The sequence below is a fragment of the Lysobacter niastensis genome, assembly GCF_015453285.1.
Classification (GTDB): domain Bacteria; phylum Pseudomonadota; class Gammaproteobacteria; order Xanthomonadales; family Xanthomonadaceae; genus Lysobacter_J; species Lysobacter_J niastensis.
The window spans coordinates 170,183-283,946 of the sequence record NZ_JADLZT010000005.1; the positions used below are offsets into that span (position 1 = coordinate 170,183).

Consider the following 113,764-nt stretch of genomic DNA (forward strand, 5'->3'; position numbering starts at 1 on the left):
CGTGGTGGTGGTCAACACCTGCGGCTTCATCGATTCGGCGGTGACCGAATCGCTCGACGCGATCGGCGAAGCCATTGCCGAGAACGGCAAGGTCATCGTCACCGGCTGCCTGGGCAAGAAGCCCGAGCAGATCCGCGAGGCGCATCCCGGCGTGCTGTCTATCAGCGGCCCGCAGGACTACGGCAGCGTGATGAGTGCCGTGCATGCGGCGCTGCCGCCGAAGCACGATCCGTTCCTGGACCTGGTGCCCGACACCGGCATCAAGCTGACGCCCAAGCACTACGCCTACCTGAAGATTTCCGAAGGCTGCAATCACCGCTGCAGCTTCTGCATCATCCCGTCGATGCGCGGCGACCTGGTCAGCCGTCCGGTCGACGAGGTGCTGCGCGAGGCCGAGAAGCTCGCGATGGGCGGCGTCAAGGAACTGCTGGTGATCTCGCAGGACACCTCTGCCTACGGCGTCGACGTCAGGTACGCCGAGCGCGAATGGCGCGGCAAGTCCTACCAGACGCGCATGAAGGCGCTTTGCGAAGGCCTGTCCGAGCTCGGCATCTGGTCGCGCCTGCACTACGTCTACCCGTATCCGCATGTCGACGAGATCATCCCGCTGATGGCGGAGAAGGGCGCCCACGGCATGCCGAAGCTGCTGCCGTACCTGGACATCCCGTTCCAGCACGCCAGCCCGCGCGTGCTGAAGCTGATGAAGCGCCCGGGCGCGGTCGACAAGACGCTGGAACGCATCCAGCGCTGGCGCTCGATCGCGCCCGACATCACGATCCGCTCGACCTTCATCGTCGGCTTCCCCGGCGAGACCGAGGCGGAGTTCGAGGAACTGCTCGACTTCCTCGACGAAGCGCAGCTCGATCGCGTCGGCGCGTTCGCCTATTCGCCGGTCGAAGGCGCCACCGCCAACGCGCTGCCGGACCCGGTGCCGGAAGAGGTCAAGCAGGAGCGCCTGGCGCGCTTCATGGAGCGCCAAGCGGAGATTTCCGCGGCCAAACTCGAGGCCAAGGTCGGCACGACCCAGCGCTGCCTGGTCGATGCGCTCGATGGCGAGTTGGCGATCGCACGCTCGATGTACGACGCGCCGGAGATCGACGGCCTGGTGCAGATCCAGAATGGCTTCGAAGCCGGTCTCAAGCCGGGCGAGTTCGTCGACGTCGAGATCATGGGCAGCGACGAGCACGATCTGTTCGGCGAAGTCGCGTTCGACGACTGAGCCCCCGTCTCCCTGGCCGCTTTTCGCGGTCGTCCCTCTCCCACAGGGGAGAGGGATAAGTCCTGGCTTTCCTTCTCCCTTTGCGTGGCGCATGGCGGCGCCTGCCGCTGACGAAGGCCAGCACGGTCTTGGTGCGGCCGCGCGGATGCCCAGGACCCAGATGCGGCCGGTGCAGCAAGTCGGCCTATACGGAAAGGTAACGCGCCGCATGGTGTCATCAATGCGCGCGACGCGCTGATCGATACGAGATCGGGTAACGCGCCCGGTCGTCGCGGTCGTCGCGCGAGGAGGGCTTATGCCTAACAGCGTTGCCGACCGCTTCCACAACTTCCACTTCACCGTCCCCGGCTCGCACATCTCGGGCAAGGCGGTCATGTACGCAGGACTGGCCGCAGGTGTCGTGTTCCTGGTGCTGGAGCTGATCTTCGCGCCCTTGTTCATGGGCCTGAGCAGTTGGGTCCCGGTGCGGATGATCGCCGCCATCACGATGGGCACCAGTGCACTGTTGCCACCCAACACCTTCGACACCGGTGCCCTGATCGCCGCCACAATCATCCACTTCGCGCTGTCGCTGCTCTACGCGCTGGTCTTCGCGTTCATCGCGAAGGGGCGCTCGAGGATGACCGACACGATGCTCGGTGCGGCGTTCGGACTGGCTGTGTACGTGGTGAACTTCTACGGGTTCACGTACCTGTTCCCGTGGTTCGCCGAGGCACGCCACTGGGCCACGATCGTCTCGCACATGGCGTTCGGCGCGGTACTGGGCTACGTCTACGCGATGTATGCCAAGCGCTACGCGAAGTGGGACCACCTGGCCCACCCGTAGGCAGGACATAGCGGGAGCGGTGCCGGATCGCGCCGCTCCAGGAAGCAACAGGATCAGCGGCTGTCGTCGTTGCCGTATTGGATGTCGACGATCACGAAACGGACCACGCCGCCCGGCAGGGTCGCGTCGAACTCGTCGTCGATGCGCTTCTTCAGCATCGCCCGCGCCAATGGCGAGTCGATGCTGATCCAGCCGGCCCTGGCGTCGGTTTCGTCGGGACCGACGATGCGGTAACGCTGCGATTCGCCGGAGGCGGCGTTCTCGATCTCCACGCGGGCGCCGAAGAACACGGCCTCCGGATCGCTGGGCGCGGTTTCGACCACGCGTAGCGCGGGCACGCGCTTGCTGAGGTAGCGCACGCGCCGGTCGATCTCGGCGAGTTGCTTCTTGCGGTACGTGTATTCGGCGTTCTCGGAGCGGTCGCCTTCGGCCGCGGCGGCCGCCAGCGCCTTGACCACTTCCGGGCGCTTCACGCGCCAGAGGTCGTCCAGTTCGGCCTTGAGCCGGTCGTGGCCCGTGCGCGTGATGAGGGCGGTGCTCTTTTCGGGCGGCGGACGCCAACGGGACATTGCGGTGCGACAGCCAGGGACGGGTCGTCGTTATCGCAGACACGCCGCCGCGGCTCAAGCGTCGCGTCGGCACATGGACCAACGCTGGTCGCGCCGGTGACGGAGGCATTCATGTCCAGACCACACCGCTTGTTCTTCGTCGCGCTGATCGCCGCGTCGCTTGTCTGGGCGCCCGCGTGCAACCGGACCGACACCACGACACCGGCCGCGCAGGCCCCGGCTTCATCGCCAGCTGCCGCGCCTGCGTCCGAGACAGCGACCGCGCCTGCGGTGGCAACGACTGAGCCACCGGCCGTCGGGGCTGGTGAAACGGCTCCTGCCGCGGCGGCGCCAGTCGCCGGGCCCGAGGCACCTGCGGCGATCGGGGCGCCGGTGGCCGAAGAGCGGGCACGGCAGCTCAGCCTCGAAGTCAAACACTGGACCGGCGACTTCGACGCGATGGTCGAGCGCAGGATGATCCGCGCGCTGGTGCCCTATAGCCGCACGCTGTACTTCACCGACAGGGGGCGCGAGCGTGGCCTGAGCGCCGAACTGGTCCGCGACTTCGAGAAGTACCTCAACCAGAAGCTGGCCAAGCAGCTGGGCAAGCGCCCGATCACGATCTACCTGATTCCGACCACGCGCGACCGGCTGCTGCCGGACCTCGCGGCAGGACTCGGCGACATCGCCGCGGGCAACCTGACCGTGACCGATGCGCGCCTGAAGACAGTCGACTTCGTCGCCCCGCGCGATCGCAAACCGGTGCGTGAACTGTTGATCACCGGGCCGGCGTCGCCCCCGATCAGCAATCTCGATGGGCTGGCCGGCAAACGCGTGCACGTGCGGCCGGCCACCAGCTACAACGAGAGCGTGCGGCTGCTGAGCGACCGCCTGGTCGCCCGTGGCAAGCCGGCAATCCAGATCGTGCCGTTGCCGGATGCGCTGGAGGACGAGGACATCCTCGAGATGCTCAACGCCGGGCTGCTCGAATACGTGGTCGTCGACGACTGGAAGGCGAAGCTGTGGGCGCAGGTGTTGCCGAAGATCCAGGTGCACGAGGACATGGCGCTGCGCGAGGGCGGTTACATCGGCTGGGCGATCCGCAAGGAGAGTCCGCAGCTGGCGGCCGCCATCACCGACTTCTATCAGAACTACGCGAAGAAGCAGGGTGTGATCGACTATCGCCTGGCGCAGTACCACAAGAACATCCGCCAGATCAGCAACAACACCGGGGGTGACGATTGGGAGCACTTCCAGCAGGTGATCGCGCTGTTCCGCAAGTACGGCTCGGAGTACGACTTCGACCCGATCATGCTGGCCGCGCAGGGTTACCAGGAATCGCGCCTGCGCCAGGACGCCAAGAGCCACGTCGGCGCGGTAGGCGTGATGCAGGTGATGCCCGCCACGGGCAAGGAGCTGAAGGTTGGCGACATCCGCGAGGTCGAGCCCAACATCCACGCCGGCGCCAAGTACATGGACCAGCTGATGACCCGCTACTTCAAGGATGCGAAGTTCAGCGAGGAGGTGCGGCCGTTGTTCGCTTTCGCCAGCTACAACGCCGGCCCAGGCAACATCGCGAAGATGCGCCGCGAGGCGAAGGCGCGCGGCCTCAACCCGGACAAGTGGTTCAACAACGTCGAGATCGTCACCGCCGAGAAGATCGGCATCGAGACCACGACTTACGTCCGCAACATCTACAAGTACTACTGCGCCTACAAGCTGACGATGCAGATGGAACAGGCGCGGAAGAAGGCGCGCGAGCAGGTGGCAGGAAAGCCGAAGAGCTGAAGAGGAAAAAAGTGTATGGAGCGGTCTTTGGGGTGCTTCTGATAAGCAGTTTCAAAGTCCTCAAGGTCCCGACGGACGTGCCTCTTCGGGATATCTGGGGGTGGCAGGAGTTCAGCATCTGGATCGCTTACGCAGCTATCTCTTCCATGGTGTCCTATGCGTTGGCACGCGCCGGCAGCTCACTCCTGCTTCGAGCATTCCGATCTTTGATGCGTTTAGGTGCGTTCCCGGTTCGCCCCCTCACGGAGCTCCGAGCTCCACTCGCGGGTGATTGAGGTCGGCGCGTCGAGCAGCGTGCGCCGTCACTGGAGCAGGGCAGCCCGGCGTTCCGGGCTCGGAGCTCGGGCGGCAGAGCTTTTTGCTCCATCGTCGGAGCAATAAGGCACAGATCCGAGGTTCGACCGTCGCCGGCGCGGTGAGAAGTTCACCATCGACCGGGCAAATTGCCCGGCGCGTGGAGCAAATTGCTCGGTGCATGGAGCTCGAACAGCCAATGCGCCCGGCGGGGCTGCCCTCGCAGGCTGCTGCAGCGGGCGTTCCCTCTACAGCAGTCAGCAGTGGACAGCCCATCCGGGAATGACGGGCCAGCCCTGCGCACGACCGCCGCTCAGGGCTTGGTCGCGCGGTCCACCATCTGCGATGCCGTCAGCGGGCCGGCGGCCATCGTGTCGGTGTGCGAGGCGACCATCTGGCGGAACTCCAAGCCTGCCGGGGCGCCGATCTTGAGTCCCTTCTTGCGCGCCATCTCGTCGAGCTTGTCGGACGTGGCGTCATCGATGTCCGGCGAGATGGCGACGTAATCCCAGCTGTCGCCGTTCATGTGGGCATACCACTGCGTCGCGCCGACGCCGGCCTCGCGATCGATCGCTTCGCGGGCGGCCATCCATTTCAGGAACTCAAGTTGCTTGCCCGGGGCGATGTGGTAGATCGCCACGATGACGTGCGGGACCTTTTCCTGGGCGGGCGCCGGGGCGGGCAGGGCCATCGCCATCGCGCAGGCGACGGAAAGCAGCAGGGGGAAGCGGGACATGACGGTCTCCAGAGCGCCGCTGCGCGGCGCGACGGCCGGGGCCAGGGAGGCGCGTCGGCGTCCCCGGTCGCGGCGTCGACACGCTGCACGGAGGCCCCTGGTCCTGGCGCGCGCTTGGAACAACGCGCCACGACGTTGCGGGCGGTCAGCGGTACTGCCTAGCGAGCGGCTTCGCGGTGCAGCGTGGCGCTCGCGGAGGCTGCCTTGCCTTCGGCGTCGAGCGGTTGGAGATCGGTGCCGGCCACGGCATAGAGCCGGTCGGCTTCGGACTTGCTGTTGGGGTCGAGGCGAACGCGCGTGCCGTTCTCCTCGGCGGTCCAGGTGCCGTCGAACCCGGCGCCCGCTTCCTGCAGGCGGAACGTGCCGTCGCCGCGCAGTTCGACGGTCGTGCCGCCGCCGCTGAAGCGGCCGGCAAAGGCGCGTGCGTCGCTGGCGTTGGCGGGCGCTGGCGCAGCCGCCGCTGGCGCCACTTCCGTCGTCGTCGAAACCGTTGGTGACGCGGGTTCCGGTGCGGATGCTGCAGGCGGTTCCGGCTGTGGCTGACAGGCCGAGGTCAGCGTGGTCAAGCTGACGAAGAGGACGAGAAGCTTCCGGTTCATTCGATGTGTCTCCCGATCAGCGCCGGCCGCCGAAGATGCTGCCCAGCAGTCCGCGCACGATCTGCTGGCCGATGCGGCTGCCCACGGTGCGCGCGGTCTGCTTGGCCATCGCCTCGACCATGCCCTGGCGGCGGCTCGTGCCGAACACGGCGTCCTTCACCGACTGCCCGAAACCGCTGTCTTCGGCCTCGTCCTGTTCGCGGGTGCGCGCCGGCGGTGCCTTGGCCTGTTCGGCGGAAGCCTCGGCTTTCTTCGCCAGCAGTTCGGCGGCCGAGTCGCGATCGATGCGCTGGTCGTACTTGCCGCCGACCGCGCTGCCGGCGCGCACCTGCGCACGCTCGGCCTCGGTGATCGCACCCATCCGGCAGCGCGGCGGCGCGACCAGCGTCTTCTCCACCGGCATCGGCACGCCTTTGTCCTGCAGCGTGGAGACCAGCGCCTCGCCGGTGCCGAGCTTGGAGATCGCCTGGGCGACGTCGAGCGCCGGATTCGGCACGAAGGTTTCGGCCGCGGTCTTCACCGCCTTCTGGTCGCGCGGGGTGAAGGCACGCAGCGCGTGCTGCACGCGGTTGCCGAGCTGGCCGAGGATGTCGTCGGGCACGTCGTCGGGGAATTGCGAGCAGAAATACACGCCCACGCCCTTGGAGCGGATCAGGCGCACCACCTGTTCGACGCGCTGCTGCAGCGCCGCCGGCGCATCGTCGAATAGCAGGTGCGCTTCGTCGAACACGAACACCAGCTTCGGCTTTTCGAGGTCGCCGACCTCCGGCAGGTTCTCGAACAGCTCCGACAGCAGCCACAGCAGGAAGCTCGAATACAGACGCGGCTTCAGGATCAGCTGGTCGGACGCGAGGATGCTGATCACGCCGCGCCCGTCGGTGGTCGTGCGCATCAGGTCGGCGAGTTCCAGCGCGGGTTCGCCGAAGAACATCTCGCCGCCTTCCTGTTCCAGCCGCAGCAGCGCACGCTGGATCGCGCCGATCGATTGCGTGCTGACCAGGCCGTAGGACGTGGAGATGTCCTTGCGCTCCGCGGCGACGAGCGCGAGCAGGGCGCGCAGGTCTTCCAGGTCGAGCAGCAGCAGGCCGCGGTCGTCGGCGAGCTTGAAGACGATGTCGAGCACGCCGGACTGGGTGTCGTTGAGCTCCAGCACGCGCGAGAGCAGCGTCGGGCCCATCTCGCTGACGGTGGTGCGCACCGGGTGGCCGAGCTTGCCGAACAGGTCCCAGAACAGCACCGGGTTGGCTTCCTGCCGGTAATCGGCGATGCCGATCTCGGCGACGCGCGCCTGCAGCTTGTCGCTGGCGCTGCCTGCCACCGCCAGGCCGGCGACGTCGCCCTTCACGTCGGCCAGGAACACCGGCACCCCTTGCCGCGAGAACCCCTCGGCGATCGTCATCAGGGTGACGGTCTTGCCGGTGCCGGTGGCGCCGGCCACCAGGCCGTGCCGGTTGCCGAACCTGGGCAGCAGGAAGACCTGTCCGTGGCTCTCCGGGAGCGAATCCGGGGTGGTCACGGCCTTGCCGAGGAGGATGGCTTGCGTGGGTTCCATGTCGGGCGACTTTCCAGATGAACTGGCCCGATTCTATGCGCGAACCGGAACGCTGTCGGGCTTTGGCTAGTCACTGTTTCGATGGCGCTGCCATGGCGTGTTTCACTGGCGAAACATCGAGGGCAGCCACGCTGAACCATGAATGCGCGCCCCCCCACGTTGGCGCAAATCGTGCTTGCCCGGCTTTGCGCGGGGCGGCTACTCTGCCGGTTCCCCCTGTTTCATGCAGTTGCCATGCCAACCATCGTCCGTGCCTCCGTCGCGCTGCTCGCGCTCGGCCTCGTCGTCGCTCCAGACGCCCTTGCGCTTTCCAAGCGCGACCAGGCGGCGGTCGAAGCCCTCAACCAGCAGATGCAGGCGGCAGAGGCGCGCTATCGCGATGCGATGGTCAAGATCGCCAATGCCGATCCCGCCGGCAATGCCGACGTCGATGGCGCGCTGGAGGACATGGAAGACGTGATGGCCGCCTGCGCGAAGCAGAAGGGCTGCTCGCCGACCACGATGCTCACCGCCTACAAGCGCCTGCTCAAGCAGAACGCCGACGCCGCGGCGGGTGAGGAAACGCCGGACGATGGTGCCGACGACGGTGCCTCGCTTGCCGCCGACGTGCCCGAGGCCGCGCGCGCCGCCGCGCTGCTGAGCGCCGACGGCCAGCGCTTCGTGAAGATGGTCCAGTACAACCCGGCCGTGCAGGCCGGCATCCGTCGCTGGCTGACCGACATGCGCGGCCCGCTGATCGACACGTACGAGAACTACCAGTACATGCGCCAGCTCATGTGGCCGCAGTTCGAGCGCGCCGGGCTGCCGGAAGCGCTGCTGTTCGGCGTGATGGCGAAGGAATCCAACGGCAAGGTGCATGCGACCTCGCGCGCCGGTGCCGCCGGCCCGCTGCAGTTCATGTACGCCACCGGCAGACGCTTCGGCATCGGCCCCGACGCTACCGGCTTCGACACGCGCTACGACCCGCGCTCTTCGGCGCAGGCGGCGGCGGAGTACTTCAACGAGCGCCTGGGCCAGCTCAACCAGAGCATCGAGCTGTCGCTGGCCGCCTACAACGGCGGCGAAGGCCGCGCGCAGCGCGTCTACAACAGCACCGGCGGCCGCAACTTCTGGGACGAATCGGTCTACAACCAGTTCCCGGCGGAGACCCGCGACTACGTGCCGATGGTGATCGCCGCGGCGTGGCTGTTCCTGCATCCCAAGGAGTACGGCCTGACCTTCCCGAAGGTCGACGCGAAGCCGGCGCTGCTCAGGCTTAGCAGGCCGAGCTCGATCTACGAACTCACCATCTGCATGGGCAACGGTGGCACGCGTGATGGCTACATGCGCGCGCTGCGCAACCTCAACCCGCGCTATCAGGCCGAAAGCTGGCTGCCGGCCGGCACCACGCTCAGCGCGACCACCCGCATGGTCGGCCTGTACAACCGCTGGTGCCTGCAGGGTCAGCGCGCGGAACTGGCCAGCACCCTGGTGCGCAGCAATGCCAGTTCGGCGATCGTTCGCACCGGCCCGGTGACCCCGCTGCCGGCGGAAGACGCAGAGATCGAAGGCGGCGGCGTCGGCGCGGCGGGTGCGGTGACGACGAGCCCGTCAGTGTCCAAGGCGAAATCCAAGCCGGCCAAGCCCACCTCGTACACCGTACAGCGCGGCGAGACGCTGACCGCGATCGCGCGCAAGTTCCAGTGCGACACCGGCGACCTGGCCAAGGCGAACAAGCTGAAGGCACCGCGCTTCGCGATCCGCCCGGGGCAGAAGCTCAAGCTGACCGGCTGCGAGGGCTGAGGTCCAACGTGCAGATGCAAAAAAGCCCCGCGATGCGGGGCTTTTTTGTGGCTGCATGTTTACCGACTCAGGTCAGCCGCGCCAGCGCCTGGCCCAGCGTGACCGGGCTTTCGGCCTGCAGCGCGGGGTTCAACGTGGCCACGCCCGGCGGCAGCAGGACGATCACGGTCGAGCCGTAGTTGAAGCGCGCCATCTCGGCGAAGCGCTGCAGCGTCTTGCCGCCGCTGCGGTAGTCCTTGACGTTGATGGCATCGCCGTACTGCGGGATTTCGACGCCGCTCCACACGGTTTCCACGCCGGAGACCAGCATCGCGCCGACCATCACCATCGCCATCGGGCCGAAGTCGGTGTCGAAGTGGCAGACCAGCCGTTCGTTGCGCGCGAACAGGCCCGGCACGTGGCGCACCGCTGCCGGGCCGACGCTGAAGAGACGGCCGGGCACGTGCACGGTCTCGCGCAGCGTGCCGGTCCACGGCATGTGCACGCGGTGGTAGTCCTTCGGCGACAGGTAGACGGTGGCGAACAGGCCGTTGCGGAACGGCTCGGCCGCGGCTTCGTCGCCGAGCAGTTCGGTCGCGGTGAACGACTGGCCCTTGGCCTGGAAGATGCGGCCGTTCTCGATCGCGCCGCACTGGCTGATGCGACCGTCGGCCGGCATCAGCAGCACGCGCGGATCCGGATCGGGCACGCGCGCGCCGGGCTTCAGTGCGCGGGTGAAGAACGCATTGAAAGTCGGATAGGCGGTCGGGTCGGGCTCGGCGGCTTCGCTGAGGTTGACGCCGAACTTGCGGGTGACCGTGTCGATCAGCCACTGCTTGACCAGCGGCGAATGCGAATAGGCCAGCGTGCGCGCCATCGACGACAGCAGGCGGTGCGGGACGGCGTAGGTGAGGGCGGTGATCAGGCTCATGGATTCTTCTTGCTTGGTTCGCAGGTACGTCGCGAAGCGGCGGGGTTCAGCGCGTCGCGGCCTGCGTCAGCGCGGTCATGTCGGCGGCGATCGCCAGCGGGTCGAGCGGCGGCTGGACGATGCCGGCCATGCGTCCCTGCGGGTCGAGCACGGCCATCGAGGCGCTGTGGTCGACGCTGTACTGGTCGGCCGGAGCGCCTTCCGGCGGCGGCACCTTGGCGAAGACCATGCTCAGCGAGCGGGCGAAGGTCTCCAGGGCCGGCACGTCGGCGGTGGCGGCCAGGGTGTCCTTGTGGAAGGCGTGGGCGTACTCGCCGATGCGGTCCGGCGTGTCGCGCTCGGGATCGACGGAGACGAACAGCACGCGCGGCCGCACCGCTTCGGGCAGCGCGGCCCACTGCTTCTGCGCCTTGGCCATCTCGGCCAGCGTGGTCGGGCAGACGTCCGGGCAATGGGTGAAGCCGAGGAACACCAGGGTCCAATGGCCCTTCAGCTCGCCCGGCACCAGCGGCGTGCCGTCGGACTGGCGCAGCGAGAACGCCGGCAGCTGGCGCGGCGGCTGGAACAGTCGCACGACCTTGGTCTGCGGCTGGGCGGACTCGGCGGCAGGGCTGAAGAAGTGCTGCGCGGCCCACAGGCCGAGCGCCGCGGCGAGGGCGGCGATGAGGATGTAGACCGTGGTGCGGTTGAACATGGCGGTTCCGGCGAAATGGCACGGCTGGGAGGGCCGAAGGCGCGGGCATGATACCGGGCTGCGGCCGGTATAATCGCCGACCCCCAGCGCAAGGCCCCGACATGACTGCCGATCCGGTCCATTTTGAGCAGGTCTCGATCATCGACCTGATCCGCTACGGCGGCAGCCGCTTCAACGAGGCCGGCCTGACCTTCGGGCACAGCTACGACAACGCGCTCGACGAGGCCACCCAGCTCGTGCTGCACGCGCTGCACCTGCCGCACGACCTGAGCCCGGTCTACGGCAACTCGCGCGTCACCGCCGCCGAGAAGGCCAAGGTGCTGGCGCTGTTCGAGCGCCGCATCGCCGAGCGCGTCCCGGCCGCGTACCTGACCGGCGAGGCCTGGTTCGCCGGCCTCAGCTTCAAGAGCGACCGTCGTGCGCTGGTGCCGCGTTCGCCTATCGCCGAGCTGATCACGACCGGCTTCGAGCCGTGGCTGGGCGGCCGCGACGTCGAACGCGTGCTCGACCTGTGCACCGGCTCGGGCTGCATCGCGATCGCCACCGCGCACTACCACCCGCACTGGGAAGTGGACGGCGTCGACATCAACGACGACGCGCTGTCGCTCGCCCAGGAGAACAAGGCGCGCCTGCACGCCGACAACGTCACGCTGCGCAAGTCGGACCTGTTCAACGATCTCGGCGGCCAGGTGTACGACCTGATCGTCACCAATCCGCCCTACGTCACCAACGACGAGACCGATGCGCTGCCGAAGGAATATTCGTACGAGCCCGAGCTCGGCCTGCGTGCCGGCGACGACGGCCTCGACCTGGCGCTGAAGATCCTGCGCGACGCACCTGCGCACCTGAGCGAACACGGCCTGCTGATCTGCGAAGTCGGCGAAGCCGAGAAGGCGCTGGTGGAACTGCTGCCGGAGCTGCCGATGGCATGGGTGGAGTTCAAGGTTGGCCAGATGGGCATCTTCGTGGTCGAGCGTTCCGACCTGGTCGAGCATCACGCGCGGATCAAGGCACTGGCTGACGCGCGAGGCTGAGATCTCCGTACACGCCGGGGCGGGAATCGCGTCCCGGCAGGTGCAAAGAGCCGCGACCGTGATGGCGGTCATCACGCACCGCCAAGCGGCTCGCAGAACGGCGCCTTCGCCGGCCATCCGCGATCGACCAGCGGCCACAATCGCGACGGGGAATCATTGGACCGTCGCGATGGCCGAACAGCGAGCCAACAGCCACAGCTATGCCGTCGTGGCGCCGCCACCGGCAACATGGAAGATCGTGGCCGCTTTCGCCGCCGCACTCGCGGCCTCGGGCCTGTCGGTCGCACTGGCGCAGTCCGGGCAGGGCCGCATGTTCGCTCCTGCATTGTGGGTCGCCACGGCCGGCGCGGCGTTCGCACTGGTCGCGCTATGCCTGCTGCAATGGCGGCGATCGGTCGCGATCGAGGCGGGCATGCTGGTGGTCCGCGCCGGGCTCAACACGCGACGCATCCCGGTCAGCGCCTTCGAACTCGAGCGTGCGCGCATCCTCGACCTGGAGCGGCAGGCGGAACTGCTGCCCGGCCGCAAGACCCTCGGCGCTTCGCTGCCCGGCTACCAGACCGGCTGGTTCCACACGCGCCAGTGGGGCAAGGGCTTCTACCTGCTGACCGAGCGCCAGCGCGTGCTTTGGCTGCCCGAACGCGACGGCCCGCATCTGCTGCTGTCGCTGCATCAGCCGCAGATGTTGCTGGCCGCGCTCAACGCGATGGTGCCCCGGCGCGATCCGGACTGGTAGGCGAGCGCCGCGGCGCGGCTTCGCGGCTTGCCCCATCCCATTGCGGAGAGGACGGGGAAAGGAGGGAGGTTCCAGCAGCAACCAAATCCGGTTGCTACAGTTCGTGCTTTCCGCGACGCAGGTCGGGCACGTGTCCAGCAACACCTTCGGCAAACTGTTCTCGGTGACGACCTTTGGCGAAAGCCACGGTCCGGCGATCGGCTGCGTGATCGACGGTTGCCCGCCGGGCATCGCCATCGCAGCCGAAGACTTCCGCCACGACCTGGGGCGCCGCGCCACCGGCCGCACGCGCCACACCTCGCAGCGCCACGAGGCCGACGAGGTCGAGATCCTCAGTGGCGTGTACGAGGGCATGACCACTGGCACGCCGATCGCGCTGCTGATCCGCAACACCGACCAGCGCAGCAAGGACTACGCGAACATCGCCGCGCAGTTCCGCCCGGGGCATGCCGACTACACCTACTGGCAGAAGTACGGCATACGCGACCCGCGTGGCGGCGGACGCTCCTCGGCGCGCGAGACGACGATGCGCGTCGCCGCCGGCGTGATCGCCAAGAAATGGCTCGGTGACCGCTTCGGTGTGCGCGTGCAGGGCTACCTGTCGCAGATCGGCGAGATCGTTCCGCACGGCATCGACCTGTTGGTGACCGAGGACAATCCATTCTTCTGGCCCGATGCGCGCCAGGTCACCGAACTGGAGCTGTACATGGACGCGCTGCGCAAGTCCGGCGATTCGGTCGGCGCGCGCGTGGACGTGATCGCGACCGGCTTGCCGCCGGGCTGGGGCGAGCCGATCTACGGCAAGCTCGACGGCGAACTCGCTGCCGCGCTGATGAGCATCAACGCGGTGAAGGGCGTCGAGATCGGTGACGGCTTCAACGTGGTGGCGCAGAAGGGCAGCCAGCACCGCGACCACATGGCGCCGGATGGCTTCGCCTCCAACCATGCCGGCGGCATCCTCGGCGGCATCAGTACCGGCCAGCCGCTGCGCTGCTCGGTCGCCTTCAAGCCGACGTCCAGCTTGCGCCTGCCGGTCGACAGCCTCGACGTCGAGGGCAACGTGGTCGAGGTCGTCACGACCGGACGCCACGACCCCTGCGTCGGCATCCGAGCGACGCCGATCTGCGAAGCGATGGTCGCGCTGGTGCTGATGGACCAGGCGCTGCGCCACCGTGCCCAGTGCGGCGACGTCGGGACGGTGACGCCGCGAATTCCTGGGTGAGCCAGGACGGGATTTGCGCGGCACTGCCGCGCAGTCCCGGCGAACACCCGGCCATGGATGGCCGGGCAGGACTCTCCGGAGCCATGACGTTTCGCCATGGATCGCCGCAAATGGATCAAGTGACATGAAGGTGGAAAACACACGGCCGCGCGTCTGGGTCTCGCAGCCGCTGTTCGCCGACATCGTCGGTCGGTTGCACGAGCACTTCGACGTCACGGCCACCGGCGAGGTCACGCAACACGCGCCTGCAGCGATCGCGGCCGCGCTGCGCGATGCCGACGGCGCGCTGGTGACGCTCAACGATCCGATCGGCGCGGCCGAGATTTCCGGTGCTCCGCGACTGCGCGCGATCGCCAACGTCGCGGTCGGCTACAACAACCTGGACGTCGCGGCGATGAGTGCGGCCGGCATCCTGGTCACCAACACCCCCGACGTGCTGACCGAAACCACCGCCGATTTCGGTTTCGCGCTGATGATGGCGGCGGCACGCCGCATCACCGAGGCCGAACGCTGGCTGCGCGACGGGGAATGGCAGCGCTGGAGCTTCGACACGATGCTCGGCGGCGACGTGCACGGCACCACCCTCGGCATCCTCGGCATGGGGCGCATCGGACAAGGCATCGCCAGGCGCGCCGCCGGATTCAACATGCGCGTGCTCTACCACAACCGCAGCCGCGTACCGGAAGCGGTCGAGCGCGAGTGTCGCGCCTCCTGGGTGGATTTCGACGGACTGCTGGCCCAGTCCGATCACCTGGTGCTGGTGCTGCCCTATTCACCGCAGGTGCACCACCTGATCGGCGCGGCGGCTCTGGCGAAGATGAAGCCCTCGGCGACGCTCATCAACATCGCCCGAGGCGGCATCGTCGACGAGGACGCGCTGGCCGACGCACTGCAAGGCGGGCGTCTGGCCGCCGCCGGGCTCGACGTGTTCGAGGGTGAGCCGGCGGTGAATCCGCGATTGCTGGCGCTGCGCAATGTCGTGCTGACGCCGCATATCGCCAGCGGCAGCCTCGCCACCCGCCGCGCGATGGTTTCGCTGGCCGTGGACAACCTGATCGCGGCGCTGGGCTTTGGGCCGGATGCCGGAGTACCGCCGACGCCGGTCAATGCCGACATGCTGAAACGAAAGCGCTGAAACCGCGGTCCACTCGTTCGTGCCCCCCAAATCGGAATAAGGCCAGGACGCCCAACAGGCCCCGATTGCCCGATAATTCCAACTCCACCGCTTCGCAACACCCGCCGGAACGGTTCCGGCGGCTCCTGAAACCAGGACCCCCACCAACCAGGACCCAAAAGGACCAATGAACGCCAAGAACTCCTGCAACGTAGCCATCGTCGGTGCAACCGGCGCGGTCGGCGAGACCATGTTGAAGATCCTCGCCGAGCGCAAATTCCCCATTGGCACCTTGCACGTGCTGGCGAGCGAGCGCTCGGCCGGCGAGAAAATCGAGTTCGGCGCGAAAAAACTGGTCGTGGAGAACCTGGCCACGTTCGATCCGAGCGGCGTGGACATCGCGCTGTTCTCGGCCGGCGGCAGCATTTCCAAGGAGTACGCGCCGAAGTTCGCCGCGGCCGGTGCGGTCGTGATCGACAACTCCTCGGCGTTCCGCTACGACGACGACGTGCCGCTGGTGGTGTCGGAGGTCAATCCGGAGCAGGTGAAGAACCGCCCGCGCGGCATCATCGCCAACCCGAACTGCTCGACCATGCAGATGCTGGTCGCGCTGGCCCCGATCCATCGCCAGGCCGGCATCGAGCGCATCAACGTGGCGACCTACCAGTCGGTCTCGGGCGGCGGACGTTCGGCGCTGGAGGAACTCGGCCGCCAGACCGCGGGCATCCTCAACTTCCAGGATCCTGACCCGAAGCGCTTCCCGGTGCAGATCGCCTTCAACCTGATCCCGCACATCGACGACTTCCAGGACAACGGCTACACCAAGGAAGAGATGAAGCTGGTCTGGGAGACCCGCAAGATCCTCGGCGACGAGAGCATCCAGGTGAATCCCACCGCGGTGCGCGTGCCGGTGTTCTACGGCCACTCCGAGGCGGTCAACGTCGAAACCCGCGAGAAGATCACCGCGGCCCAGGTGCGCGACCTGCTGTCGACCGCACCGGGCGTGGAGGTCGTCGACGAACCCAAGGCCGGCGGCTATCCGACCCCGGTGACGCATGCCTCGGGCAACGATCCGGTCTATGTCGGCCGTATCCGCGACGACTTCTCGCACCCGCGCGCGGTCAACCTGTGGATCGTCTCCGACAACATCCGCAAGGGCGCGGCATTGAACGCCGTGCAGCTGGCGGAGCTGGTGCTGGCCGAGCGCGACAACGCCTGAATCCAGGCGTCCAGGCGCAATACGGCGCCGTCCGCATTGCGCCCCAACCCCGGCGACGGCTAGAGTCGCCGCCGGGGAACACGATCGGGACCGGCTGTGAAGCGATACGCGCGTACTGCATTGGCATTGGCGCTGGCACTGGCCAGCGGCTCCGCCGCGGCGCTCGGTCTGGGGCAGATCGAGGTCCGTTCCAGGATCGGCCAGCCATTCCTGGCCGAGATTCCCATCATTTCGGGCGATCCAGCCGAACTGGAGAACCTCCAGGCCGAGCTCGCGTCGCCGGACACCTTCGCCCGCATTGGCCTGCAGGTGCCGACCGGTGTCGTCGCCGACCTGCAGTTCTCCTCGGCGCTGGATTCGACCGGCCACCCGGTGATCCGTGTCACCAGCCAGCAGCCCGTCACCGAGCCGCTGCTGACCTTCCTGGTCTCGGTCGATTGGGGGCAGGGCAGGCTGGTGCGCGAGTATTCCGCGCTGCTGGATACGCCGCGCACCGTATCGGCGCCGTTGCAGCCGACCGTCGAAGAGGCCGTCGTCTCGGCCCCGAACACGATCGAGCGTGAGCCGGCGGCCCCGGCCGCGCCGGAACCCGTCGCGCAGGCTGCTGAACCGCCCGCGGCGGACCGTCCCGAAGACAATGCGATCGCTGCCACGCCGGAACCGGCGCCCACGCCTGCACCGGTGGCTGCGGCTGCACCGCCGCCGCCCACTCAGGCGCCGATGCCGGCAGCGGCACCGGCAGGTGCTCCTGATGAATTGCGCGTGCGCGCCGGCGACACGCTGTCGAAGATCGCCAGCGAAGTCGATCTGCCGGGCAGGTTCACGCTCGACCAGACCATGATCGCGCTGCTGCGCGCGAATCCCGATGCCTTCATCGGCGGCAACGTCAACCGTCTGCGCCAGGGCGCGGTGCTGCGCGTGCCGTCGGGACACGAGCTGTCCGACATCGAGGCGGCTCAGGCTTCGCGCCTGGTCAACGGCCAGTTCCAGCAATGGCAGGCCGCGCGCCGACCGATGGCTCAGCCGGCGGCCAGCGCGCGGGCCGCCGCAAGCGGTGCCGTCACGCCTTCGGCGAAGCCTGTGGCCACCTCTCCCGAGGCCGCCGCAACGCGCACGGCCGAGGCACGTCTGGAAATCGTCCCGCCCGGCGCGAGCCGCGCCACGCAGGCGGGTACACAGTCCGGCATCAACGCCGGTGGTGAGGGCGAAATGCTGCGACAGGAACTGCAACAGACACAGGAAACGCTCGCGGCGCGCGACGCCGAGCTGCAGGAGATCAAGGGCCGCGTGGCCGAGCTGGAGCAACTGCAGAAGCAGCAGCAACAGCTGATTACGATGAAGGACAGCGAGCTGGCGGCAGCGCAGCAGCGCCTGGCGCAATCGCAGCACCCGGCCGCTGCCGACGCCGGCGGAGCGATGTGGCCGTGGCTCGCCGGCGGCGCGTTGCTGCTGGTCCTCGGTGGCGGCTGGCTGCTGAGGCGCCGCCCGAGCAAGCCGGTGTTCCGCGCGCCCGGCGTGACCCCTTCGATCGCCGATGCCTTCACGGCCGGCCCGGCGCCGGCTTTCGAGCCCGTTGCCGAAGCAGTCGTCGAAGCGGAAGAGATCTCGCCCGAAGTGAAGGGTGCGCAGATCGCCGCGGCGGTCGAAGCGCAGGCGCCGGCCTGGCATCAGGCGGCGAAGGGCCCGGGCGGCCGCCAGGAACCGCTGTTCGCCGTCCAGCCAGGACAGGAGCGCCTCGAACTGGCGCGCGCCTACCTCGACCTGGGCGACCACGAGAGCGCGCGACAGTTGCTCAGCGACGTCGTGATCAACGGTGACCTGACCGCGCGCCAGCAGGCCGCACGGATGCTGCAAGAGCTGGACTGACGGAATGGAAGAGCAGTCCGCCGCGGACGTCCCACCGTCGCGGCGCTATGCGCTGGGCGTCGAATACGACGGCAGCGAATTCTCGGGCTGGCAACGCCTGAGCAAGCACGGAGAATCCGAGCGGCCCGGCGAGGAGACGATCCAGGGTGCGCTCGAGCTGGCGCTGTCTTTCGTCGCTGGCCACCCGGTCGAGACCGTCTGTGCAGGCCGCACCGATGCCGGCGTCCACGCCTCCTGCCAGGTCGTGCACTTCGACACCCATGCCGTGCGCGAAACGCGCGGCTGGATGCTGGGCGTCACCAGTCGCCTGCCGCCGTCGGTGTGCGTGCGCTGGTGCCGGCCGGTGCCTTCCGACTTCAACGCACGCTTCTCGGCGCGCGCCCGGCGTTACCGCTACAGCATCCTGAACCGCGCGGTGCGTCCGGCACTGGGGCGGCAAACCCTGAGCTGGGAGCGGCGGCCGCTCGATGCCGATGCCATGCATCGCGCCGCGCAGGCGCTGCTGGGCGAGAACGACTTCTCCGCCTTCCGCACCGTCCACTGCCAGGCGCCGCATGCCCGCCGCGAACTGCAGGAAATCGTGGTCAGGCGGGACGGCGAGATCGTCGAGGTCGAGGTGCAGGCCAATGCGTTCCTGCACCACATGGTCCGCAACATCGTCGGCAGCCTGCTCATGGTGGGCAGCGGCGAGCGGCCGGAAGCCTGGATCGCGGAGCTGCTGGCGGGGCGTGATCGCACCCTCGCCGGACCCACGGCTCCGCCGGACGGGCTGGTGTTCCTGGGGCCTCGCTATCCGGCAGAATGGGACCTTCCGGCCGAGGTTTCGCTGTGAACGTCGCCAAGGGGCGGGTCCTGTTCCGCACCCGCATCAAGTTCTGTGGAATGACGCGTCCGGGCGACATCCGCCTGGCCGGCGAGCTGGGAGCCGACGCGGTCGGCCTGGTCTTCGCCCCTCGTAGTCCGCGCCGGATCGAACCCGAACAGGCCCAGGCCATGCGCGAGGCGCTGGCGCCGCTGGTCGATGCCGTCGCGCTGTTCATGGACAACTCGCAGGACGAGGTGCGCGAGGTCGTGCGCCACGTGCGGCCCAACATGCTGCAGTTCCACGGCAGCGAGGACGACGCGTTCTGCCGGAGCTTCGGCGTGCCGTACCTGAAGGCGATCCCGATGGGCGAGGCGATCACGCAGACGGCGATCGCGTTGCAGCTCAAGTATCCGGGCGCCGCAGGATTCCTGTTCGACAGCCACGCGCTGGGTGGCTCCGGCGGCAGTGGCCAGACATTCGACTGGTCGCGCGTGCCGCTCGACCTGCACAAGCCGTTCGTGCTGGCCGGCGGCATCACGCCGGACAACGTCTTCGACGCCATCCTCGCGACGCGTCCGTGGGGCGTGGATGTTTCCAGCGGCATCGAGACCGAGCCGGGCGTCAAGGACGGCGACCGCATGCGCCACTTCGTCGAGGAAGTGCGGCGCGCCGACTGCCACCAGTAGCCGGAGGCGGTGCCGACCGGTGCCGGCCGCCGATGGCCTTACACTGGTGGTCACGCCGCGCGTCGCGGCGCCCCCGCACCCGATTCGCGCTGATGGCTCCCCCAGATATCGTCGATTTCCATTCGTACCCGGATGCATCCGGGCATTTCGGTCGCTTCGGTGGCCGCTTCGTCGCCGAAACCCTGATCGGGCCGCTGGAGGAACTGGCAGCGGCCTACGACGCCGCGCGCGTCGATCCGGCCTTCATCGCCGAGTTCGATCGCGACCTGGCGCATTACGTCGGCCGGCCCAGCCCCATCTATCACGCGCAACGCCTCAGCGATGAAGTCGGCGGCGCGCGCATCCTGCTCAAGCGCGAAGACCTGAACCACACCGGCGCGCACAAGATCAACAACACCATCGGCCAGGCATTGCTCGCCAGCCGCATGGGCAAGACGCGCATCATCGCCGAGACCGGCGCCGGCCAGCACGGCGTCGCCAGCGCCACCGTCGCCGCACGCCTGGGCCTGGAATGCGTGGTCTACATGGGCGCTACCGACATCGAGCGCCAGAAAATCAACGTCTACCGCATGAAGCTGCTCGGTGCGACCGTGGTGCCGGTCACCAGCGGCTCGGCGACGCTGAAGGACGCGCTGAACGAGGCGATGCGCGATTGGGTCACCAACGTGCGCGACACGTTCTACATCATCGGCACCGTCGCCGGTCCCGACCCGTATCCGCGCATGGTCCGCGACTTCAACGCCGTGGTCGGGCGCGAGGCGCGCGCGCAGATGCTGGCCGAGTACGGCCGCCTGCCGGACGCCGTGACCGCCTGCGTCGGTGGCGGCAGCAACGCCATCGGCATCTTCCACGCCTTCCTCAACGACCGCGACGTGCGCATCGTCGGTGCCGAGGCGGCGGGCGAGGGCATCGCCACCGGCCATCATGCGGCGTCGTTGGCCGCGGGCCGGCCTGGCGTGCTGCATGGCAACCGCACCTACGTGCTGTGCGACGACGACGGCCAGATCATCGAGACACACTCGGTGTCCGCGGGTCTGGATTACCCGGGCGTCGGTCCGGAGCATGCGTTCCTGAAGGACGCGGGCCGCGCCGAGTATCTCGGCATCACCGACGACGAAGCACTCGATGCGTTCCACACGCTGGCGCGCACCGAGGGCATCCTGCCGGCACTGGAGTCCAGCCACGCGATCGCGCAGGCGATCAAACTGGCACGTGAACTGCCGAAGGACGCGCTGGTGCTGTGCAACCTGTCCGGCCGCGGCGACAAGGACGTGCACACCATCGCCGCGCGCGAAGGCCTGTCGCTGTGAAGGATTCCGCACGCATGAACCGCATCGACACCCGTTTCGCAGCGCTCAAGGCACAGGGCCGAAAGGCACTGGTTCCCTTCGTCACCGCTGGAGATCCGTCATTGGAGTTGACTGTTCCGGTGATGCACGCGCTCGTGCGCGCCGGTGCCGACGTCATCGAACTCGGCGTGCCGTTTTCCGATCCGATGGCCGACGGTCCGGTCATCCAGCGAAGCTCCGAGCGTGCGCTGGCGCGCGGTGCCGGGCTCGCCTTCGTATTCGAGAGCGTGCGCCGCTTCCGTGAGCGCGACGCCGACACGCCGGTCGTGCTGATGGGCTACCTCAACCCGGTCGAGATCCGCGGCCCCGAGCAGTTCGCCCGGGAGGCCACGGCGGCCGGAGTCGATGGCGTGCTGCTGGTCGACCTGCCTCCCGAGGAGGCGGGCGAGTTCCGGGCGGCCTTCTCGGCGCACGGCCTGGCGCTGATCGTGCTGGCGTCGCCGACCACCAGCGAGGCCCGGCTGGCGACGCTCTGCCAGGGCGCACAGGGCTACCTGTACTACGTCAGCTTTGCCGGCGTGACCGGCGCCGACCGGCTCGACACGCACGCCGCCGGCGAGCACCTGCATGCGATCCGCTTGCGCAGCCCCGTGCCGGTGGTGGCGGGCTTCGGGATCAAGGACGCCACCAGCGCCGCGGCCATGGGGCGCGAAGCCGATGGGGTCGTGGTCGGTAGCGCCCTGGTGTCCGCCCTGGGCGACGCCGACGACCCCGCGGCCGAAGCTGCTGCCTTCCTGGCGCCGTTGCGGGCCGCCCTGGATGCGCTCCCGGCGTAGCTTGCCCGGCGCACGCTGCGGCCTGCGCTAAACTGACCCGCTCGGCCGGAACCGACCGGCCACAACGATCAAGCCTGAACGGGAAACACCCAAAGCATGTCCTGGCTCAAGAAACTCATGCCCTCCGGTATCCGCACCGAAACCGGAGCGGCCAAGCGGCGCAGCGTCCCCGAGGGTCTGTGGGAGAAGTGCGACCGCTGCGGCGCGGTGCTGTACCGCCCCGAGCTCGAGGAAAACCTCGAGGTCTGCCCGAAGTGCAGCTTCCACATGCCGATTCGCGCACGCGTGCGCCTGACCGCGCTGTTCGACGCCAACAGCACGCAGGAAATCGCCGCCGAACTGGGCCCGACCGACGTGCTCAAGTTCAAGGACCAGAAGCGCTACGCCGACCGCATCAAGGCCGCGCAGAAGTCCACGGGCGAGCGCGACGCGCTGATCGCGATGAAGGGCACGCTGAAGCAGCGCCCGCTGGTCGCCTGCGCGTTCGACTTCGCGTTCATGGGCGGCTCGATGGGTTCGGTCGTGGGCGAGCGCTTCGCCCGCGCCGCCGAGACCGCGGTCGAACTCCGCTGCCCGATGGTCTGCTTCACCGCGACCGGTGGCGCACGCATGCAGGAGAGCCTGTTCTCGCTGATGCAGATGGCCAAGACCTCCGCTGCGCTGGGCCGCATGCGTTCGAGGGGGCTGCCTTTCATTTCGGTCATGACGCACCCGACCACGGGCGGTGTGTCGGCGTCGTTCGCGATGCTGGGCGACCTCAACCTCGCCGAGCCGGAGGCCCTGATCGGCTTCGCCGGTCCGCGCGTGATCGAGCAGACCGTCCGCGAAACGCTGCCGGAAGGCTTCCAGCGTTCGGAGTTCCTGCTGGAGCACGGCGCGATCGACCAGATCTGCGACCGTCGCGAGATGCGCGATCGCCTGGCGCACCTGGTTGCGTTGCTGATGGACCAGCCGCAGCCGGAAGACGACGCCGAAGTCATTTCCTGAGGAGCGACGCTTGAGCCGCAAGTATTTCGGTACCGACGGTATCCGTGGCCGCGTGGGCGAAGGCCCGATTTCGGCCGATTTCGTGCTTCGACTCGGCAACGCCTACGGGCATGCGCTGCCCCGGCGGGACTGGCGCAACCCGGTGGTCATCATCGGCAAGGACACGCGCATCTCGAACTACATGTTCGAGGCTGCGCTCGAGGCCGGCCTGGTCGCTGCGGGTGTCGACGTGCAGCTGATGGGGCCGATGCCGACGCCGGCCGTCGCGCACCTCACGCACTCGATGCGCGCCGATGGCGGCATCGTGATCTCCGCCTCGCACAACCCGCACCACGACAACGGCATCAAGTTCTTCTCGGCCGAGGGCGAAAAGCTCGACGACGAGACCGAACTGGCGATTGAAGCTGCGCTGGAGCAACCGTTCTTCACCGTGCCGTCCGAGCAGCTCGGCAAGGCCATCCGCACGCGTGACGCGCTGGGCCGCTACATCGAGGCCTGCAAGGGGTCCGTGCCGAAGGGCTTCGACCTGGGCGGCATGCGCATCGCGATGGATTGTGCCAACGGCGCGACCTACCAGCTCGGCCCGCTGGTGCTGAACGAACTCGGTGCGCGCGTCGATGCGATTGGTGTCGAACCCAACGGCGTGAACATCAACGACGGCGTGGGTTCGACCCATCCGGAAACCCTGGCCGCGCACGTGCGCGCCACCGACGCCGACCTCGGCATCGCCTTCGACGGCGATGGCGACCGCGTGCTGTTCGTCGATGGCGAAGGCGTCGTCTGCGACGGCGATGACCTGCTGTACGTGCTCGCTACCGACTGGCAGGAAAGCGGACGGCTGCACGGACCGGTGGTCGGCACGCTGATGACCAATTACGCGCTGGAACGCGCATTCGAGCAGCGCGGCATCGGCTTCATCCGCGCCAAGGTCGGCGACCGCTATGTCCACCAGCAGCTGATCGCCAACAGCGGCGTGCTCGGCGGCGAGGCATCCGGGCACCTGCTGTGCCTGGACCGGGCCAGCACCGGAGACGGCATCGTCAGCGCGCTACAGGTCCTGGAAGTGCTCAAGCGTCGTGGCATTTCGCTGCGCCACGCGCTGGACGGCTTCCGCAAGGTTCCGCAGAAGACCGTCAACGTGCGCTACGACGCTGGCGCCCGGCCCGCTGAAGCGGCCAGCGTCCAGGCGGCGCTGGCGCAGGCCCAGTCGGCCGTTGCGGGCCGCGGCCGGGCCTTCCTGCGTCCGTCCGGCACCGAGCCGGTGGTGCGCGTCACTGTCGAGGCCGATGACGCGACGCTGATGCAGTCCACGCTCGACGCGCTGGCGACTGCGGTCCGCGAGGCCGTCTGAGCTTCAGGCCCCTCTCCCTCGGAAGAGGGGTGGGGCACGTCGGTGTTCCCTGCCGGGAAACCGATCCCTCAATGACGCTGGAACCGCGTCAGCATTTCCCAGGAACTCCTGACCGCGGCGGGCGAGACATCGGCGCCCGGGATCACCCGGTACTCGCGGTCCACGACGCTGGCCGCGCCCAGGTTGTCGAACAGGTAGGTCCGGTCGCCATCGCGGATGCCGCGCTTGGACCAGCTTTCCACGACCAGCGGCCGCGAGGCCGGCGCTTCGCCGAACAGGTCGTAGCCGGTGCTGTAATCGGCACTGTCACCCTCGCAGCCGAGCGCGTGCCGCATCAGCGTCGGCACCAGGTCCTCATGTGAAGTCACCTGGTCGTGGCGCTGCGGCGCCTTGCCCGGCCAGAGCAGCACGAACGGCGTGCGCAACTGGTAGTCGGAGAAGTTGCCGTTGTGGCCCCAGTAGTTCTGGTGCAGGTCGTTGAACTCCTCACCGTGGTCGCCGGTGATCAGCACGACGGTGTCGTCGCCCAGCGGGCTTTCCTCCAGCGTCGAGAGCAGTTCGCCGATCAGGCCGTCGCTGTAGCGCACCGCGGCGCGGTAGCGGTTGTGCTCGGGCGTCGGGTCGTGGTCGGGGCCCAGGTTGAGAAAGTTCACGTCCTGCGCCATTGGCTGGAACGGCGAGGCGAACCCGCGTGGCACGTGGTACGGCGCGTGCGGCGAATCCAGGAATACGAACCCGAAGAAGCGCTGGCCGGCGGGATGCTCGCGGATGTCGGCACGCAGGCGGTCGATCACGACGCGGTCGCGGGCCTCGCTGGGCAGGTTGGCCGGGCCGTTGACGATGCGGTCGCGGACCTTGGCGAACACGGTGCGGTCGAACTCGGGGCTGTACAGCGGCGCGCTGCCATAGACGTGCATCCGGTAGCCGGTCGCCAGCATCCGGTCGATTATCACCGGTCCGCGCTGTTCGGCCAGCATGGCGTGCCAGTAACCACCCGGCAGTCCGTACATGAGACCGAACAGGCCGAAGCGGGTCGCATTGCCGCTGCTGTAGTGATGTCCGAACCACTGCGCCCGCTGGGCATGGCGCCATGTGTTGGGCATTGTCTCCGGGGTCAGCGCGTCCTCGCGCAACGATTCGACCGCGACGACCAGCACGTTCATCGACGGCGGCTTCGCGCACTGCAGAGGCTTGCGCGGATAGCGCAACACGCCTTCACCGATTTTCGGCAGGTCGGCTGCGTTGGCGGTCTTGATGCCCGCGCGACGCAGGGCCGCCTTCAGCGTGATCGGCTGGGCCCAGGGAATGTAGGTCAGTTGCGACATCACCGAGCGGTCGCCGCGGGCGTCGTAGTAGACGACCATGCTCTGGCTGACCAGCAGCATCAGCCCGGCCGCCCACCAGACGTGCTGGACGCGGACAAGCGATGGCCTGCCTGTCAGCACGCGCCACCATAGCCAGGCAGTCGCCACCTCGAGGGTCAGCAGAAGGCCGGCCCCCAGCGCGATCAGTCCCCACATCCCTGGCGAGAAGGCCACCTGCTCCTGCAGGGCGCCGCCGAACAACATGTTCAGCACCATCCCGTTGACGTGGAAGCGATAGAGCGCGAAGACCTTGGCATCGGCCAGCAGCAGGCCGATCCACAGCGACTGCAGGAGGACGGCGCTGGCGATCATCCAGCGCGTGCTGCGCAACAGGCGGCCCAGCAGCAACGCCGGCACCGCAAGCAGGGCGCCGAAGAACAGGAAGTGGCCCGGCAGCGCGGTCGCCAGGAACAGGACGCTATGGCCCTCCCAGCGGGTATCGGCGAAGGGGATGTTGCTGGCGGTGATCAGCACGGCCAGGGCCGTGTTGACCAGGACGAATCCGGTCAGCCAGGCCAAGCCGCGGCGCGTCTGCGCTTCGGAGGTGGGGACATCCATGGCGAAGGGAGGTCCGGGGTGGGGAGCCCGGATCGGCGACGATCAGATTGGGATGACATCGCCCTGTCACAATCCCCTCACCGCAATGGTGCGTTCCGTCCCCCGCGGCGGAGGGGGGTATCATGGACGGCTCTGAGAACCAAAGACGCCGACAGGACTCCCGTGAGCCAGATTCCGACCCTCGACATCCGCCGCTTCGAAACTGACCGCGACGCCTTCGTCGCCGAGATCGGCGCGGCCTACCGTGAATGGGGATTCGCCGGCATCCGGGGCCACGGCATCAGCAACGACCAGATCGATGCGTCCTACGACGTCTTCAAGCGTTTCTTCGCACTGCCCGAGGACGTGAAGCGCAAGTACCACGTCGCCGGTGGCGGCGGCGCCCGCGGCTACACGCCGTTCGGTATCGAAACCGCCAAGGGCGCGCAGTACCACGACCTGAAGGAGTTCTGGCACGTCGGCCGCGAAATCCCGCGCGACTCCAAGTACGCCGACGTGATGCCAGCGAACCTGTGGCCGAACGAAATCCCCGAGTTCCGCTCGCTCGCTTACGGCCTGTACCAGTCGCTCGATTCGCTCGGTTCGCGCGTGCTGAGTGCGTTGGCGCTGCATATCGGCCTGCCGGAGTCGTACTTCGCCGACAAGACCGACTTCGGCAACTCGATCCTGCGCCCGATCCACTATCCGCCGATCACCTCCGACGACGTCCCCAACGTGCGCGCCGGAGCGCATGAGGACATCAACCTGATCACGCTGCTCGTCGGCGCCAGCGCCGAAGGCCTGGAAGTGCGCTCGCGCAAGGGCGACTGGGTGCCGTTCACCGCCGATGCCGACACCATCGTGGTGAACATCGGCGACATGCTGCAGCGCCTGACCAACCATGTGTATCCGTCGACGACCCACCGCGTGGTCAATCCGAAGGGCGACAAGGCGCGCCAGCCGCGGTACTCGACGCCGTTCTTCCTGCACCCGAATCCGGACTTCCTGATCGACGTGCTGCCCTCGACGATCACGATGGACAACCCGAGCCGTTATCCGGAAGCGATTACGGCCCAGGGGTACCTGGAAGAGCGCCTGCGCGAGATCAAGCTGAAGTAATCATTTGGCTCAGGCGGCCGCGATGCCGGCCGCCTGCAGTGCGTCGCGCCAGGCCGCCCGCTTGGCGTCCAGGCGCATCGAGGCATGGGCTGGGCTGGTCGAGGGCAGGCGCACGCAGCGTAGTCCAAGGTCGGGCAGCGCCGGCAACACCCGCCGCTGGAAACTCTGCGCGGCCTTGCCGCCATTGAGCAGCACCGTTGCGACGTCCGGATGGGCGGTGAAAAAGCCGCGGAAGTCGTTCGTGAGCGCGGTGTCGTCGCGAATCTCCGAGTCGAGGCTGCCTTCGCGCTCGCAGCGGTCGAACACATCCCACAGCGCGATCCCCGCCGCGGTGAGGCGTGCCAGTCGCTGGGGGTAGGGCAGCGCGGGCTCGGCGCCCACGAGCATTCCCATGATCGGCCAGAACTGATTGCGCGGATGGGCGTAATACTGCGACGCGCGCAGCGACAAGGCGCCCGGCATGCTGCCCAGGATCAGCACGCGCGGGTGCGCTCCGGTGACGGGTGCAAAACCTTTCAGCATGTGCGTATCGCGGCCGTGGGGTGCTGATTTTAAGGCGCTGCTTCGCAAAGACTGCTCTTGCCTCGGCGCTGCGCTAAAATGCCGCCCTTTGATTTGTGCCGAAGGGAAGTGTCATGCGCCGCAGAATCGTCGCCGGAAACTGGAAGCTCCATGGTGATCGCCAGTTCGCACTGGATCTGCTCGAGTCGCTGGCCGCCCATCAGGCGCCGGCCGGTGTCGAGCGCATCATCCTGCCGCCGTTGCCCTACCTGGGCGAGCTGGTGGAGCACTTCGGCGATCGCGGCTTCGACTTCGGCGCCCAGGACGTCAGTTCGCGCGACAAGGGCGCCTACACCGGCGAGGTATCTGCGGCGATGCTGAAGGACGTGGGCGCGCGATATGGCCTGGTCGGCCATTCCGAGCGCCGCCAGTACCACGGCGAGAGCAGCGAGCTGGTGGCCCACAAGTTCCTGGCGGCCAAGGCGGCCGGGCTGGTGCCGATCCTGTGCGTGGGCGAAACCCTGAGCCAGCGTGAAGATGGCCAGACCGAGTGGCGCCTGCAGGCGCAGCTGGCCCCGCTGTTCGAGCTCGGCGGCGACGCCGTGTTCGAAGGGGCGATCGTCGCTTATGAGCCGGTCTGGGCCATTGGCACGGGCAAGACCGCCACTCCGGAGCAGGCGCAGGCGGTGCACGCATTCATCCGTAGCGAAATCGCTTCCCGCGATGCTAGAATCGCTGACTCGCTTCCGATCCTTTACGGCGGAAGCGTGAAGGCCGACAATGCCGCCGCGCTGTTCTCCCAGCCCGACGTCGATGGCGGTCTTATCGGCGGCGCCTCGCTGGTCGCAGCCGATTTCAACGCCATCGCGAATGCGGCGGCGCCCTGACGGATTCCCGGCTCGCCGGGTTGCGTCGAACCGAAAGTAGAGTCTTCCGATGCTGTTGTTCCTCAACGTCATCTATGTGTTGATCGCGATCGCGATGGTCGCGCTGATCCTGATGCAGCGTGGCGCTGGTGCGCAGGCGGGCTCGGGCTTCGGTGCGGGCGCTTCGGCGACGGTGTTCGGTGCGCGCGGCGCTTCGAACTTCCTGTCGAAGTCGACCAAGTGGCTGGCGATCGCGTTCTTCGTGATCAGCCTGTTCATGGCCTGGAACGCCAGCCGCAACGCCGGCGGCACTGCAGCGCCGGCCCAGGACCTGGGCCTGATGTCGAAGGTGCCGACGGCTCCGGCCCCGGCGCCCGCCACGGGCAACAACGCGGTCCCGACCGCTCCGGCCGCGGCTCCGGCCCCGGCTTCGAGCGTGCCGCAGGCTCCGGCCCCCGCGCCGGCGCAGTCGACCCAGCCGGCCGAGCAGGCACCGCCCGCTCAGCCGCCCAAGTCGGCAACGGGTGGCTGAGGCAAGCAGCGCGATATCATTAGAGTTTCATGGTCCGGCACGGATGGCCGGATACCGGCGGGTTCGCCGGGGCGGTCTGCCGGAAGCGGTGGGGCGCAGCCAGGAAGGCAAGAGGTTCAAAGCCCAGGTGGCGGAATTGGTAGACGCACTACCTTGAGGTGGTAGCGACGCAAGTCGTGGGGGTTCGAGTCCCCCCTTGGGCACCAACCTGCAGCAACGCAATACCCTGATCGAAGCACGGCCGTACGACGTGCCGTGTACAGCGGCGCAACAAGTCGCCGGGCCAAGGCCGCTTCGAGCGGCTGAGTAGCTAACACGAAGCCGAGAGAACAACCGAGTGCTGGCCGAATATCTGCCGACCCTGCTGTTCCTGATCGTCGCCGGTGGTATCGGCGTCGCCCTGCTGGTGGTGGGCAAGGTGCTCGGCCCCCAGCGTCCCTCTGTCGAGAAACTGTCGCCCTACGAGTGCGGTTTCGAGGCGTTCGAGGATGCGCGCATGCAGTTCGACGTGCGCTATTACCTCATCGCCATCCAGTTCATCATCTTTGACCTGGAAATCATCTTCATCGTGCCCTGGGCCACCGTGTTCCGCGAACTCGGTGTCGTCGGCCTGATCGAAATGGGCATCTTCGCCGGCATGCTCTTGCTCGGCTTCGTCTACGTTTGGAAGAAGGGAGCGCTCGAATGGGAGTGATCCAGAGCGTTTCAGAGTTGATGCACAACCCGCTGCCGGAAGGGCGGCTGGACGACATCCTGCGCCCGGAAGGCGACAACCCGCTGCTGCAGCAGGGCTTCGTCACCACCAGCATGGATGCGTTGTGGAACTGGGCGCGCACCGGCTCGATGTGGCCGATGACCTTCGGCCTGGCCTGCTGCGCGGTCGAGATGATGCACGCAGGCGCCGCGCGTCTGGACCTGGACCGCTACGGCGTGGTGTTCCGCCCGTCGCCGCGCCAGTCCGACGTGATGATCGTGGCCGGCACGCTGGTCAACAAGATGGCCCCGGCGCTGCGCAAGGTCTACGACCAGATGCCCGATCCGAAGTGGGTCATCTCGATGGGCAGCTGCGCCAACGGCGGCGGCTACTACCATTATTCGTATTCGGTGGTGCGCGGTTGCGACCGCATCGTGCCGGTCGACGTCTACGTGCCTGGCTGCCCGCCGACCGCGGAAGCGCTGATCTACGGCATCCTGCAGCTGCAGAAGAAGATCCGCCGCGGCACCAACTTCGGCGACAACATGCAGGGCGTGCGCTGACATGGCAGAGACTGCACAGGCTTTTGCAGATCGCCTGGCTGCGCGCTTCGAAGGTGCGCTGGTCGTCGTGGCCGAGCCGCGCGGCGAGGTGACCATCGACGTCGCCGCGGCGCAGTGGCTGTCGGCCGCGCGTGCGTTGCGCGACGAGTTCGGTTTCGAGCTGTGCGTCGACGTCAGTGGTGTCGACTACCTGAGCTACGGCAGCGACGAGTGGGACACCGACGTGTCGTCGGAAGGCTTCTCCCGTGGCGTGGAAGGCAAGAGCGCCGGCCGTTTCGTCTGGGGCGAGCAGCCCAATGGCGCCGCCGCCGCGCCGGAACGCCGTTTCGCCGCCGTCGCGCACCTGCTGTCGGTGCAGCACAACCGCCGCGTCCGCCTGCGCACGTTCGCCGAGAACGACGACCTGCCGGTCGTGGCGTCGCTTACCTCCGTCTGGCCGGGCACCAATTGGTTCGAGCGCGAGGCGTTCGACCTGTACGGCATCGTGTTCGAAGGCCATCCGGACCTGCGCCGCATCCTGACCGACTACGGTTTCGTCGGTCATCCGTTCCGCAAGGATTTCCCGCTGATCGGCAACGTCGAAGTTCGCTACGACGCCGACAAGAAGCGCGTGGTCTACGAGCCGGTGTCGATCGAGCCGCGCGTCGGCGTGCCGCGCGTGATCCGCGACGACGCCCGCTACGAGACGGCCCAAGGCGAAGCCGCACAGCGCGCCGAGGTGAAGAAATGAGCGCCGTGATTGGCAATACCTCGGGTCTCAACAATGCCGAGATCCGCAACTACACGCTGAACTTCGGCCCGCAGCACCCGGCCGCGCACGGCGTGCTCCGCCTGATCCTGGAGATGGACGGCGAAGTCGTGCAGCGTGCCGACCCGCACGTCGGCCTGCTGCACCGTGGTACCGAGAAACTGGCCGAGTCCAAGCCGTTCAACCAGTCGATCGGTTACATGGACCGTCTCGACTACGTGTCGATGATGTGCAACGAGCACGCCTACGTGCGCGCGATCGAGGCCCTGATGGGCATCGAGGCGCCGGAGCGTGCGCAGTACATCCGCACGATGTTCGACGAGATCACCCGCATCCTTAACCACCTGATGTGGGTGGGCTCCAACGCGCTCGACCTGGGCGCGATGGCGGTGTTCCTGTACGCGTTCCGCGAGCGCGAGGAACTGATGGACTGCTACGAGGCGGTGTCGGGCGCGCGCATGCACGCGACCTACTACCGTCCGGGCGGCGTCTACCGCGACCTGCCGGCGCGCATGCCGCAGTACAAGGAATCGCCGTGGCGCAAGGGCGGCAAGCTCAAGCGCTTCAACGAGTGGCGCGAAGGCTCGCTGCTGGATTACCTGGAAGCGTTCACCGACGACTTCCCGAAGCGCGTCGACGAGTATGAGACGCTGCTGACCGAGAACCGCATCTGGAAGCAGCGCACCGTCGGCATCGGCGTGGTCTCGCCCGAGCAGGCGCTGGCCTGGGGCATGACCGGCGCGATGCTGCGCGGCTCGGGCATCGCCTGGGACCTGCGCAAGAAGCAGCCGTACGCCAAGTACGATGTGGTGGATTTCGACATCCCGGTCGGCGTCAATGGCGACTGCTACGACCGCTACCTGGTGCGCGTGGCCGAGATGCGCCAGTCCAACCGCATCATCAAGCAGTGTGTGAAGTGGCTGAAGGCCAACCCGGGCCCGGTCATCGTCGACAACTTCAAGGTCGCTCCGCCCAAGCGTGAGGACATGAAGGACGACATGGAAGCGCTGATCCACCACTTCAAGCTGTTCTCCGAAGGGTACTGCGTGCCTGCCGGCGAGACCTACGCCGCGGTCGAGGCGCCGAAGGGCGAGTTCGGCTGCTACCTGGTGTCCGACGGCGCCAACAAGCCCTTCCGCGTCAAGCTGCGCGCGCCGGGCTTCGCACACCTGTCGTCGATGGACGAAATCGTGAAGGGCCACATGCTGGCCGACGTCGTGGCGATGATCGGTACCTACGATCTCGTGTTCGGCGAGGTCGATCGCTGAGCCTGGCTGGCTCGGCGATCGTTGAGGATTTGAACGAATGAAGGCGACCGGAAATTTCGAGTCCTGTCAGCACGTCGACCCGATGGTCGCGCTGTCCGACAAGACCCGCTCCCACATCGACCATTGGCTGGCCAAGTTCCCGCCGGACCGCAAGCGTTCGGCTGTGCTGCCCGGCCTGCATGCCGCCCAGGAACAGAACGAGGGCTGGCTGAGCGACGAGCTGATCGCCGCCGTGGCCAAGTACATCGGCATCCCGCCGGTGTGGGCGTACGAGGTCGCGAGCTTCTATTCGATGTTCGAGACCGAGAAGGTCGGCCGCAACAATGTCGCCTTCTGCACGAACATCAGCTGCTGGCTCAACGGCGCCGAGGACCTGGTCAAGCACGCCGAGAAGAAGCTCGGCTGCAGGCTGGGTGAATCCACGGCCGACGGCCGCGTCTTCCTCAAGCGCGAGGAAGAGTGCCTGGCCGCGTGCTGCGGCGCGCCGGTGGTCGTCATCAATGGCCATTACCACGAGAATCTCGACGCCGCCCGGGTGGACGAGTTGCTCGACGAGTTGAAGTGAGGCGATCACCGATGGCGCATCAGCATCACGACTACTCCAAGGGCTACGGCCCGGTGGGTCCGGCTCCGCAGGAGCACAACGTCGTCTACACGACGCTGCACTACGAGACCCCCTGGTCCTACGAGAACTACCTGAAGACAGGTGGTTACGCAGCGCTGCGCAAGATCCTCACCGAGAAGATCGAGCCGGCGGCCGTCATCGAGATGGTCAAGGCCTCAGGCCTGCGCGGCCGCGGCGGCGCGGGCTTCCCGACCGGCCTGAAGTGGAGCTTCATGCCCAAGGGCAGCGGCACCCAGAAGTACATCCTGTGCAACTCGGACGAATCCGAGCCGGGCACGGCCAAGGACCGCGACATCCTGCGCTTCAACCCGCATTCGGTGGTCGAAGGCATGGCGATCGCGTGCTACGCGACCGGTTCGACCGTTGCCTACAACTACCTGCGCGGCGAGTTCCATCATGAGCCGTTCGAGCACTTCGAGCAGGCGCTGAAGGAAGCGTACGAGCACGGCTGGCTGGGCAAGAACGTGCTCGGCAGCGGCGTCGATATCGACATCTACGGTGCGCTCGGCGCCGGCGCCTACATCTGCGGCGAAGAAACCGCGCTGATGGAGTCGCTGGAAGGCAAGAAGGGCCAGCCGCGCTACAAGCCGCCGTTCCCGGCCAACTTCGGCCTGTTCGGCAAGCCGACCACGATCAACAACACCGAGACCTATGCCTCGGTGCCGGCGATCATCCGCAACGGTTCCGAGTGGTTCCTCAACCTCGGCAAGCCGAACAACGGCGGCCCGAAGGTGTTCTCGGTGTCCGGCCATGTCGCGCGCCCGGGCAACTACGAGATCCGCCTCGGCACGTCGTTCGCCGACCTGCTGCAGATGGCCGGTGGCATGCGCAACGGCCGCAAGCTCAAGGCCGTGATCCCGGGCGGCTCCTCGATGCCGGTGCTGCCGGGCGAGGTGATGATGGGCCTGACGATGGACTACGACTCGATACAGAAGGCCGGTTCCGGCCTGGGTTCGGGCGCGGTCGTCGTCATGGACGAGACCGCCTGCATGGTGCGCGCCTGCCAGCGCATTGCGCGCTTCTACTTCAAGGAAAGCTGCGGCCAGTGCACGCCGTGCCGCGAAGGCACCGGCTGGATGTACCGCATGCTCACGCGCATCGTCGAGAAGCAGGCCACGCTGGACGACCTGCAGATGCTGCGCGCCGCCGCCGGCCAGATCGAAGGCCACACCATCTGCGCCTTCGGCGAGGCCGCGGCTTGGCCGGTGCAGGGCTTCCTGCGCCATTACTGGAACGAGTTCGAGTACGCGATCGTGAACAAGCGTTTCCTGGTCGACGACCAGCGCGACGGCGTCGTGGTTGAGAAGGTGGCCGCATGAGCGCGCAACCCGTCAATCCGAACCTGCCGCCGGATCACGTCACCGTCTTCATCGACGGTGTCGAGATGGCCGCGCCGAAGGGCTCGATGATCATCCAGGCCGCCGACAAGGCGGGCATCGCGATCCCGCGTTTCTGCTACCACGACAAGCTCGCCATCGCGGCCAACTGCCGTATGTGCCTGGTCGAGGTCGAGAAGATGCCGAAGCCGGCGCCGGCCTGCGCCACGCCGGTCATGGACGGCATGCGCGTGTCCACGCGCAGCGACAAGGCGCTGAAGTCGCAGCGCAACGTGATGGAATTCCTGCTGATCAACCATCCGCTCGACTGCCCGATCTGCGATCAGGGCGGCGAATGCGAATTGCAGGACCTGTCGCTCGGCTATGGCCGCTCGGTCAGCCGCTTCGCCGAGCGCAAGCGCGTGGTGCCGGACGAGGACATGGGTCCGCTGGTCGCCACCGAGATGACCCGCTGCATCCAGTGCACGCGTTGCGTGCGCTTCACCGCGGAAATCGCCGGCACCTACGAGCTGGGCGGCATGTACCGCGGCGAGAACCTGCAGATCGGCACCTTCGACGGCAAGCCGCTGACGACCGAGCTTTCCGGCAACGTCATCGACGTCTGCCCGGTCGGCGCGCTGACCAACAAGGTGTTCCAGTTCAAGGCGCGCCCGTGGGAACTGACCGCGCGCGAGTCGCTGGGCTACCACGACTCGCTGGGCAGCAACCTGTTCCTGCACGTGCGCCGCGGCGAAGTCCTGCGCACCGTGCCGCGCGACAACGAGGCGGTCAACGAGTGCTGGTTGTCGGACCGCGACCGCTACGCGCACCAGGGCCTGTACGCCGCCGACCGCGCCAACGCGCCGCTGGTCAAGGAGAACGGTGAGTGGCGTGAAGCCTCGTGGGAAGAGGCGCTGGCCAAGGCCGCGAAGATCCTGCGCGACAACGGCGCCGATGCGCTCGGTGTGCTCGCGCACCCGGCGACGTCGAACGAGGAGGGCGCGCTGCTGGCCCGCCTGGCGGATGCGCTGGGTACCGGCAACATCGACCACCGCATCGCCCAGCATGACCTGAGCGATGGCGCGAGCGCCACGACCTTCGCGATGCCGGTCGCCGACATCGGCCAGGCCGACGTGATCGTCATCGTCGGCTCGAACCTGCGCCACGAGCTGCCGCTGGTGCACCAGCGCGTGCGCAAGGCCTGGACGCGCGGCGCCAAGGTGCACGTGGTCAACCCGGTCGACTTCGACTTCACCTTCGAAATCGCCGGCAAGCACATCGTCGCGCCGTCGCAGATTGCCGCGACGCTCGGCAATGCCGCGCTGACCGATGCCGCCAAGGCCGGTACGCGCGCCGTGGTGATCGTCGGTGCGCTGGCCGAGAACGGCCCGCACGCGGCCGCGATCCGCAAGGCCGCCGCCGATTTCGCCGCCGCGACCGGCGCCGCGCTCAACCGCATCCCGCAGGGCGCCAACGCCGTCGGCCTGTCCGATTACGGCGTGCTGCCGACCGCGCGTGATGCGCAGTCGATGCTGGCCGATGCCCGCTCCGCCTACGTCCTGTACGGCATCGAGCCGGGCCTGGACTTCGCCGACACCGCGACCGCGCTGAAGGCGCTCAACGCCGCCCAGGTCGTGGCGTTCAGCACCTTCGCGTGCCGCTCGACACGTGCCGTCGCCGACGTGATCCTGCCGATCGGCCTCCTGCCGGAGATCGAGGCGACGCTGACCAACCTCGACGGCCGCCAGCAGTCGACCGTTGCCGGTGGCAAGCTGCCGGGCGAGGCGCGTGCCGGCTGGCGCGTGCTGCGTGCGCTCGCCGGTGAACTCGGTGCCAAGGGCTTCGACTTTACCGACCTGGCCGGCCTGCGTGGCGGCATGCAGATGCGCGAGACGCAGGTCGCTGCCGGCAAGGCTCCGGCTGTGTCCGGCGAAGGCCTCGAGGTCGCGGCCAGCGCCGCGATCTACCGCAGCGATGCGGTGGTGCGTCGCGCTCCGGCGCTGCAGGCGCATCCGCTCAATACCGAGCCGAAGGCCGTGCTGAATCCGCAGGACGCGAACGCGCTCGGCTTCGCCGACGGCGTGGTCGGCAAGTTCAGCACCGCTGCGGGCACCGCAACGCTGCCGGTCGCCACCAGCGACAAGGTCGCGCGCGGCACCGTGTGGGTCGAGACCGGCCACGGCGCGACCGCGCCGCTCGGCGTGGGCCGCGTGCAGGCGGGGAGGGCATAAGGGACATGCTGTCGAATCTCGTGATCGATCCGTTCCGCGACTGGCTGTTGTCGTTCGGCAACATCGGCGCCGTGCTCTGGATCGTGCTGAAGATCCTGCTGATCGCCATGCCGGTGATCATCACCGTGGCGTTCTACGTGGTCTGGGAGCGCAAGCTCATCGGATGGATGCACGTCCGCCACGGACCCATGTACGTGGGCCGCGGCATCCTCCAGGCCTTCGCCGACGTCTTCAAGCTGCTGTTCAAGGAAGTGATCCAGCCCACCCGGGCCGAGCGCTTCCTGTTCAAGCTGGCACCGTTGCTGACATTGGCCCCGGCGTTCGCCGCCTGGGCGGTGGTGCCGTTCGACACCAAGCTCGTGCTGTCGAACGCCAATGCCGGCCTGCTGTACCTGCTGGCGATGACCTCGCTGGGCGTCTACGGCATCATCCTCGCCGGCTGGGCGTCCAACTCGAAGTACGCCTTCCTCGGCGCGATGCGCGCCGCGGCGCAGGTCGTCTCGTACGAGATCGCGATGGGCTTCGCGATGGTCGGCGTGATGGTCGGCGCCGGCAGCCTCAACCTGACGGACATTGTCATGGCGCAGGCCGGCAACGCCGGCGCTGCGGAATGGTTCTGGGTGCCGATGCTGCCGCTGTTCGTCGTCTACTTCATTTCGGGCGTGGCCGAGACCAATCGCGCGCCGTTCGACGTGGTCGAGGGCGAATCGGAAATCGTGGCCGGCCACATGGTCGAGTATTCGGGTTCGGCGTTCGCGCTGTTCTTCCTGGCCGAATACGCGAACATGATCCTGATCAGCTTCCTGACGGCGATCTTCTTTCTCGGCGGCTGGCTGAGCCCGTTCCACGGCCTCGGCATCCCGCTGCTGTCGGTCGACGGCTGGTGGTGGTTGCTCGCCAAGGTCTTCTTCTTCGCCAGCTGCTTCATCTGGTTCCGCGCCTCGTTCCCGCGCTACCGCTACGACCAGATCATGCGCCTGGGCTGGAAGGTGTTCATCCCGCTCACCATCGCCTGGATCTGCGTGGTCGCGCTGATGGCCTACTTCAAAATCTTCGAGCCCGGCGTGTAAGGGGCAACAGGCATGAATCGCATCGTTTCCTACTTCAAGAGCCTGCTGCTCATCGAGCTGGCCCAGGGCCTTTGGCTGACGCTGAAGTACCTGTTCCGCCCGAAGTACACGCTGATGTACCCGATGGAGAAGACGCCGCAGTCGCCGCGCTTCCGCGGCGTGCACGCGCTGCGCCGTTACCCGAACGGGGAAGAGCGCTGCATCGCCTGCAAGCTGTGCGAGGCGGTGTGCCCGGCGCTGGCGATCACGATCGACTCGGAGAAGCGAGAGGACGGCACCCGCCGCACCACGCGCTACGACATCGACCTGTTCAAGTGCATCTTCTGCGGCTTCTGCGAGGAATCCTGCCCGGTCGACTCGATCGTGGAGACGCACATCCACGAATACCACTTCGACAAGCGTGGACAGAACATCGTCACCAAGCAGCAGCTGCTGGCCATCGGCGACCGTCTCGAAACCGAGATCGCCGAACGCCGCGCTGCAGACGCGCCCTTCCGCTGAGGCCTGACGCATGGATCTTGCCCAGATTGCTTTCTTCGTCTTCGCTGCCTTCGCCACGGCTTCTGCCGTCGGCGTGATCAGCGTCAAGAACCCGGTGCACGCGGTGCTGCTGCTGGTGCTGACGTTCTTCTCGGTGGCCTGCACCTGGATCATTGCCGGTGCCGAGTTCCTCGGCGTGGCCCTGATCCTGGTCTACGTTGGCGCGGTGATGGTGCTGCTGCTGTTCGTGGTGATGATGCTCGACATCGACGTTGCCCCATTGCGCGAGGGTTACGTGCGCTACCTGCCGATCGGCCTCGTGGTCGCGGTGGTGATGCTGGTCGAGATGCTGACCCTGATCGGCGTGAAGTCGGCTGCGGCCACGCCGTTCGCCGCGGACGCCGCAACCGGCGGCAATACCGCCTGGCTGGCCCGCTCGCTGTTCACCGACTTCCTGCTGCCGTTCGAAGTGGCCGCGGTCATCCTGACCGTCGCCGTGATCGCGGCAGTCACGCTGACGCTGCGCCGTCGCGTGGGCGCCAAGCACCAGAGCCCGTCGATGCAGGCGCGCGTCCGCTCGGTCGACCGTCTGCGCATGGTCAAGATGGATGCCGTCAAGCCGGTCGCGCCCGCGCCGGCCGAAACCCCTGCCGAGGAGGGCAAGCCGTGAGCGAGATCCTTGGAAGCGGACTGGCCCTGGGCCATTACCTGGCGCTTGGCGCGGTGCTGTTCTGCATCAGCGTTGCCGGCATTTTCCTCAACCGCAAGAACGTGATCCTGTTGCTGATGTCGCTGGAGTTGCTGCTGCTGGCGGTCAACATCAACTTCATCGCGTTCTCGCGACAGCTGGCCGATCCGGCCGGTCAGGTGTTCGTGTTCTTCATCCTGACCGTGGCCGCGGCCGAGGCTGCGATCGGACTGGCCATCCTGGTCACGCTGTTCCGCAACAGGCGCACGATCAACGTCGCCGAAATCGACACGATGAAGGGCTGATCCGATGCCGGGCATGGAACACGTCATTTCCAAGACCGTCCTTCTGGCGATCGTGCTGGCCCCGCTGCTGGGCGCGATCATCGCCGGTCTTTTTCGTCGCCAGGTCGGCCGCGCCGGCGCCCACTGGGTGACCATCCTCGGCGTCGCCGCGAGCTGCGTCATGTCCGGCTACGTGCTGTGGCAACTGGTCGGGCAGGGTGCCGCGCCGTTCAATGAGAACGTCTACACCTGGTTCCAGGTCGGCGGCATCGAGGCCCACGTCGGCTTCATGATCGACAAGCTGACCGCGATGATGATGGTGGTCGTCACGTTCGTGTCGCTGCTGGTGCACATCTACACCATCGGCTACATGGAAGAAGACCCGGGCTACCAGCGTTTCTTCAGCTACATCTCGCTGTTCACCTTCTCGATGTTGATGCTCGTGATGAGCAACAACTTCCTGCAGCTGTTCTTCGGCTGGGAAGCCGTGGGCCTGGTGTCGTACCTGCTGATCGGCTTCTGGTTCAAGCGCCCGACCGCGGTGTTCGCCAACCTCAAGGCGTTCCTGGTCAACCGCGTCGGCGACTTCGGCTTCCTGCTCGGCATCGCCGGCGTGCTGCTGATGTTCGGCACGCTCGACTACGCGACCGTGTTCGCCAATGCCCCGACGATCGCCGGCCAGGCCATGTCGATCATCGACGGCCATGAATGGTCGGTGGCGACGGTCATCTGCATCTGTCTGTTCATCGGCGCCATGGGCAAGTCGGCGCAGGTTCCGCTGCACGTCTGGCTGCCGGACTCGATGGAAGGCCCGACCCCGATCTCGGCACTGATCCACGCCGCGACGATGGTCACCGCCGGCATCTTCATGGTGGCGCGCATGTCGCCGCTGTTCGAGCTCTCGGAGACGGCGCTGAACTTCGTGCTGTTCATCGGCGCGACCACGGCCTTCTTCACCGGCCTCATTGGTATCGTGCAGAACGATATCAAGCGCGTGGTCGCGTACTCGACGCTGTCGCAGCTGGGCTACATGACGGTCGCGCTGGGCGTGTCGGCATACAGCGCCGGCGTCTACCACCTGATGACGCACGCCTTCTTCAAGGCGCTGCTGTTCCTCGGTGCCGGCTCGGTCATCATCGGCATGCACCACGAGCAGGACATGCGCCGCATGGGCGGCCTGAAGAAGTACATGCCCATCACCTACTGGACGATGGTGATCGGTACGTTGGCGCTGGTCGGCACGCCGTTCTTCAGCGGCTTCTACTCGAAGGACACCATCATCGAGGCGGCCGCCGAGCACGCCCATGAGGCCCACAACTGGGTCGCCAGCTATGCCTACTGGGCGGTGTTGGCGGGTGCGTTCGTGACCTCGTTCTACAGCTTCCGCCTGCTGTTCCTGACCTTCCACGGCAAGGAGCGCTTCCACGATCCGGTGCCGGATCACTACGTGGCCCCGGAAGCGGACTCGACGGAGCACGAGGAGGCGCTGTCGCACGAGCACGACTCGCATGACGACCATGGCCATGGCGACCACGGCCACGCGCACACGCCGCACGAATCGCCGTGGGTGGTGACGCTGCCGCTGATCCTGCTGGCGATCCCGTCGATCCTGATCGGCTTCTTCACGGTCGGCCCGATGCTGTTCGGCACCGACGCGATGGGTCACGTCAAGCAGTTGCCGTTCTTCCTCGGCGCCATCGACGTGCCGGGCGCACACGACATCGTCGGCAAGCTGGCCGAAGAGTTCCACGGTCCGGTCGCGTTCGCACTGCATGGCTTCCAGGCGCCGGCGTTCTGGCTGGCCCTTGGCGGCTTCGTTCTGGCAGCGGTCATGTACTGGTGGAAGCCGGAGCTGCCCGAGAAGGCACGCAAGGCGTTCGCCTGGCCGGTGCGTGTGCTCGAGAACAAGTACGGCTTCGACAACCTGTGGATCGATGGATTCGCTGGTGGCGGCCTGCTCCTCGGCAAGGCCTCGCGCGCGATCGACTCCCATGTCATCGATGGCGCCGCGGTCAACGGCAGCGCCCGCGTCGTCGACTTCGTCGCCAACGTGACGCGCCGCGTGCAGTCCGGCTACCTCTACCACTATGCCTTCGCGATGATTCTCGGCCTGATTGTTCTTCTGGCCGCGCTGATCCGTTACTGGCGCTAATACACGACAAGGACCCGACGTGAGCTCCGAGCCCTTGCTGCAAAGCAATTCCTTCCTGCTCAGCCTGCTGATCTGGCTGCCGATCCTCGGCGGCTTCGCCACCCTGGCGTTCGGCAGCGGCCGCGCCAACAGTGCCCGCTGGTTCTCCACCGGCGTCGCGCTGGTGACGCTGGCTGCCAGCGTGCTGCTGCTGACCGGCTTCGACTATGCCAATCCCGGCATGCAGTTCGTCGAGAACAAGGTCTGGATCGCTGCGTACGACATCCGCTACCACCTCGGTGCCGACGGCATCTCGGTGTCGTTGATCGTGCTCACCACGCTGACCTCGCTGCTGGCGATGATCGGCGCCTGGACCTCCATCGACAAGCGCGTCAGCCAGTACTACGCGTCGTTCCTGATCCTCGAAGGCCTGATGGTGGGCGTGTTCGCTGCGCTCGATTCCATGCTGTTCTACGTGTTCTTCGAGGGCATGCTGATCCCGATGTTCCTGATCATCGGCGTCTGGGGCGGTCCGCGCCGCATCTACGCCGCGATCAAGTTCTTCCTCTACACGTTCCTCGGCTCGCTGTTCATGCTGGTCGGCCTGATCTACCTGTACCTGAAGGGTGGCAGCTGGCAGCTCAGCGACATGTACGCGCTGCAGCTCAACGCGACCGAGCAGATGTGGCTGTTCTTCGGCTTCCTGGTGGCCTTCGCCGTCAAGGTGCCGATGTTCCCGGTCCACACATGGTTGCCGGACGCGCACGTCGAGGCGCCGACCGCCGGTTCGGTGATCCTGGCCGCGATCATGCTGAAGATCGGCGGATACGGCTTCCTGCGTTTCGTGCTGCCGATCGTGCCGGACGCCGGCACCGAATGGGCCTGGCTGGTGATCGCGCTCAGCCTGATCGCGGTGATCTACGTCGGCCTGGTCGCGCTCGCGCAGGACGACATGAAGAAGCTGATCGCCTACTCGTCGGTCTCGCACATGGGTTTCGTCACCCTCGGCACCTTCATCGCCTTCGGCCTGGTCCGCGACTACGGCAATGGCGATGCGGCGCGCCTCGGCCTGCAGGGCGCAATGGTGCAGATGATCAGCCACGGCTTCGTGTCGGGCGCGATGTTCAGCTGCGTCGGCGTGCTGTACGACCGCATGCACAGCCGCATGATCAAGGACTACGGCGGCGTCGCCAACGTGATGCCGTGGTTCGCCGCGCTGTTCGTGCTGTTCGCGATGGCCAATTCGGGTCTGCCGGGCACTTCGGGTTTCGTCGGCGAGTTCATGGTCATCCTGGCCAGCTTCCAGAAGCACCCGCTGATCGCCTTTGCCGCCGCGACCACGCTGATCGTGGGCGCCGGTTACACGCTGTGGCTGGTCAAGCGCGTGATCTGGGGCGAGGTCGGCAACGCACACGTGGCCGAACTCGAGGACATCAACGCGCGTGAAGCGTTCGTGCTGGGCGTGTTCGCCGCCGGCGTGCTGGTGCTGGGCATCTGGCCGAAGCCGCTGACGGACCTGATGGAACCGTCGATTGCGAATCTGGCGATGCAGATCGCCTCGTCGAAGCTCTGAGGTTGCACCGCATGATCATGCCCGTCCGCACATTCGCCGACCTGATGCCGCTCCTGCCGGAGTTGGTGGTCATCCTCGGCGCGTTCGCGCTGCTGATGCTCGACCTCTTCGTCGACGAGCGTCGCCGTTACCTGGTGCATGCCGGCGGCATCGCCGTGCTCGCCGTAGCCACGTTCATGGTCGCGACCGGCGTGGGCGGGCAGGGCACCGTGCTCAACGGCATGTTCGTCCGCGACACCGCCGCCGACGTGATGAAGGTCGCCATCGGCGTCGTCAGCATGCTGTCGATGGTCTATGCGTGGTCGTACCTGCGCGCCCGCGAACTGTACAAGGGCGAAGTCGCGGTGCTGATGCTGTTTGCCACCGCCGGCATGATGCTGCTGGTCTCGGCCGGCAGCCTGGTGATGGTCTACCTCGGCCTGGAAATGCTGGCGCTGTCGTCCTACGCGCTCGTCGCGATCGACCGTGACGGCCCGGTCGCCTCCGAAGCCGCGATCAAGTACTTCGTGCTCGGCGCGCTGGCCTCGGGCCTGCTGCTGTACGGCATGTCGCTGGTCTATGGCGCGACCGGTTCGCTGGACCTGACGCGTATCGCAGAAGTGGCTCGTTCGCCCGACGTGTCGTTGATGCTGGTCACCGGCGTGGTGTTCATGGTCGCCGGCATCGCCTTCAAGTTCGGCGCCGCGCCGTTCCACATGTGGCTGCCCGACGTCTACAGCGGCGCGCCCACGGCGATCACCATCTTCATCGGCGCTGCACCGAGCCTGGCCTCGTTCGGCATGGCCTATCGCCTGCTCGAAGTCGCCGCCGGTCCGCTCAGCGACCACTGGCGCATGGCGCTGGCCGGCATCGCAGCGATCTCGCTGGTGATCGGCAATCTCAGCGCGATGGTGCAGAGCAACCTCAAGCGCCTGTTGGCGTACTCGACCGTGTCGCACGTCGGCTTCCTGTTCATGGGCCTGGCAGGCGGTGGCGCGCAGGGCTTCTCCGCGGCGATGTTCTATTCGATCAACTACGCCGTCACCACGGCCGCGGCGTTCGGCGCGATCGTGGTGCTCTCGAGCCGCGGCTTCGAGTCCGATCGCGTCGACGACTTCAAGGGCCTCAACGCCCGCAGCCCGTGGCTGGCCGGCCTGGTGCTGTGCGTGATGGCGTCGCTCGCCGGCGTGCCGCCGTTCCTCGGCTTCTGGGCGAAGCTTGCGGTGCTGCGTGCCGCGCTGCAGGGCGACATGCTCTGGCTCGCGCTCGTGGGCGTCGTGTTTGCGGTGGTCGGCGCGTTCTACTACCTGCGCGTGATCAAGGCCATGTACTTCGAGGAGCCTGAAGGCCATGTGCCGCCGGCGCCGTCGGATCGACCGCTGCGCGTGGTATTCGGCGTCAATGCGCTTGCGCTGCTGGCGCTGGGCTTTGCCTGGAGTCCGATCATGGCCTGGTGCCAGAGGGCTTTCGCGGGTTGATCCGTGGGCCCGGTGAACCGGTCGTGATCGATTCAATGATCAATCTGGTGAATTGGGGTTGCGGAAGTTTTAGTCGGTCGTTATTATGATCGGCCTGATGCGGGGTGGAGCAGTCTGGCAGCTCGTCGGGCTCATAACCCGAAGGTCGCAGGTTCAAATCCTGCCCCCGCTACCAGCTTCGACCTGGGCCCATGGCCCGCGAGAAGCCTGAAGTTTTTCAGGCTTCTCTAAGGTCAAAGGCTCGGGCTTGGTGATCGTGCTCTGCTCGCACGGTCACGCCGAAATCCAGTTGTACGGACAAGGGGCCCAATGGGCCCTTTGTCGTTTCTTGCGTCCGGCAAGGCCGGGTGCGTGCAGGAAAGCCTTCAGGCAGCGCTTCTCGGTCAACGTTCGATGATGTCGGATCTTCTGGTTCTGGCTGTCGTTGGCGTTCCGGATCGCAACGTTGAGGAGTTTCGCAGGAGTCGTTTTGCATGACGGACAAAGCAGTCGAAATCGCCAATCTGCTGGCCCCGACGGTAGCGTCGCTGGGCGTGGAATTGCTGGGCGCGGAATACCTTCCGGCGCCGGGCAGTGCCGTGCTGCGCCTCTACATCGATGTGCCGTCCGATGCGGCCATTGGCCCGGATGGCGAGCCGCGCTCGGTGACCATCGACGATTGCGAGGCGGTGAGCCGCGAAGTGTCGGCGCAGCTTGACGTCGAGGACCCGATCAGCGGGCAGTACACGCTGGAAGTGTCCTCGCCCGGCATCGATCGTCCGTTGTTCACGCTGGATCACTACGCACGTTTCGTCGGCGAGAGCGCGAAAGTCGCGCTGAAGCTTCCGCAGGACGGCCGCCGCCGCCTGCAGGGCCGCATCCTCCGCGTCGAAGGCGACAGCGTTGTGTTCGAGGTCGAGGGTGTCGGCGGTGCGCTGGTCGAGCTGGTTGCCGCGTTCGGCAACATCGACAAGGCGCGGCTGGTGCCGGATTGGGTCGCGCTGGGCTTCTCCAAGCCCAAGCCCGGCAAAGACAAGCCTTCGAAGGCCGTGCCTTCGAAGGGAAAGAAGTAACCACCTTAGTAACCACCAAGTTTGCCGGCGGCTTCGGGCCGACCCGTGCGGAGTCAATAGATGAGCAAGGAACTTTTGCTGGTCGTGGATGCGGTTGCCAATGAAAAGGGCGTGCCGCGTGAAGTCATCTTCGAAGCCATTGAGGCGGCCCTCGCGTCGGCGGCCAAGAAGCGCTATCACGATGAAGACGTGCTGGTGCGCGTGTCGATCGACCAGAAGGACGGCAGCTACGAGACCTACCGCCGCATGGAGGTCGTTGCCGACGACGTCGTGATGGAGTCGCCGGACCGCCAGATCCGCCTGATGGACGCCATCGACGAGGTCGAGGGCGTCGAGGTCGGCGACTACATCGAAGAGCAGATCGAGAACCCCGAGTTCGGCCGCATCGCCGCTCAGGCCGCCAAGCAGGTGATCGTGCAGCGCGTTCGCGAAGCCGAGCGCCAGCAGGTCGTGGATGCGTGGAAGGATCGCGTCGGCGAGCTGGTGACCGGCGTGGTCAAGCGCGTGGAGCGCGGCAACATTTACGTCGACCTGGGCGGCAACGCCGAGGCGATCATCCCGAAGGACAAGGGCATCCCGCGCGACGTGCTGCGCGCCGGCGACCGTGTCCGCGGCTACCTGTTCGACGTGCGCTCCGAGCCGCGCGGCCCGCAGCTGTTCATCAGCCGCGCCGCGCCGGAGTTCATGATGGAGCTGTTCAAGCTCGAAGTGCCGGAAGTCGGCCAGGGCCTGGTTTCGATCAGGGCGTGCGCCCGCGATCCGGGTGACCGCGCCAAGATCGCCGTGCTCGCGCACGACAACCGCACCGATCCGATCGGCGCCTGCATCGGCATGCGCGGTTCGCGCGTGCAGGCCGTGAGCAACGAGCTCAACGGCGAGCGCGTCGATATCGTGCTGTGGTCGGACAACCCGGCACAGTTCGTCATCAATGCGATGGCGCCGGCCGAAGTGCAGTCGATCATCGTCGATGAAGAGAAGCACTCGATGGACCTGGCCGTGGCCGAGGACCGTCTGGCGCAGGCGATCGGCAAGGGCGGCCAAAACGTGCGCCTCGCCAGCCGCCTGTCGGGCTGGCAGCTCAACGTGATGACGCAGGACCAGGTCACCGCCAAGTCCGAAGCCGAGCAGACCACTGCGCGCCAGCTGTTCCAGGACAAGCTGGAGGTCGACGAGGAGATCGCCGGCATCCTGGTCTCGGAAGGCTTCAGCACCGTCGAGGAAATCGCCTACGTGCCGGTCGGCGAGCTGCTCGCCGTCGAAGGCTTCGACGAGGACATCGTCGAGGAGCTGCGTGCGCGAGCACGCGACGCGCTGCTCAACGAGGCCCTTGCCGCAGAAGAGGAACTCGACGAGCACCAGCCGGCCGCCGACCTGCTCGAACTGGGCGGCATGGACGAGGCCACTGCCTTCGCGCTTGCTGCGCGCGGCGTGGTCACGCGTGACGACCTGGCCGACATGGCGACCGACGAGCTGACCGATATCGAGGGCATCGACGCTGAACGCGCCGCGGCCTTGATCATGGAAGCCCGCAAGCACTGGTTCGAGTAACAGAAAACCGTAGGGCGGGCCTTGGCCCGCCATGTGCAAAGTGCGGCGGGGCAGGACCCGCCCTACAATCGCCACCGCGGGATCAACCCGTGGTGGCCAAACGGAACCGGAAACCGAATGTCGCAGCAAACCACCATCCGCAAGCTGGCCGAACTGGTGAACACGCCGGTCGAAAAGTTGCTGGAGCAGCTGGCCGAGGCCGGCATGACTTTCAGCGGCCCCGACCAGGTCGTGACCAGTATTGAGAAAGTCAAGCTGCTCGGCTTCCTCAAGCGCGCCCACGGCAAGGCCGACCAGGCCGCCGAGGTGGGCGAGGTGCCGAAGAAGATCACGCTGAACCGCAGCCGCAAGCAGGAGCTCACCGTCGGTGGCGGCAAGAATCGCTCGACGGTCGACGTCGTCGTGCGCAAGAAGGTCACGCTGGTCAAGCCGACCGACGGCGCCGCAACGCCGGGCGACGAGCGCGCCGAGATCCTGCGCAAGCTGGAGGAATCCAAGCAGCGCAACCTCGCCGAGCAGGAGAAGCTGGCCGCCGACGACAAGCGCCGCGCCGACGTCATCGAGGCGGCCCGCCGCCAGGCAGAGGAAGCCGCCAAGCTCAAGGCCGAGGAAGACGCGAAGGCCAAGCTCGCCGATGCCAGCGCACTGGCGGGCGATGGCGAGGAGCAGCCCGTCCGCAAGGCGGCGACCACGCATGGCCATGGCCATCCGAAGCCGGCACCGGCGCGTGCGCCGGAAGCGGCGCGCGGCGCTCCCGCACACAAGACCCGCGGCTCGCACGCGATGGTGTCGACGGTCGAGGACGATGACCGCACCAACCGTTTCGCCGGCCAGATGCACTTGAGTGCATCTGACCGCGCCCGCCGTTCGACCAGCTCCCGCGGCAAGCCCAAGGCCCGCCGGCAGACCGAGCAGGCCCGTTCCGGCAGTGGCTTCACCCGTCCCACCGCGCCGATCGTGCGCGAGGTCGCCATCGGCGAAACCATCACCGTCGGCGATCTGGCGCAGAAGATGGCGCTGAAGGGCGGCGACGTGGTGAAGGCGCTGTTCAAGATGGGCGTCATGGCGACCATCAACCAGGCCATCGACTACGACACCGCCGCGCTGGTGACCGAGGAACTCGGCCACACCGTCGTCAAGGCCGGTGCCGAGACGGCCGAGGACGCACTGCTGGCCCACGTCGAAGAGACGCAGGGCAACAAGGTCGCGCGTCCGCCGGTGGTCACCATCATGGGTCACGTCGACCACGGCAAGACCTCGCTGCTGGACTACATCCGCCGCACCAAGGTCGCCTCGGGCGAAGCCGGTGGCATTACCCAGCATATCGGTGCCTACCACGTCGAAACGCCGAAGGGCGTGATCAGCTTCCTCGACACCCCGGGCCACGCCGCGTTCACCTCGATGCGCGCGCGCGGCGCCAAGCTCACCGACATCGTGGTGCTGGTGGTGGCTGCCGACGACGGCGTGATGCCGCAGACGAAGGAAGCCATCCAGCATGCGAAGGCGGCCGGCGTGCCGCTGATCGTGGCGATCAACAAGATCGACAAATCCGACGCCGATCCGCTGCGCGTCAAGAACGAACTGCTCAGCGAGCAGGTCGTGGCGGAAGACTTCGGCGGCGAAACCCAGATGGTGGAGCTGTCGGCCAAGACCGGCGATGGCGTGGACGACCTGCTCGATGCGATTTCGCTTCAGGCCGAAGTGCTCGAGCTCAAGGCAGTGCCGGATGGCCGCGCCACCGGCGTGGTCATCGAGTCCGCACTCGACAAGGGCCGCGGCCCGGTCGCGACCGTGCTGATCCAGCAGGGCGAGCTGAAGAAGGGCGACTACCTCGTGTGCGGCGTGCAGTACGGCCGCGTGCGTGCGCTGTTCGACGAGACCGGCTCGCAGGTGCAGAGCGCGGGTCCGTCGATCCCGGTGCAGGTGCTTGGCCTGTCGGGCGTGCCGGATGCCGGCGACGACTTCGTCGTCGTCGACGACGAGCGCCTGGCCAAGGACGTCGCGCAGCAGCGCGACGCCAAGCGCCGCGAATCGCGCCTCGTCGCCCAGGCGGGCAACCGCATGGAAGACATCATGGCGCAGATGGGCAAGGGCGAGGGCCAGCTGAGCCTCAACCTGGTCATCAAGGCCGACGTGCAGGGTTCTGTCGAAGCGCTGCGCCAGGCACTGACGGCACTGTCGAACGACCAGATCCGCATCAACGTCATCACTTCCGGCGTCGGCGGCATCACCGAGTCCGACGCGAACGCCGCGGCGACCGCCAAGGCGACCGTCATCGGCTTCAACGTCCGTGCCGATGCATCGGCACGCAAGGTGATCGAGTCCAACGGCGTCGACCTGCGTTACTTCTCGATCATCTATGACGTGATCGACCAGGTGAAGCAGGTGGCGTCGGGCATCCTGGGCGTCGAGATCCGCGAAGAGATCATCGGCACCGCCGAGGTCCGCGACGTGTTCCGCAGCTCCAAGTTCGGCGCGGTCGCCGGCTGCATGGTGGTCGAGGGCGTGGTCAAGCGCCACAAGCCGATCCGCGTGCTGCGCGACAACGCCGTCATCTTCGAGGGCGAACTGGAATCGCTGCGTCGCTTCAAGGAGAACGTCGACGAGGTCCGCAACGGTACCGAGTGCGGTATCGGCGTGAAGGCCTACAACGACGTCAAGCCGGGCGACCAGATCGAGTGCTTCGAGCGCATCGAAGTCCAGCGCACGCTGTAATCCGGTAGGAAGAAATGACGAGCAAGTCGTTCCATCGCACCGACCGCGTTTCCGCCCAGCTCCGTCGCGAGCTGGGCACGCTGGTGCGCGAGGCCGTGCGCGAGCACGACCTGCCGTCGGTCAGCGTTTCCGACGTCGAGGTGACGCGCGACCTGGCGCACGCCAAGGTGTTCGTCACCGCGCTGCAGGCGGAGCGTTCCAAGGAGGCCGTGAAGGCCCTCAAGGAACTCTCGCGCGAACTGCGCTTCCAGCTGGGCAAGGCGATGAAGCTGCGCCATGTGCCGGAACTGCATTTCCACTACGATGATTCGGTCGATCGTGGCGAGCGCATCGAGACCCTGCTGCGCGACAATCCGTCCGGCGGGGAATCCGAGGACTGAGCCCGTTCCGGGCAAGCTACAAGGCGGCGGTTTCGCCGCCTTTTTGTTGTCCGGCGCTTCGGCAGACAATGACGCCATGAGCAAGAAACCCCGTACCGTGTTCCGCCCGCTGGACGGGCTGCTGCTGCTCGACAAGCCGCTCGGGCTGAGCTCGAACCAGGCGTTGCAGCAGGTGCGCCACCTGTTCCGCGCGGAGAAGGCGGGCCACACCGGCAGCCTCGATCCGCTCGCCACCGGCCTGCTGCCGGTGTGTTTCGGCGAGGCGACCAAGATCGCCGGGCTGTTGCTGGGTTCGCGCAAGGCATACGAGACCACCGCGGTGCTCGGCACGACGACCGACAGCGACGATGCCGATGGCGCCGTGCTGGTCGAACGTCCGGTGCCGGAGCTGGACGACGCGGCGATCGAGGCGGCGCTGGCGCCGTTGCGTGGCGCCATCCACCAGCGCGCACCGATCTATTCGGCGCTCAAGCAGGGCGGAGAGCCGCTGTACGCCAAGGCCAGGCGCGGCGAGTCGATCGAAGCGCCCGTGCGCGAGGTCGAGGTGCACGCGCTGCAGCTGACGGGCCGCGAAGGGCCGCGTCTGCACCTGCATGTCGAATGCGGTTCCGGCACCTACGTTCGCAGCCTGGTGCGCGACCTCGGCGAAACGCTGGGCTGTGGGGCGCACGTCGCGACCCTGCGCCGGCTCTGGGTTGACCCGTTTGCCGCGCCGCGCATGTACACCCTGGATGAACTGCGAGCCATCGCTGAACAGGGTGAAGCCAGCCTAGACGCCTGCCTGTTGCCGGTGGAGGAGGGGCTGGCTGGCTACCCGCGTGCCGACCTGGATGAGGAGGGCACCCGGCGCCTGGGCTTCGGCCAGTCGGTTCGCATCGAGGGCGGTGCCGACGGACTCGCCGTCGCGTACGGCCCGGATGGCCGTTGCCTCGGCCTGGTCAGGCGTGAGGACGGAAAGCTCGCGCCGCAGCGCCTGTTCCGATGGGCGGCAGCAGCGCAGTGATCCGCCTGTTCAGGCCCGGGCCCAAGCCGGGTGCCGCAACCTAACGCCTTGTCTGGAATGAGACCGGCGGCTACAATTCGCGGGCTTTTCCAAGCACTCCCGGCACCCACAGGTGCCATTCCTCGAAGCAAACGGCGGGCCAAGCGGTGCGTCGGCGCGAAGATGACGCGACCGATCCGCTTCTGCAGGCCTCGCATCTACGGAGCAATACAGATGTCCATCGACACCAGCAAGATCATCGAAGACAACAAGCGCGGCGCCAGCGACACCGGTTCGCCGGAAGTCCAGGTCGCCCTGCTGACCGCTCGCATCGAGCAGCTGACCGGCCACTTCAAGGTCCACAAGCAGGATCACCACAGCCGTCGCGGCCTGCTGCAGATGGTCAACCGCCGCCGCAGCCTGCTTGACTACCTCAAGCGCAAGGACAACGAGCGCTACAAGGCCCTGATCGAGAAACTGGGTCTGCGTCGCTAAACCAGACACCGACCGCGGCGCAGCGATGCGCCGCGGTTCGTTTTTGGGCAGTACACGAAATACAGGCCGCACAGACGGCCGACCCGGGCGGGGCAAGGGCCTCGAACCGAACGCATTGAAACGATAGGAACCCAACGTGGCAAAAATCACCAAGACCTTCCAGTACGGCAACCATCAGGTGACGCTGGAAACCGGCGAAGTCGCTCGTCAGGCCAGTGGCGCTGTCCTCGTCAAAGTTGACGGGACGGTCGTGCTGGTCACCGCTGTCGCCGCCAAGAGCGCGCGCGAAGGCCAGGACTTCTTCCCGCTGACCGTCGACTACCAGGAGAAGTTCTACGCCGGCGGCCGCATCCCCGGTGGCTTCTTCAAGCGCGAAGGCCGTGCGACCGAGAAGGAAACGCTGATTTCGCGCCTGATCGACCGCCCGATCCGCCCGCTGTTCCCCGAGGAATACAAGAACGAAGTCCAGATTATCGCGACGGTGATGTCGCTGAATCCGGAAGTCGACGGCGACATCCCGGCACTGATCGGCGCATCGGCCGCGCTTGCGCTGGCCGGCACCCCGTTCCAGGGCCCGATCGGCGCCGCCAAGGTCGGTTACAAGAACGGCCAGTACATCCTCAACCCGACCGTCTCCGAGCTGGTTGATTCCGACCTCGAACTCGTCGTGGCCGGTACCGCCAACGCCGTGCTGATGGTCGAGTCCGAAGCGAAGATGCTGTCGGAAGAAGTGATGCTCGGCGCCGTGACGTTCGGTCATCGCGAGATGCAGAAGGTCATCAACGCGATCAACGAGCTGACCGTCGAAGCCGGCACCAAGCCGTCGACCTGGGCCGCTCCGGAAAAGAACACCGCCATGATCGCGGCGATCAAGGAAGCCATCGGCGGCAAGCTCGCCGAAGCCTTCCAGATCCGCGACAAGCTGCAGCGCCGCGACGCCATCTCCGCGATCAAGAAGGACACCATGCAGGTCCTGGCCGGCCGCGCGGAAGCCGACGGCTGGAACGCGGGCGACATGGCCAAGGAGTTCGGTGATCTCGAATACAGCACCATGCGCGACGCGGTGCTCGACACCAAGGTCCGCATCGACGGCCGCGACCTGACCACCGTCCGCCCGATCGCTTCGCAGGTCGGCGTGCTGCCGCGTACCCACGGCTCGGCGCTGTTCACCCGCGGCGAGACGCAGGCGATCGTCGTCGTGACCCTGGGCACCGCCCGTGACGGCCAGATCATCGACGCCGTCTCCGGCGAGTACAAGGAAAACTTCCTGTTCCATTACAACTTCCCGCCCTACTCGGTCGGTGAAGCCGGCCGCATGATGGGCCCGAAGCGCCGCGAAATCGGTCACGGCCGCCTCGCCAAGCGCGGCGTGCTGGCGACGATGCCGACGCTGGAAGAGTTCCCGTACACCATCCGCGTCGTTTCGGAGATCACCGAGTCGAACGGCTCCTCGTCGATGGCCTCGGTCTGCGGCTCCTCGCTGGCCCTGATGGACGCGGGCGTGCCGGTGAAGGCGCCGGTGGCCGGTATCGCCATGGGCCTGGTGCTGGAAGGCGACCGCTACGTCGTGCTGTCCGACATCCTCGGTGACGAGGATCACCTCGGCGACATGGACTTCAAGGTGGCCGGTACGAAGGACGGCATCAGCGCCCTGCAGATGGACATCAAGATCCAGGGCATCACCGAAGAGATCATGAAGACCGCGCTGGCCCAGGCCAAGGCCGGCCGCCTGCACATCCTCGGCGAGATGGCCAACGCCATCACCACGCCGCGCGGTGAGCTGAGCGAGTACGCGCCGCGCCTGCTGACGATGAAGATCCACCCGGACAAGATCCGCGAAGTGATCGGCAAGGGTGGCTCGACCATCCAGGCCATCACCAAGGAGACCGGCACCCAGATCGACATCCAGGACGACGGCACCATCGTCATCGCCTCGGTGAATGCTGCAGCTGCCCAGGCCGCCAAGGCGCGCATCGAGCAGATCACCTCGGACGTCGAGCCGGGCCGCATCTACGAAGGCAAGGTCGCCAAGATCATGGACTTCGGTGCGTTCGTCACGATCCTGCCGGGCAAGGACGGCCTCGTGCACGTCTCGCAGATCTCCAGCGAGCGCGTCGAGAAGGTCTCCGACAAGCTCAAGGAAGGCGACGTCGTCAAGGTCAAGGTGCTGGAAGTCGACAAGCAGGGCCGCATCCGCCTGTCGATCAAGGCCGTCGAGGAAGGCGAGGGCGTCGCGGCCGAATAAGCCGCGCGCTCCAGCGTCAGCGATACGAAAAAGCGGGCCTCGGCCCGCTTTTTCTTTTGCATCCCACCGGATTCCCGGATCAGGGCAGCGCTTCGGCCCAGGCACGCTTCCTCGTGCGCATGCCGATCCCTGCAGGACCGACGGGCCGGCTGGGCGTCATGCCTGCCTCGCCGCGATCGGATGAGGTGGCCTTGAGCATCCCATGCCGCTCGCAGATCACCGCCCACTGCCGCTGCAGGCTGCGCAGGCTGGCGTGGACCGAATAGGCGATCTCGGCGCGGGCATGCAGTGCATCGTCTTCGGCAACGCGCGCATGTTCGGTGGCGCGTTTCAGCGTGCGGGCCAAGGCGCATTGGCCTGCGAGCGGCGCGTTGATGAAATACACCGACACGGCGTCGAGGAACGGATGGGCCTCCGCACCCATCGCGTCCGCCACCAGCAGGCGCATGTGGGCCAGTACCGCCGTGCGCTCGCAGTCCGCCTCGGGGCTTCGCAGGATCAGGGTCTGGGCGATTTCCTGGACCGGTTCGCCCGCGACGATGGCCCGCTGGATCATGTCGAAGAAACCGGTGTAGTCCGAATGGACCGCGTCGAGCGCGGTGAAGAGCGCGGTGATCTCCGCCGTCGCCGGGTTCGAACGACCCGTAGCCATCTGGTTGGTCCTTGTGAGCAATTCGACGACGCTCTCGAGCATGGCAAGCCTGCTTGGCTGGTTTTGCTCAACTAGAACAAGGGCGCTGTGATGACGGCGTGCGGGATCGGCCTGTTCATTCGATGCAGGACTGAACGATGCTCCGTTCTGTGCGCTGTGCCTTCATTTCGTTCATTCGCGGGTCGTGGACGCATGCGCCACGTCAACGCGCGTGATTGGCTGGAAGCGCAGCGTGGTGGTGGTGCCGCGACCCTGGCTGGAGGAGATGTCGAGTTGCCAGCCCAGGTGCTCGCATAGCCGTGAAATCAGATCCAGCCCGATGCCGCTGCCGCCGCGGTCGCCGCCGCCGCGTGCCATGCGGGCGTAGATCGCGCTGATTTCCTCCGGTGTCATTCCGTGTCCCGGATCCTCGATGACCAAGGTCGCCGGGCTTTCCAGGCGAATCATGATCTCGCCCCGGTCGCTATGCTCGATGGCGTTGCGCACGAGGTTGCCGATCGCCGCCTGCACGATCGGCAGCGGCGCCACGATCTCGACGGCGGGCATCGGCGCCACCGTCAGGGCCAGGTCCTTGTCGCGGGCCAGGTAACGGTGGTCTTCGACGATCTCCGGCAGCAGCTGGTCCAGGGCTACGCGGTCGCTGTTGCGGGCGAGCCTGGCCGGATCGCGCGCGAGCACCAGCAGCAGCGAAATCAGCTGCTCGACATCCCGGGCCGTGCGCTGGATGCGCAGGAGCTGGCCGCGTGTCGCCGCTGGCACTCCGCCGTGGTGCAGGGCGATCTCGCTCGCGCCGGAAATCACCGCGATGGGCGTGCGCAGCTCGTGGCTGGCGGTGTCGATGAACACGCGTTCGCGTTCGACGAAGCGGTCGTTGCGTTGCAGGTAGTCGTTGAGCGCGTCGGCAATGACGACCAGCTCCGCGCTGGCGCTGCGGGTGACCTGGATGCGCTGTCCGGGCTGGTCCGGCTGCAACCGTCCGATGTCGTTGGCCATGTTGCTGAGCGGGCGCACCAGGCGGTTGACGCTCCACGCGATGGCCAGGCCGAGCAGCACGATCAGCGTGATCGCCGAGCCGATGACGGTCAGGCCCATGTCGAACTCGCGCTGCTCCAGGTCGGTGATGTCCAGGGCCAGCATCAGCGGCCTGCCGTCGACTTCGCGGACCAGCACGACCCGTTCGACGCCATCGACCAGGACATCGTCGTAGACGCCGGGTCCCAGGCCGCGCAGCGCCGTGGGCAGCGAGGCGCCATCGCGTCCGTCATAGAAGGCGATGTTGTGGGTGTCGACCCAGCGGAACCCGGGGTCTTCGCGCTGCCGCTCCAGCAGATGGTCGAGTTCGGAATCCAGCAGCGTCTGCCAGACCAGCTGCTCGGCATGTTCGTTGACGATGAAGCCGTGCAGGATCACCGCGACCGATAGCGCCACGACATAGCCGAGCAGGCCAAGCAGGATGCGGCGGCGCAGGTTCGATCGGCGAAAAGCCGGGCTAGCCGCGGTCATGGTCGCCCTCCTTGACGGGGCTGGATGCGGACACTTCGGCGAGGCGATAGCCGACCCGCGGCAAGGTCTGGATCAGTTTGACGGGAAACGGTCCGTCGACGCTTCGGCGCAGTTCGTAGATATGGGACCGCAGCATGTCGCCGTCGGGCGGGCTGTCGCCCCACAGCGCATGCTCCAGGCGTTCGCGCGTCACCGCGGCGGGGCTCGACTGCATCAGCACTTCGAGCAGCTTGCGGCACGCCGGATACAGATGCAGCGTGCGACCGTCGCGGGTCACTTCGAGCGTCGTGAGGTCGAGGCGCAGATCGGCGACCTGCAGGACCTTGCTGCGGCTCCTTCCGCCCGCACGCGCCGCGAGCGCTTCCAGGCGGACTTCCAGCTCGGGGAGTTCGAAGGGTTTGGTGAGGTAGTCGTCGGCGCCGGCGCGGAAGCCGGCGATCTTGTCGGGCAACTCGTCGCGCGCGGTCAGCATCAGCACCGGCACGTCCGCGCCCGAGTCCCGCAACTGCCGCAGCACCTCGCGGCCGTCCATCCGCGGCAGACCCCAGTCGAGCACGATCGCGTCGTAGTCGTGGCTCAGCGCCAGGTGCAGGCCGGTCGGGCCGTCGGGCGCTGCATCGAGCACGTAGCCGCGCGACTCGAAGTAGTCGAACAGGTTCGCGACCAGGTTCCGGTTGTCTTCCACTACCAGCACGCGCATCGGCGGGATCCTGGATTGCCGTTGGTGCGCTGTCGTGTGCGCAGCCGGACAGCGTGTTCGCGCAAATGTCGGAATAACGTCGGAATGACGGTGTGACGGCGCCGACGATACTCCACCCGCCCGCCAGGATGAACGCCACCTTTCGACGGTGACCTGGCTTTGCGCATCGAGCGTTGGACTCCCACCGCTTTCCGACACAGCGCCTTCGATCATCTCGCGACCTTGATTCGCAGCCGGATGCCCCCGGCCCAGATGAAGAAACCGCCCTCGATGAAAAGCAATGCCAGAAGCGGCGCCGCGTTGTGGCTCGCCCCCAGCGAGTTCGCGTCCGACGTCGCGCCCACCATCGCCAACCTTCCCGCCGTGCGCCACGACGCCCGTTTCTTCCTGCTGCATGCCTGGCTGCCGATGGCGGCATTCGTCGTGCTGGTGATGGCTTCGATGGGGTTCGGCGCCGATCAGTGGCTGGCCGACCGGCTTTACGAATGGCAGGGCCATCGCTGGCTGCTGCGGCATGCACCTGCGACCGAGTGGTTCCATGCCGCCGGCCGCGACGTCAGCACGGTGGCGTGGCTGGGTGTGCTCGCGGCGTGGCTGGTTGCCCGCTCACGCCGGAGCCTGGTGGCGCTGCGCCGGCCGCTGGCCTATCTGGTCATCGCCACTGCGTTGTCGACCATCCTGGTGGCCTGGACCAAGTCCTGGTCGAACATGGACTGCCCCTGGGATCTGGTCCGCTACGGCGGCGATCGGCCCTACGTCGGGCTGTTCGCGCTGCGTCCGCTCGGCCTGACCCGCGGCGACTGCTTCCCGGCCGGCCATGCCAGCGGCGGCTATGCCTGGTTGTCCCTGTACTTCTTTCTGCTGGCGGTCCGTCCTCGCTGGCGCTGGGCGGGACTCGCAGTGGGCGGCGGGGCGGGACTGCTGTTCGGTCTCTCGCAACAGTTGCGCGGCGCGCACTTCGTTTCGCACGACGTCTGGACCGCCGGCATCTGCTGGGCGACCGCGCTGCTGCTGTACCTGCTGTTCTGGCACCGGCCGGTGCGCGGCATGGAGGCGGGCCGATGAGCACCGTCGTCCAGGGGCGGTCCAACGCCATCTCCGCCTTTACGCAGGCACTGCGTCAGTTCGCCGAGTTCCGTCCGGAAATGACCGTCGAGCGACTGGCACTCCTTGCCAGCGCGTTCTTCACGGTGTTCTGCAACGTCGCCTTCTTCCGGGCCGCCGCCGCGACGGGAGCGCTGCAAGGCCACTGGCCGACCGCATTGAGCCTGGTGGCGATGGTCGGCGGGCTCAACCTGCTGTTGTTGTGCCTGCTGCTCAATCGCTGGACCGCCAAGCCGCTGCTGATCGTGCTGCTGCTCGTGACGTCGGTGGCCGCGCATTTCATGAGCCGCTACACCATCTACCTGGACGCGGACATGCTGCGCAACATCCTGCACACCGACGGCAAGGAGTCGGGCGAACTGATTTCGCCCGGTGTGCTGCCGTCGCTGTTGAGCCTCGGGGTGTTGCCATCGCTGCTGGTCTGGCGTGTGCGCCTTCGCCATCGCACGCTGCGCCGCGCGGCGCTGGTGCGTGCTGCGTGGGTGGTGCTGGCGATGCTGATCGCGGCGGGTGCGGCGCTGGCGTCGTTCCAGAACCTGTCGGCGCTGATGCGCAACCATCGCGAATTGCGCCACCTGATCACCCCCGGCAATTACCTGGTCTCGCTGGCACGCGTGCTGGCCGACGACGAGGTCGCCAAGCACCGCCCGCGCACGCCGCTCGGCACGCACGCCCATATCGCCGGCCGACCGGCCGAGGCGCGGCCGCGTCTGCTGGTGCTGGTCGTCGGTGAGACCGTCCGCGCGCAGAACTGGGGCCTCAATGGCTACGCACGCCAGACCACGCCCGAGCTGAGCCGCATCGCGCCAGTCAACTTCAGCCAGGTCAGCTCGTGCGGCTCGGCGACCGAGGTGTCGGTGCCGTGCATGTTCTCGCCGTGGGGCCGCGCGAACTACGACAAGGACCGCATCAAGCATTCCGAGTCGCTGCTGCACGTGCTGGAGCACGCCGGTGTCCACACGCTGTGGCGCGACAACCAGACCGGCTGCAAGGGCGTCTGCGACGGGCTCGCGTTCGAATCGTTCGAGCACGCCACGTTGCCGAAGGTCTGCGATGCCGAAGGCTGCCTCGACGAAGCCATGCTGCAGGGACTGATCGGCGAGGTGGATCGCCGTCCCGGCGACATGGTCGTCGTGCTGCACCAGCTCGGCAACCACGGTCCCAGCTATTACAAGCGCTATCCGCCGCACCTGCGTCGATTCGTGCCCGCCTGCGAAACGTCCGAGCTGGGTGATTGCAGCCGCGAGCAGATCGTCAACGCCTACGACAATGCGGTCCTGCACACGGACGAATTCCTGGCGAACACCATCCGCCTGCTGGCGGCACAGACCGGACGCGACACGGCGCTGATCTACGTGTCCGACCACGGCGAATCGCTGGGCGAGAACGGCCTGTACCTGCATGGCGTGCCGTATGCGATCGCGCCGGACACACAGACCCGCGTTCCGATGGTGATGTGGCTGTCGTCGGGCTTCGCCGCCTCGCGTGGCATCGACATCGCATGCCTCAAGCGAGAGGCGAAGGCGCCGGCCAGCCATGACAACCTGTTCCACTCGGTGCTGGGCCTGATGCAGGTGAGCACGTCCGAGTACGACCCGGGCCTGGACCTGTTCCGCGGCTGCGCATCGCGCTGATCGGGTCGGCCGCCTACGCGAACAGGTCGCTCTGCGTGTCGACGCCTTCGTCGTCGACGAAGCCGGACAGGCCGACGCCGACGAGCCGGTAACGCGTGCTGTCCGGCAACTGCACGCGCCCGCGGAGGTCGCTGGCAATGCGCACCAGCGCTTCCAGCGATGCCGGCCGCTCCGCCGGCGTGAGGCTTCGGGTGAGGATGCGGAAGTCGCTGGTCTTCAGCTTCAGCACCACGGTGCGTGCGACGCGGGCGTGCTCGCCGCCGCGCTCGCGCTCGTAGCCGGCCCAGGTCTTCTCGGCGAGCCGGCGGATGTGCGGCTCCAGTTCGTCCAGCGGCAGGTCGTGCTCGAAGGTGTCCTCCGAGGAGATCTGCAGGGTGGGGCGCTCGGGTTCCACCGGGTTGTCGTCGATGCCGAACGACAGTTCGTGCAGACGGCGCCCCCAACGACCGAAGCGCAGCTCCAGTTCGGCCAGCCCGATCTGGCGCAGGTCGGTGACGGTGGCGATGCCCAGTTCCTGCAGGCGTGCCTCGGTCACCTTGCCCACGCCGGGCAGGCGCCCGACCGGCAATGGTGCGAGGAACGACTCGACCTGGTGCGGGCGGATCACGAACAGGCCATCGGGCTTGCGCCAGTCGGACGCGATCTTCGCCAGGAACTTGTTGGGCGCGACGCCGGCCGACGCGGTCAGTTGCGTCTCCTCGCGGATGGCCGCACGGATCGCTTCGGCGGTCGCCGTGGCGGTGGGCAGGCCGGTCCTGGTCGTGGTGACATCGAGGTAGGCCTCGTCCAGCGACAGCGGCTCGATCAGGTCGGTGTGGCGGGCGAAGATCCCGCGTACCTGCTGCGAGACCGCCTTGTAGCGGGTGAAGTCCGGCGGCACGAACACGGCATCCGGACAGAGCCGCTCGGCCCGTATCGCCGGCATCGCCGAGCGCACGCCGAACGTGCGCGCTTCGTAGCTGGCCGCGCAGACGACCGATCGCGCGCCGCGCCAGGCGACCACCACCGGCCGTCCCCGCAGGCTGGGGTCGTCGCGTTGTTCGACCGACGCGTAGAACGCGTCCATGTCGACGTGGAGGATCTTGCGCGGGGGAACGGACAAGGCTGAGCGGCGACAGCCGGCGGGGCGTGGCTGTTAGTACAAATACTAAATCACACAATGGCCGCCGGCCAAGGCCAGCCAGCGGCTCAGGAGGGCCTGCGTCCCCGCACTCCGATACCGTGTTCGTAGACGAGCCTTCCGCCCCACCAGCCGGCGATGCACAGCACCAGGAAGCCAATCACGCTCATGCCGAGGCTGAGCATGCCGGGACGCGTCAGCGATGTCCCTTCGAGCCGCAGGAACAGGCTCGTGGCGTAGCAGCACCATGCCGCCATCATCAGCAGCATGTGGCGGTTGACGGCGCCGATCACCGGGCTGCCGTCTTCCAGCTTCTGCAGCTCGACGAAGCCGGTCGCCATCGCCGCGAGCGCGGCCAGCGTGCCGATGGCCATCGTCACGCCGGCGAACTGCCACGCCGGCTGGCCCCAGTGAAGGCTCGCCAGGTCGGCCACCGTGGCCAGCGTCCAGGTCGCGATCGGGAAGTGGACGAACGCGGGATGCAGCGGATGGCTCACGCCGCCAGCACCGCGCTCAGCAGCGTGAGGAAACCCACCACGGCAACACCGGCGTGGACGAACACCACCGCCTTGGGCGCGATCTTGCCGCGCAGGTGGATCGAGGCCAGGTAGAAGCCGCCCAGCGCCGCGAGCACCAGGATGCCCAGTGCGGCCGTGACGCGCGCCGGCGCACCGCCCTGCAAGGCGATGAGGATCAGCAGTACCAGGCCGCTGGCGCCGAGCAGCGCGTGTGCGATGGAGATGGCCCATGGAGCCAGCCGGCCGCGAAGCACGTGGGAAGCCAGCACCAGACCGCCGAGGGCGGCAATGGCGAAGACGAGCAGGGCAGTGGTCAGCATGTCGGTTCTCCTGTGGTCGAAGATGGGCGCAGCTCAGTCGCAGGCGGGAAGGTGCGTTCGAGGCGTTGCATCACGGCGGCGGTCATGCGGTCGCAGCGCGTGCCGAGGAAGGGGAACGCATCGGCGAGCGTCGCCGACAGCGCATCGTTGAGTTGCGCGCGCAACAGCCGGCGCGCGCGATGCAGCCGCGTCTTCACGGTCTCGGGGCGAAGCTCGAGCACGACCGCGGTTTCCTCGACGGTGCAGTCCTCGATCTCGCGCATCACGAACACGATCCGGAACGGCTCGGGCAGGCGATCGACCGCATGTTCGATGAGCTGGCGCGCCTGGTCGCGTGCGGCGAGGGCCGCCGGGTCCTCGTTTCCGAACTTCTCCGGAAAGGAAATGATGTTGTCCACCTGCAGTGCCTCCACCTGGTCGATGTCGACGACCGGGCGGCGCTTGCGCAGGCGCCCGTAGCATTCGTTGAGCACGATCCGCGTCAGCCATGTCAGCAGGGAGGCCTGTCCGCGAAAGTCGCCCAGTTTGGCGAACGCATCGACGTAGGCCGCCTGCACTACGTCCTCGGCTTCGGCATCGTCGTTGACCACGCCGCGCGCCACGCGGAACAGCCGCTGGTTGCAGCGCCGCATGATGTCGCGGAACGCCTGGCGATCGCCGCGAAGCACCAGGTCCACGAGGGCGGCATCGTCCATCGCGGCGTAATCGCGGGCGAGCGTGCTGCCGGGTTGGGCCATGATCCGTATCTCCTGCTGCGTACTCGGAATTCGTCCTGCAACCATTGGATGCAAGCGTGTGCTTCAGGTTCCCGCCGGCGCATTCAGTGTGGACAGGATCTCGCGCCGGAAGGGTTCGCGCTCGAAGCGGCCGAGCAGGCAGCGCGTCATCATGGCTACGCCCTGCATGTCGACGCCACGTGAAGCGATGCACTCATGCGCGGCCCGGATGACCACCGCGACGCCGCGCGGCTGCAGCACGCGGTCGAGCGTGTGGGCGATCTCCTGCGTCAGGCGTTCCTGGATCTGCAGGCGCCGCGCGAAGGCGTCGACCAGGCGAGCGAGCTTGGAGATGCCGACGACGCGCTCGCCCGGCAGGTAGGCGACGTGGGCAACGCCGCGGATCGGCGCCATGTGGTGCTCGCACACGGAGCGGACCGGGATGTCCCGCAGCAGCACGATGTCGTGGTAGCCAGCGCCCTCGAACGTGCGTCCGAGCACGTGCGCGGGATCGATTGCGTAGCCGCCGAACCATTCCTCGTAGGCGCGCACCACGCGGGCTGGCGTATCGGCCAGGCCCTCGCGCGAGGGATGGTCGCCCGCCCAGGCGGATCAGGGTGCGCACCGCGGCTTCCGCTTCCTGTCGGGTAGGGCGTGGGTCGACCGGGGCGTCGGGCGCCGGCTTTTCGTCGATGACCTGCAGTCGGGCGTCCAGCACGTTCTTTACCTGAGTCCGGGGTTCAGTCGTAAAGATGCAGCAGGGCGCGAGAGGTTCCCGCCGGCCTGGTGTGTGGCCCGGAACCGCGCCGGGCCCGCCGCGTCCAATGCGCATGCCCTTCGCGCGCCCAGCCGCAAGCCGATGTCGATCTGATGGAGTCATGCCATGTCGCAATCCGATGCTCCTCCTCCTGGCCCGGACCTGCGTCAGGGCGTCCCCCTGTCGATGGTTCCCGCCTCGGGCGTGCTCGCCGGCCATGTCAATGGAGCGCCGGTGCTGCTGGCGCGTCTGGATGACGGCATTCATGCCATCGGCGGGGCGTGCACGCATTACGGCGCGCCGCTGGCCGAGGGCCTCGTGGTTGGCGAGGAGATCCGCTGCCCATGGCACCATGCCTGTTTCAGCCTCCGCACCGGGCTGGCCCTGCACGCTCCCGCTTTCGCAGGATTGCCGATGTGGCGCGTCGAGGTCACCGGCGACACCGTGTTCGTGCGCGATGAGCAGTCGCCGGAGTCTGCGCCGCCGGCTGCGAACAGCGGGCATCCCGCCAGCATCGTCATCATCGGCGGTGGCGCCGCGGGCTATGCCGCGGCCCTGCGGCTGCGCGAACTGGGATTCGAAGGAACGCTGACGATGCTCAGCGCCGACGAAGCGGGTCCCTACGACCGGCCGAACCTGTCGAAGGACTACCTGGCAGGCACGGCGCCAGCGGAATGGATTCCGTTGCAGGCGCCTGACTTCTACGAATCGCAGCGGATCGACCTGCGGCTGGACTGCGAGGTCGCCAGCATCGATACCGGGGCAAGGCAAGTGGTGACGTCGTCCGGCGAGCGCATCGCCTATGACGCATTGCTGCTCGCGACCGGCGCCGAGCCGCGGCGTCTGCCGCTGCCGGGTTTCGACCGGCCCAACGTATTCGTGCTGCGCTCGCTGGCCGATTCGACGGCGATAGTGACCGCATGCGAAGGCGCGAGATCGGTTGCGCTGGTGGGAGGCGGCTTCATCGGCATGGAAGCCGCGGCCGCGCTGCGGGCACGGGGACTGGACGTGCACGTCGTGGATCTCGACGAAGTGCCGATGTCGCGCGCCCTCGGCCGCGAAGTGGGTGGCTTCATCGCCGGCCTGCACCGCGAACAGGGCGTGACGTTCCATCTCGGCGTCGCGCCGAAAGGCTACGACGGGAAGCAACTGGAGCTGGCAGACGGCACGCGCGTGCCCGCCGACCTGCTGATCGTCGGCGCCGGAGTGACGCCTCGCGTGGAACTGGCTACTGCCGCCGGGCTCGACGTCGACAACGGCATCCTCGTCGACGACACCCTGCAGACATCGGCGCCGAGCGTTTTCGCCGCCGGCGACGTCGCCCGCTACCGTTATCGCGGCGAGTTGATCCGCGTCGAGCATTGGGTGCATGCGGAGCGGCAGGGACAGGCCGCAGCGGCGAACATGCTCGGCGCCGCCAGGGCCTTCGCCGACGTGCCGTACTTCTGGACGCACCATTACGGCCTGGACGTGCGCAGCACCGGCCACACGACGGGCTTCGACGAGGTCCGCATCGATGGCGACCTTCAGGCCCGGGATTTCACCGCTCGCTACTTCCGCGCGGGGCAGTTGATCGCCGCGGTGTCGGCCGGGCGCGACCTGGAGAACCTGGTGATCGAAGCCGAGCTGAAGGCGGGCTAGGGCCTGTTAACGCTATTGGGATAAGCCGCGTTGCCCCTCAGGGGCCGCTAGGTGGTGCTGCGCGCCGCAGCGGCTTGCTGATTGCAAGCTCAAGGCACGCGGCGTCGCGTGGCGGCCCCTGAGGGGCAACCCAAAGGGTCGGGCGTGGAGGCGCGCGATGCGGCGTCATCGCTCGGTTGCGTATCGACATACGCGTCCTCGCTCTTCCTTGCCTCACACGCCTCCATGCCCGGCGCGGCCTATCCCAATAGCGTTAACAGGCCCTAGACCAGTCCGGTCGCGTAGAAGGTCGCGATCACGACGAACACCGCGGCGGTCTTGATCAGCGTGATCGCGAAGATGTCCTTGTAGGCCTGGCGATGGGTCAGGCCGGTGACGGCGAGCAGCGTGATCACCGCGCCGTTGTGCGGCAGCGTGTCCATGCCGCCGGACGCCATCGCCGCGATGCGATGCAGCACCTCCATCGGGATGCCGGCCGCGTTGGCGTTGGCGATGAACGTCTCGGCCATCGCCGCCAGCGCGATGCTCATGCCGCCCGAGGCCGAACCGGTGATGCCGGCCAGCGCGGTCACGGTGACCGCCTCGTTGACCAGCGGATTGGGAATCGCGCTGAGCGCGTTGGCGACGACCAGGAAGCCGGGCAGGGCGGCGATCACCGCGCCGAAGCCGTACTCGGACGCGGTGTTCATCGCCGCCAGCAGCGCGCCACCGATGGCCGACTTGCTGCCTTCGGCGAAGCCGGTCATCACCGGCTTCCAGGCGAACGCCAGCACTGTCGCGATGCCCAGCAGCAGTGCGCCCTGTACGGCCCATATCGCCGCGACCTTGGACACTTCCTGCACCACCGGCGCGGCGCTGCCGATCACCGCCGGGTCGAAGCTGTGGCTGTCGCCGTAGAAGCGCGGGATCCAGCCGGTCAGTAGCTTGTTGGCCACGCCCACCAGCACCAGTGGCAGGATCGCGATGGCCGGGTGTGCGAGATGGCCACCGGCAAAGGGCGTGGGTTCGTTGACCAGCGTGTCGCCATAGCCTTCGCCGGCCTTCAGCGCGGCGCGGCGGCGCCAGTCGAGATAGAGCAGGCCGATGGCCAGGATGAAGACGCCGCCGAGCGTGCCCAGCACCGGCGCCGCCCAGGTGTCGGTGCCGAAGAACGTGGTCGGGATGATGTTCTGGATCTGCGGCGTGCCAGGCAGCGCGTCCATCGTGAAGGTGAAGGCGCCCAGCGCGATCGTGCCGGGGATCAGGCGCTTCGGGATATGGCTTTGGCGGAACAGCTCGGCGGCGAAGGGATACACCGCGAACACCACCACGAACAACGACACGCCGCCGTAGGTGAGCAGCGCGCAGACCGCCACGATCGACAGCATCGCGCGGCTGGCGCCGAACAGCCGGATGGTCGCGGTGACTATCGACTTGGAGAAGCCGGACAGTTCGATCACCTTGCCGAACACCGCGCCGAGCAGGAACACCGGGAAGTACAGCTTCAGGAAGCCGACCATCTTGTCCATGAACAAGCCGGTGAACATCGGCGCCACCAGCGACGGGTCGGTCAGCAGCACCGCGCCCAGCGCCGCGACCGGCGCGAACAGGATGACGCTGTAGCCGCGGTAGGCCACGAACATCAGGAAGCACAGCGCGGCCAGCACGATCAGAAAAGCCATTCCCTTATCCCCGCTCCCCGGTGGGTGCCGATCAAGACGGATCCAGTGAAGACGGATCCGCGGCGGGACGGCGGCCGTCAGGCGCACCTTCCCTGCAATGGAGCGGCAGTGTCGGCAACGCGCGGCGCGACCGGCATTGTCCAAAGGTACAGATGCGGCCCGGGGTGGCCGCCTCCTAGTCTGTCGGCCATGACGGGGGAGGGCCCGTCGGTCAATGCGTATTCCGGCCAGGAGGAGTCACGGCCCGGAGCGCTCAATCGAACGGGACTGGGGAGGAAGCGTCACCATGATTCGCAGCAGCAAGGCCATCAACATCAAGCCCAGGAACATCAAGCCCAGGAGCGGCCTCGCCGTTGCCATCGCCTGTGCGCTGCTGGCGCCGGCGGCCTGGGCGCAGGACGTGTCGTCGCAGACCGAGGCCAGCGCCGACGCGACCACGCTCGGCTCGGTCACGGTGACTGCCCGCAAGCGCGAGGAGACGCTGCAGGAAGTGCCGGTCGCGGTCACCGCGTTCACCGCGCAGGCGCTGGACAAGCTCAACGTCGAGGATCTCAGCGACCTCGACGGTCAGGTGCCGAACCTGACCATCTACGCCGCACGCGGCTCCAGCAGCACCGTCACCGCCTACATCCGCGGCATCGGCCAGTCCGACCCGTTGTGGGGCGTGGACCCGGGCGTCGGCATCTACATGGACGACGTCTACATCGCCCGGCCGCAGGGCGCGCTGCTGGACGTGTTCGACGTCGAGCGCGTCGAAGTGCTGCGCGGCCCGCAGGGCACGCTGTACGGCAAGAACACGATTGGTGGTGCGATCAAGTACATCTCGCGCGGCCTGACCACGGGTACCCAGGGCTTCGGCTCGATCACCATCGGCAACTACAACCAGCTCGACGTCCGCGCCGCGATCGGCGGCTCGGTCGGCGACGGCGCGCTGCGCGGCCGCATGGCCGTGGCCAGCCTCAACCGCGATGGCTTCGGCGACAACCTGACCTCCGGCCAGGAGGTCAGCGACAAGGAGATCCTGGCGGCACGCGGCCAGCTCGGCGCCTACGTCAGCGACAACCTCGACATCCAGTTCGCGTTCGACTGGATGGACGACCAGTCCGGCGTGCGCGGCGCGAAGATGCTGGCACCCAACCGCTTCGCCCCGACGTTCGCGCCGCTGGATGATCGCTACGACGTGCGCAACGGCATGCTCAACATCAACGACACCTCGATGAAGGGTGCCTCGGCCGCCGTCAACTGGCGCATCAACGAGGACTGGAGCGCCAAGTACATCCTGGCCAAGCGCGAGTCCGACACCGAGACCAACATCGACTTCGACACGCTGCCGAACAAGATCGCGGACGTGAAGGCGTTCTACAGCGACGAGCAGGTCAGCAACGAGCTGCAGGTCAACTACGATGCCGGCGGCCGCGCCCGCGGCGTGATGGGCATCTACGCGTTCGACGGCGAGGCCGGCGGCCAGGTGCTCAACAACTTTTTCAATCTGTCGTTCGGTGACACCCAGGGCACGGTCTACACCGACAGCATCGCCGCCTACGCCGACTGGACGTTCGACCTCACCGAGAAGCTCAAGCTCGACGTCGGCGCGCGCTACACCGATGAGAAGAAGCATGCGGTCGTGCTCAACCGCTGCTACACCGACGCTACGTTCAGCACGCTGGCAGTGCGCTGCGCGGCCAACAACCCGACTCCGATCGCGGCCAACTTCGACAAGCGCATCGGGTTCGAGAACACCTCGCCGAAGATCTCGCTCGACTACCAGATCACGCCGGACGTCATGGTCTACGGCCTCGCCACCCGCGGTTTCAAGTCGGGCGGCTTCAACATCCGCGCCCAGGCCACCGCCGTGCCGCGCTCGGCCGAGCCGTTTGACGACGAGACCGTCGACAGCTACGAAATCGGCAGCAAGATGGCGTTCTTCGACCAGAAGCTGTTCCTGAACCTGGCCGCGTTCCACAACGAGTACGAGGACATCCAGCTGTCGGTGTTCACCGCCTACGACAGCAACGGCGACGGCACCAACGACGCGTTCTTCGGCGACTTCACCAACGCCGGCAAGGGCACCATCGACGGTGCCGAAGTCGAGTACCAGTGGCTGCCTACGCCGCACTGGCTGATCAGCGGCAACCTGGCCTGGCTCGACGCGAAGTACGACGAGTTCCTGTACGCCGGCATCGACATCGCCGACGAGCAGGAGTTCACCAACGCTCCGGACTTCTCCGGTGCGATCAACGTCGAGTACCGCACCGACCTGTCCAACGGCGGCAACCTCTCGGCACGCGTGGGTTACACCTACCAGAGCGACGTGGTCGCCACGACCGAGATCGTCCGCACCGGTGCGCAGCCGATCACCCAGGACGGCTACGGCCTGGTCAACGCCGGCATGATCTGGACGATCAACGACGCCTGGTCCCTGTCGCTGCAGGGTACCAATCTGGCCGACAAGGAATACCGCACCACCGGTTACAACCTGAACGCGGCGCTGGGGGTGATGACCGGCTTCTACGGTCCGCCGCGCCAGTACTCGCTGGCGGTGCGTTACCAGTTCTGATCGCGCGCAAGGCGATGAAGAAGGGCGGCGGCGGGCTTCGGCCCGCCGTCGTTTTTTGGCTATCCTGCAAAGCGGGCAGGGGACGAAGCATGGCGAGCGGTGCAGCGCGGGGCTATCCCCGGGGATCTGAAGCATGTTGAGCCTGGCGGCGGTCGCGCTGGCGGGCATCGCGTGGCTCGCGCTGATGTTCGGCACGGCGCTGTACGCCGAGCGCCAGCCTGCGGCACTCGCCCGCCATTGGCGCCACATCTACGCGCTGTCGCTCGCGGTGCACTGCACCTCGTGGACGTTCTACGGCACGGTCACGCAGGCCGCGCGTTACGGGTGGCCGCTGCCGCCGACGTTCCTCGGCGCGATCGTCCTGTACGTGCTGGCGTACGGATTCATGATGCAACTGGTGCGGCTGTCGCGCGAAAGCAACGCGACCTCGCTGGCCGACCTGATCGCCACGCGCCTGGGCAAGGACGCGTGGCTCGCGGCGACAGTGACGCTGGTCGCCGCGCTGGGACTTATCCCATACATCGCGCTGCAGCTGAAGGCAGTGGCGATGAGCTTCGCGATGCTGACCACGCGCTCGCTCGACGAGGCCGCCTCGCCCTGGTGGCGCGACAGCGCGTTGTACGTGGCGCTGGCGATGGCCCTGTTCGCGATGCTGTTCGGCACGCGCCATGCCCGTGCCGCGGAACACAATCGCGGACTGGTGCTGGCGATGGCGTTCGAGTCGCTGTTCAAGCTTGCGGCGATGCTGGCGCTGGGCGCGTTCGTCTGGTTCGGACTGGATGCGCTGCCGGACGTGCCAGCGGCCGCGCCGCCGCGCTCTTCGGGCGGTTTCGCGCCGCTGGTGCTGCTCGGCGCGCTGGCGATGTTCATGCTCCCGCACCAGTTCCACGTCGGCGTGGTCGAGTGCCGCGACGAGAAGCATGTGCGTACCGCGCGCTGGCAGTTCCCGTTGTACCTGGTGCTGATCGCGTTACCGGTGCTGTCGCTGGCCAAGGCCGGCGACGCGATGTTGCGCGGTACTGGCGTGCCGTCGGACCTGTATGTGCTGGCGCTGCCGCTGTCGCAGGGCCAGCACGCACTGGCGCTGTTCGCCTTCCTCGGAGGGCTGAGCGCGGCGACCGGAATGGTCGTGGTCAGCACGCTGACCCTGAGCCTGATGATCGGCAACCACTGGTTTGCGCCGGGCCTGCTGCGTGGTGCGTGGTCGCATGCCGGCGGCGGCGATCTGCGCGGGCGCGTGCTGATGCTGCGTCGTACCGGCATCGTCGCGACGATGCTGCTGGCCTGGGCCTACAGCCGGCTGGTGGTCGGCAACGACGCTCTGGCCGACGTCGGCGCCGTGTCGTTCTCGGCACTGGCGACCCTGGCGCCGGCGTTGGCGTTCGCGGTGTGGCGCCCGCAGACGCCGCCGCGCGCGGCGGTCGCCGGCATCCTCGCCGGCTTTGCGGTGTGGGCGTGGATCCTGCTGGTGCCGATGTTGTCCGCTGCGCGCGGCGTCTCCCCCGCATGGCTGCAGGAGGGCCCGTTCGGATGGGCCTGGCTGGCGCCGGAGGGCATGTTCGGCCTGACCGGATGGAGCCGACTCGGTCGTGCGGTGGGCGCAAGCCTGTTCGCCGGTACCGTGGTGACCGTACTGGCCGCGATCTGGCGCCGGCCCACGCCTCATCGCAGCGATCGCGGCCTCGACGCACGCACGTTGCGCGCGGCCGGCCTGCGCTTCCTGCCGCGCGAGCGCGTGACCGAACTGCTGCGCGATGCGCCGACCAACGGCGCGGTCACGCCGGCGACCGAAGCGGCTATCGAACGCGAACTTGCGGCGGTGCTCGGTTCGGCCTCGGCGCGCGTGCTGCTCGACGCCGCACGCCGCGACACCGGCCGCGACCTCGACACCATCGCTTCGATCGTCGGCGAGGCCACCGCGGACTTCCGCTTTAACCAGCGCGTGCTGGAGGCGGCGCTGCAGAACATGAGCCAGGGCATCAGCGTGGTTGACGCGCAGTTGCGGCTGGTGGCGTGGAATCGCCGCTACGCGGAGCTCTTCGGCTTTCCACAGGAGATGCTGCAGGTCGGGCGTCCGATCGCCGATCTCGCGCGCTGGGCGATGCTGCGCCTGCCGCCGCTCGGCTACGGCGATCTCGAGCGCGGACTGGAGCGACGCCTGGCCTACATGCGCGCGGGCACGCCGCACCTGTCCGAACGCGTGCTGCCCGACGGCAGCATCATCGAGATCCGCGGCAATCCGATGCCGGGCGGCGGATTCGTCGCCACGTTTACCGACGTCACCGCGTTCCGTCGCGCCGAGGCCGGGTTGATCCAGGCAAACGAGACGCTGGAGCAGCGCGTCGTCGAGCGTACCGCGGCGCTGGAGATCGCCAAGCGCGAGGCCGAACGGGCCAATGAAGCCAAGAGCCGCTTCCTCGCAGCGATTGGCCACGACCTGATGCAGCCGCTGCACGCGGCCCAGCTCTTCACGGATGCGTTGTCGCAGCAGCTCGGTGCCGGACGCCCGCTGACGTCGGCACAGGGCGAGACGGTGGCGCAGATCGCCGGCGCGCTGGATTCCACGGGCGACCTGCTGACCGGCCTGCTCGACATGTCGCGGCTGGAGGCGGGTGGCCTGGTGCCGCAGTTGCGCGAGTTCCCGCTGGCCGAAGTGCTGGAGCCGCTGGCCTCCGAGTTCGGCGCGATTGCGTCTGCACGCGGCCTCACGTTCCGCTACGTGCCCAGTCGCGCGTGGACGCGCAGCGACCCGCAGCTGCTGCGGCGCGTGCTGCAGAACTTCCTTGCCAACGCGGTGCGTTACACCGCCGAGGGCGGGCTGCTGCTGGGCGTGCGCCACGAAGGCACGCATCTGCGCATCGAAGTGCTGGACACCGGCCCGGGCATCGCGCCGGAACAACAGAAGGTCATCTTCGAGGAGTTCCGCCGTGGCGAGGACGCGCCGGGGCAGGGGCTCGGGCTGGGCCTGTCCATCGCCGACCGCATCGCGCAGTTGCTCGACGCACCGCTGACGCTGCGCAGCCGAATCGGACACGGCACCGCCTTCGCGGTGCGGCTGCCCCGGCTCGTGCGTCAGACGGCGCCGGTGCCGGCATCCTCCGGTAAGCGCGGGTTGGCCGGACGACGCGTGCTGCTGGTCGACAACGATCCAGCTGCTCTTGCATCGCTGGCGGCGCTGCTGCGCGGCTGGGATTGCGAGGTCGCCACCGCGCACGACGGCGCGCAGGCAGAAGCGTGCATGCGTGTCGCGCAAGCCGACCTTTGGCTGTTCGATTACCACCTCGACGACGGCGACACCGGCGTCGCGCTGGCGGGACGGCTGGGCGAACGCTTCGGTACACAGCCCGCGCTGATCCTCAGTGCCGACGCCAGCGAGGCGGTGCGGCGCGACGTGCTCGAGGCCGGGCTGTCGCTGCTCGGCAAACCGGCCAAGCCGCTGGCCTTGAAATCGGTGCTCGATCGATTGCTGGCAGCGCGGGAACTGCAGCCCGCGTAGGTATCAGCCCGCCATCTGCCGCGCCGGATCCACCAGTTCCAGTTCGCGCAGCACCACGCTGGCCTGCGTGCGATTGCGCACACCGAGGCGGTCGAAGATGGCCGACAGGTGCGCTTTGACGGTGCGTTCCTGCACGTCCAGGCGATCGGCGATCTGCTTGTTGAGCAGCCCTTGCGCCACCAGCGTCAGCACACGGAACTGCTGTGGCGACAGGCTCGCCAGGCGCGCCGCGAGGTCGGCGTCGCCACTGGCGCTCTGAGTGCGCGCCACCGACGCCCGCAGCGAGGCCGGCAGCCATTGTTCGCACGCGAGCACGGCGCGGATCGCGTCGCGCAGTTCGTCCAGACCCGCGCTCTTGGGCAGGTAGCCCGCTGCACCGTGGTCGAGCGCGCGGCGCACCACGCGCGGGTCGTCATTGGCCGACACCACGACCACCGCGACGCCCGGGTACTGCGCGCGGATCGCGGCGAGGCCGGCGAGTCCGTGGTTGCCCGGCATGTGCAGGTCCAGCAGCACCAAGTCGATGCCGGGGTCGGCTTCGAGCGCGGCGAGCACGCCTTCGAGCCTGTCGGTTTCGCTGACGCGCGTGTCGGCCACGGCATCGGCCGCGGCCTGACGCAGCGCGGCGCGGAACAGCGGATGGTCGTCGGCGATCAGCAGCGTGGGCATCGGCCCTAGCCTAGCAAGCACGCCGGGCTGCGTGGCGATCTTCGCACTGGTACCAAAGTACGATGAGCGCATGCCACGGCCTTGCTAGGCTGCGGTCATGAGCCATCTTCCGCTTCGTATTGCCGCCGTTTCGGCGGTCCTCGCCCTCGCGGCCTGCGCCACGCAGCGCGTCGCCAAGGAGTCCGCGCCGATGTTCACCGCCCAGCGCGTTACCGAGCATCGTGGCAGCGACGACCTGCTCACCGGCGGCCTCGGTCTGAGCGGGTTGCGTGCGATGGTGCCGCCCGCATTCGCCGATGCGGAGCACCCGGCGCCCGCCGAACTGCGCCGCCGCGCGTTATGGAGCAACTGGCGCGGCATCGCCGACCTCGCTCCGGGCGGTGGCTACGGCGATCTTTACGGCAGCACTGCGGCCGTGCCGGGACGCGAGTTCAGCGCGCTCGCCACGGTACCGGGTGCAAGCCAGCCGCACCGCGTGCTGGTGCAGGTGCCCGATGCGTTCGACACGAAGAAGCGCTGCGTTGTGGTCGCGGCTTCGTCGGGTTCGCGCGGCATCTATGGCGCGATCGCCGTTGCAGGTGCCTGGGGCCTGCCGAAGGGGTGTGCCGTCGCATACACCGACAAGGGCGCGGGTACGGATTACTTCGATCTCGACGCCGGGCAGGGCATCAATGCCGACGGCACCGTCGCCGCCCCGGCCACGGCCGGGCTCGCCTTCGCACCCGACGCGCCGTCGGCCGCCCCGGGCGTGCGTGGGGTCGCCTTTAAGCATGCGCATTCGAAGGACAACCCCGAGGCCGACTGGGGCCGGCACGTGAAGCAGGCGGCGCAGTTCGCGCTTAGCTCGCTCGACGAGGCCTTCCCGCAGGCGGCACCGTTCACCTTCGACAACACCCGCGTCATTGCCGCGGGCATCTCCAACGGTGGCGGTGCGGTGCTGCGCGCGGCAGAAGGCGACAGCGACTGGCTGGACGGCGTTGTCGCCGGCGAGCCCAATGTGCTGGTCGAAGGCGAGGGCAGTCGCGCGCTCTACGACTACACCACGCAGGCGGCCTTGCTGATGCCGTGCGCGCTGCTGCACCTGCAGGGCCTGCCGCAACCGCCGCTCGCGGCCCAGGCAACGCCGCTGTGGACGCAACGCTGCGCGCTGCTCAAGGACGCCGGGCTGGTCGAAGGCGCCGATACCGCCGCGCAGTCGAAGTCCGCTTACGATCAACTCAAGTTTGCCGGCTGGACCGACGAGGCGCTGCGCGCCGGCGCGTTGTCAGTCGGATTCGACCTGTGGCGCGCCGTGGCCGTGCCGTATGCCTCGGCCTATGGCCGCTATGCCTTCGGCGAGATGCCGTGCGGCAACCGCTACTCGGCACTCGGCGCCGACTTCAGCCCGCGTGCGGCGACCGCCATCGAGCGCGCGGCATGGTGGTCCGATGCCAGCGGCATTCCGCCGGGCGCAGGCGTCAACATCATCGAGGAGCATCCGACCGAACCCCTGCGCACACTGCGCTGTCTCCGCGAACTGTGGCAGGGCGACAGCGCCGACGCACTGCGCGTGCGCAAGGGCATCGCCGAAACCCGGGCCGGCCTGCCGCGCGAGGGTTTACCGGTGGTCGTCATCCATGGCACCGACGACGGCCTGATCCCGATGGCCTTCACCAGCGCGCCCTATGTGCGCTGGGCCAAGACGGCCGGGCGCGACGTGCGCTACTGGCAGGTCCGCAACGCCCAGCACTTCGACGCCTTCCTCGGCTTGCCGGATTACGGCTCGCGCTACGTGCCCTTGCTCCCGTACGTCTACGAAGCGCTGGACCGCGTCGATGCGCACCTCGATGGCAAGGCCGGGTTGCCCGCGGATGCCGTGATTGCCACGACACCGCGCGCAGGCGCGCCATTGCAGGCCGCGAACCTGGCGATGCCGCCGCGCTGATCGCGCGCGCTCCCAATCCGACAGGCAGGTCTTCACCGTTCATCCTGAGCGTAGGCGCGCAGCGCCGAAGTCGATGGACGAGCGGGAGACGTAGGTCCGGCCTGCCTTCGACTTCGCTGAGCTACGCTCAGGGCGACCGGCGTGGGTGCGCCCGGGAAGGGTGGGTACGCACGTCCCTCTTGCCGGTTTAACGTCACGTTTGGCAGGCTGTCGGCCTTCGATGGAGTTGGAGCGCCGCATGCCTCGCCACTTTTCCATGCTGCGCGGTTTCCACCTCGCCGACTGGTTCACCCTTGCCAACGCCTTCTGCGGCACCGGCGCGATCTTCGCGGCGATGCGTTTCCTGCAGGACGGCGTCGTCCGCGACCTGCTGATCGGCATGGCACTGATCCCGCTGGCCTTCATCTTCGACGCGCTCGACGGCCGCGTGGCGCGCTGGCGCAATTCCGCGTCCACGCTCGGGCGCGAGCTGGATTCGCTGGCCGATATCATCTCCTTCGGCGTCGCGCCGGCATCGCTGGCCTATGCCTGCGGTCTGCAGGGGGGCTGGGATTGGGTGGTGCTGAGTTACTTCGTCGGCTGCGGCGTCAGCCGCCTGGCGCGCTACAACGTGACGGCCGAGCAGTTGTCCGGCGGCGGCGACAAGGTCAAGTATTTCGAGGGCACGCCGATCCCGACCAGCCTGGTCCTGGTCGTCGTGCTGGCGATCGCTGCCTGGCAGGGTGCGATCGGGTCCAACCTGTGGCTGGGCATGGTCAAGCTGGGCCCATGGCAGTTCCATCCGCTGGTGCTGATGTTCGCACTGTCGGGCTCGCTGATGATCAGCAAGACACTTCACATCCCCAAGCCCTGAGCGGTCGCGATTGCCCGTCTCAGCATCGCAACACCGCGTTGGTACCATGATGGGACCCAGCGTAGACGGCGAAGGCGAGCGAATGGACGATTTCGAGAACTGGTCCCGGCAATACTGGAATGCCTGGGGCGATGCGTTGCGCGCTGCGGCTCCCGCGACGGCCGCGCCCGGCATGCCGGGCTGGAACGACGCGATGAACTGGTGGTCGAAGCTGGCGCAGGGCGGGACCGGCGCGGGCGATGAGGCGGTTTCGCGTTTCAGTCAGCAGGCGCAGGGCTGGTTTGGGCAGATGCAGAAGCTGGCCGCGCAGTTCGCCGGCCGCAACGCCAGCGCCGCCGACATCGCGTCGGCGTGGAAGCAGGCGCTCGGCGGCCATGGCGCCAACCCGTTCGCCGACATGCTCGGCATGATGCCCGGCAGTGGCCAGACCGACCCGTCGCAGTGGTTCGCGCAGGCCGCGCCGTGGCTGCAACAGCAGCCCTGGCAGGCGCGGGGGCGCGAGTGGCTGGGGTTGCCGGCATTCGGCTTCGCCCGCGAGCACCAGGAGCGCTGGCAACAACTGGCGCAGGCGCAACTCAACATGCAGGAGCAGAGCCAGGCGTATCAGACGCTGCTGGCCGAAGCGGGACAGGATGCCTTCGTCCGCTTCGAACGCAAGCTGGCCCAACGCAGCGAGCCCGGACGCCAGCTCGAATCGGTGCGCGCGTTGTTCGACCTGTGGATCGACGCGGCCGAGGAAGCCTATGCCGACGTCGCGCTGTCGCCGCGTTTCCGCGATGCCTACGCCGCCCTGGTCAACTCGCAGATGACGCTGCGCGGACGCCTGCAGAAGGAAGTCGAGCAGGCCAGCGCGCAGTGGGGCATGCCCACCCGCACGGAACTGGATTCGGCGCACCGCAAGATCGTGCAGCTTGAGCGCGAACTGCGCCGCCTGCGCGACGCCGTGCAGCAGTCGGCGTCGCGCGGCAGTCGCGCCGAACCGGCCGCAGATCCCCAGGCGAAGGCCAAACCTGCGAAGCGTCCAGCGCGGGCGGTCGCGAAACCTGCATCGACCACCGCCGAGGCAGCGCCCGCCGCGCGCAAGGTGGCCAGGACGGCGAAGGAGAAGCGCTGATGGACCCGATGAATCCGCAAGGCCCGCTGGCCTTTACCGTCGAATCGCTGGCGCAGGAATCGCTTCGCTTCCAGTCCAAGCTGCGCGCAGGGCTCGACACGCTGCACCAGGTCGAGGACATCGGCTATGGCGCCACCGCGCGTGAGGAAGTCTGGCGTGACGGCAAGGTCGTGCTGTACCGCTTCCGCGGCGAGCGCGCGGCTACCGCGAAGGTGCCGCTGCTGATCGTCTACGCGCTGGTCAACCGGCCGTACATGGTCGACCTGCAGGCGGACAAGTCGATCGTGCGTGGCCTGCTCGAGCGTGGCGAGGACGTCTACATCCTCGACTGGGGCTATCCCGACCGCTCCGACCGCTATCTCGAGCTGGAGGACTACATCCAGCGCTATATCGGCGGCGCCATCGACCACCTCTGCCACGAGTACCGCATGGACGCCGTCAACCTGCTCGGCATCTGCCAGGGCGGGGCGTTCTCGCTGTGCTACACCGCGCTCAATCCGGCCAAGGTCCGCAACCTCATCACGATGGTCACGCCGGTGGACTTCCACACCGGCGACAACATGCTGGCCAACTGGACGCGCGGCCTCGACGTCGACCTGTTCGTCGATACGCTCGGCAACGTGCCGGCCGACGTGATGAACTGGTGCTACCTCACGCTCAAGCCGTGGCGGCTGTTCGTCCAGAAGTACGTCGGCATGGTCGACGTGCTCGACGACCGCAAGGCGCTGGAAGACTTCCTGCGCATGGAGAAGTGGATCTTCGATTCGCCCGACCAGGCGGGCGAGGCGTTCCGCCAGTTCGTCAAGCAGTTCTACCAGGGCAACGGCTTCATCAAGGGCGGCATCGACATCGGCGGCCGCAGCGTCGACCTGCGCAATGTCGACATGCCGGTGCTGAACATCTACGCCGAACAGGACCATCTGGTTCCGCCGGATTCATCGCGCGCCCTGGCCGACCTGGTCGGCACCGACGACTACAGCGAGGTGTCGTTCAAGGGCGGGCACATCGGCATCTATGTGTCGAGCCGTGCGCAGCGCGAAGTCCCGGGTGCGATCCACGACTGGCTGGCGCAGCGCTCGCGCTGAGGCCTCGCGTGCGCGGTGCAGGCGCCTTGCCTGCATCGCGCCATACGGAAGATGAAGACAGTGACGCAGGTGCGCGGTCGAAGCGCGCGCGCCGTGACAGAATCGCGCACCCCTACTGGAACGTTGCCGTGATTCGAGTCCTGCTGTCGCTCTGTCTTGTCCTGCTCGCCGGCTGCAGTACCGCGCCGGTGGCTCACTCCCAATCCGTCGCACCGCAGGCCGCTGATTCGGCGCAGTTCGAGCCCGAGATCGCTGCGTTCGAACAGGCCGACAGCCTCGTGCGCCGCCGCGCAGGCAGCGTGGTGTTCGTCGGCAGCTCGTCGATCCGGATGTGGGACTCGCTTGGCGACGATTTCACGGGCGTGCCCGTGATCAACCGTGGCTTCGGTGGCTCGCGCGTCCGCGATGCGACGTACTTCGCCGGCCGCATCGTCACCGCATACCAGCCGCGCGCGGTCGTGCTCTATGCCGGCGACAACGACCTGGCCGAAGGCCGCACGCCGAAGCAGGTGCGCGACGACTTCGCTGCGTTCGTGGCGAAGGTGCGCGAGTCGCAGCCGCAGGTGCGCATTGCATTCGTGTCGATCAAGCCCAGCCCGGCCCGCGAGGCGCTGATGCCGCAGGCCCGCGAGGCCAACGCACTGGTGCGCGAATGGGCCGGCCGCCAGCAGGGCGTGGACTACCTGGACGTGTTCCTGCCGATGCTCGACGGACAGGGGCGCCCGCGCGCCGAACTCTTCGTCGACGATCGCCTGCACATGAACAGCAGCGGCTACATGATCTGGGCAGGTGTGGTCAGGCCGTGGCTGGCCGGGTTGTAATCCCGGCATGACCCCGATCCGATCGCTGCCGCGCTTCGTTCTCGCCGCATCGCTCGCGCTGCTTGCCGCGACGGCGTCCTTCGCTGCACCGCCGCCGCAGGCCCAGCGCGAGATTGACCAGCTGATCTCCGCGCTGGGCGGCTCCGGCTGCCAGTTCCAGCGCAACGGCCGCTGGTACGCCGCCACTGACGCGCAGGCGCACCTGCGCAAGAAGTACGAATGGCTGCGCAAGCGCGACATGGTCGCCAGCGCCGAGCAGTTCATCGAACGTGCCGGTAGCCAGAGCAGCATCAGCGGGCAGGCCTACCAGGTGCGCTGCGGGAATGCGGCGGCGGTCAGTTCGGCCAGGTGGCTGAACACCCGGCTGGCGGAGATCCGCCGCGCGCCATGACAGGCGTGTCGTTGGTCACATCACGACCCGGTATGCGATTGGCTAGACTGAGGACGTCTTCCGACAGGGATCCATCGGCATGAACGCATCGCGTCCGTTCACCCGTTCGCGGCACGACCGCATGATCGCCGGCGTGATGGGCGGGATCGCCCAGCGCTACGGCTGGAACTCGACGTTGCTCCGGGCGGTCTTCGTCATCGTCTCGATCGCCTCGGCGGCGTTCCCGGGCATTCTGGTCTACCTGATCCTGTGGCTGCTGATGCCGGAAGGCGACTGACCGGCAGCGCCGCCATGCGTGCGTTGCTGATGCGTCTCCTGATCGCGCTGGGCGCGATCTGGACCTTGCCCAACACACTGATCGGCCTGCTGCTCGGCGCCGTCGGCCTGCCGTTCGGCGCACACGCGCACTGGCGCCGGCGCGAACTCGCGCTGGTATTCCACAAGTGGCCCTGGGGTCCGGGCGGCGCCATCACCTTCGGCAACGTCATCGTCCATACCGGCGACGATCTGGACTCGCCGTGCGTGACGTACGCACATCGCGCGGGTCATGGTGCGGAGCCGCCCATCGTGCTGGCCGACCACGAGCGCGCGCACGTCTACCAGTACCTCGTGCTCGGCCCGCTGTTCCTGCCGCTCTACCTGGTGTTCGGCGGCATCAGCGTGCGCAATCGCTTCGAGCGCGCCGCCGACCGCTATGCGCGCACCGGACGTGGCTGGTGGCCGTTCAGCCAATCTTGACCGGGCGGTAACGCACGGTGCGATAAGTTCGACGCGTCGGAGAAGGTATTGGACGCCAACGTTCATTACGCTCCGATACGGAAGGCTCAGCCACTCGGGATCAACACGAACCCTGGAGACTGGGCCTTCTCTATGTCCGGCGTTCGGTGACGCCGATCGCCAGCACCGACTGCGTTTCCCCGATGGGCATGGCGTCCGGTCCGAACCGGCGCTCGGCGAAAGTGATTTCCTGGCCGTCGATCAACACCACGCTGCTGCAGCGCGTGCCGTAGCGCGGGCTGCGCACGAACGGCGGCGACAGGGCGCGTTCCAGATCGAGGCCGACGCCGGTATCGGGCAGGGCGGTGTCCGGTGCGGGCGTCGTGTCCGCCAGCGCATCGAACAGCGGGGTGAGTTCACGGGGGCTGGCGGCATCGTCCAGCGGCTGCTCCAGCCAGCGGTCAAGCGCCCTCATCGCCAGTCCGCTCTTCGGCCACGCCGCATCAAACGCTCCGTTCGACATCGCGTGAAGCCCCGGTGCTACCGCATGCGTCGAGTACTGCGGATGGTTGCTGGCGAAGCGCAGCGAGCGCCCATCCCAGACCAGAAGATTGAATCGACCGTACTCGGCGGCGGTATCGGCGAGCGCGGAGAGATATTCCTCACTGCCGGCTTCGCCATGTGCGAAGTCATGCACCAGCGCGCCGCGCGAGCGCGGCATCGGCTCGGCCGACAGCCCCGCACGCACGTTGGTCACGGCGGCGAGGCGGCCGCGCGTGGACACCAGCAGCCAGCTGCCTCCCTGTTGCAGGTCGCGCCCGCCGTAGACGTCCGATCGTTCGGGATCGGGCGCCGCGGCGCTGGCCGGGCGGGCGTGCAACTCGTCGCGGTTGGCGATCAGGGCCAGCCGGTAGCGTGGGTGCGCCTCCCAGGCGAGGGCGATCAGGCACATCGGCAGCCTGCCGGGCGGCGGGCGCGGTGCCGTACGTCGGGTTTCTTCACGCTCCTGCTCCTTGGCCGGTCGACGGGACGCCGGCCGCGTGATCAGAGTATGGGGTAGGGGAAGTCCTACCTCCGTCAGCGCCTTGCGCCGACAGCGTTGCGAGCTGGATGCCGCCAATCTGCCGCATGTCACAGATGCGCGGGCGATCCCGCGCGGTGCCATCCGAGTAAACGTGGAGACGTTGCATGTACCGGGTTGAAGTTTCGCACCAGGACGGACGCCAACTGGTCCCGCCGATCGCGGAGGCCAGCTTCGACTTCGGCACCGCCGAAGCCGCTCTGGCGCAGGTGCTACCGCAAGCCAAGCAGTGGGCCGAGAGCCGCCGCCAGACGGTCTGGCTGCGCATCTACGACCAGAACTCGCGCGTCGTCTTCGGGACGCTGCTGCCGTAATAGCCGTTGGGCCGCGGAGGGCACACCTTCACGCGGCCTTACCGGCGATCGGTATGGACTCCTACCCGGTTCGGGTGACGCCGGCAGTCGGCGAACGGGAGCCCCTGATGTCTGTTCTGGCGATGCCGCGGATTCGCGGCATGCGTATTGCCATGGCAATCACGGTCGTGATGGCCGCACTCTCTGCCTGCCAGAAGGCGCCACCCGAGGCGGTGGCTCCGGCTGCGAAACCCGCTGAGCCGGCGGCTGCGGCGGACGACACCCGCGCCATCGCCAAGGACGCCTACATCTACGGCTTCCCGATGGTGGACAACTACCGCATCCAGTATTCGTACTTCGCCGATCCGAAGAATCCCGAGTACAAGGGCGCGTGGAACGAGATCCACAACACTGCGCGGGTCTACACGCCCGAAGACAAGGCGATCCAGTCGCCAAACTCCGACACGCCGTATTCCCAACTGGGCGCCGACCTGCGCGCCGAGCCGCTGGTGATATCGGTGCCTGCCGTCGAGAAGGGGCGCTACTACTCGGCGCAGTTCATCGACATGTACACCTACAACTTCGCCTACGTCGGCAGCCGGGCCACAGGCAACGGTGCGGGCAACTATCTGTTGGCGGGGCCCAACTGGAAAGGTGAGACACCCAAGGGCATCAAGGACGTGATCCGCTCGGAAACGGAGCTGGCGTTCGTGCTGTTCCGTACGCAGTTGTTCAACGCTGGCGATATCGAGAGGGTCAAGAAGATCCAGGCCGGTTACAAGGCGCAACCGTTGTCGACGTTCCTCGGTACTCCCGCGCCGCCGCCGGCGCCGAAGATCGATTTCATCGCGCCACTGACGCCGGAGCAGCAGAAGACCTCGCCCGAGTTCTTCCGCATCCTCAACTTCGTTCTCCAGTTCTGTCCGACGCATCCCAGCGAGACGGAGTTGATGGCGCGTTTCGCCAAGATCGGCGTCGGCGCGGGCAAGCCGTTCGATGTCGCGGCGTTGCCTGCAGAGCAGCGCAAGGGCATCGAGGACGGCATGGCCGACGCGTGGAAGGCGTTCGGCGAATACAAGACGACGAAGCTCGACACCGGTGAAGAAAGCAGCGCCGACGGTTTCGGCACCCGGGACTTCCTGAAGAACAACTATCTCCGGCGCATGGCCAGTGCGGTGCTGGGCATCTACGGCAACTCCAAGGAAGAGGCGGTGTACCCGGCCTACTTCACGGATGCGGCCGGCGGGAAACTCGATGCATCGACGAGCCGTTACACCCTGCGCTTCGCTCCTGGTCAGCTACCGCCGGCCAACGCGTTCTGGTCGGTCACGATTTACGAGCTTCCGTCCAGTCTGCTCAGTACCAACCCGCTGAATCGCTACCTGATCAACTCGTCGATGTTGCCTTCGCTGAAGAAGGACGCCGACGGCGGCATCACGCTCTACATCCAGCACGAGTCGCCCGGCAAGGACAAGGAAGCCAACTGGCTGCCGGCGCCGAAGGGCCCGTTCTTCGCCGCGATGCGCGTGTACTGGCCCAAGCCTGAAGCGCTCGACGGACGCTGGAAGGCGCCGCCCATGCAACGAGCCAACTGATCGAACCCGGAGACCGTCATGACCGTTCGCCTCGCAACGCTGCCCTTCCCGACGGGCGTGCTCGCCGTCACCATCTCGCTGTCGCTTGCCGCTTGCCAGCGCAACGAGTCGGCAGCGCCCACCGAAACCTCGGCGGCGCCGCCGGCCGCCGCCACCACGGCTGCCGCCGCGCCAACCACGACGCCCACGGCTGGGGACACCGCGCCGGCCGTGCCGGCGTCCGAGCCCGGCACCGTTCCCGTCACGGTCGACAACTTCGTGCGCGCCGAGTCCGACGTGTACTTCGCCGGGATCGCCAAGGACGGCGGCTTCGGTAAGTTCTTCCACCGCCGCGAGCCCACGCCGCTCGACAAGCAGACCGTGATCCGCATGAATCGCGACACGCTGTATTCGGGCGCGCTGTTCGACCTGGATGCGGGGCCGGTGACGATTACGCTGCCCGATGCAGGGAAGCGCTTCATGTCGATGCAGGTCATCGACGAGGACCAGTACACCTCGCAGGTCATCTACAAGCCCGGTACATACACGCTCACGCGCGACAAGATCGGCACCCGCTACGTCGCCACCCCGGTCCGCATCCTGGTCGATCCGAACAATCCCGAGGACGTGAAGCAGGTGCACGCGTTGCAGGATGCGATCAAGGTCGAGCAGGCCAGTCCTGGCACGTTCGAGGTCCCGAAGTGGGATCCGGTCAGCCAGAAACGCGTGCGCGAAGCGTTGCTGACGCTGGCCTCGACCTTGCCGGATGCGCGTCACAGCTTCGGCACCAAGGGCGAGGTCGACCCGGTGCGGCGCCTGATCAACTCCGCCGCGGCCTGGGGTGGCAACCCCGACAAGGACGCGGTCTACCTCAACGTCACCCCGCCGAAGAACGACGGCAAGACCGTCTACAAGCTGCATGTGGCGGATGTGCCGGTCGACGGTTTCTGGTCGATCAGTCTGTACAACGCGCAGGGCTACTTCGAGGCCAACCCGCAGAATGCCTACACGTTCAACAGCGTCACCTCCAAGCGCAATGCCGACGGCTCCGTGGACATCCAGTTCGGTGGTTGTGACGGTCAGGTGCCGAACTGCCTGCCGATCATGCCCGGCTGGAACTACATGGTCCGGCTCTACCGACCGCGTGCGGACGCGCTGAGCGGCAAGTGGAAGTTCCCGGAAGCGCAGCCCAAGGCAGGCTGATACGCGGCATGTCGCGATAGAGCTTCGCGACACCCGCACCAAGGGCATCCGGCAGGCGTCGGCAGGCCTCCTGTCGGCGCGCGTTGGCCGGCATCGCCCTTGGACCTGTTTGGGGGATGCAGCCGGGTTGGACGAGGCGCATGCTTGAGCGGCGAGACACTGCCGCCCCGGGTGGCCCCCATGCCTGCACGTCCTCCCGAACCGAATCGCTTTCGCGGACTGAGCTTCGGCGAGTTGTACGAGGCATGCCAGGTCAGGGCTTCCACCCTCCTGGGGCTGGACAGGGGTCGCGACACCCGGGAACGCGCCAACCTCGCCAAGGACACCGCCCACCTCCTGCTGGCAATCGCCCCGGTGTTGACCAAAGGCGAGCAGGCGTCTGGTACGCCCGCCAGTGCCATATTCCGGGACAACGAAGATTTCCTTCCCGCCTTCTTTACTGCGTACGAGCTCGAGATGCGGCAGGTGCGGTACAGGATGTTGGTGGCGGCGTCGGAACTCGCCTACGAGGCGCGTGCGGAACAATGGTTGCGCGTCGGCCGGCTCAATGGCCAGCGCGCTTACGACCTGGCCCTGGACAGCGAAGAGGGGTTCGCGTTCGTCCTGGCGCACCTGGAACAGACATACAAGGCGAAGTCATCGCGCTGACCCGCGCATGGCGCCTCACCTTCAAGGCTGGATGTGAAGGCCGCCTCATGTTGTATCCGGATGTATCCAGCGCGGCCGCTGCGAGGTTTCCAGACAAAAGCGCGGCCGGGCTGACACCTGCGCGATACCTCCGGGTCCCGGAATACCGCTCCGGAAGCGGCGTCATGCCGTCGTCCGACCATCCCCCACCGGAGTATCACGATGTCCCGTAACACCCCCCGTAACATCGGCGCGCTTGGCGTTGCCCTGGCCGGCCTCGTCCTCACTGGTTCCGCGTTCGCCATGCAGCCGCTCGCGCAGGGCTACATGCTGGCGGCCGGCCACGCCGCGGCCGAAGGCAAGTGCGGCGAAGGCCAGTGTGGCGACGAGAAGTTCGCCCAGGTCGATACCGACAACGATGCCCTCGTTTCGCGTGCCGAGTTCCTCGCCGTTGCCCCGGGCCAGGAAGCGCTCTTCGCCCAGAAGGACGTGAACCGCGACGGCTACATCTCGGAGAAGGAGTCCTACGACTCGGTCAAGGCGGCCTACGAGACGCACGGCAAGAAGCTGCCGTCCGGCCTGTTCGCCAATCCTCCGCGCAAGTGAGGAAATCGCGCGGGCAGTGAGTGTTCACGGCCTCCCGTGAGTCGAAGTGCCCGGCCGCATTGCGGCCGGGCACTTCCGTTCCGGGGGATGCATTCGTCAGTCGAGGCGGTTCAACGCCCTGATTCGCACCTCGCACGGGCGCGTTCCGTGAGCAGTTGCCGCCTGTTGCCGGACGCGCGCCAGCACGATCTCCGGGTCCAGCGCGCCGCCTTCCGGGATTTCATGCACCAGTGTGGCCTGTCCCCAGATGCGCAGCCTCTCGCCCATCTGTATTTCGTAGTCCGCGAAGTAGCAGTAGCGCATGCGAGTCAGGTGCCAACGTGTATGTCGTTCTCGCATTCGGCACAGCCGAGGTGTTCAAGGGCGATGGACAGCGCCAGCACATATCCCTGCGCGCCATAGCCGTCGATCACGCTCAGCGGCTTGTCCGTTGCCGCGGCCTGCGCGGCCTGCGCGGCCTGCGAATGGTCGGCGTGGACTTCGATGTACGGGATCCCCGAGCGAACCAGCCAGGCATCGAGATCGCCGTCGGGCACATGGACGCCGGGGTCCAGCAGCAGGAACTCGGTGCCGTCGTCGCCTGTACGGCGCAGCTTCTCGATCACGTCCGGAACATTGCGGCAGCTGCACAAGGTAACGGTCTTTCCAGCCTGTGAAGCGCGCTGGACCAGTTGCGACACGACTTCCCGGGGCAGGCCGTTGGCCTGTGATCGAGGCCCCTGGGGAGCCGTGATGATGGCGATGGACATAGGTCCTCCGTGGTGACTGCGATCAGTCTCCGCCGGCAGCAGGTAAAGCCTCTATTCGCAAATTCCCAATGCGCATAACCTGTGCGTAAAGGATTGCGGGGAGTGCCTGCTTCTCCAAGCACCGCGAGCCGCCGGACGACGGGTTATGCTGCGCCAACGCCGGTTTCCAATGACCGCATCCAGAATGCGCATATCGAGTTCGCTCACCGTCGAAGGCAGCCACGGCTCGTTCGGAAGCCGCCGCTGGATGGAGCTGCTGGCGGCGATCGGCACCGAGCAGTCCATCGCCGCCGCTGCGCGCGAGGTCGGCCTGAGCTACAAGGCGGCCTGGGATGCCGTCGATGCCATGAACAACCTCTCGGATGCTCCGCTGGTCGAACGCCTGGTCGGCGGCAAGGGCGGTGGCGGCACGCGCCTGACGCCGGATGGCGAACGGCTTGTTGCGACGTATCGCGCGGTCGAAGCCGAGAATGCTCGCTTCATCGAGCAGCTGAACACCCGCATCGCCAACGCCAGTCATGATCTCAACCTCATCGGGAGATTTGCCGTGCTGACCAGTGCCCGCAACCAGTTGTCCGGTCGTGTCACCCGCATCGCCACGGGGGCCGTCAACGATGAAGTCGAACTCGAGCTCTCGGGCGGCGGCAGGATCGTCGCGATCATCACGCACGAAAGCCTGGAGCGCATGGGTCTGACGGTGGGTGGCCATGCCATTGCACTGATCAAGGCGCCCAGCGTGATCGTGGCCACCAACCTCGACGGAGTGCGCCTGTCGGCGCGCAACCAGCTCGCCGGCAACGTCATCCGCGTGGTGCCAGGCGCGGTCAACACCGAGGTCGTGATCGCGCTGGCCGGCGGCAACTCGATCGCGGCGATCATCACCAATACATCGGCCCGGCACCTGGGGCTGGCCGAAGGCGCGCCCGCCACGGTGCTGTTCAAGGCGTCGAGCGTTATCCTCGCGGTTACGCCGTAACATCGGCCTGCAGGCGTCCGCTTTCCATGCCGAGCACGCGGTCGGCGAGGTAGTCGAGTTCGCTGCGCGCATGCGTGACGTACAGCATCGGGATGCGTGTCTCGTCGCGGATGCGTTTCAGGAACGGCAGGATCTGCTGCTTGAGGCGGTCGTCCAGTGACGACAGCGGCTCGTCGAGCAGCAGCAGTTGCGGCGAGTACAGCAGCGCACGGCCCAGCGCGACGCGCTGGCGTTCGCCACCGGAGAGCAGGGTGGGGCGACGGTCGAGCAGCGGCGTGAGTTCCAGCAGCTGAGCCACGCCCTGCAGGTCGAACCGGCGCAAGCCCGGCGCAATGCGCGAGAAGCCGTAAAGCAGGTTGTCGCGCACGGTCAGGTGCGGAAACAGCTGGCCGTCCTGGAATACCAGGCCGACATGACGATCCCACGCCGGCACAAAGCGTTTGCCGTGCGTATCGACCAGGATGCGGTCGCCCAAGTTCACCGTGCCGCGCGTGGGTGAGAGCAGACCGGCCAGCAGCGCGAGCAGCGTGCTCTTGCCGGAACCGGACGGGCCGAACACGCCGGTGACTCCCGCGCCTACCGTCGCGGCTGCAGTCAGCTCGAATCCACCACGCGAGAAGTGCAGGTCAAAGTTCAGCATGCTGGCCCCGGTCCAGATATCCGAGCCGGCGTTCGGCACGCAGACTGATCCAGCGGCTGACCAGCAGCGCCGCGACCGCCAGCCCGATCGACAGCAGCGACAGGCGCATCGCCGCCGCTTCGCCGTCGGGCACATGCGTCAGGCTGTAGATCGCCAGCGGCAGCGTGCGGGTTTCGCCGGGGATGTTGCCGACGAAGGCCATCGTTGCGCCGAACTCGCCGAGGCTGCGCGAGAAGCACAGGATGCAGCCGGCGATCAGGCCGGGCACCGCAAGAGGAAGCGTCACGGTCCAGAACGTGTCCCACGGCCTGGCGCCGAGCGTCGCCGCCGCCTTTTCCAGGCGCGGATCGATCAGGCGGATGGCGAGCCGGATCGGTTGCACCATCAGCGGAAACGCCATCACCGCCGATGCGATCACCGCCCCTTTCCAGGTGAAGGCAATCACGATCCCGAAGACATCCTGCAGCCATCGCCCGAGCGGTCCCTGCGTGCCCAGCAGCAGTAGCAGCAGGTAGCCTGGCACCACCGGCGGCAGCACCATCGGCAACTGCACCAGCGTGTCGATCCAGACCTTGCCGCGGAACTCGCGGCGCTCCAGCAGCCAGCTCAGCGCGACGCCGAACGGCAGGCACGCCACGGTCGCGCATAGTGCGACCTTCGCCGACAGCGCCAGGGCTTGCCATTCTTCAGGCGACAACCACATCGGATCAGTGCTTCACTCGGTTAAAGCCGTATTTCTCGAAGATCGCCACGGCGGTCGAGGAATCCTGCACGAAGCGCAGGAACGCCTGCGCTTCCGGACGTCCACCCTTGACTGCGGCGAACGGATAAACGATCGGCTTGTGCGTGTTCTGCGGGAACGTGGCCAGCACCTCGATCTTCTGGCTGATCTTGGCGTCCGTGGCGTAGACGATGCCGAGCGGGCACTCGCCACGTTCAACGAAGGCCAATGCGGTGCGCACGTCGTCGGTGCCGACGATGCGGGGCTTCAGCGCGTCCCACCAGCCGAGGTTCTGTAGCGCTTCCTGGGCATAGATGCCCACCGGAACCACGCCCGGTTCGCCCGTGCAGAGCCGGCCACGGAAGGCATTGGCGATGTCGAAGCCGCGCGTCATCCGGACGGGAAAGCCCTGGCCCTTCGGCACGATCATCACCAGCGAGTTGCCAAGCACGCTGGCGCGGGTGCCCGGCACCAGCTTGTCGCGCTGGTCGAGGTAGTCCATCCACGTCAGGTCGGCCGAGGCGAACACGTCGGCCGGGGCACCGGCCTCGATCTGCTTGGCCAGCGCCGACGACGCCGCGTAGGCGAGGCTCGGCTTCGGATGCCCGGCCTTTTCCCACGCGGCGGCGATGTCGTTGAGCGCGTTGGTGAGGCTGGCGGCGGCGAATACACGGACCGGCTGCTCGGCCAAGGCGGGGCCGGCGGCGAGCAGGGCCAGCAGCAGGAAAGCGCGTTGGATCAGGGCACGCATGGCGGTGGTCCATGGGGGGGGCGGTATATATTCAGCTATATAGCGCAAATTGCCGTCGCTTGAGGCCAAGGGCTGTCCTTTTGCCTCGGGTCGCACGACATGCAGAATGTGCCGGCGCAAATGACGGCCCGCGTCCATTGGAGGCCGAATGGAAGACAACCTGCTGATCCGGGTGGCGCTGCCGCTGGTCAACTTCATCATCATGTGCGGCATCGGACTGACCCTGGAGGTCGCGGACTTCCGCCGCATCGGCCGGTCCCCGAAGTCCGTGGCCGTTGGTGTTGCTGGCCACTATCTGCTGTTGCCGGCGATCGGCTTCGTCATGGCCTATGTGTTTCGCGATACGCCAGGCTTCGCCATCGGATTCGTGCTGCTCGCCGCCTGTCCCAGTGCAAGTGTCTCCAACACGCTGTCCTATCTTGCGGGAGGCAACGTGGCACTGGCCGTGGCCTTGACCGCGATCAGCGCGGTGGCGTCGCTGCTCAGCGTGCCGGCGTGGATACTCCTGGCCGCGCGCGCGTTCGATATCGAAGGACGGATGGTCCAGCTCCCCGTCTCCGAAACCATCGCCCGGCTGGCGGTACTGGTGCTGCTGCCGGTGGCGCTGGGCATGGGTGCGCGGCATTGGGCCCGCGCCTGGGCGTTGCGCGTGCAGCCGTGGATCAGTCGTGTCGCGCTGCTGTCGTTGATCCTGGTAGTGGTTGCGTTCGCGGTGACGCAATGGGAACTCGTGTCCCGGTCGATCTCCGAACTGGGCGCGGCCACGCTGGCAATGAGCGCCGCCGCCATGGTGGGCGGCTTGCTGCTCGCGCGCGCCGTGAAGCTGTCATTTGCAGATTCGGTGACGATCAGCATCGAAGTGGGCGTGCAGAACTGCATGCTGGCGATGCTGGTCGCGCTGACGATCCTGCACTCGGTGCAGGCCGCGCTGCCAGCGGCGACGTATGGCTTGATGATGTTCGTCCCCGCGTTGGCGGTGGTGGCCCTAGGGCGAAGGGCGCGGCGGGAAGCCCCGCAGACCTAGCGCGAGTCACTCTACGCTGCGCGCCACAAGCTGCCCTAACGTCGCCACGGCTGCCTCGACTTTCTCGTCGAAGGCGTAGCCGTAGTTGAGGCGGATGCAGTGGCGGAATCCGCGGCTCGCGGAGAAGATCGGGCCGGGCGCGATGCTGATGCCGTGCTCAAGCGCCTGGCTGTGCAGCGTGAGCGCGTCGACGCGCGGGTCGAGTTCGATCCAGACGAAGTAACCACCGCTGGGGCGCGTGGCGCGCGTGCCCGGCGGGAAGTGGCGGGCGACGGCCTCGATGAAGACCTCCTGCTGTTCCTTCAGCATGCGCCGCAACTGGCGCAGGTGGCGTTCGTAGCCGCCATGCTCGAGATACGACGCCAGCGCGGCCTGCGGCGGCGCGGACGTGGTGATCGTCGTCGACAGCTTGTGCCGCGCGACTTCGCGGAAGTAGCGGCCAGGTGCTACCCAGCCGACCCGGTAGCCGGGCGCGAGGCTCTTGGAGAACGAGCCGCAATGCATCACCAGGCCCTGGCGGTCATGCGCCTTGGCCGGGGCAGGGCGTTCGTCGCCGAAATAGAGCTCGGCATAGACGTCGTCCTCGATCAGCGGAACGCCGTGCTGCGCCAGCAGTTCGACCAGTGCACTTTTCTTCTCATCTGGCATGCGGCTGCCAAGCGGATTCTGGAACGTCGTCATCAGCCAGCACGCGGCGGGGCGGTGCTGCTCGATCGCCCGTGCCAGTGCCTCGAGTTCGATGCCGTCGCGCGGGTGTGTCGGTACTTCGATCGCGCGCAGGCCGTTGCGTTCAATCGATTGCAGCGCCGCGTAGAAGCACGGTGACTCGATGATCACCGCGTCGCCGGGCCGCGCCACCGTCAGCAGGCACAGGTTCAGCGCTTCCATCGCGCCGTTGGTGATGACGATCTCCTCCGGCGACACGTGGATGCCGTCGGCGTGATAGCGCAATGCGATCTGCCGGCGAAGCGCAGCGTTGCCGGGCGTGAGGTCGTCGAGAAACTTGCGCGGGTCCAGCGTCTGCACGCTGCCGGCCATCGATTTGGCGAGGCGCCGCAGCGGGTACAAGAGGGGGCTCGGAAAAGCCGAGCCCAGCGGCACGACGTCGCGATGCATCGTCGACTGCAGGATCTCGAACACGCGCGCGCTGACGTCGAGGGTCGCCGCTTCGCCGGAAGGATGCGAAGGCGTTTCGGGCTCCGGCGGCAGCGCCGGCAGGCCCGGGGCCACGTAGTACCCGGACTTGGCGCGGGCCCGGATCAGGCCGCGGGCTTCGAGCAGGTAATAGGCCTGGAATACCGTCGACGGGCTGACATGCCGGCTCTCGCTGGTCTGGCGCACCGACGGCAGCCGATCGCCCGGGCGCAGCACGCCGGAGCGGATCGAGGCCGCGACTTCCTCGGCTAGGGCTTCGTAACGCTTCATTGGCGGGCTCGGCGGCGGACTCAGGGGCTGGGCCGCCCATGCGGGGCAACTGATATGGTTTTTTGGGCAGGCATCTGAATCTTACCAATCTGATACGGGTCGCCTAGGCTGTGATGGCCCGGCAAAGGCACGGCCTGCCGCCTCCCCCCAAGTCCGATGTCCCCGCAAGTCGAATTCAACCTGGCCCTGATCCTCTTCATCCCGTGGTTCGCGATCCTCGGGGTGCTGTTCTGGTGCTTCCCTCGAGCGCCTCGCAACGCCGCCCGCAAGCTGTTCGACATCGTGTCGCTGGTGCTGGCCGTCGCGGCCTCGGCGTGGGGCATGCAGTGGAGCATGCACAACGCCGATCCCGGCTACGGCCATCTGTGGCCGCAGATCCTCGCCACGTCGGTCTCGTACGGCCTGTTCCTGGCGGTGATGACCGCTGCCTTCATCGTCCGCTTTCGCGTGTTGCGTGCGCCGTCGGCCGTCGAAGCTCAGGACTGAGCACCCGATCTTTCGCCGCGGCGCCGCCACGGCATCCCGGAGCCCTCATGAAAACGCTGTTCGTCGTCGCCTTCCTCGGCGTGATCGTCTACAACCTCGGTGCTGGTCTGTATTACATGCTCGTCGATCACGGCACCAGCAAGCGCACCGTCAACGCGTTGACGTGGCGAATCGGTCTGTCGGTGGCATTGATCCTGCTGGTCGCAGCCGGCATGGCGACAGGCGTGATCGAAGGCCACGGCGTCGGGCGCTAACGAGTCGCTTTTTTTGCCGCAATTGCATGGCGTGGACGGCCATCCGGACACCGGATGGTCACAAACGCTTCACGGTTTCGGAGCCACTGTGAGCGCCTGAATCGCACCGCCAAACCGGTGTGAAAGGGAAGGAGCGGGGTGGCGGATGCGCGGCAAGCTGGGTTACGCCGTGATGGTGTTGTTGTGCGCCGGGGCCGGCTTCGCAGCCGCGCCGTGCCACGCACAGGATGCCGATGAACTCGCCAAGCAACTGTCGAATCCGGTTGCAAACCTGATCAGCGTGCCGCTGCAACTCAACTGGGACGATCGCATCGGTCCTGAAGAGGACGGCGAGCGCTTCCAGCTCAATGTGCAGCCAGTCGCACCGATCTCGATCGGCGAAGACTGGAACATGATCTCGCGCACGATCCTGCCGATCGTTTCGCAAAGCGACGTCTTTCCCGGCGCCGGCAGCCAGACCGGCATCGGCGACATCACGCAGAGCCTGTTCTTCTCGCCCAAGCAACCCACCGCCAGTGGCTGGGTTTGGGGCGTGGGCCCTGCGTTCCTGATTCCCACCGCCAGCGACGACCTGCTCGGCACCGACAAGTGGGGCCTTGGCCCGACAGCAGTCGTATTGCGCCAGACCAAGGAGGGCTGGACTTACGGCGCGCTGGTCAACCACATATGGTCGGTCGCGGGCGACGACGACCGGGCCGACATCAGCAGCACGTTCCTGCAGCCGTTCGTCGCCAAGGGTATCGGAAAGGGCCGAACGATCAGCGTCAATTTCGAATCGACCTACGACTGGAAGGGCGAGCAGTGGACCGCGCCGCTCAACCTGAGCTATTCGAAGGTGAGCAAGATCGGCTCGCAAATGGTGAGTTACGCCGGTGGCGTCCGCTACTACGTGGACGCGCCCGACACCGGCGCGGAGTGGGGCCTTCGCTTTGTTCTGACGTTGCTGTATCCGACGAAGTAATCCAATCGCGACGCGCATGCGCCGCCGCGGAGGCTTGCATGGAAGAGATCTTTCGTACCGCGTCCGGCTACATCGCCCTGGTCCTGGAATCGCTGTCGGTGCTGGTCATCGCGATTGGCGCGGTCGACGCGCTGGTGCGGCTTCTTCCTGCATTCCGCTTCCGCCGCGTCACCCATGGGATCCGTCGCGCGGCGTGGTTGAGCCTGGCGCGATGGCTGCTGCTCGGGCTGGAGTTCATGCTCGCCGCCGACATCGTGCGCACGGCCATCGCACCCAGCTGGGACGACATCGGGCAGCTTGCCGCGATCGCGGTGATCCGCACGTTCCTCAACTACTTCCTCGAGCGAGACCTCGAAGCTGCCGCGCGTCCGGCCGAGGCCGTCGCCAATCCGGAGCTGACATGAGCGTCGATCCAAGCCCACCGCAGTTGCCGGACGACCTGGCTGCCCAGATCGAAGGCAAGCCGGATGCCGCCACGTCGTCGACCGTGCTGTCGATGTACCGGACGCGGCTGTCGGTGTACCGCACGCAGGTGTCCAACCTGCGGTCGCATCTGGCGAACGAGCGCACGCACCTGGCCTACCTGCGTACCACGGTGTCGCTGATCGGCTTCGGCATCACCATCAACCGCTTCAGCATCTACCTGATCCAGCAGGGCACGGCGCCGACCGGAAAGCACACGATGCTGCGCGATGCCGGCAATGCCGGGCTCGGCATGGTGGTGCTGGGCCTGGCCCTGCTGGTGTGGTCCATCTACCGCTATTGGCGCGTCGGCAAGGACATCGAGGAAGGTCATTACGTGCCGTATCGGCGCGGTGTGATGGTGACCAGCCTCGGCTTGCTGTTCCTGGGCGGGCTGACCGCGTTGTGGCTGTTCCTGTTCTGACTGGAGACGACCATGTCCGCTCCCGAACTGCTCGTTCTACTGCAGGCCGCGGCCGAGGCGCCGCAAGCCTACGATCTGACCGCGGAAAACGTCTTCCTGGCTTTCTTCATCATGCTCGGGCCGATCAAGGCGATCGGACCCTTCTTCGCCGCCACCCGCGAGCTCGATCCCGGCAAGCTGCGCGCGCTGGCATTCAAGATCTTTGTGTTCGGCGTGATCGCCGTGCTGTTGGCCGGACTGGTCGGCAGCGCGATGCTGCGCAAGTGGCAGATCTCGACGCCCGCAATGATGCTCGCAGGCGGCCTCATATTCCTGTTGGTCGCGCTGCAGATGGTGCTGGCGCAGTACGAAAAGGATCCGCCGGCTCCCGCCGCCGGTGGGCCGCAGGTCATGCATCTGGTCTTTCCCGTCACCGTGACGCCGTATGGCGTCGCAGCGCTGATCTGCCTGATGGCGCTGAGTGGCAGCTTCGACCGCTCCCTGACCGTGCTCGGCCTAGCGCTGGGCGTGATGGTGCTGAACCTGCTGGCGATGCTGGCGGTGCGCCCGATCATGCGCTGGGTCGGGCCGGTGCCGCTGCAGATTCTCGGTGCCGTGCTCGGCATCCTACAGGTGGCGCTGGCGCTGCAGATTATCGTGCGGGCGCTGCAGAAGCTTGGACTGCCGCTCACCACGTGAGCGCGCCGGCGAGTTCATCGCCGCGCTCGACCTTCATGACTGGACATTAAAGGCGCGGCGCGACCGAAACACCCCGGACACGGCCCGTTTATCACAGGTCGCTCATCATGCGGGTTTCCTCCGCAAAAACGATAGCCATTGCAGATGGGCAAGCCATTGATACGTTCGTCGGATCGACGTGGCGGCGCCAGCGAAGGGCAGTGTTTTCTTTACACGTTGCCGTGCCGCGACGAGGACCTGGTTAAAGTCGGGTTCTCGCGCGATCCGCTGGCGCGGATGGAATCGCTCCATGCCCGGTACTACGACTTCTTCGATCTTGACCGCGGTTTCGTGGTCGAGATCGACACCGTGAGCGAGGCGAGGCGATTCGAGCTCCGACTGAAGAGCGCGCTTGCCCAGCACAACGCTCCACAGCCATTGTCGATCCACGATCCTGCCGGTGGATCCACCGAGTGGTATCGCGGTGCGTACGGGCGCCTGATGGAGGAAGCAGAGATGCTGGAGAGCGACGGTTTCACCGTCCACCATCCGTTGCGTGATTGGATCGGGCCGCGCCTTGCGATGCGCAGCGATCGACTGTACGGCTGGGGCGAGGTGGTGCTGACGGCCGTCGAAGGCGAGCCGTCGGACCTGGATCTTCCCGAGTCGAAGAGCCTGCGCGCGAAAGTGCTCTCGACGCTGGATGCGTATTCGGCGCTGGACATCCCGCTCGCACCGCTGCTGCCCGATGCCGTGATGGCGTGGTACCGGCGGGAGTGGAGCGCCACCCATATCGATCCGTTGCCGGGAGAAGCCGATGACGCCATTGGACAAAGCCATTAGACGGCAACTGGACATCGGTGGCGTGCGCTACACGCTGCTGATCGATCCCGATGGCTTGCGCCTGACCGAAAGCGGCCATCGCAAGGGCATCAGCCTGTCCTGGCGCGACCTGGTGTCGGGCGACGCGGCGCTGGCGACGGCATTGCAGGCTTCGGTGAAGGAAGGTTCCGGGGCTGAGTCGTAAGTACCAGGCTTACCGGGCGGACGGAGAACCGTTGTCGCGGGGGCGAGCCTGATCGCCAGCCCGGCTTGCCGCTGGCGTGATCCGCCAGATGACGTTGCCTACGTCGTCGGCCACCAGCACCGCGCCCTTGGCGTCGCTGATAACGCCGACCGGTCTCCCGCGCGCATTGCCGTCGTTGTCGAGAAAGCCGGTGAGTACGTCGACGGGTGCGCCACTCGGGTGGCCATCGACGAACGGAATGAAGATCACCTTGTAGCCGCTGTGCGGTTTGCGGTTCCACGAGCCGTGCTGCCCGATGAAGGCGCCATGGCGGTACGGGGAGGGCAACAGCATGCCCTGATAGAACGAAAGCCCCAACGACGCGGTGTGCGGGCCGAGCGCGTAGTCCGGCACGCGTGCGGTCGCCACCAGCTCAGGTCGGGGCGGTTTCACGCGCTCGTCGACGTGAGCGCCGAAGTAGCTGTATGGCCAGCCGTAGAACGCGCCGCCATGCACTTCGGTCAGGTAGTCGGGCACCAGGTCGCTGCCGATCTCGTCACGTTCGTTGACGACGGTCCACAGCGAGCCGGTCTCCGGCTGCCAGTCCATCCCGTTGGGATTGCGAAGGCCGGATGCAAAAACGCGGTAGGCGCCCGCGACCGGGTCCACTTCGAGGATCGCGGCGCGGTCCTTCTCCTCCTCCATTCCGTGCTCGGCGACGTTGCTGTTGGAGCCGACGGTCACATACAGACGTCGTCCGTCGCGGCTGGCGATGACGTTCTTGGTCCAGTGGTGGTTGCGCTTGCCACCGGGTAGCGGCGTCACCGTCGTCGGCGATGCCGTGATCCTGAGTTGACCTGGCGAGTAACGGTAGCGCACGAGCGCATCGGTATTGGCGACGTAGAACTCATCGCCTACCAGCGTCATGCCGAACGGTGAGTTCAAGCCTTCGAGGAATACGGAGCGCACCTCGGCGCGACCATCGCCATCGGCATCGCGTAACAGGGTGATGCGATTGGCGCTCGGCACCGCTGCACCGGCCCGCTTCATCATCTGCTTCATCACCATGCTGCGTATGCCGGCAGGCGCGTCCTTGGGCCGCGGCGGTGCATTGGATTCGGCAACGAGGACGTCGCCACTGGGCAACAGATAGAGCCAGCGTGGATGTTCCAGGCCCGTTGCGAATGCGTCGACGGCGAGGCCGGTGGCCGCGACAGGACGTTCGGCATCGCGCCAGCCTACGCGAGGTGCGACGTTGACGGTGGGGATGAGTGTCTTGTTCGGCGGGGGCAGGGTGGGCTTCGGTCCGAAGCCGTCGCTGACCGGCAAGGTCGCCTGCTCTCCGCAGGCTGACAGCGCCATCGACAAGGCCAGGCAGATCGCCGTCGAGCACAGGGGTGGGGGCGTGCGTGCAGGCATGGGTACCTCATCCTGAGCCCACACCGTACGACAACGCCGGTGGAGGCGGCGTAGCGCCGCAGTGAACAGCCAGTACCGGGGACGTTTCCGTCCCCGGTACTTCGATAATGGTATGGAGGAGTACCCGACCCGGACTGCGCGTCATTCCTGCGCGGCTGACCGTGGCTCGCCTGGCCCTGCGTCGAGGGTGAGGCTTCCACGTATCGTCGTCTCTCCAGCGTCAGGTGTGGGACCAGTTGTCACTCGTGATCGCTGGACCCGGTGCGGGAACGCGAAGGCATATTGGTGGCTGGCTTGTCCTTGCCGGTGCTCTGGCGCTGGTCGTCCCGGTTGGGGCGGCCCTGGGTCTGTTGTGTGCTGGAGCCCTGACGGTCCTGATCATGGCGGGGCGGCTGGCTCGGCTGATTCGGCTTGTTGGGGTTGTTAGGGTTCTGCATGCAATTTCTCCGTGGTTGCGCGAAGGGTGTCGTCTTCGCGCGGAGAACCATGCATGCCAAACCGTTACCGTTGCGCGACGCGTGCGTTAGACCGAATTGCAACGTGAGGAGCATGTGGACGACGCGGCGCGATGAACTGAACTGTTCACGTTCCTCCTTCACTCCGGATTTCCTCCACCACGCTATATAGAAACCTGACAGGGCACAGGTTTCATTGCATCGTGGGGAACTCTCGTGAACAGCCGCGAATTGCTGCAGGCGATCATCGATAGCCCCACGAGTCACGCCATCATGTTCATGGGGCCAGATGGCGTGATTCAGCTCTGGAATTCAGGGGCGGAGCGCATATTCGGCTATGGCGATGAGGAGATCGTCGGACAGCCGGCCGATGTGTTGTTCGTGCCGCAGGACCTCGAGGATGGCGCGCCGCAGACGGAACTGGATGACGCGCTGCGCACCGGGTGCGGCGGGGATTTCCGGTGGCACGTGCGCAAGGACGGTTCGACGTTCTGGGCCGACGGCATGATCTATCCGGTTCGCAGCCGAAAGGGAGCGCTCATGGGGTTCGTAAAGATCCTCCGCGACGCGACGGAACAGAAGCGCGCCGAAGAGCAGATCTCGAAACTCGCACTGGCGGACGTGCTCACCGGCTTGCCCAACCGGGCCGAGTTCATGACCCGCCTGGAAGAGGCGGCAGCGCTGTCCGAACGCAATGGCCATTCGTTCTTCGTGATGCTGATGGACCTCGATCACTTCAAGAGCATCAACGACCGTCTCGGCCACCTCGGTGGCGATGATCTGCTCAAGCAGGCCGCGGCGCGGATGCGGTCGGTGGTTCGCGAGACCGACGTGGTGGCGCGCCTGGGTGGCGACGAGTTCGCGATGCTGGTCAGCGATGCCGACGGCGGACAGGTTGGCAGCGCCATTGCCGAGAAAGTGCTGGCCGCGATGGCGGAGCCGTTTCGCACGGACGGGCACGAGGTAAGGACGGGCGTCAGCATCGGGATCAGCGTGTTCCCCAGCGATTCCACCGACATCGAGCAGCTGCTTCGCAATGCCGACGCCGCCCTCTACAAGGCGAAGTCGGAGGGGCGGCATGGTTATCAGTATTTCACCGAGATCATGGACTTCCGTGCCCACCAACGCAGCCGGGAGATCCAGATGCTGGCGCGTGTGTCGCCGCGCCACTTCCATCTGATGTACCAGCCCGTAGTGGACGGGGCCGGCAATGTGCTTGCGATCGAGGCGCTGCTGAGGTGCTCGCATCCGTTCTTCGCGAGTTACCCGGTGGAGCGGCTGGTGGGGCTGGCCGCCGAAACCGGCCGCCTGCGCGACATCGGCATCCGATCGGTGACGAAGGCCTGCACGCAGGCGGCGAAGTGGCAGCGCGAAGGCTGGCCCCAGCTGCATCTGGTGATGAACTTCTGCAGGGTGGAGATCGGTGCGGCTGGGCTGGCCGAAAGGATCGCCAAGACGGTCGTCAAGACGGGCTTTCCCCTCGAATGCTTCGAGGCCGACTTCCCCGAGGATCAGTTGCATGGCGGCCGTCGCGACGAGGTGACACTGCAGGAGATCCGCGAGGCCGGGCTGGCACTGACGATCGACGATTTCAGCGGCACACAGGTGGGGCTCACGCGGCTGGCATCGACGGCGGCGCGGATCAAGATCGACCTGAAGCACTTTCCCGGATTCCCTTCCGATCCCGGCGCCTGCGCGGTGCTGTCGGCAACCATCCAACTGGCCCATGCACTCGGGCTGCTCGTGGTCGTGGAGCGCGTGCAGACGCCGGCGGAGGCGGACTTCATCCGCGACCGTTGCGATGCGATGCAGGGGTTCCATGTTGCCGAGCCTATGACGGGGTCGGACATGGGCCACTGGCTTGCGGCGCACCGCACCGGGCTGGTGGCATGACCGTCACTCCAGGCGGGTTGGCCTGAACGGCCGTTCCGCCTGCGTTGGTCATGGGCAAGGCCACTCAACGGCGGACGATGGACGCCTTCAACTACCTTGCGGTCATGGTATCGGTGGTCGTGGGCCTCGGGCTCACGCAGATCCTTGCCGGTGTCGGTAACTTCGTGCAAATCCGGCGTCGCGTGAAGTTCTACTGGCTTCACGGTGTCTGGGTCGTCCTGCTGATCGCGCTGCACCTGCACATGTGGTGGTCGTTCTGGCTGTTGCGCGTGGTGACGGACTGGACGTATGGGCTGTTCGTGTTTGTCCTGATCGGGCCGGCGGCGCTGGTGATCGCCAGCCATGTGATCGTGCCGGAGCTGATCGACGGACGAATCGATGTCGAGCGTCACTACTTCGACACGCGGGGCATCTTCTTCGGAATGCTGGCGTGCGCCGGCGTCTGGGCGATGTTCATCGAACCGTTGACCGGTGTGCGCACATTCTTCGTCGGGTTCCGGATGCTGCAGGTGGTCGGAACGAGCTTGATGATCGGCTGCGCCATCCTCGAAAGCCGGCGCTTCCACGCCATCGCGACCGGCGCGATATGCGTGCTGTTCGTCATCGCCGTCGGCTTCACCCGGCTGCACCTGGGGCAGATCGAGCCCAGATTGTGATCGCGTACGCAACGCACGTGCATATAACGTGCCCGACTTCGCTGACCTGCGGTTCACGCTGCTGAATCATGGGTCGTGCGCCGTGCAGGGTTTCACGTCGATGTGGCGCAGCCGTGGTAACCATGTGCGCGGGGATGGAGGCTCAGATGCTCAACGTGCCAATAGAAGGTGATCTGGATCTGGTGGAAGCGCGGGTCAGGAAGCTGGCCCGGTCGGCAGTCGATACGAGCGACCACCAGAAACTCCGTCAGCTCTGGTGTCTTCTCAGGAATGCCGAGGTGCGCAGGGTCGCTGGCGACGCAGACCGGTTACGCCGGTTGCGTGACGCGGTTGCGGCGGACCTGGCCAGGATGACGTGACCGTCCGGGGCAAATCCAACGATCTGGTCCGGCTTGCATCCGGCGATGGGCCAGTGTCGAGCGTCCGTCATACAAGCTGAATTGTTCAGCCGGCATGTTGACGCTGCGTCGACATGCGGCAATGCATGGCAGGAATTGCGTCACAATCCTGTCAAATGACGAACAAATTTCCGTGGGAAGAAATCCAGCGCCGTATCCAGTCCCTGCGTGACGAGATGCCGCAGCTGATCGAGCAGTTTCCAGTGCCCGGGGATCTGGTGGTGCGCTTCTCCGAGAAGGCCGGCGAGATCCTGGAGGCCGTGGAAGAGGCGCACCTGGACGATGCATCCGTGCTTATCTGCGACATCCTCTTCGACCACGAGTACGTGGACATCCGCGGCGATGGCGGAACATACCTCGTGCGCGGAGACGTGAACGAGTAGGGCGAATCACTGTCTCCAGCAGATCACTTCTCGAGGAGATAGAGGAACTCGGTGACGTGCTTGGACCGGTTGCCGAGGTTTCGGCTGCCGCGGAATACGTTGTAGGGCGTCTCCAGCACCGACAGCTCGCCATTGCGCTTCATGATTTCCAGAAAACGCGCGTGCGGGATGAAGCCTTCGGAGTTGTAGGAGACCATCACGAACTTCGCCGGGCACCGCTCCACGACCTCAAGTAGCGCCGCTTCGGCTTCCCTGCGCCGGTTGTAGCGGCTTCGGTTCCAGCCCGCAGGGATGCCGGAGACCTCGCTCATGTCCGCAGGCCGCTCGTACGACGCGAGCAGGTTGAGCATGAAGTAATTCGAGCCGTACGGGTGCTGGTTGTAGGGCGGATCCAGGTAGGCGAGGTCGAACTCGCCGCAATCCCGTTGCGAGAGAAGTTCGTTGGCGTCATGGCGGACGACCGAGACCTCACAGGAGAATCGGGAGAAGACCGGGGATTCGATCTCGATCTCCTTCGTGATGCGCGACAACGCGTCCTGTCCGTGGCCGCCGAACCGGCCGATCCCGTCCCTGGATTTATGGAAACCCTTGAAGACCCCCGAGGTATTCGCGTGCACGGAGGCCTTGGCGAGCAGGGGCGCGAGGAAGAAATGCTGGATGTTTCGCGGTAGCCGGGCTATCTGCTGGCGCGCGGTGTCCAGGTACTCGGCGTTCCTTCGCGTGTAGAACGCGCGTTCGCCGGGGCGGATGTCATCGTCCGAAGCGGGGGCATAGAGTTCGGCGATGAAGCCGCGGGTCCAGTTCCGCGCGATCTCTTCCTGGAGCTGGCGGTGCGCGTCGGTGAGTTCGCGCAGGTCCACGCCAGCGGGATTGGTGAGATAGCAGCGGTTGGTGATCTCGCTGTAGAGCTCGAGATCGTTGGCGACCAGCCGGCTGGAGTGCTGCTTCATGAAGCGCGCCACGACGCCCGTTCCCGAGAACAGGTCGAGGCAGGCGAGCCGGTGCTTCGACAAACGTTGCTTGACCCGGGCAATGCCCTGGCCGATGAATGGAAGCAGCGCCCGCTTGTTGCCGATGTAGGTGATGAGCTGGCTTTGCAGGTACTCGGCCGATTCGTCGGTGAGGGCCTCTGCGGCCACGTACAGGTGTTCGCCCACGTTCCCCCAACAAGCCTGCCGGCGCCGTTGAATGCGGAAGCATGGTGCCACAGCGCCGCCGGATTACGGCTGGCTGGCGGCGCCCCGAGGGGGCTGAGTGCCATTTTGTCGCCCACATCACCTGCCTCTGTGCCACCTTCTGGCACGCTCGTTGAAGCAGGCCAGCCACTAGCTTGGCGAGCGGATGCAGGCAGGCGAATGTAGACAGGCCAGGCTACCGACGAGAGACAGACAACCATGAAGAAAGCTGCCACGAAAGGTGAGGGTGCCTCGGGAGAAAATCCCTCACGTCTGATCGACGCAAGAATCAACGAACTGGACGACTGGCGTGGCGAGACGCTCGCCCGGGTGAGGGCGCTCATCATGGAGGCGGATCCAGAAGCGGTCGAGGAATGGAAGTGGCGGGGCGTCCCGGTGTGGTCGCACGACGGCATCATCTGCACCGGCGAAACCTACAAGAGCGCCGTGAAGATGACCTTCGCCAAGGGCGCCGCGCTGGAGGACCCTACGGGACTCTTCAACTCCAGCCTCGAAGGCAACACCCGTCGCGCCATCGATATCCACGAGGGCGAAGCGATCGATGAGAAGGCCTTGAAGTCGCTGATCCGGGCCGCCGTGGCGCTCAACGCGTCAACGCGCTCGCAGAAGAAGGTGAGGAACGCCTGACCGGGGTTTCAGTCCGGTACGCGATTGCCGGGCGCCTGCGCAGCACGAAACAAAGGGCCAGGTGAGAGCCTGGCCCTTTGGCTTGAGGTCACTTCTCCGTTTCCTCAGCGATCGCCACCGTATCCCCGCTGCTGGGCTTGTCGGACTGGACAGGCACCATCGCTGCCCGCTGGGCCTGGACGCGCGCCAGGGACGCCCTGACGCGGGGCTCGATGCGGTCGTACGAAGTCCGGTACTGCGGGAACTGGGTGCGGCTCCCCAATACCATCCGCACTTCGTTGATCGAGACGCCGGCATCATCGGCGACCTGCTGCAGCATCTCGCGTTCGCCTGCGCCGGCATTCAGCCCGATGCCACAGAGAACCAGGCCAGCCAGCCACGTCGCCCTCATGCGTTTCATGGTGTGCACCTCTCGCGCGGTCGGGGCGCGGTGCCGGCAGAACGAGGTATTCCCGCTGCAACTCTGGATACGGAATCCGGCACCCACGATTACGGCGTCGCGCCTGATCGTGTCGCCGGAGACCAGGGCGAGGCGCCAGCAGGATTACGCGGTGCCGTTCGCGGTGCGCATTCAGTAATCGGCGCCGCCCAGCACGGAACGCAATACGTGCAACTCCTCCATCAGGTCCGCTTCGCTGCCGGTGGTATCGGCAAGTTCCTCGCGCACGAGTTCGCGCAGGCGTACGCGTAGCCGATGCACCGACACCGCGATGGTGTTGGCGCGCACGCCCAGTTCCTGGCTCAGCCGGGTGTAGTCGGCGGAATCGGCCGGTTCGGCGATGTATGCCTCAAGCCGATCGAACAGCTCGCGCTTGCCCGCACGCTGCGCTTCATCGCGCAGCCTGTGGTAGCTCCGATCCAGTACGGTCAGTGCCCACGCCCGGTCGAAGGCCTGTTCCGGCGAGTCGTTGTCCGGTGCTGCGACATCGGTGCACGGATCCATGGTGGCCTGGCGCTGCCCACCACCCCGCTTCTGTGCACCGGTCGAGTGCCGGGCGTCGATCAGGAACCGCTGCAGCGCGGTCAGCAGGAAACTGCGGAAACGCCCGCGCGCCGGATCGACGACGGTGTCCCATCGGCGTTCCAGCAGGCGGGCGAAGAAATCCTGGGTGAGGTCTTCGGCATCGTCTTTGGAATACCCATGCCGGCAGACGTAGGCGAGCACCGGCCCGCGATAGGCGCCGCAGATCTGCTCCAGCGCCGTCCGTGCGGTCTCGGGCTGGCGCGCCTCCAGGATCAGGCTCCAGCGCGTGGTGTTGAATCGGGTCACAACGGTTTCCCCCGTCGCGCGGGCGCAGAGCGTCCGGTAGAGGCGTACAACGCAGGCGAGACTCTCCTTCCGTTCACCGCGGTTGTTCCATCGATGGAGCCGCATTGTGCTGAGCGACGGAGGCGATGGCAGGGTCCGCTGCCGGTTCCAGCGTGATCGCAATGATGTTCAGGCCGAGAAAGATGGGTCTCACGGTGCTGATCTCGATCGCGAGGACTTCGCGGTCGGGATGCGGATTGGGCACGCGCATTGCGTACAGGCGCATCACCTGGCCTCCCGCGCGCGCTTGTTCGGTCAGGGGCGGGCCTTCCCAGCCGACACGTGCGAGCGCGGGCCGGTCGTCCACTTTGTAGCCGAAGCCGGTGCCGAATCGCAGCGGCATTTCTGCAGGCGTGCCGCGGCGGTAATGCAGGCGCAGCATCGCCAGCGTGTCTCCTTTCGTGGCATCGCTGCCACCGACGAAGCCGAGCAGGTTCATGGCTCCGACGCGTTGTGGCGTCAGCGGGATGCGCAACGACGACGGAGGGAACAACTGGTCGGTCGCATCCGTCCCGGCACCGACGGCTACGCGGCCGCGGATGTCGTAGTCGACGCCGAGCAATCGTTGCTGCCCGAAAGGCAGCTCGCAATGATTGCTGATGTCGAAGTCGTACCACTCCCGGCTCTTGGGACGGAGCGGCCGGTTGTAGTAACGGCTGAGATCGAGCAGATGCGGCGGCGTGCCAGCCGCACGTGGGGGAACGGTGGCTTCCGGCGCAACACAGGACCATGGCGAGATCGCAACCGGGGGAACGAGCGGTGTGGCGCCTGGATCTCGTGCGTGCAATGCCGTGCGGAGGGTCCTGGGGGGCTTTACGAACAGGCGGCCAGGTTCTGGTGCGAGCACCGCGGCCTCGTCGGCGATCGTGCCCGCCGGGCGCCGATCGGGTTCGATGTGCCAGACCAGCCAACGGCCCAGGAAGGTTCGGCCGACCAGATGCCTTCCGTCGGTACCGAAGGCGACCTGGGCGACGAAGTCGGGCTGCGCGAGCGGCGTTCGCAGCGGCGGCCCCAGCGGCGAGCCGTGTTCGATGTCGTGCAGGATCACGCCATCACGAAGCGCCTGGGCGAGGACCCGGCCGTCAGCACTGAATGCCTGCGCGACGCCGAGCTGCTCCTGATGGGTCAGGTTGAGCGCGCGCTGACGGCCTTCGTCGTCGATCAGCAGCGCCAGGTTCTGGAACGCCGTGCCGCTGCCCGGCATGGCGTTGACGGCGGCCAATCCATCGGCGCGCATCAGCAGCCCTTTGGGCGTGATCTCCAGTCGCGCACGCCGCAGCGACCGGCCATCGTTCAATGCCCAGCGTTCCAGCCAGACCTGCGCGGGCGAGTTCGGGTCGGTCTCCCACCGCAGCTTCAGATGTGCCAGTTCGTCACCGGCGACGGCGAGATACTGCAAATGCTGATGCGCCGGCTCGGGTTTGCCGAGAGTCCGGACCACCCGGTCCAGCGAATCGAGCGCGCGGACAGTGATGGCGCCGTCGGCGGCGATCGCCACCTGCCTGTCGTCGGGAGTGATCTTCCAGTCGGCGATGCGTGTAAGCGTAGCCGGGCCGAGCGCGCGGCCATCTGCGAGCGAGTGCGCCCGGATTCGATTGAGATTGCCGGCACCGGCGCGGAATGCGGCGGTGCTGGTGAGCAGGCTGCGGCCATCCGCGCTGAGCAGCATCCGCGTAGGCGAGCCATCGAGCACGATGGCCGGATAGCGACGACGGCCGGTGCGCCAGTCGAACACGTGCACCTCGTGTCCGCTGCTGGCGATCAGGCTCCGGTTGTCGGAAGTAAGCAGGGCGAAGCCGACGGGCTGCGGCAATTCGATGACCGGCGACAGACGTCTCTGGTCGGTGGCGTTGAATACCCAGATCCTGGGACCGTCGACGGCCACGAGATGTTCGCCGTCGAAGCGCAACTCGCCCTCGCGTTGGGTGGCGGCCAACGCGGCTCGCAGCGGTGATCGCGGCATCCGCCACAGTCGCAGGCTGCCTTCGGTGCCACCGGTGGCCAGCAATGCGTGCACTGGGTCGAACGCACTGGCGAAGCGGGGGACATAGGCGGGATGGGTGATATCCGGCGCCAGCGGCACGGGCGCGCCAGCCAACTGAGCTGAACCGGCCAGCCCCCACATCGACACGCGGTCCCAGTGCATGGTCAGGGCGATCGCGGTATCACCATCGATACCATCGCGCTCCAGCTGATGCCCCCACAACTCATCGTCCAGGTAAAGCGGTTGCCCCAGCAGTCGACCGTCGGCCACCGACCAGACGTGCAGGCTGCCGTCCTTGGCGCTGGCCGACAGCAGCGTGCCGTCGGAACTGAAGCGAAGCCAGTTGATCGCATCGCGCGGATGGGGGAACAGGGCGCGCTGTGCCCCCGTGTTGGGATCGACCAGCAGCACTTCGCCATTGGCGCGGCCCAGCGCCAGCCAGCGGGCGTCCGGTGACACCCCCCAGGCCATTACGTAATGGGCCCTGTCCACGGGCATGAAGTCATGGCGTTTGCGCAACGTGGCGGGGTCGCGGATCGCAACGCTGGGCGTGAGATCGAACGAGGTGACGATGAACTTCGCCTGCGGAGCGATCAGCCACTCCGGCGCTTCTGCCGCCACGGCAGGACTGATCGGCTTCCAGGTCTGCGCATCGAACAGTTGCGTCTCGTAGCGGGACGTCTCCCGGTGCAGCAGCACATAACGGCCATCGTCGCTCCAGGTCTGGTCGACGTAACCCGTTTCGGAAGCAGGCTGCGTCTGGCGGCCATCGGCAAGCGCCAGGCGTGCCATCTGGCCACTGGGTCGCATCGAGAGCAGCGTCCAGTGCCGGGTCACCACCAGGTATCGGCCGTCGGGCGTGAACTGCAGGCGCCTGATCTGTCCATCGGTATTGGGCCCATCGCCGAAGGACACCCTGACGCGCCACAGCTGCTTTCCGGTCTCGAGTTCGTATATCGCCACCTGGAGCGGATTGAGGCCAAGCGCGACGTGGCGGCCGTCTGGACTGAGCACCATCGTGTCGATCGGCGCGCCCACGTCGATCACGTCGATCAGCATCGGCATCTGGCCGAGCGCGAGGCCCAGGCGCAGTCGCTCTCGCTGCGCCGCATCGTCGTCGCCCGCGGACTCCTGTTCGCGCAGGTTGGCCGCGAGCGCTGCGATGGCGTGGTAGCCGCGATTGCTCTCGAACAGGCGCCACGCGGTTTCGTGGCGTTGCGACCACAGGTTCTGCCGCGCCTGGATCTCGTGCTCCCTGGACTGGCGCCACTGCTGCGTGGCCACTACCAGGCCGACGATGAGCGCGGCGACCGCGGAGAACACCGCCAGCGCGAGCCTGGGCTCGCGTCGTGCCCAGCGCGCGGTGCGGTGCAGCACGTTGAGCGGCCGCACAGCGACGGCACGGCCTTCGACGAAACGACCCAGGTCGTCGGCGAGTTCGCGGGCGCTCGGATAACGCTGTGCCGGATCGCGCGACAGGCACTTGAGGCAGATTGCCTCAAGATCGGCCGGCAGCTCGCGATGGTGTGAAGGCCGCAGGATCTCGCCCTCGTGCAGCGATGCAAGTGCACGAGAGGCGGCATCGGCCTCCAGAGGCGTGTGACCGGTTAGCATCTCGTACAACATCGCACCCAGCGCCCACACGTCGGTGGCAGGCGACAACGCGGGGCCGTCCAGTTGCGCCTGCTCGGGCGCCATGTAACCGGGCGTCCCCGACACACGCAGGTGCTCCAACGCCTGTTCCAGGCGGCGAGCCAGGCCGAAATCGGCGACCAGGGGCTCGCCGTCTTCGTTGATCAGTACGTTCCCAGGCTTCAGATCCAGGTGCAGCACGCCGAGGCGATGCGCGTAGTCCACCGCTTCCGCGATCGTGCGCAGGATCCTGGCCGCCTCGCGCGGTGCAATCGGCCCGGAATCGTCGAGGTGTTGCGACAGGCTCCTTCCGCGCACCAGCTGCATCGCATAGAAGATCAGCCCGGCGTGCTCGCCCATCTCGTGCACGACGACGATGTTCGGATGCTGCAGCATCGCGGCGTTCTGGGCTTCGAGCCGGAAGTTCTCGACGAACTCCTCCGTGGCCCACAAGCCAGCCGACAGCAGCTTGACCGCCACCTCGCGGTTCAGCGAGCGCTGCCGTGCGCGGTAGACCACGCCCATGCCGCCGCGGCCGATCTCCTCGAGCAGTTCGTAGTCGCCGAACTCGCGCTGGAGCGGATCGTCCAGGTCGATGGTCGGCACGGCTTCTGGCGAAAGCGTGGGACGTGTCGAACGGGTGACCCGGCTGCGCGTGTCCCGACCGAACGCCACCCGCGCCAGTGCCGACCTGAGCCACCAGCGAGAGGCGGGGTTGCTGGAATCGTCGTCGTTCACGTCAGGTCCGGGACGGAGCCGAGCAAATGCGGCAGTTCCGGCTACGTCGAGTCGTGATCATGCGCATCCGGGGGCGCGGTGGGGGCTCGGCAAAGGCTCGACTCGCCATTGGCTGGAACGGCTGCGGGCCTTGTCGTCGGCCAGCCTGCCTGCGCAGGTGCACCCATCGAGGTCAGAATCGCTGCCGCCAGCTCGCGTACCAGAATCGCCCCGGTACGTCGTAGGCCGGGTCGTAGGAGTTGATGGCGATGTACGACACCGGCGGATCGCGATCGAAGGCGTTATTGACGCCGATGCTGAACTGCACGTCATCCACCGGTTGCCAGCGCAGCTGCAGGTCGGCGTACGTACGCGGGTCGATGATGTGCTCGGGGAATCCGTCGAAGACCGGGCTCGCGAAGTCGGGGCGGTCGCACAGGTCGGGGCGGTCCGCGGTCGCGGGAAACTCGCAGCTTTCGTCGAGGGCCGAGTAGTAGCGCAGGCGCAGCGTGGCGCCGAAATCGCCAGCGTTCCAGTCCAGCGACAACACCGACCTCAGACGCCAACCTGGATCCAGGAAGAAGTAATTGCCGACCGTGCTGACATCGGGTGCGCCGCGGGGAATCTCCCTGTCGTAGCGGCTGAGGTAGACACTGTCCCAGGCCAGGTGGAAGTCGCCCCAGTCGCCGTGCCAGCGGTAGTCCAGCGAGAAGTCGTAGCCTTCGATCCAGTAGGTGCCGTAGTTGAACAGGCGCGCATCGATGTCGGTCAGCACACCCGTGGCCGGGTCGCGCCGTAACTGCAGGCACGCGCTTTCGATACCCTGTGTGTAGCAAAGCCTGGGCAGCTCGAACTCGGGAATGTCGTCGATGGCGTTGTTCAGTTCGATCTGCCACCAGTCCAGCGTCAGGTCCAGCCCGCTGAGGCGGGCGGGGCTCCACACCACGCCGATGCCGCGATTGCGCGCCTGTTCCGGCTGCAGGTCCGGATTGGAGCCGAACCGCGTCAGCGGCCCGAACGGTGGATCCAGGCCTTCCACCGGCACGCCCGCAGCATGGCAGCGATCGGCCAGTTCGCCGCTTATTTCGCCGATGCAGGGATCAAGGAATTGCGCCGCAAGCGCGGTCTCGCGGAACGCGCCGCTGACCGCAAACAGTTCGCTGGTCGAGGGCGCGCGATAACCCTCCGACCAACTAGCACGCAGCAGCCAGTCCTTGTGCGGGCGCCAGGACAATCCAAGCTTGTGGTTGGTGGTGCTGCCGAACGTGGAGTAGTCCGACAGCCGTGTGGCCACGTTGAGGTCGAGGCTTTGCGCCCACGGCTTCGAAGACAGCAGTGGAAGGTCGAGTTCGACATAGGCCTCGCTGGTGCGGATCTCGCCGTCGACCGGGTCGGGAACGACGCCGCTGAAATCGAGGGCGTCGTTGCTGAGAAGGGAATCGGGTTCGACGCTGCCGCGTTCGCGACGGAACTCCACGCCCGCCGCCAAAGCCAGTGGGCCAGCGGGAAGGTCCGCCACGTCGCCGCTGATGTTCAGGCTGAGATCGTTGAGGCGACGTTCCTCGTCGACGTTCCCTTGGGCGGAGAGGTAATCGAACATCGCATCGGTGAATCCACTCCGGCCGTGCAGGAAATCCAGCGGTACGCAGCCGGCGAGGGGAGTGGTCGTACTGCCGCAGCGCGGCTGTCCTGCGCTGTCGAGAAACGACGGGCCGACGCCCAGCCCCAGCCGATTGAGGTCGTAGCCGCCGCCGATCGAGAAGTCCTTGTCCGTGCGTGCATCGATGAAGTTCGCATCCCAGGCGAAGCCGCGCGATCCGATCCGCAGAATCCCATCGATGTCCAGCGACACGTAGCGCGTCTGTGCATCTTGCTCGAAGCGGCGAGGCTGGTTCAACGGCCGAAAGGCGAAGAAGGTCACCGGCTGGCCGAACGGGTTGTAGAGATTGTCCGGTGAGATGTCGTACTGGTTCGCATCGCCGCCGCCGCCGAACTGCAGGATCGGCGTGGGTGCCTGCTGCTTGCGCGAAATCCGATGCTGCAGCAGCACGGTGCCCCGCATGGACACGCTGTCGGAAACTGCGTAATGCCCCTGCGCGAACAACGCCGTCCTTTCGTACGGAGTGCGCAGATAGTTCTCCGGGGCGTAGTTGTACCCATCGCTGCGGAAATCGAACTGGCGGTAGCCAGGCAGTTGCGCATCCCAGGTCAGTTGCCCCTCCTCGCCATCGGGCAACTCGTCGCCTCCTGGACCGAAGCCGATGCGGCCGTCCGGGGTATTGATCGAGGCCCCGGCGAAGGCATCGTTCGCGGGCAGGTTATAGGTCGGTACGGCGGAGATCGCGCGGTCGCCAGCCCAGATCGGACGCTGGTCGGCGTAGGACAGGTTCACGGACAATCCGCCGCGCGCGCCTTCGCGCCCCCAGGTGATGTCGGCGGTGCGGCGCTCGCCGTCGCCATGCTCGCTGCTGGCGTAATAGGCACTCGCCTCGACGCCTTCGTAGCTGTTCCGCGTGATGATGTTGACGACGCCGGCGATGGCATCGGAGCCGTAGATCGCCGAGGCGCCGTCGGTCAGCACCTCGATCCGCTCCACGATCGGCAACGGAATGCTGCCGACGTCCACTGCGCCATCGAGCGAGGTGACATAACGATGGCCGTTGAGCAGCACCAGCGTGCGTTCGGCACCGAGATTGCGCAGGTCGACCCGCGTCTCGCCGTTGTTGAGCTCGGCGGTGTAGTCGCTGTTGACGTCGGAAACGTGCTGCGGGAGTTGCTGCAGGATCTCGCCGACGTTGCTGAGGCCCGTGCGCAGCAGGTCGGCGCGATCGAGCACCAGCAACGGTTGCGAGGTTTCGAATTCGACACGGCGGATGTGACTTCCGGTCACCTCGACAGTGCCCAGGGTCACCGGTTCATCAGTGGAGGAGGCCTGCGCGAACGCCGCGCCGATCGGCAGGGCGAAGGCCAGCGCACCGCCCAGGCGGCGGTGGCGGCTCGCCATGATCCGGCGGTGCGTTCCAGGCTTCACCTGCTATGCGAACGTGCTGCCGGGCTGGCCTCGGCCGGGGGGCACCCGGGCTACATCGACAACCAGGTCATCAGCTTCCGATCGCGGGCGTGCGGCGCCTTACGACCCCCATGGCCGTCACGTGGCGCGGGCCGTCCGATTGTGGGACACAACCGGCTTAACTATGCTTCACGGCGCATCATGGAGCTGGTCGCAACTCAACAAAGGGGAAGCAAGCGATGAAGCGGATTGCAGGGATGACAGTCGTCGTGGCTCTGGGTGTGTGCGGCTGTTCGGTCGGGGGCGGGGCGGAGACGTTCAGCGAGGCCGATTGCAAGGTGTTTGCCGGCAAGCTGGTGGGAATGTCCGGGATGGAGGACAACCTTTACATGCAGCAGAAAGACGTCGACGAAATGCGCACCGGCATCGTCGCCGAATGCATGGCGGACAAGATCGGCCTGAGCCGCGAGCAGCTTGACTGCGCGGTGAAGTCCACCAGCAACGACGAGTTCGCCAAGTGCGGGATCGTGCTCAAGGGCTAAGCCGCGATGGCGCCGGGTGCATGGACGCACCTGACTCTCGTTCATTCGACGCCAATGCGCGACTCGGCTGATTCAGGTGCTGGCAGTGCCGCTTCTCGCCGGAAGCCGTCGTTGGCGCTTCTGTCTGGCTCAGAAAAAGAAGCCCCCTTTGGGGGCTTCTTTTGGGCGGCCGAGTAATTGGGGGCAATGACCGCCCATGCCCCTCCAGGCATGCCCCCGGCCTGGGGCCAGGACGGTTTTGCTAGTCGGCGCTCTCTTCTGTCCCTCAAGCCTGCGACAGCACAGGAAACCGCTCCCACATCCGCTCGAACTGTCCGCCGAAACAGCGCACCAGATAGGCGTCGCGGCTGACCACGAGGTTCTCGTGGTTGGAGGTGCTGGCGCTGCGCGTCCAGTTGAAGCTGCCGTTGGCGAGCTGGTCGCCGTCGAACACGGCGAACTTGTGGTGCATGTGGAACGGCGTGTCGTCTACCCGGACGTCGATTCCCAGTTCTGCGAGGCGGGCAACGTCGCTGCCTTCGTCGAAGCGCTTGTCGTTGTCGCTGATGATCCGCACGCGGACGCCCCGCTTGTGCGCGGTGGCCAGTTCGTCGGACAGGCGGTCGTCTGCGATGGTGTAAACACAGGCGTCGATGCTGGTACGGCTGCCGCGGCACAACTCGCGCAGCTTGTGCAGGCAACTGTCGCCCGGCGTGAAGAATGCCGTCGTGCCCGCTGCGGCGGGCAGGGACGACAGGTCCAGCGTTCGAACTACCTGCTCCAGCCAGCGCAGCGCCGCCAGGCTGTCGGCGCCTTCGACCGCCACCAGTTCGCGGGCCATGTCGAAGGCGCGGTTGCGCAGATAGCGGATCCGCTCGGCGTCGATGCGGGCACCGAGCTCGCGCAGCTCCTGGCGCTCCTCGTTATCGAGAGTGAGGTCGGTCGCGCTCGCGCGAAGGGCCTGGTCAAGCTGGCGGAAATCCATGCGCCGCGCCTCAACCTGCGCCTTCGATCGTTGGCGCCGCCATGCGCTTCTGCACATCCTCGCGCATGCGCGTCAGTTCGACCTCTGCCTGCCGACGCTTTTCGATGCCCTCGCGGTGGATGGCGCGGACGTCCTCGACCGTCTTGATCAACTGGTCGTGGACGTACTGCAGGGTTTCCACGTCGATCACGCCGCGCTGATTGGCCTTGGCCGTGGCCACTGAGTTCTCGTGCAGCAACCGGGCGTTGTTTCGCATCATCTCGTTGGTCGCATCGTCGATGGCGGTCGCCAGCTCGACTGCGTTCTTCTGCTCTTCCAGCGATAGCTGGATGGCGAAGCTACGCTTCCAAGCCGGGATGGTGATGTCGCGCACCGCGCCGAACTTCTCGATCAGCAGGATGGCGTTGGCCTGGATGATGCGGATCGTCGGCAGCGACTGGTCGGCCGCGTGCTGGAGCAGGACCAGGTCGCCGACGCGCTTGTCGAGCAGGCGCATGGCGTTGTCCAGCTCGGAGCGGCGCGTGCGCGACTGTGGGTCGTCCAGGCCGTCCAGTCCCTTTCGCTCGGCGTCCAGCGAGGCCATGCGCAGGCGGCCCGCGGCGACGTGGATGCCGAGTTCGCGGCGCTCGTCGACGACGATGTCGTGCATGCGGTCGAAATCCTTGACCCGCTTGCCGAGGTCCTCCTGCTGGCGCGATACATCGCGCATCAGCTGCTCGATCTGCTGGTTGGTGCTGCTGAACTTCTGCACCAGCTCGCCTTTGGAGGCGCGCATGCGGTCGATCAGCGGGCCGACCACCGGCAGTCGCGAGCGGGCACCGAGCTTCTGAAGATTCAACGTGCGGGCGATGCGGACGACCTCGCCGAGCGTCTCGCCAGTGGCGTCGAGGTCGCGATTGCGCACCTGGTCAAGCAACTGGCTGGAGAACTGCGTCGTCTTGTTGGCCACGTCCTTGCCGAAGCCCATCAGGTTGGCCGGGGCGATGTCCTGGGCGGCGCGGGCGACTTCCTGGATGCGTGCGGTGTCCGCCGCGGTCAGGCCAAGCGCCGTCAGTGCGGCTTCGTCCAGCACACGTTCCGCGGGAAGGGCGACGGCATCCTGGGTAGTCTGGTTCATGACGATGACTCCTTGTTGGCGCGGCCGGCGTC

The 113,764-nt window shown here is 66.9% G+C and carries 107 protein-coding genes, 2 tRNA genes and 3 pseudogenes (2 of these 112 cut by a window edge); 77 read left to right on the forward strand and 35 right to left on the reverse strand.

What is annotated here, in order from left to right; all coding sequences use genetic code 11:
- A protein-coding gene (rimO, locus tag IU514_RS10025) for a 30S ribosomal protein S12 methylthiotransferase RimO (protein ID WP_194930976.1) crosses the window boundary here: on the forward strand, positions 1–1,219 show its 3' portion. It extends 131 nt beyond the left edge of the window; the window shows 1,219 of its 1,350 coding nt (coding positions 132–1,350); its start codon lies beyond the left edge, outside the window; its stop codon occupies positions 1,217–1,219.
- Between the two features lie 295 nt (positions 1,220–1,514).
- Positions 1,515–2,045: a DUF6789 family protein gene (locus IU514_RS10030; protein ID WP_194930977.1), complete on the forward strand. Its 531-nt coding sequence runs from the start codon at positions 1,515–1,517 to the stop codon at positions 2,043–2,045.
- A gap of 53 nt (positions 2,046–2,098) precedes the next feature.
- Here the strand turns inward: IU514_RS10030 and greB are convergent, their stop codons facing one another.
- Entirely contained in the window at positions 2,099–2,614 is a 516-nt protein-coding gene (gene greB, locus IU514_RS10035; RefSeq protein ID WP_194930978.1) for a transcription elongation factor GreB, read from the reverse strand.
- A 111-nt stretch (positions 2,615–2,725) separates the two neighbouring features.
- Here greB and IU514_RS10040 point away from each other — a divergent pair, with 111 nt between their 5' ends.
- Positions 2,726–4,381, forward strand: a complete 1,656-nt coding sequence (locus IU514_RS10040) for an MltF family protein (protein WP_194930979.1) — start codon at positions 2,726–2,728, stop codon at positions 4,379–4,381.
- 607 nt (positions 4,382–4,988) lie between these two features.
- On the opposite strand, the gene IU514_RS10045 is transcribed toward IU514_RS10040, so the two are convergent.
- From IU514_RS10045 to IU514_RS10055, 3 genes are all read right to left on the reverse strand, one after another.
- Complete coding sequence (locus tag IU514_RS10045) at positions 4,989–5,411, reverse strand: hypothetical protein (protein ID WP_194930980.1); 423 nt, start codon at positions 5,409–5,411, stop codon at positions 4,989–4,991.
- Positions 5,412–5,569: 158 nt separating this feature from the next.
- A complete protein-coding gene (locus IU514_RS10050) occupies positions 5,570–6,010 on the reverse strand; it encodes a copper resistance protein NlpE N-terminal domain-containing protein (RefSeq protein WP_194930981.1) in 441 nt (146 codons plus the stop codon).
- Between the two features lie 16 nt (positions 6,011–6,026).
- Positions 6,027–7,562: a helicase HerA-like domain-containing protein gene (locus tag IU514_RS10055; protein WP_194930982.1), complete on the reverse strand. Its 1,536-nt coding sequence runs from the start codon at positions 7,560–7,562 to the stop codon at positions 6,027–6,029.
- A 234-nt stretch (positions 7,563–7,796) separates the two neighbouring features.
- On the opposite strand from IU514_RS10055, the gene IU514_RS10060 reads away from it, so the two are divergent.
- Positions 7,797–9,344: a transglycosylase SLT domain-containing protein gene (locus tag IU514_RS10060; protein ID WP_194930983.1), complete on the forward strand. Its 1,548-nt coding sequence runs from the start codon at positions 7,797–7,799 to the stop codon at positions 9,342–9,344.
- Between the two features lie 67 nt (positions 9,345–9,411).
- On the opposite strand, the gene asd is transcribed toward IU514_RS10060, so the two are convergent.
- Positions 9,412–10,254 carry an archaetidylserine decarboxylase gene (gene asd / locus IU514_RS10065; protein ID WP_194930984.1) on the reverse strand — a complete coding sequence of 281 codons (843 nt, stop codon included), beginning with the start codon at positions 10,252–10,254 and terminating at the stop codon, positions 9,412–9,414.
- 46 nt (positions 10,255–10,300) lie between these two features.
- Positions 10,301–10,948, reverse strand: a complete 648-nt coding sequence (locus IU514_RS10070) for an SCO family protein (RefSeq protein WP_194930985.1) — start codon at positions 10,946–10,948, stop codon at positions 10,301–10,303.
- A gap of 101 nt (positions 10,949–11,049) precedes the next feature.
- Here IU514_RS10070 and prmB point away from each other — a divergent pair, with 101 nt between their 5' ends.
- The 12 genes from prmB (at position 11,050) to glmM (ending at position 24,093) form a co-directional block, all read left to right on the forward strand.
- Entirely contained in the window at positions 11,050–11,982 is a 933-nt protein-coding gene (prmB, locus tag IU514_RS10075; protein ID WP_194930986.1) for a 50S ribosomal protein L3 N(5)-glutamine methyltransferase, read from the forward strand.
- Between the two features lie 169 nt (positions 11,983–12,151).
- Entirely contained in the window at positions 12,152–12,718 is a 567-nt protein-coding gene (locus tag IU514_RS10080; protein WP_194930987.1) for a PH domain-containing protein, read from the forward strand.
- A gap of 130 nt (positions 12,719–12,848) precedes the next feature.
- Positions 12,849–13,940, forward strand: a complete 1,092-nt coding sequence (aroC, locus tag IU514_RS10085) for a chorismate synthase (protein WP_194930988.1) — start codon at positions 12,849–12,851, stop codon at positions 13,938–13,940.
- A gap of 124 nt (positions 13,941–14,064) precedes the next feature.
- Entirely contained in the window at positions 14,065–15,075 is a 1,011-nt protein-coding gene (locus IU514_RS10090) for a 2-hydroxyacid dehydrogenase (protein ID WP_228760629.1), read from the forward strand.
- A 166-nt stretch (positions 15,076–15,241) separates the two neighbouring features.
- A complete protein-coding gene (locus tag IU514_RS10095; protein WP_194930989.1) occupies positions 15,242–16,273 on the forward strand; it encodes an aspartate-semialdehyde dehydrogenase in 1,032 nt (343 codons plus the stop codon).
- Positions 16,274–16,369: 96 nt separating this feature from the next.
- Complete coding sequence (locus tag IU514_RS10100) at positions 16,370–18,139, forward strand: motility hub landmark protein FimV (protein WP_194930990.1); 1,770 nt, start codon at positions 16,370–16,372, stop codon at positions 18,137–18,139.
- Positions 18,140–18,143: 4 nt separating this feature from the next.
- Complete coding sequence (truA, locus tag IU514_RS10105) at positions 18,144–18,971, forward strand: tRNA pseudouridine(38-40) synthase TruA (RefSeq protein WP_194930991.1); 828 nt, start codon at positions 18,144–18,146, stop codon at positions 18,969–18,971.
- On the forward strand, positions 18,968–19,630 hold the full coding sequence (locus tag IU514_RS10110; RefSeq protein WP_324187812.1) for a phosphoribosylanthranilate isomerase: 663 nt from the start codon (positions 18,968–18,970) through the stop codon (positions 19,628–19,630). Before truA ends, IU514_RS10110 begins: the two co-directional genes overlap by 4 nt.
- A 92-nt stretch (positions 19,631–19,722) precedes the next feature.
- Positions 19,723–20,940, forward strand: coding sequence for a tryptophan synthase subunit beta (trpB, locus tag IU514_RS10115; RefSeq protein ID WP_194930993.1), 1,218 nt, complete (start codon positions 19,723–19,725; stop codon positions 20,938–20,940).
- Positions 20,941–20,954: 14 nt separating this feature from the next.
- Positions 20,955–21,755: a tryptophan synthase subunit alpha gene (gene trpA / locus IU514_RS10120; RefSeq protein ID WP_194930994.1), complete on the forward strand. Its 801-nt coding sequence runs from the start codon at positions 20,955–20,957 to the stop codon at positions 21,753–21,755.
- Positions 21,756–21,851: 96 nt separating this feature from the next.
- On the forward strand, positions 21,852–22,742 hold the full coding sequence (gene accD, locus IU514_RS10125; protein WP_194930995.1) for an acetyl-CoA carboxylase, carboxyltransferase subunit beta: 891 nt from the start codon (positions 21,852–21,854) through the stop codon (positions 22,740–22,742).
- 10 nt (positions 22,743–22,752) lie between these two features.
- On the forward strand, positions 22,753–24,093 hold the full coding sequence (gene glmM / locus IU514_RS10130; RefSeq protein ID WP_194930996.1) for a phosphoglucosamine mutase: 1,341 nt from the start codon (positions 22,753–22,755) through the stop codon (positions 24,091–24,093).
- Positions 24,094–24,161: 68 nt separating this feature from the next.
- Here glmM and IU514_RS10135 read toward each other — a convergent pair whose 3' ends face one another.
- Positions 24,162–26,015 carry a DUF3413 domain-containing protein gene (locus tag IU514_RS10135; RefSeq protein ID WP_194930997.1) on the reverse strand — a complete coding sequence of 618 codons (1,854 nt, stop codon included), beginning with the start codon at positions 26,013–26,015 and terminating at the stop codon, positions 24,162–24,164.
- Between the two features lie 162 nt (positions 26,016–26,177).
- Here IU514_RS10135 and IU514_RS10140 point away from each other — a divergent pair, with 162 nt between their 5' ends.
- On the forward strand, positions 26,178–27,113 hold the full coding sequence (locus tag IU514_RS10140; protein ID WP_194930998.1) for an isopenicillin N synthase family dioxygenase: 936 nt from the start codon (positions 26,178–26,180) through the stop codon (positions 27,111–27,113).
- Between the two features lie 9 nt (positions 27,114–27,122).
- Here IU514_RS10140 and IU514_RS10145 read toward each other — a convergent pair whose 3' ends face one another.
- Positions 27,123–27,635, reverse strand: a complete 513-nt coding sequence (locus IU514_RS10145) for a DNA-deoxyinosine glycosylase (protein ID WP_194931158.1) — start codon at positions 27,633–27,635, stop codon at positions 27,123–27,125.
- A gap of 113 nt (positions 27,636–27,748) precedes the next feature.
- Here IU514_RS10145 and tpiA point away from each other — a divergent pair, with 113 nt between their 5' ends.
- From tpiA to pnp, 26 genes and pseudogenes are all read left to right on the forward strand, one after another.
- Positions 27,749–28,501, forward strand: a complete 753-nt coding sequence (gene tpiA / locus IU514_RS10150; protein ID WP_194930999.1) for a triose-phosphate isomerase — start codon at positions 27,749–27,751, stop codon at positions 28,499–28,501.
- A gap of 49 nt (positions 28,502–28,550) precedes the next feature.
- Positions 28,551–29,012 carry a preprotein translocase subunit SecG gene (gene secG, locus IU514_RS10155; RefSeq protein ID WP_194931000.1) on the forward strand — a complete coding sequence of 154 codons (462 nt, stop codon included), beginning with the start codon at positions 28,551–28,553 and terminating at the stop codon, positions 29,010–29,012.
- 121 nt (positions 29,013–29,133) lie between these two features.
- Positions 29,134–29,218, forward strand: a tRNA-Leu gene (locus tag IU514_RS10160).
- A gap of 131 nt (positions 29,219–29,349) precedes the next feature.
- Entirely contained in the window at positions 29,350–29,706 is a 357-nt protein-coding gene (locus IU514_RS10165) for an NADH-quinone oxidoreductase subunit A (protein ID WP_194931001.1), read from the forward strand.
- The gene (locus IU514_RS10170; protein ID WP_194931002.1) at positions 29,697–30,269 is read left to right on the forward strand and encodes a NuoB/complex I 20 kDa subunit family protein; all 573 of its coding nucleotides are present in this window, start codon (positions 29,697–29,699) and stop codon (positions 30,267–30,269) included. Before IU514_RS10165 ends, IU514_RS10170 begins: the two co-directional genes overlap by 10 nt.
- A 1-nt stretch (position 30,270) precedes the next feature.
- The gene (locus IU514_RS10175; protein WP_194931003.1) at positions 30,271–30,999 is read left to right on the forward strand and encodes an NADH-quinone oxidoreductase subunit C; all 729 of its coding nucleotides are present in this window, start codon (positions 30,271–30,273) and stop codon (positions 30,997–30,999) included.
- Positions 30,996–32,285 (forward strand): NADH-quinone oxidoreductase subunit D, encoded by a 1,290-nt coding sequence (locus IU514_RS10180; RefSeq protein WP_194931004.1) that lies wholly within the window; start codon positions 30,996–30,998, stop codon positions 32,283–32,285. Before IU514_RS10175 ends, IU514_RS10180 begins: the two co-directional genes overlap by 4 nt.
- 37 nt (positions 32,286–32,322) lie before the next feature.
- Complete coding sequence (nuoE, locus tag IU514_RS10185; RefSeq protein WP_194931005.1) at positions 32,323–32,850, forward strand: NADH-quinone oxidoreductase subunit NuoE; 528 nt, start codon at positions 32,323–32,325, stop codon at positions 32,848–32,850.
- A gap of 11 nt (positions 32,851–32,861) precedes the next feature.
- A complete protein-coding gene (gene nuoF, locus IU514_RS10190) occupies positions 32,862–34,229 on the forward strand; it encodes an NADH-quinone oxidoreductase subunit NuoF (protein WP_194931006.1) in 1,368 nt (455 codons plus the stop codon).
- On the forward strand, positions 34,226–36,457 hold the full coding sequence (nuoG, locus tag IU514_RS10195; RefSeq protein ID WP_194931007.1) for an NADH-quinone oxidoreductase subunit NuoG: 2,232 nt from the start codon (positions 34,226–34,228) through the stop codon (positions 36,455–36,457). Before nuoF ends, nuoG begins: the two co-directional genes overlap by 4 nt.
- A complete protein-coding gene (gene nuoH, locus IU514_RS10200; RefSeq protein WP_194931159.1) occupies positions 36,454–37,527 on the forward strand; it encodes an NADH-quinone oxidoreductase subunit NuoH in 1,074 nt (357 codons plus the stop codon). Before nuoG ends, nuoH begins: the two co-directional genes overlap by 4 nt.
- Positions 37,528–37,539: 12 nt before the next feature.
- Positions 37,540–38,028, forward strand: coding sequence for an NADH-quinone oxidoreductase subunit NuoI (gene nuoI, locus IU514_RS10205; RefSeq protein ID WP_194931008.1), 489 nt, complete (start codon positions 37,540–37,542; stop codon positions 38,026–38,028).
- A gap of 10 nt (positions 38,029–38,038) precedes the next feature.
- On the forward strand, positions 38,039–38,677 hold the full coding sequence (locus IU514_RS10210) for an NADH-quinone oxidoreductase subunit J (protein ID WP_194931009.1): 639 nt from the start codon (positions 38,039–38,041) through the stop codon (positions 38,675–38,677).
- Between the two features lie 20 nt (positions 38,678–38,697).
- Positions 38,698–39,000: an NADH-quinone oxidoreductase subunit NuoK gene (gene nuoK, locus IU514_RS10215; protein WP_386761295.1), complete on the forward strand. Its 303-nt coding sequence runs from the start codon at positions 38,698–38,700 to the stop codon at positions 38,998–39,000.
- Positions 39,001–39,013: 13 nt separating this feature from the next.
- Positions 39,014–41,131 carry an NADH-quinone oxidoreductase subunit L gene (nuoL, locus tag IU514_RS10220; RefSeq protein ID WP_194931010.1) on the forward strand — a complete coding sequence of 706 codons (2,118 nt, stop codon included), beginning with the start codon at positions 39,014–39,016 and terminating at the stop codon, positions 41,129–41,131.
- A gap of 34 nt (positions 41,132–41,165) precedes the next feature.
- Positions 41,166–42,683, forward strand: a complete 1,518-nt coding sequence (locus IU514_RS10225; RefSeq protein WP_194931161.1) for an NADH-quinone oxidoreductase subunit M — start codon at positions 41,166–41,168, stop codon at positions 42,681–42,683.
- A gap of 11 nt (positions 42,684–42,694) precedes the next feature.
- Entirely contained in the window at positions 42,695–44,140 is a 1,446-nt protein-coding gene (gene nuoN / locus IU514_RS10230) for an NADH-quinone oxidoreductase subunit NuoN (protein WP_194931011.1), read from the forward strand.
- Between the two features lie 98 nt (positions 44,141–44,238).
- Positions 44,239–44,315: transfer RNA gene (locus IU514_RS10235), tRNA-Met, on the forward strand.
- Positions 44,316–44,613: 298 nt separating this feature from the next.
- On the forward strand, positions 44,614–45,192 hold the full coding sequence (gene rimP / locus IU514_RS10240; RefSeq protein WP_194931012.1) for a ribosome maturation factor RimP: 579 nt from the start codon (positions 44,614–44,616) through the stop codon (positions 45,190–45,192).
- 60 nt (positions 45,193–45,252) lie between these two features.
- Entirely contained in the window at positions 45,253–46,740 is a 1,488-nt protein-coding gene (nusA, locus tag IU514_RS10245) for a transcription termination factor NusA (RefSeq protein WP_194931013.1), read from the forward strand.
- 117 nt (positions 46,741–46,857) lie between these two features.
- Positions 46,858–47,350, forward strand: a pseudogene (locus tag IU514_RS19225) (translation initiation factor IF-2 associated domain-containing protein); the annotation flags it as partial.
- A 104-nt stretch (positions 47,351–47,454) separates the two neighbouring features.
- Positions 47,455–49,455, forward strand: a pseudogene (gene infB / locus IU514_RS10250) (translation initiation factor IF-2); the annotation flags it as partial.
- 14 nt (positions 49,456–49,469) lie between these two features.
- Entirely contained in the window at positions 49,470–49,835 is a 366-nt protein-coding gene (gene rbfA / locus IU514_RS10255; protein WP_194931015.1) for a 30S ribosome-binding factor RbfA, read from the forward strand.
- 76 nt (positions 49,836–49,911) lie between these two features.
- Complete coding sequence (gene truB / locus IU514_RS10260) at positions 49,912–50,838, forward strand: tRNA pseudouridine(55) synthase TruB (RefSeq protein WP_194931016.1); 927 nt, start codon at positions 49,912–49,914, stop codon at positions 50,836–50,838.
- 213 nt (positions 50,839–51,051) lie between these two features.
- Positions 51,052–51,312, forward strand: a complete 261-nt coding sequence (gene rpsO, locus IU514_RS10265) for a 30S ribosomal protein S15 (RefSeq protein ID WP_194931017.1) — start codon at positions 51,052–51,054, stop codon at positions 51,310–51,312.
- Between the two features lie 136 nt (positions 51,313–51,448).
- Positions 51,449–53,557 carry a polyribonucleotide nucleotidyltransferase gene (gene pnp, locus IU514_RS10270; protein WP_194931018.1) on the forward strand — a complete coding sequence of 703 codons (2,109 nt, stop codon included), beginning with the start codon at positions 51,449–51,451 and terminating at the stop codon, positions 53,555–53,557.
- Positions 53,558–53,636: 79 nt separating this feature from the next.
- On the opposite strand, the gene IU514_RS10275 is transcribed toward pnp, so the two are convergent.
- The 3 genes from IU514_RS10275 to IU514_RS10285 form a co-directional block, all read right to left on the reverse strand.
- Entirely contained in the window at positions 53,637–54,251 is a 615-nt protein-coding gene (locus IU514_RS10275; RefSeq protein WP_194931019.1) for a hypothetical protein, read from the reverse strand.
- A gap of 129 nt (positions 54,252–54,380) precedes the next feature.
- Positions 54,381–55,712, reverse strand: a complete 1,332-nt coding sequence (locus IU514_RS10280; protein WP_194931020.1) for a sensor histidine kinase — start codon at positions 55,710–55,712, stop codon at positions 54,381–54,383.
- A complete protein-coding gene (locus IU514_RS10285; protein ID WP_194931021.1) occupies positions 55,699–56,412 on the reverse strand; it encodes a response regulator transcription factor in 714 nt (237 codons plus the stop codon). Before IU514_RS10285 ends, IU514_RS10280 begins: the two co-directional genes overlap by 14 nt.
- 408 nt (positions 56,413–56,820) lie before the next feature.
- On the opposite strand from IU514_RS10285, the gene IU514_RS10290 reads away from it, so the two are divergent.
- Positions 56,821–57,477, forward strand: a complete 657-nt coding sequence (locus tag IU514_RS10290; RefSeq protein WP_386761298.1) for a phosphatase PAP2 family protein — start codon at positions 56,821–56,823, stop codon at positions 57,475–57,477.
- Positions 57,474–59,150 (forward strand): phosphoethanolamine transferase, encoded by a 1,677-nt coding sequence (locus IU514_RS10295; RefSeq protein ID WP_194931023.1) that lies wholly within the window; start codon positions 57,474–57,476, stop codon positions 59,148–59,150. Before IU514_RS10290 ends, IU514_RS10295 begins: the two co-directional genes overlap by 4 nt.
- A 13-nt stretch (positions 59,151–59,163) precedes the next feature.
- Here the strand turns inward: IU514_RS10295 and dinB are convergent, their stop codons facing one another.
- From dinB to folE, 5 genes and pseudogenes are all read right to left on the reverse strand, one after another.
- Positions 59,164–60,252, reverse strand: a complete 1,089-nt coding sequence (gene dinB / locus IU514_RS10300) for a DNA polymerase IV (protein WP_194931024.1) — start codon at positions 60,250–60,252, stop codon at positions 59,164–59,166.
- A gap of 86 nt (positions 60,253–60,338) precedes the next feature.
- Complete coding sequence (locus tag IU514_RS10305) at positions 60,339–60,767, reverse strand: DUF2231 domain-containing protein (RefSeq protein ID WP_194931025.1); 429 nt, start codon at positions 60,765–60,767, stop codon at positions 60,339–60,341.
- Positions 60,764–61,108, reverse strand: coding sequence for a hypothetical protein (locus IU514_RS10310; RefSeq protein WP_194931026.1), 345 nt, complete (start codon positions 61,106–61,108; stop codon positions 60,764–60,766). Before IU514_RS10310 ends, IU514_RS10305 begins: the two co-directional genes overlap by 4 nt.
- Positions 61,102–61,845, reverse strand: a complete 744-nt coding sequence (locus IU514_RS10315) for an RNA polymerase sigma factor (protein ID WP_194931027.1) — start codon at positions 61,843–61,845, stop codon at positions 61,102–61,104. Before IU514_RS10315 ends, IU514_RS10310 begins: the two co-directional genes overlap by 7 nt.
- A 63-nt stretch (positions 61,846–61,908) precedes the next feature.
- Positions 61,909–62,527, reverse strand: a pseudogene (gene folE / locus IU514_RS10320) (GTP cyclohydrolase I FolE).
- A gap of 180 nt (positions 62,528–62,707) precedes the next feature.
- Here folE and IU514_RS10325 point away from each other — a divergent pair.
- Positions 62,708–64,222, forward strand: a complete 1,515-nt coding sequence (locus tag IU514_RS10325; protein WP_194931028.1) for an FAD-dependent oxidoreductase — start codon at positions 62,708–62,710, stop codon at positions 64,220–64,222.
- Between the two features lie 263 nt (positions 64,223–64,485).
- Here the strand turns inward: IU514_RS10325 and IU514_RS10330 are convergent, their stop codons facing one another.
- Positions 64,486–65,883, reverse strand: coding sequence for a GntP family permease (locus IU514_RS10330; protein WP_194931029.1), 1,398 nt, complete (start codon positions 65,881–65,883; stop codon positions 64,486–64,488).
- A gap of 286 nt (positions 65,884–66,169) precedes the next feature.
- Between IU514_RS10330 and IU514_RS10335 the strand changes: the two genes are divergently transcribed.
- Complete coding sequence (locus IU514_RS10335) at positions 66,170–68,440, forward strand: TonB-dependent receptor (RefSeq protein ID WP_194931030.1); 2,271 nt, start codon at positions 66,170–66,172, stop codon at positions 68,438–68,440.
- A gap of 133 nt (positions 68,441–68,573) precedes the next feature.
- Positions 68,574–71,936 (forward strand): hybrid sensor histidine kinase/response regulator, encoded by a 3,363-nt coding sequence (locus IU514_RS10340; RefSeq protein WP_194931031.1) that lies wholly within the window; start codon positions 68,574–68,576, stop codon positions 71,934–71,936.
- 3 nt (positions 71,937–71,939) lie between these two features.
- Here the strand turns inward: IU514_RS10340 and IU514_RS10345 are convergent, their stop codons facing one another.
- Complete coding sequence (locus IU514_RS10345) at positions 71,940–72,605, reverse strand: response regulator (protein ID WP_194931162.1); 666 nt, start codon at positions 72,603–72,605, stop codon at positions 71,940–71,942.
- 97 nt (positions 72,606–72,702) lie between these two features.
- On the opposite strand from IU514_RS10345, the gene IU514_RS10350 reads away from it, so the two are divergent.
- The 8 genes from IU514_RS10350 to IU514_RS10385 all read left to right on the forward strand — a co-directional run bounded on the left by IU514_RS10350 (position 72,703) and on the right by IU514_RS10385 (position 79,531).
- Entirely contained in the window at positions 72,703–74,529 is a 1,827-nt protein-coding gene (locus tag IU514_RS10350; protein ID WP_194931032.1) for a 3-hydroxybutyrate oligomer hydrolase family protein, read from the forward strand.
- Positions 74,530–74,767: 238 nt separating this feature from the next.
- Positions 74,768–75,382, forward strand: a complete 615-nt coding sequence (locus IU514_RS10355) for a CDP-alcohol phosphatidyltransferase family protein (RefSeq protein ID WP_194931033.1) — start codon at positions 74,768–74,770, stop codon at positions 75,380–75,382.
- A gap of 46 nt (positions 75,383–75,428) precedes the next feature.
- The gene (phaE, locus tag IU514_RS10360; protein ID WP_228760631.1) at positions 75,429–76,496 is read left to right on the forward strand and encodes a class III poly(R)-hydroxyalkanoic acid synthase subunit PhaE; all 1,068 of its coding nucleotides are present in this window, start codon (positions 75,429–75,431) and stop codon (positions 76,494–76,496) included.
- 8 nt (positions 76,497–76,504) lie between these two features.
- The gene (locus IU514_RS10365) at positions 76,505–77,581 is read left to right on the forward strand and encodes a class III poly(R)-hydroxyalkanoic acid synthase subunit PhaC (protein WP_194931164.1); all 1,077 of its coding nucleotides are present in this window, start codon (positions 76,505–76,507) and stop codon (positions 77,579–77,581) included.
- A 131-nt stretch (positions 77,582–77,712) separates the two neighbouring features.
- A complete protein-coding gene (locus IU514_RS10370; RefSeq protein WP_386761300.1) occupies positions 77,713–78,402 on the forward strand; it encodes an SGNH/GDSL hydrolase family protein in 690 nt (229 codons plus the stop codon).
- A gap of 7 nt (positions 78,403–78,409) precedes the next feature.
- Positions 78,410–78,793 (forward strand): YfeK family protein, encoded by a 384-nt coding sequence (locus IU514_RS10375; protein WP_194931034.1) that lies wholly within the window; start codon positions 78,410–78,412, stop codon positions 78,791–78,793.
- A 79-nt stretch (positions 78,794–78,872) separates the two neighbouring features.
- Positions 78,873–79,070, forward strand: a complete 198-nt coding sequence (locus IU514_RS10380) for a PspC domain-containing protein (protein ID WP_194931035.1) — start codon at positions 78,873–78,875, stop codon at positions 79,068–79,070.
- A gap of 14 nt (positions 79,071–79,084) precedes the next feature.
- Positions 79,085–79,531 carry a hypothetical protein gene (locus tag IU514_RS10385; protein WP_194931036.1) on the forward strand — a complete coding sequence of 149 codons (447 nt, stop codon included), beginning with the start codon at positions 79,085–79,087 and terminating at the stop codon, positions 79,529–79,531.
- 130 nt (positions 79,532–79,661) lie between these two features.
- Here the strand turns inward: IU514_RS10385 and IU514_RS10390 are convergent, their stop codons facing one another.
- Positions 79,662–80,462 carry an NRDE family protein gene (locus IU514_RS10390; RefSeq protein ID WP_194931037.1) on the reverse strand — a complete coding sequence of 267 codons (801 nt, stop codon included), beginning with the start codon at positions 80,460–80,462 and terminating at the stop codon, positions 79,662–79,664.
- A 236-nt stretch (positions 80,463–80,698) separates the two neighbouring features.
- Between IU514_RS10390 and IU514_RS10395 the strand changes: the two genes are divergently transcribed.
- From IU514_RS10395 to IU514_RS10415, 5 genes are all read left to right on the forward strand, one after another.
- Positions 80,699–80,905 (forward strand): hypothetical protein, encoded by a 207-nt coding sequence (locus tag IU514_RS10395; protein WP_194931038.1) that lies wholly within the window; start codon positions 80,699–80,701, stop codon positions 80,903–80,905.
- 140 nt (positions 80,906–81,045) lie between these two features.
- Positions 81,046–82,479 carry a DUF1254 domain-containing protein gene (locus IU514_RS10400; protein ID WP_228760632.1) on the forward strand — a complete coding sequence of 478 codons (1,434 nt, stop codon included), beginning with the start codon at positions 81,046–81,048 and terminating at the stop codon, positions 82,477–82,479.
- Between the two features lie 18 nt (positions 82,480–82,497).
- Positions 82,498–83,661, forward strand: a complete 1,164-nt coding sequence (locus tag IU514_RS10405; protein ID WP_194931039.1) for a DUF1254 domain-containing protein — start codon at positions 82,498–82,500, stop codon at positions 83,659–83,661.
- A gap of 180 nt (positions 83,662–83,841) precedes the next feature.
- Positions 83,842–84,309 (forward strand): hypothetical protein, encoded by a 468-nt coding sequence (locus IU514_RS10410; protein WP_194931040.1) that lies wholly within the window; start codon positions 83,842–83,844, stop codon positions 84,307–84,309.
- Between the two features lie 201 nt (positions 84,310–84,510).
- Entirely contained in the window at positions 84,511–84,894 is a 384-nt protein-coding gene (locus tag IU514_RS10415) for an EF-hand domain-containing protein (protein WP_194931041.1), read from the forward strand.
- Between the two features lie 96 nt (positions 84,895–84,990).
- Here IU514_RS10415 and IU514_RS10420 read toward each other — a convergent pair whose 3' ends face one another.
- Together IU514_RS10420 and IU514_RS18955 are read right to left on the reverse strand one after the other, a co-directional pair.
- Positions 84,991–85,197: a hypothetical protein gene (locus tag IU514_RS10420; RefSeq protein ID WP_228760633.1), complete on the reverse strand. Its 207-nt coding sequence runs from the start codon at positions 85,195–85,197 to the stop codon at positions 84,991–84,993.
- A gap of 5 nt (positions 85,198–85,202) precedes the next feature.
- Positions 85,203–85,643, reverse strand: coding sequence for a hypothetical protein (locus IU514_RS18955; RefSeq protein WP_228760634.1), 441 nt, complete (start codon positions 85,641–85,643; stop codon positions 85,203–85,205).
- Positions 85,644–85,827: 184 nt separating this feature from the next.
- Between IU514_RS18955 and IU514_RS10430 the strand changes: the two genes are divergently transcribed.
- The gene (locus IU514_RS10430) at positions 85,828–86,619 is read left to right on the forward strand and encodes a TOBE domain-containing protein (protein ID WP_228760635.1); all 792 of its coding nucleotides are present in this window, start codon (positions 85,828–85,830) and stop codon (positions 86,617–86,619) included.
- Here the strand turns inward: IU514_RS10430 and IU514_RS10435 are convergent.
- The 3 genes from IU514_RS10435 to modA are packed head-to-tail and all read right to left on the reverse strand — an operon-like array spanning position 86,609 to position 88,731.
- On the reverse strand, positions 86,609–87,259 hold the full coding sequence (locus IU514_RS10435; protein WP_194931044.1) for an ATP-binding cassette domain-containing protein: 651 nt from the start codon (positions 87,257–87,259) through the stop codon (positions 86,609–86,611). The genes IU514_RS10430 and IU514_RS10435 overlap by 11 nt on opposite strands.
- Positions 87,246–87,962, reverse strand: coding sequence for a molybdate ABC transporter permease subunit (modB, locus tag IU514_RS10440; RefSeq protein ID WP_194931045.1), 717 nt, complete (start codon positions 87,960–87,962; stop codon positions 87,246–87,248). The genes IU514_RS10435 and modB overlap by 14 nt, the downstream gene beginning before the upstream one ends.
- Positions 87,963–87,966: 4 nt before the next feature.
- Positions 87,967–88,731, reverse strand: coding sequence for a molybdate ABC transporter substrate-binding protein (modA, locus tag IU514_RS10445; RefSeq protein WP_194931046.1), 765 nt, complete (start codon positions 88,729–88,731; stop codon positions 87,967–87,969).
- Positions 88,732–88,879: 148 nt separating this feature from the next.
- On the opposite strand from modA, the gene IU514_RS10450 reads away from it, so the two are divergent.
- Positions 88,880–89,755, forward strand: a complete 876-nt coding sequence (locus IU514_RS10450; protein WP_194931047.1) for a bile acid:sodium symporter family protein — start codon at positions 88,880–88,882, stop codon at positions 89,753–89,755.
- Positions 89,756–89,761: 6 nt separating this feature from the next.
- Here the strand turns inward: IU514_RS10450 and IU514_RS10455 are convergent, their stop codons facing one another.
- On the reverse strand, positions 89,762–91,180 hold the full coding sequence (locus IU514_RS10455) for an aminotransferase-like domain-containing protein (protein ID WP_194931048.1): 1,419 nt from the start codon (positions 91,178–91,180) through the stop codon (positions 89,762–89,764).
- A 156-nt stretch (positions 91,181–91,336) separates the two neighbouring features.
- On the opposite strand from IU514_RS10455, the gene IU514_RS10460 reads away from it, so the two are divergent.
- The 8 genes from IU514_RS10460 to IU514_RS10495 all read left to right on the forward strand — a co-directional run bounded on the left by IU514_RS10460 (position 91,337) and on the right by IU514_RS10495 (position 95,451).
- On the forward strand, positions 91,337–91,666 hold the full coding sequence (locus tag IU514_RS10460) for a hypothetical protein (RefSeq protein ID WP_194931049.1): 330 nt from the start codon (positions 91,337–91,339) through the stop codon (positions 91,664–91,666).
- A gap of 47 nt (positions 91,667–91,713) precedes the next feature.
- The gene (locus IU514_RS10465) at positions 91,714–91,920 is read left to right on the forward strand and encodes a twin transmembrane helix small protein (protein ID WP_194931050.1); all 207 of its coding nucleotides are present in this window, start codon (positions 91,714–91,716) and stop codon (positions 91,918–91,920) included.
- Positions 91,921–92,065: 145 nt separating this feature from the next.
- A complete protein-coding gene (locus IU514_RS10470; RefSeq protein ID WP_194931051.1) occupies positions 92,066–92,881 on the forward strand; it encodes a transporter in 816 nt (271 codons plus the stop codon).
- Positions 92,882–92,919: 38 nt separating this feature from the next.
- Positions 92,920–93,285, forward strand: a complete 366-nt coding sequence (locus tag IU514_RS10475) for a DUF1622 domain-containing protein (RefSeq protein ID WP_194931052.1) — start codon at positions 92,920–92,922, stop codon at positions 93,283–93,285.
- Positions 93,282–93,767: a YidH family protein gene (locus tag IU514_RS10480; RefSeq protein WP_228760636.1), complete on the forward strand. Its 486-nt coding sequence runs from the start codon at positions 93,282–93,284 to the stop codon at positions 93,765–93,767. The genes IU514_RS10475 and IU514_RS10480 overlap by 4 nt, the downstream gene beginning before the upstream one ends.
- Before the next feature lie 12 nt (positions 93,768–93,779).
- Positions 93,780–94,445 (forward strand): MarC family protein, encoded by a 666-nt coding sequence (locus IU514_RS10485; RefSeq protein ID WP_194931053.1) that lies wholly within the window; start codon positions 93,780–93,782, stop codon positions 94,443–94,445.
- Positions 94,446–94,589: 144 nt separating this feature from the next.
- Positions 94,590–95,267 carry a GIY-YIG nuclease family protein gene (locus tag IU514_RS10490; RefSeq protein WP_194931054.1) on the forward strand — a complete coding sequence of 226 codons (678 nt, stop codon included), beginning with the start codon at positions 94,590–94,592 and terminating at the stop codon, positions 95,265–95,267.
- Positions 95,242–95,451 (forward strand): hypothetical protein, encoded by a 210-nt coding sequence (locus IU514_RS10495; protein ID WP_194931055.1) that lies wholly within the window; start codon positions 95,242–95,244, stop codon positions 95,449–95,451. The genes IU514_RS10490 and IU514_RS10495 overlap by 26 nt, the downstream gene beginning before the upstream one ends.
- Before the next feature lie 9 nt (positions 95,452–95,460).
- On the opposite strand, the gene IU514_RS10500 is transcribed toward IU514_RS10495, so the two are convergent.
- The gene (locus IU514_RS10500; protein ID WP_194931056.1) at positions 95,461–96,849 is read right to left on the reverse strand and encodes a PQQ-dependent sugar dehydrogenase; all 1,389 of its coding nucleotides are present in this window, start codon (positions 96,847–96,849) and stop codon (positions 95,461–95,463) included.
- Between the two features lie 239 nt (positions 96,850–97,088).
- The gene (locus IU514_RS10505; RefSeq protein WP_194931057.1) at positions 97,089–97,286 is read right to left on the reverse strand and encodes a hypothetical protein; all 198 of its coding nucleotides are present in this window, start codon (positions 97,284–97,286) and stop codon (positions 97,089–97,091) included.
- 234 nt (positions 97,287–97,520) lie between these two features.
- On the opposite strand from IU514_RS10505, the gene IU514_RS10510 reads away from it, so the two are divergent.
- From IU514_RS10510 to IU514_RS10525, 4 genes are all read left to right on the forward strand, one after another.
- On the forward strand, positions 97,521–99,197 hold the full coding sequence (locus tag IU514_RS10510; RefSeq protein WP_194931058.1) for a diguanylate cyclase domain-containing protein: 1,677 nt from the start codon (positions 97,521–97,523) through the stop codon (positions 99,195–99,197).
- 50 nt (positions 99,198–99,247) lie between these two features.
- A complete protein-coding gene (locus IU514_RS10515) occupies positions 99,248–99,853 on the forward strand; it encodes a hypothetical protein (protein ID WP_194931059.1) in 606 nt (201 codons plus the stop codon).
- A 146-nt stretch (positions 99,854–99,999) separates the two neighbouring features.
- Positions 100,000–100,212, forward strand: a complete 213-nt coding sequence (locus IU514_RS10520) for a hypothetical protein (protein ID WP_194931060.1) — start codon at positions 100,000–100,002, stop codon at positions 100,210–100,212.
- Between the two features lie 155 nt (positions 100,213–100,367).
- The gene (locus IU514_RS10525; RefSeq protein ID WP_194931061.1) at positions 100,368–100,634 is read left to right on the forward strand and encodes a hypothetical protein; all 267 of its coding nucleotides are present in this window, start codon (positions 100,368–100,370) and stop codon (positions 100,632–100,634) included.
- Between the two features lie 23 nt (positions 100,635–100,657).
- Here IU514_RS10525 and IU514_RS10530 read toward each other — a convergent pair whose 3' ends face one another.
- Entirely contained in the window at positions 100,658–101,791 is a 1,134-nt protein-coding gene (locus tag IU514_RS10530; protein ID WP_324187814.1) for a DNA adenine methylase, read from the reverse strand.
- 237 nt (positions 101,792–102,028) lie between these two features.
- On the opposite strand from IU514_RS10530, the gene IU514_RS10535 reads away from it, so the two are divergent.
- On the forward strand, positions 102,029–102,457 hold the full coding sequence (locus IU514_RS10535; RefSeq protein ID WP_194931062.1) for a DUF1801 domain-containing protein: 429 nt from the start codon (positions 102,029–102,031) through the stop codon (positions 102,455–102,457).
- An 88-nt stretch (positions 102,458–102,545) separates the two neighbouring features.
- Here IU514_RS10535 and IU514_RS10540 read toward each other — a convergent pair whose 3' ends face one another.
- From IU514_RS10540 to IU514_RS10555, 4 genes are all read right to left on the reverse strand, one after another.
- On the reverse strand, positions 102,546–102,857 hold the full coding sequence (locus IU514_RS10540; RefSeq protein ID WP_194931063.1) for a hypothetical protein: 312 nt from the start codon (positions 102,855–102,857) through the stop codon (positions 102,546–102,548).
- Between the two features lie 171 nt (positions 102,858–103,028).
- Positions 103,029–103,727, reverse strand: coding sequence for an RNA polymerase sigma factor (locus IU514_RS10545; protein WP_194931064.1), 699 nt, complete (start codon positions 103,725–103,727; stop codon positions 103,029–103,031).
- A 73-nt stretch (positions 103,728–103,800) separates the two neighbouring features.
- Complete coding sequence (locus IU514_RS10550; protein WP_194931065.1) at positions 103,801–108,120, reverse strand: WD40 repeat domain-containing serine/threonine protein kinase; 4,320 nt, start codon at positions 108,118–108,120, stop codon at positions 103,801–103,803.
- A gap of 172 nt (positions 108,121–108,292) precedes the next feature.
- Positions 108,293–111,103, reverse strand: a complete 2,811-nt coding sequence (locus tag IU514_RS10555) for a TonB-dependent receptor plug domain-containing protein (protein WP_194931066.1) — start codon at positions 111,101–111,103, stop codon at positions 108,293–108,295.
- A gap of 245 nt (positions 111,104–111,348) precedes the next feature.
- Between IU514_RS10555 and IU514_RS10560 the strand changes: the two genes are divergently transcribed.
- Positions 111,349–111,651 (forward strand): hypothetical protein, encoded by a 303-nt coding sequence (locus tag IU514_RS10560; RefSeq protein WP_194931067.1) that lies wholly within the window; start codon positions 111,349–111,351, stop codon positions 111,649–111,651.
- 265 nt (positions 111,652–111,916) lie between these two features.
- Here IU514_RS10560 and IU514_RS10565 read toward each other — a convergent pair whose 3' ends face one another.
- The 3 genes in view from IU514_RS10565 to IU514_RS10575 are tightly spaced (at most 10 nt apart) and all read right to left on the reverse strand, a layout consistent with a single transcriptional unit that may run on beyond the window.
- A complete protein-coding gene (locus IU514_RS10565; protein WP_194931068.1) occupies positions 111,917–112,615 on the reverse strand; it encodes a phospholipase D-like domain-containing protein in 699 nt (232 codons plus the stop codon).
- Positions 112,616–112,625: 10 nt separating this feature from the next.
- Positions 112,626–113,732, reverse strand: a complete 1,107-nt coding sequence (locus tag IU514_RS10570) for a toxic anion resistance protein (protein ID WP_194931069.1) — start codon at positions 113,730–113,732, stop codon at positions 112,626–112,628.
- Positions 113,729–113,764: the end of a hypothetical protein gene (locus tag IU514_RS10575; RefSeq protein ID WP_194931070.1), read on the reverse strand. 753 nt of this gene lie beyond the right edge of the window; only the last 36 of its 789 coding nucleotides appear in the window; its start codon lies beyond the right edge, outside the window — the gene reads right to left on this strand; the stop codon is at positions 113,729–113,731. Before IU514_RS10575 ends, IU514_RS10570 begins: the two co-directional genes overlap by 4 nt.

Coding starts and splice junctions, on each gene's coding strand:
- IU514_RS10030 (WP_194930977.1), top strand. CDS start 1,515: ATGCCTAACAGCGTTGCCGACCGCTTCCACAACTTCCACTTCACCGTC.
- greB (WP_194930978.1), bottom strand. CDS start 2,614: ATGTCCCGTTGGCGTCCGCCGCCCGAAAAGAGCACCGCCCTCATCACG.
- IU514_RS10040 (WP_194930979.1), top strand. CDS start 2,726: ATGTCCAGACCACACCGCTTGTTCTTCGTCGCGCTGATCGCCGCGTCG.
- IU514_RS10045 (WP_194930980.1), bottom strand. CDS start 5,411: ATGTCCCGCTTCCCCCTGCTGCTTTCCGTCGCCTGCGCGATGGCGATG.
- IU514_RS10050 (WP_194930981.1), bottom strand. CDS start 6,010: ATGAACCGGAAGCTTCTCGTCCTCTTCGTCAGCTTGACCACGCTGACC.
- IU514_RS10055 (WP_194930982.1), bottom strand. CDS start 7,562: ATGGAACCCACGCAAGCCATCCTCCTCGGCAAGGCCGTGACCACCCCG.
- IU514_RS10060 (WP_194930983.1), top strand. CDS start 7,797: ATGCCAACCATCGTCCGTGCCTCCGTCGCGCTGCTCGCGCTCGGCCTC.
- asd (WP_194930984.1), bottom strand. CDS start 10,254: ATGAGCCTGATCACCGCCCTCACCTACGCCGTCCCGCACCGCCTGCTG.
- IU514_RS10070 (WP_194930985.1), bottom strand. CDS start 10,948: ATGTTCAACCGCACCACGGTCTACATCCTCATCGCCGCCCTCGCCGCG.
- prmB (WP_194930986.1), top strand. CDS start 11,050: ATGACTGCCGATCCGGTCCATTTTGAGCAGGTCTCGATCATCGACCTG.
- IU514_RS10080 (WP_194930987.1), top strand. CDS start 12,152: ATGGCCGAACAGCGAGCCAACAGCCACAGCTATGCCGTCGTGGCGCCG.
- IU514_RS10090 (WP_228760629.1), top strand. CDS start 14,065: ATGAAGGTGGAAAACACACGGCCGCGCGTCTGGGTCTCGCAGCCGCTG.
- IU514_RS10095 (WP_194930989.1), top strand. CDS start 15,242: ATGAACGCCAAGAACTCCTGCAACGTAGCCATCGTCGGTGCAACCGGC.
- truA (WP_194930991.1), top strand. CDS start 18,144: ATGGAAGAGCAGTCCGCCGCGGACGTCCCACCGTCGCGGCGCTATGCG.
- trpB (WP_194930993.1), top strand. CDS start 19,723: ATGGCTCCCCCAGATATCGTCGATTTCCATTCGTACCCGGATGCATCC.
- trpA (WP_194930994.1), top strand. CDS start 20,955: ATGAACCGCATCGACACCCGTTTCGCAGCGCTCAAGGCACAGGGCCGA.
- accD (WP_194930995.1), top strand. CDS start 21,852: ATGTCCTGGCTCAAGAAACTCATGCCCTCCGGTATCCGCACCGAAACC.
- IU514_RS10135 (WP_194930997.1), bottom strand. CDS start 26,015: ATGGATGTCCCCACCTCCGAAGCGCAGACGCGCCGCGGCTTGGCCTGG.
- IU514_RS10145 (WP_194931158.1), bottom strand. CDS start 27,635: ATGCTGAAAGGTTTTGCACCCGTCACCGGAGCGCACCCGCGCGTGCTG.
- tpiA (WP_194930999.1), top strand. CDS start 27,749: ATGCGCCGCAGAATCGTCGCCGGAAACTGGAAGCTCCATGGTGATCGC.
- secG (WP_194931000.1), top strand. CDS start 28,551: ATGCTGTTGTTCCTCAACGTCATCTATGTGTTGATCGCGATCGCGATG.
- IU514_RS10170 (WP_194931002.1), top strand. CDS start 29,697: ATGGGAGTGATCCAGAGCGTTTCAGAGTTGATGCACAACCCGCTGCCG.
- IU514_RS10175 (WP_194931003.1), top strand. CDS start 30,271: ATGGCAGAGACTGCACAGGCTTTTGCAGATCGCCTGGCTGCGCGCTTC.
- IU514_RS10180 (WP_194931004.1), top strand. CDS start 30,996: ATGAGCGCCGTGATTGGCAATACCTCGGGTCTCAACAATGCCGAGATC.
- nuoE (WP_194931005.1), top strand. CDS start 32,323: ATGAAGGCGACCGGAAATTTCGAGTCCTGTCAGCACGTCGACCCGATG.
- nuoF (WP_194931006.1), top strand. CDS start 32,862: ATGGCGCATCAGCATCACGACTACTCCAAGGGCTACGGCCCGGTGGGT.
- nuoG (WP_194931007.1), top strand. CDS start 34,226: ATGAGCGCGCAACCCGTCAATCCGAACCTGCCGCCGGATCACGTCACC.
- nuoI (WP_194931008.1), top strand. CDS start 37,540: ATGAATCGCATCGTTTCCTACTTCAAGAGCCTGCTGCTCATCGAGCTG.
- IU514_RS10210 (WP_194931009.1), top strand. CDS start 38,039: ATGGATCTTGCCCAGATTGCTTTCTTCGTCTTCGCTGCCTTCGCCACG.
- nuoL (WP_194931010.1), top strand. CDS start 39,014: ATGGAACACGTCATTTCCAAGACCGTCCTTCTGGCGATCGTGCTGGCC.
- nuoN (WP_194931011.1), top strand. CDS start 42,695: ATGATCATGCCCGTCCGCACATTCGCCGACCTGATGCCGCTCCTGCCG.
- rimP (WP_194931012.1), top strand. CDS start 44,614: ATGACGGACAAAGCAGTCGAAATCGCCAATCTGCTGGCCCCGACGGTA.
- nusA (WP_194931013.1), top strand. CDS start 45,253: ATGAGCAAGGAACTTTTGCTGGTCGTGGATGCGGTTGCCAATGAAAAG.
- rbfA (WP_194931015.1), top strand. CDS start 49,470: ATGACGAGCAAGTCGTTCCATCGCACCGACCGCGTTTCCGCCCAGCTC.
- truB (WP_194931016.1), top strand. CDS start 49,912: ATGAGCAAGAAACCCCGTACCGTGTTCCGCCCGCTGGACGGGCTGCTG.
- rpsO (WP_194931017.1), top strand. CDS start 51,052: ATGTCCATCGACACCAGCAAGATCATCGAAGACAACAAGCGCGGCGCC.
- IU514_RS10275 (WP_194931019.1), bottom strand. CDS start 54,251: ATGCTCGAGAGCGTCGTCGAATTGCTCACAAGGACCAACCAGATGGCT.
- IU514_RS10280 (WP_194931020.1), bottom strand. CDS start 55,712: ATGACCGCGGCTAGCCCGGCTTTTCGCCGATCGAACCTGCGCCGCCGC.
- IU514_RS10285 (WP_194931021.1), bottom strand. CDS start 56,412: ATGCGCGTGCTGGTAGTGGAAGACAACCGGAACCTGGTCGCGAACCTG.
- IU514_RS10290 (WP_386761298.1), top strand. CDS start 56,821: ATGGCGGCATTCGTCGTGCTGGTGATGGCTTCGATGGGGTTCGGCGCC.
- IU514_RS10295 (WP_194931023.1), top strand. CDS start 57,474: ATGAGCACCGTCGTCCAGGGGCGGTCCAACGCCATCTCCGCCTTTACG.
- IU514_RS10310 (WP_194931026.1), bottom strand. CDS start 61,108: ATGCTGACCACTGCCCTGCTCGTCTTCGCCATTGCCGCCCTCGGCGGT.
- IU514_RS10315 (WP_194931027.1), bottom strand. CDS start 61,845: ATGGCCCAACCCGGCAGCACGCTCGCCCGCGATTACGCCGCGATGGAC.
- IU514_RS10325 (WP_194931028.1), top strand. CDS start 62,708: ATGTCGCAATCCGATGCTCCTCCTCCTGGCCCGGACCTGCGTCAGGGC.
- IU514_RS10330 (WP_194931029.1), bottom strand. CDS start 65,883: ATGGCTTTTCTGATCGTGCTGGCCGCGCTGTGCTTCCTGATGTTCGTG.
- IU514_RS10335 (WP_194931030.1), top strand. CDS start 66,170: ATGATTCGCAGCAGCAAGGCCATCAACATCAAGCCCAGGAACATCAAG.
- IU514_RS10340 (WP_194931031.1), top strand. CDS start 68,574: ATGTTGAGCCTGGCGGCGGTCGCGCTGGCGGGCATCGCGTGGCTCGCG.
- IU514_RS10345 (WP_194931162.1), bottom strand. CDS start 72,605: ATGCCCACGCTGCTGATCGCCGACGACCATCCGCTGTTCCGCGCCGCG.
- IU514_RS10350 (WP_194931032.1), top strand. CDS start 72,703: ATGAGCCATCTTCCGCTTCGTATTGCCGCCGTTTCGGCGGTCCTCGCC.
- IU514_RS10355 (WP_194931033.1), top strand. CDS start 74,768: ATGCCTCGCCACTTTTCCATGCTGCGCGGTTTCCACCTCGCCGACTGG.
- phaE (WP_228760631.1), top strand. CDS start 75,429: ATGATGGGACCCAGCGTAGACGGCGAAGGCGAGCGAATGGACGATTTC.
- IU514_RS10365 (WP_194931164.1), top strand. CDS start 76,505: ATGAATCCGCAAGGCCCGCTGGCCTTTACCGTCGAATCGCTGGCGCAG.
- IU514_RS10375 (WP_194931034.1), top strand. CDS start 78,410: ATGACCCCGATCCGATCGCTGCCGCGCTTCGTTCTCGCCGCATCGCTC.
- IU514_RS10380 (WP_194931035.1), top strand. CDS start 78,873: ATGAACGCATCGCGTCCGTTCACCCGTTCGCGGCACGACCGCATGATC.
- IU514_RS10385 (WP_194931036.1), top strand. CDS start 79,085: ATGCGTGCGTTGCTGATGCGTCTCCTGATCGCGCTGGGCGCGATCTGG.
- IU514_RS10390 (WP_194931037.1), bottom strand. CDS start 80,462: ATGTGCCTGATCGCCCTCGCCTGGGAGGCGCACCCACGCTACCGGCTG.
- IU514_RS10395 (WP_194931038.1), top strand. CDS start 80,699: ATGTACCGGGTTGAAGTTTCGCACCAGGACGGACGCCAACTGGTCCCG.
- IU514_RS10400 (WP_228760632.1), top strand. CDS start 81,046: ATGCGTATTGCCATGGCAATCACGGTCGTGATGGCCGCACTCTCTGCC.
- IU514_RS10405 (WP_194931039.1), top strand. CDS start 82,498: ATGACCGTTCGCCTCGCAACGCTGCCCTTCCCGACGGGCGTGCTCGCC.
- IU514_RS10410 (WP_194931040.1), top strand. CDS start 83,842: ATGCCTGCACGTCCTCCCGAACCGAATCGCTTTCGCGGACTGAGCTTC.
- IU514_RS10415 (WP_194931041.1), top strand. CDS start 84,511: ATGTCCCGTAACACCCCCCGTAACATCGGCGCGCTTGGCGTTGCCCTG.
- IU514_RS10420 (WP_228760633.1), bottom strand. CDS start 85,197: ATGCGCTACTGCTACTTCGCGGACTACGAAATACAGATGGGCGAGAGG.
- IU514_RS18955 (WP_228760634.1), bottom strand. CDS start 85,643: ATGTCCATCGCCATCATCACGGCTCCCCAGGGGCCTCGATCACAGGCC.
- IU514_RS10430 (WP_228760635.1), top strand. CDS start 85,828: ATGCGCATATCGAGTTCGCTCACCGTCGAAGGCAGCCACGGCTCGTTC.
- IU514_RS10435 (WP_194931044.1), bottom strand. CDS start 87,259: ATGCTGAACTTTGACCTGCACTTCTCGCGTGGTGGATTCGAGCTGACT.
- modB (WP_194931045.1), bottom strand. CDS start 87,962: ATGTGGTTGTCGCCTGAAGAATGGCAAGCCCTGGCGCTGTCGGCGAAG.
- modA (WP_194931046.1), bottom strand. CDS start 88,731: ATGCGTGCCCTGATCCAACGCGCTTTCCTGCTGCTGGCCCTGCTCGCC.
- IU514_RS10450 (WP_194931047.1), top strand. CDS start 88,880: ATGGAAGACAACCTGCTGATCCGGGTGGCGCTGCCGCTGGTCAACTTC.
- IU514_RS10455 (WP_194931048.1), bottom strand. CDS start 91,180: ATGAAGCGTTACGAAGCCCTAGCCGAGGAAGTCGCGGCCTCGATCCGC.
- IU514_RS10460 (WP_194931049.1), top strand. CDS start 91,337: ATGTCCCCGCAAGTCGAATTCAACCTGGCCCTGATCCTCTTCATCCCG.
- IU514_RS10465 (WP_194931050.1), top strand. CDS start 91,714: ATGAAAACGCTGTTCGTCGTCGCCTTCCTCGGCGTGATCGTCTACAAC.
- IU514_RS10470 (WP_194931051.1), top strand. CDS start 92,066: ATGCGCGGCAAGCTGGGTTACGCCGTGATGGTGTTGTTGTGCGCCGGG.
- IU514_RS10475 (WP_194931052.1), top strand. CDS start 92,920: ATGGAAGAGATCTTTCGTACCGCGTCCGGCTACATCGCCCTGGTCCTG.
- IU514_RS10480 (WP_228760636.1), top strand. CDS start 93,282: ATGAGCGTCGATCCAAGCCCACCGCAGTTGCCGGACGACCTGGCTGCC.
- IU514_RS10485 (WP_194931053.1), top strand. CDS start 93,780: ATGTCCGCTCCCGAACTGCTCGTTCTACTGCAGGCCGCGGCCGAGGCG.
- IU514_RS10490 (WP_194931054.1), top strand. CDS start 94,590: ATGGGCAAGCCATTGATACGTTCGTCGGATCGACGTGGCGGCGCCAGC.
- IU514_RS10495 (WP_194931055.1), top strand. CDS start 95,242: ATGACGCCATTGGACAAAGCCATTAGACGGCAACTGGACATCGGTGGC.
- IU514_RS10500 (WP_194931056.1), bottom strand. CDS start 96,849: ATGCCTGCACGCACGCCCCCACCCCTGTGCTCGACGGCGATCTGCCTG.
- IU514_RS10505 (WP_194931057.1), bottom strand. CDS start 97,286: ATGCAGAACCCTAACAACCCCAACAAGCCGAATCAGCCGAGCCAGCCG.
- IU514_RS10515 (WP_194931059.1), top strand. CDS start 99,248: ATGGGCAAGGCCACTCAACGGCGGACGATGGACGCCTTCAACTACCTT.
- IU514_RS10520 (WP_194931060.1), top strand. CDS start 100,000: ATGCTCAACGTGCCAATAGAAGGTGATCTGGATCTGGTGGAAGCGCGG.
- IU514_RS10525 (WP_194931061.1), top strand. CDS start 100,368: ATGACGAACAAATTTCCGTGGGAAGAAATCCAGCGCCGTATCCAGTCC.
- IU514_RS10535 (WP_194931062.1), top strand. CDS start 102,029: ATGAAGAAAGCTGCCACGAAAGGTGAGGGTGCCTCGGGAGAAAATCCC.
- IU514_RS10540 (WP_194931063.1), bottom strand. CDS start 102,857: ATGAAACGCATGAGGGCGACGTGGCTGGCTGGCCTGGTTCTCTGTGGC.
- IU514_RS10555 (WP_194931066.1), bottom strand. CDS start 111,103: ATGGCGAGCCGCCACCGCCGCCTGGGCGGTGCGCTGGCCTTCGCCCTG.
- IU514_RS10560 (WP_194931067.1), top strand. CDS start 111,349: ATGAAGCGGATTGCAGGGATGACAGTCGTCGTGGCTCTGGGTGTGTGC.
- IU514_RS10565 (WP_194931068.1), bottom strand. CDS start 112,615: ATGGATTTCCGCCAGCTTGACCAGGCCCTTCGCGCGAGCGCGACCGAC.
- IU514_RS10570 (WP_194931069.1), bottom strand. CDS start 113,732: ATGAACCAGACTACCCAGGATGCCGTCGCCCTTCCCGCGGAACGTGTG.